Source organism: Actinosynnema sp. CA-299493, assembly GCF_050946825.1.
Classification (GTDB): domain Bacteria; phylum Actinomycetota; class Actinomycetes; order Mycobacteriales; family Pseudonocardiaceae; genus Actinosynnema.
Genome location: NZ_CP191993.1, coordinates 3,829,999 through 3,945,341 on the forward strand (window position 1 = coordinate 3,829,999; position 115,343 = coordinate 3,945,341).

A 115,343-nucleotide genomic window follows, 5' to 3' on the forward strand; every position below is an offset into this window, starting at 1 on the left:
GAGCGGCGGCTCAAGGCGATCGTGCTGGACATCGCCTCCGGCGAGACTGCCCCCGGTCGGCACGAGGAGGAGCTCGTGGACATCTTCCGCGAGCTGCACGGCGACGACGTCGCGGCCAGGTCCGTCGCCCGCAGCTTCCTCCGGCTGCGCGAGACCGCCGCCGAGCTCGACATCGCGCTGGGACACGGGGGGTCGCGGTGAGCGAATCCGACATCGCCGTCATCGGCCTGGCGTGCCGGGTGCCCGGCGCGAGCTCGGTGGACGGGTTCTGGCGGAACTTGGCCGGTGGCGTGGACTCCGCGACGTTCCTCACCGACGAGCAGGTGGCGTCCGGCGCGGCACCTGACCTGGCGACCGATCCCCGCTACGTCCCGGCCGGCCAGTTCCTCGATGGTGTGGAGCTGTTCGACGCCGCCGCTTTCCGGATCACCGACGACGAGGCCGAGATCCTCGACCCCCAGCACCGCCTGTTCCTGGAGTGCTCGCTGGAGGCCTTGGAGAGCGCCGGGTACCGGCCGGGCGACGACAGCGCGGCCATCGGTGTCTACGCCGGGGCCGGGATGAACACCTACCTGCTGCACAACCTGCGGGACCGCTACCGGATGGCGTCATCGGCGCAGCGCTACCGCATGATGCTCGCCGGGGACAAGGACTTCCTGGCCATGCGGGTGTCCTACAAGCTCGACCTGCGCGGCCCGAGCATGAGCGTCAACACGGCCTGCTCCACGTCGTTGGTCGCGCTGCACGCCGCGTGCGTGGCGCTGCTCGGCGGCGACTGCGACGTGGCCCTGGCGGGCGCGGTGAGCCTCAACCTGTCGCAGGGCGCCGGCTACCTCCACCAGGAGGGCATGGTCCTGTCCCCCGACGGGCGGTGCCGCGCGTTCGACGAGCGGGCCGCCGGCACGGTCCACGGCAGCGGTGTCGGGGTGGTCGTGCTCAAGCGCCTCGCGGACGCCCTGGCCGACGGCGACTTCGTCCACGCTGTGGTCAAGGGCACCGCGGTGAACAACGACGGCGCGGCCAAAGCCGGTTTCACCGCACCGTCCGCAGCCGGTCAGGCGGCCGTCATCAGGGCGGCCCAGCAGGTCGCGGACGTCACCCCCTCCTCGATCACCTACGTCGAGGCGCACGGGACGGGCACGCCGCTGGGCGACCCGGTCGAGGTCGCCGCGCTGAACGAGGCGTTCGCCGGCTCGCCGCACCCCGGGTGCGCCCTGGGTTCGGTGAAGACCAACGTCGGCCACCTCGACGCGGCGGCGGGGATGGCCGGCCTGATCAAGGTGATACTCCAGCTCCGGCACCGGACCCTGGTGCCCAGCCTGCACTTCGCCACGCCCAACCCCCGCGTCGACTTCGCCTCCGGCCCGTTCCACGTCAACGCCCGGCTGACCGAGTGGAAGTCGGACGGACCGCTGCGCGCGGGCGTGAGCTGCTTCGGCGTCGGCGGCACCAACGCGCACGCGGTGCTGGAGCAGGCCCCGCCCCGACCGCCCGGCACACCGTCGGGAGGTCCCCAGCTGCTCGTCCTCTCGGCCCGCTCGGAGACCGCGCTGGACCGGCTGACCACGGACCTGGCCAGGCACCTGAAGCGGCACCCGGACCTGTCGCCGGCCGACGTGGCCCACACGCTGGCGGTGGGGCGCTCGGCGCACCGGCACCGCCGGGCGCTCGTGTGCTCGGACCTGCGGGACGCGGCGCTGACCCTCGCGCTGGGCGATGCCGCGCGCGTGGTCACCGGAGACGTGGACGGTCCGGTCGCGGTGGTGTTCGCGGTCGCCGACCGGCTCGTCGACGGGGGTGGGCACGCGGTCGAGCTCTACCGGCGCCTGCCCGCCTACCGCGCGCTCGTGGACGCCGTCGTAGGGAACGGCGAGGAGGCGCTGTCGGCGGGTGACGACCGGGCCGCGTTCCTCGCCCACCTCGCCCTGGCGCGGCTGCTGGGCGACTGGGGTGTCCGGATCGCCCGGTTCGAGGGCGGCGACGTGGCCCGTCGGGTGGCGGACGCGTCGACCGCCGAGGTGCCGGAGGACCTGGTCGCCGGCACGCGGCCGGTGGTGTTCGACCCGTGGGCGCGCGAACCGGGCACGGCGTCGCTGCTGCACGCGATCGGCGAGCTCTGGGCGGCCGGGGCGGAGGTCGACTGGTCCCTGGTGCGGGGCGCCGGTCGGCGGGTGCCGCTGCCCACCACGCCGTGGGAGCGCACCCGGCACTGGGTCGAGCCCGACGTGGCCGTCGTGGGGGCCGGGACCGGTGACGGGCTGCGCGAGCGCCTGGAGCGCGCCCCGGAGGAGCACAGGCTCGGCGTGCTGATCGACTTCGTGAGCCGGGAGGTGTCCCGCGTGCTGGGGCGCGAGGAGCCCGCCGATCCGGACCGCAACCTGTTCGAGCTCGGTCTGGACTCGCTGATCCTCATCGACATCACCGCCCGGCTCGGTGACGAGCTGCGTGCGCGGGTGGAGGCTTCGGCGTTCGTCGAGCACCCCACGATCCGCGCGTTCGCCGAGCACCACGCGCACCTGGTCGGGGCGACCCCGGTCGTGGGCGCCGGCCGGGACGGGCGGACCTCCCGCCGTGCCGCAGCCCGGCGGGAGGGATCGCCGTGAACGGCCGGGCCAGGCTGCTGGACCTCCTCCGCCCGGCCGGGGGCGTCATCGTCGCCGGGGTGGCCGAGACCGCGGGCCGCCCCCTGCCGGAGGTGGTGCGCGCGGCCGTCGTGGACGCCGGGTGCCCGATGACCGACCTCGGGCTGTTCACCGAGCCCGGCACCTCCGCCGAGCTGCTCGCCGGTGTGCTGGGGGTGGCGGGGCCGGCGGTGACCTCACCCGGTGGCGAGCTGGTCGCACTCCGGCTGGCCCGCGCGGCGCTGACCGGCGGCTCCTGCCGGGTGGCCGTCGCCTGCGGCGACCCGGGCGCGGTGGTGCTCGTGGCGGCACCGGCCGGCCGGACCGCGCAGGCCGGGCTGCCGGACGCCGTGCTGTCGGACACCGACACGCTCGCCGGGGTCGTCCGCGCCCGCGTCACCTCCCGCACCGCACCGCCGGCGTACCACCCGGTGGGCGGCACGACGGTGTTCCTGCTCGCGGGTTTGGGATCGCAGCACTTCCACATGGGCGGCGGGCCGCGCCGGGTCGAACGGGTGTTCCGCGACGAGCTGGACCGGCTGGACGCGGTGGTCGCGCCCGAGGCCGGCGAATCCGTGGTGGCCCGGCTCTACGACCCCCGCGTGGGTCCGGCGGAGGTGTTCGACGACCCGGTGCTCACCTCCCCGGCGGTCGTCATGGTCGAACTGGCGCTCGCCGCACTCCTGCGGCACCGCGGTGTCGAACCCGACCTGCTGGTCGGCGCGAGCCTCGGCGAGTTCACCGCGGCCGTGCTCGCGGGCGCGCTGGACGAGGCGGCGTGCCTGCGCGCGCTCGTCCGGCACGCCAGGTCCCCGCTGGTTGCGCCGTCGGGCGGGATGCTCGCCGTCCTGGCCGACGACACCCTGCACGAGCAGGTCCCGGCGCTGCGCGACGGCACCGAGATCGCGGCCCGGTACCAGCCGGGGCACTTCGTGGTCTCTGGGTCGGCGGAGGCGCTCGACGCGGCGGAGCGGGACCTGCGGGACCTGCGGGTCCCCTGCCGCAGGCTGCCGGTGCGACACGCGTTCCACTCGCGGCTGCTCGACGACACCCGCGAGTCGTTCCTGCGCACCGTGGCCGCCGCCGGCCTGCGGGAACCCCGCCTCCCGGTCGTCTCGTGCGCCACAGCCGGCCCGGTCGACCGGCTGACCGCCGAGCACCTCTGGCGCGCGACGAGGGCGCCGATCGAGTTCACCGCGACGCTCGCCGGCCTGGAGCGCACGGGACCGCACCACTACGTCGACCTCAGCCCGGCGGGGACGCTGCACGGAATCGTGCGGGCCCTGCTCCCGACCGGGTCGCGGTCACGGTCGCGCGGGCTGCTGACCCACCTCGGCGACGACGTCCGGGCGTCGGACGACCTCCGCGCCCGGCCCGCCGCGCCCGCCCGCCGGGCCCGCCGGCGGGTGGTCGCCTTCCCCGGCCAGGGCGCCCAGGCGAAGGGCATGGGAGCCGACCTGTTCGACGCCTTCCCCGAGCACGTCGCCGCGGTCGACGACGTCCTCGGGTACTCGATCCGCGAGCTGTGCCTGCGGGACCCGGGCCGGGCGCTCCGGTCCACGGAGTACGCGCAGCCCGCCCTCTACGTGGTCTGCGCCCTCTCCTACCTGCACGGAGGGCACCGGCCCGACGTCCTGGTGGGGCACAGCCTCGGCGAGTACGCGGCGCTGTTCGCCGCCGGCGCGTTCGACTTCGAGACCGGTCTGCGACTGGTCCAAGGGCGCGGCCGGCTGATGGCCCGCGCCACGGGCGGCGGGATGGCCGCGGTCGTCGGGCTCGACCTCGCCCGGCTGGAGCGGCTGCTGGCCGAGCAGGGGCTGGACGAGCTGGACGTCGCCAACCACAACGCGCCCGAGCAGCACGTGCTGGCCGGCCCGGACGACGCGCTGGACCGCGCCCGGCCGGTGGTGGAGCGCGCGCACGGCCGCTGGGTGCGGCTGGGCGTCAGCGCCCCGTTCCACTCGCGGTACATGCGCCCCGCGGCGGAGGAGTTCGCGGTGCTGCTGGACGACGTCGAGCTGCGGGACCCGCTGATCACCGTGCTGTCCTCGGTGGACGGCGAGCCGTACCGCCCGGGCGGGGTCAAGGAGGTGCTCGCGCGGCAGATGACGAGCCCGGTGAGGTGGACGGACACCGTGGACCGCCTGCTGGCGGACGGCGACGTCGAGTTCGTGGAGGTCGGTCCGGGGCGGACCCTGACCGCCCTGGTGGAGGGGATCCGCGCCGCCGGCCGGGTCCCGCGGAACCGGTGAGAGGAGCCTGGCATGTGCGGCATCGTCGGATGGGTGGCCCACGAGCGCGACCTGACGCGCGAAGGGCACGTGATCGACGCCATGACGGAGACCATGGCCTGTCGTGGCCCGGACCAGCGGGGCACCTGGGTCCGGCCCCGGGTCGCGCTCGGACACCGCCGGCTGGCGGTGATCGACCTGGTCGGCGGGGTGCAGCCGATGGCGTCGGGGGAGGAGCTGCCGGTCGCGCTGGTCTACTCCGGCGAGGTCTACAACCACGGCGCGCTGCGCGACGAGCTGCGCCGCCGCGGTCACCGGTTCACCACCGAGTCCGACACCGAGGTGGTGCTGCGCGGCTACCTGGAGTGGGGCGAGTCGGTCGCGGAACGGCTCGACGGCATGTTCGCCTTCGCGATCTGGGACTCGTGGCAGCACCGCCTGGTCATGATCCGGGACCGGATGGGCGTCAAGCCGCTCTACTACTACCCGACCGCGGACGGGGTCCTCTTCGGCTCCGAGCCCAAGGCGATCCTGGCCAACCCGCTCGCCGAGCGGGTCGTCGGCCTCGACGGGCTGCGCGAGGTGTTCGGCGCGGTCAAGAACCCGGGGAACGCGGTCTGGGAGGGCATGCGCGAGGTCGTGCCGGGCACGGTCGTGACCGTCACGTCACAGGGAGTGCGCGAGCACGTGTACTGGTCGCTGACCACCCGTCCCCACACCGACGACCTGCCCACCACCATCACCCGCGTGCACGACCTGCTCGACGACGCCGTCCGCACCCAGATCAGCGCCGACGTGCCCCTGTGCATGCTGCTCTCCGGTGGTCTGGACTCGTCCGCGCTCACCGCGCTCGCCGTGCGGCACCTGGCCGGTCGGGGCGAGAGCCTGCGCACCTTCTCGGTCGACTTCGCCGGACCGGACGACTTCGTCGCCGACCAGCTCCGCTCCTCGCCGGACGCCCCGTTCGTGCACGAGATGGCCGGGCACTGCGCCACCGACCACCGGGACATCGTCCTGGGCAGCGACGAGCTGGCCGACACCGACCTGTTCGCCAAGGCCGTCGGAGCCCGCGACCTGCCCGGCGGCATGGGCGACCTGGACACCTCGCTCTACCTGCTGTTCAAAGCCGTGCGGCAGCACGCCACCGTGGCCCTGTCGGGGGAGTCGGCCGACGAGCTGTTCGGCGGTTACCTGTGGTTCCACCTCCCCCAGGTCCAGCAGGCCGACGCGTTCCCGTGGCTCGCCGCGATCCGGCGCTTCTTCGGCGACGGACGCGCCATCCTCGCCCCCGAGGCGGCACGGGCGCTGGCCGTGGACGAGTACGTGGACGACCACTACCGCGACGCCGTGGCCGCCGTCGAGCGACTGGAGGGCGAGAGCGACGAGGAGCACCGGATGCGCCGCGTCTCGCACCTGCACCTGACCCGGTTCGTGCGCTCCATGCTCGACCGGAAGGACCGGATGAGCATGGCGGTGGGGTTGGAGGTGCGCGTGCCGTTCTGCGACCACCGGCTGGTGGAGTACGTGTACAACACGCCGTGGTCGTTCAAGACCTTCGACGGGCGGGAGAAGAGCCTGCTGCGTGCCGCCACCGCCCACCTGCTGCCCCCTGCGGTCGCACAGCGGCCCAAGGCCCCTTACCCGTCCACCCAGGACCCGGCCTACGCGCGGGCGCTGCGAAGTGCCGCCGCCGGCGTGCTGGCCGACCCGGCGCACCCGGTGTTCGAGGTGGTGAGCCGCGACTGGTTGGCCGCCGCCGTGAGGTCCACCGAACCGGCCCGCGCGCAGGCCGACCGCAACGGCTTGGAGCGGACACTGGAGCTGGCGTTCTGGATCGACGCGAACGCACCGCGGCTGAAGCTGTCCTGAACCCTGTCCTGACGTGGTCCTGAAGCGGTCCTGACGTGGTCACCTGTTCGGGCACCCCGGTGTGACGAAGGGGTAAAGCCCCGACCGCCCGGGTTGTCCGGGACCCGCGGTCCAGGTGTGATTCGAGCTCAAGAGCAACGAGGAGGTCGTGGTGGACGACAACGCCTATCAGGGCAAGGTGGCGCTGGTCACCGGGGCCGCGAACGGCATCGGCGAGGCAGTCGCCAGGCGGTTGGCGGCCGGTGGCGCCCGCGTCGTGGTGGCCGACGTGGACGCTGCGGCCGGCGCGGCGGTCGCCGAGGACATCGGCGGGCTGTTCGTCCGGTGCGACGTGCGCGAGGTCGACGACAGCCGGGTCGCGGTCGAGGCCGCCGTGGAGGACTTCGGCGGGCTCGACATCGCCTGCCTCAACGCGGGCATCGTCAGTCGGGGTGGCGAGTTCGACGCCGAGCACTACCGCCAGGTCGTGACCACGAACCTCGACGGGGTGGTCTTCGGCGTGCAGGCGGCGCTGCCCGCGCTGCGGGCGCGCGGCGGCGGCAGCATCGTGGCGATGGCCAGCCTGGCGGGCCTGATCCCGATGCCCTTCGACGCGGTCTACGGCGCCACCAAGGCCGCGGTGGTGAACTACGTGCGTTCGCTGGCCCCGCTGCACGCCCACGAGGGCATCCGGATCAACGCCCTGTGCCCTGGCTTCGCCGAGACGCCCATCATCGACGGCTTCCGGGGGGTGATCCACGAGCTGGGCATGCCGATCCTGGAGGTGTCCGACGTGGTGACCGCCTTCGAGACCGTCGCGGACTCGCCCGGCACCGGTGAGTGCTGGTACGTCCAGTCCGGCTGGCCGAGCCGACCGCTGGTCTTCGCCGCACCGCCCGACCCCCGCGCGCCGGTCGCCGCGGGCTGATGCCCGTGGGGTGCGCACCCACGCGATGTACGACACGGTGATCCGGGGCCTGCTCGCGCGCCCCGGATCAACGCGTGCCCGGACCTCCGCCCGGACCGGCCCACCGGTGCGAATCGTCGGCCGAGCCGTTCGGTCCGCGTCCCAGCCTGGCGCGCAGGCCGTCCCGGGAGCGGGCTACCCCGCGTCGGCCAGGCGCTGCTGGGCCCGCCGCAGGTCCCACCGGGCGTCCAGCCGCTCGTAGAGGGCGTTGGCCTCGGCGAACACCTCGGCGGCCTCCGCCCGCTCGCCCCGCCCGGCGTGCAGCACGCCGGCGTCCTCCAGCACGCCGGCCAGCTCCACGACCCGGCCCGTCGACCGGTAGTGCGCGGCGACGTCCGCCAGTGCCTCCGGGGCGCGTGCCAGCAAGGCCGCGCAGTGGGCCGCCGCCGCGGTCGCCCCCGCCTTCGGCACCTCCCGCCCCGCCTCCCGCGCGCACAGCTCCGCCGCTTCGACCGCCACGTCCTCGTGGCCCGCGTCCAGCGCCGACCGCACCAGCAGGGGCAGCCACTGGTGGCGCGGCACGACCGGGTCACCGCGACCGCGCAGCAGCGCGGACAGCGCCCGGACCGCTTCCTCCGGCCCGCCCCGCCGCTCCGCCGCCAGCGCCGACGCCACCAGCAGGAAGTCCCCGCCGTCCGCCTCCGCCGCGGTGCCCGCCCCGGTCACCCCCGCCAGGTCCAGGTGCACGGCGGCGTTGGCCCACTCGTCGCGGCGGACCGCGATCAGCGCCGACAGGCCGTGCATCAGCCGCGCCGCCGGGTCCGGTGGCCGCACGCCGAAGAACGTCAAGCCGGGCGCGTCGCGGCCCACGCCGCTGAGCTCCACCACGGCGCGTTCCCAGTCGCCGGTCCAGTAGGACAGCACGGCGACGGGCACCTGCATCCCGATCGGCAGGCCCCGCAGGGCGATGTCGGCCCGTGCCTCCTCCAGCGCGGCCCTGGCCTCGACCAACCGGTCCAGGTAAGTCAGCGTCGACGCCCTGTTGTCCAGCAGGTCGTAGCGCGCCTCGGCCAGCTCCGGACGCCCGCGCACCAGGTCCAGCGCCGCGTCGACGTGGCGCAGCGCGCTGTCGTGGTCCCGCCGGGTGGTGGCGAGCCACCACCGGGTCCGCAGCGCGTAGGCAGCCTCGCAGGCGTCCCCGGCGGCGACCGCGGCGGCGTGCACCCGTGCCGCGTCGGCGTCCGCCTCGGCCGGACTCGGGGCGCCGTCCTGGCGCAGGTACGCCAGCAGGGCGTGATGGCGGATGCGCCAGACGTCCGGCACGCCGGGCGCCCGCACGGCGCTTTCCACGACCGCCACGGCCTCCGCCTGGTCACCCAGCCGGTGGCGCACGAGGGCGAGCAGGTGCCGGGCTTCGGCGGCCTCCGCCGGGGAGACGACGCCGCCCAGCACCTCGGTGGCCTCGGACCGCAGGTCCTCGCCCAGCCGGAACAGCGCCCGGAGCAGCACCATGCCCAGCGCGGTCCGGTCCGCGCCCTCCACCAGACCGCTGGCCAACACCCGTCGCAGCAGGTCGACCGCCGGCAGCGGCACCCGTTCGACGACCTCGTCGCGGTGCTCCACCAGCCAGAGAGCGACCCAGGAGTCGACCACCGACGGGTCGATCGCAAGGTGCTCGACCACCCGCTCGACGGGCACCCCCTTCGCGGCCAGCGCCTCGGCGGCCTGCCGGTGCAGGGCCACCCGCAGTGACTGGGGCACGGCCCGGTAGAGCGTCCACCGCACGAACGGGTGACGGAAGGCGAGCAGGTCGTCCGACGCCACCAGGAGATTGGCCTGCACGGCCTCGTCCAGCGGCCCGAGCAGCCGTACCGGTAACCGGCCGGTCACCGCGGCCAGGTCGCCGACGTCGAAGCTCATCCCCAGCAGCGCGGCCGACCGCAGCACCTCCCGCGCGTCCTCGGAGAGGTGCGCCAACCCCTTCCGCACCCCACTGCGCAACTGGTACGACGCGTCGGAGGACGACCCCTCCTCGATCTCCGCGACCCCGTCGACCACCCGCACGTTGCCGTCGCGCACCATCAGCCCGGTGATCTCCAGCGCGTACAGCGGGTTCCCGGCGGAGATGGTGGCCAGCGAGCGCAGACCGGGGCCGGACGAGGCGCCCACCACCGCGCCCACCAGGCGTTCGGTGTCCGCGCCGTCCAGCGCGAGGGGGGTGAGCAGCAGACCTCCGGAGGCGACCACCTCGCGCCGCGGCCGGCCCGTCCCGTGCCGCGCGCGGTCCGGCCTGCTCGCGCCCACCAGCAGCAGCGGCAGGTGGCCGGTGGCGCCCACCAGCCGGTCGAAGAACAGCAGGCTCGCGTCGTCGGCCCACTGGAGGCCGTCGAGCACCAGGACCATCGGCGCGGCGGCGCACAGCTCGCCGACGAAACCCAACAGCCGTTCCACCGGTGCCGTGCGGTTCCACGAGCGCTGGGCCAGCAGCCCGCGCACCTGGGAGGCCAGCTGCGCGCGCCGGGGGTCGGGGGAGGAGGGGGTGATGTCGAACGCCTCCAGCACCACTTGGAGCGGGAAGTCGGCGCTCGTCTCGTCGGTGGTCCCCCAGGCCAGGTGGCAGGGTCGCGCCGCGGCCCGGTCCAGCGCGGCGGTGAGCAGCGCCGTCTTGCCGATGCCCGCCTCGCCCTCGACCCAGACCGCGCGCCCCCGGCCAGCGAGCACGTCGTCCAGCGCGCCGGTCAGCGCCGCCAGTTCGGCGGCCCGCCCGACCAGTCCGCACGAGGGCAGGGGCGCCGAGCGCGGGGGAGCCACCCGCAGCACCGAGGGGCCTGCCACCGGCTCGTCCCGACCCGACAGCACCAGCCGGTGCAGCTCGACCAGCGCCCTGCCCGGTTCCAAGCCCTGCTCGGCCAAGGCGGCGCGCGCGTCGCGGAACACCGCCAGGGCCTCGGCGTGCCGACCGCTGCCGTGCAGCGCCAGCATCAGCAGCTCGCGCAGCGACTCGTCCAGCGGTCGGCGGCGCACCAGGTCGGTCAGCTCGGCGGCCGCCTCGGCGTGCTCGCCCACTTCCAGTCGGAGGCGGGCCCGCAGCCGCGCCGCGTCCAGCCGCAAGCCCGCCAGCCGGTGCCCGGTGCGTTCGATGAACGGGCTGCGCACCCCCGCGCAGAACTCACCGGACCACAGGCCCAACGCCCGGTTCAGCAGCTCGACCGCGCCGGCGCGGTCCCCGGCGGCGTGCCGCTGCTCCGCCTCCAGCCGGGTGGCCTCGAAGACCGCGCTGTCCAGCGCGCCGTGGTCCAGGCGCAGCACGTAACCGTCCGGATCGGACACCAGCACGTCGCGGGCCGGTCCCAGGGCGCGCCGCAAGCCGGACAGGTAGGTGTGCAGGTTGCCGGTGGCGCTGGCCGGGGCCGAACCTCCCCACACACCTGCGATCAGCGCCCGCTGCGACACGACCTGGTTCGCCTGCGCGGCCAGCACGGCCAGCACCGCCTGCTGGCGGTTGGACCCCAGTGGCAGTTCGCGGCCGTCCGCCCAGGCCCGCAACGGACCCAGCACCTGCACCCGCAACCCGCCGCCGACGTCATTGAGCACTGATCTCTCCGATTCGCACGCATCCACGCCGCAACACGCGTCCCGTCGGACGTACGCACCGCTCACGTCGATTCTTGCCCATCGAACCACCAGGACGGACAGGTCGCTCCACGGGTGAGCGCCTGTCCGGGCAGCACTGCGCGGACATTGGGGCACGCACCACCCCCGCACTCTGCTCAGCGCCGGCCGGCGTGGCCAAAACTGGCTTCGTGCATCGGAGCGCCGCTCGGCGCGTGGAACACCCGCACATCCGACAAGGGGACCTTCATGGCACCTATTTCCAACACCACGCCGGCGATGCAGCAGGCATCCGGCTACTTCGAGAACACGCAGAACGTCGCCAAGCAGGGCGTCGCCCGGGTCGAGGACACGATGGCCGTCCTCTCCCAGGTCTGGAGGGGTGACGCGTTCAACGCCTACCGCTCTTCCATGACCGGCTGGTTCAACGACTGCGCGACCATCATCAACGCCCTCGACGAGATGATCAGGTTGATGCAGGGCCACGCGACGCAGGTGACCCGCGGCGAGAGCGACAACATCCAGGTCGCGGCGAACATCCCGACCGGTGCCGGTCTGGGCATCTGACCGGCGCAACGCGAGGAGAACAGCACCATGACGGACTACACCTTCGACCAGCGCATCGCCGACCAGGCGCGCGACCAGATGGCCGAGACCACCAGGCGGCTCACCAAGGAGCTGGAGGACATGCACCTCCAGGTCGTGCAGACCCTCCAGGAGTGGAGCGGCGACGCCAAGCAGCAGTACCAGGTCGCCAAGTCCCAGTGGGACCAGGCCGCGGCTCGGATGCCGGCCAGCCTGTTCACCGCGGAGTCCGCCCTCGAACAGATCACCCAGGGTTACGTGCGAGTCGAGCACGCCGGCGTGAACGCCTTCGGCGGTTACAGCGTCAAGTAGCGACCCGACCGCGCCGGGCACCCGTCCGGCGCGGTCGGCCACCGGAAGGAGGAGCACGTCCCATGAAGATCGACTGGAGCCGGGTCGACGACGCCAACCAGTACCAGCAGGGCTCCGGCCCGGAGGGCAACGGGTACCAGGGTGACGAGCCGGACCTGCACCTGAGGGTCCCCCCGCCACCCCGACGGGAGGCCGGGGGCGGAATTGTGGTCAGCCCCGACGTCCTGAGGACCTTCGCCGCCAACCTCCGTGAGCTCAAAGGACTCCTGACCGAGTCCATCGAGAAGCTCCGCGAGATCTCCGTCGCGCCCGGCGCGTTCTTCGACGCGGTCCAGCTGGGCAGCAAGGTCGACGGGGACGCCGATGCGGGGATCGTCGCCTCGGTGGAGCAGTTCGTCCTCAGAGCCATCGACGCGCTCGAGGTGACCGCGCTGAACCTCGAACAGCTCGCCCACGACTACGACTCGACCGAGGAGCTGAACGGCCTCACCGCGGAGAAGCTCAACGAGCACCTCCAGGACGCGACGAAGTACATCAGCGACGCGACCGGCCTCAAGATCACGCCGGGCACCGACGGGAACTTCGACATGACGCCATGGGGCGGCGGCAACGGCGAAGGCGACGGCGGCAAGGGCGACGACAAGGGCGACGACAAGGACTGACCGACCCGCGCACGACGAACCGACCACGACGAACCGACCACGACGAACCGACCACGCACGACGAGCTGAAGGCGACCGGGAATGACTCAACCCAGCGACGAGTCGAACACCACCAAGACCGACAAGAACGGCGCGGTGTACCCGACCGGCGATGGGGGCAGCAGAGCCGACTACGACACCATGGACTGGAAGTCCATCCAGGCCGTGATCACCGGCAACGCCGCGGTCGGCAAGCGCCACGCCAACGGCCAGCCGATCGACCAGGCGGCGGTCGACGCTCGGGCGAGGGGTGTGTCCGACCCGGCGTCGCTCTGGCAGGCCGCGACCAACCTGCGGTGGGTCCAGGAAGCCCTGTCGATGGTCGCCCTCAGCCTCGAACAGCAGGTCACGGCGCTCACCGGTGAGGACGGCGCCTGGCGCGGCCCGGCGTCCGAGGCGTTCCGCACCGTGATGAAGCCGTTCATCGAGTCCTTCGCCAACGCCGCCGACCAGATCGCCGGTGGCATCACCGGATCGAGGTCGGCGCCGGCACAGCTCTGGGACGCGGGCAACTACCTCGAATGGGCCCGGCGGACCGTCTGGGAGATCAACCGCCACTACGCCGCCGAGATCGTGCGCATCGCCAACGCGTACGACGGCGCCGAGACGCAGGTCGACCCCCGGACCGGTCAGCCGATCATCGACCCCAACGGCGCGCAGACCAGCATCCGGTACCGGATGAGCAACGGCAACATCTGGATCAACTGGAACAAGCAGGTCGTCGAGATGATGTCCAACGACATGCGCGTCGTGCTCAAGACGCTGGCCGGCCAGTACGAGCACGTGGACATCAAGGTCAAGCCGGACGTGGTCACCATGCCGCAGAGCGGCAACGGACCGAACAGCAACGGACCGAACACCGAACTGCCGCCGTACCCCAAGCCACCCCCGTTCGAGTTCCCGCCGTTCCCCCCGCCGCCGGCGGCGGGACCGCCGCCGTCCCAACCCCCGCCGGTCTCCGTCCCCCCGCCGGTGCCCAACCCGCCGAGCATCGACGGCCCGGACCTGGGCGGTCCCGAGGGGTTCGAACCGCCGCCGCTCGAGAACAAGCAGTTCGAGACCCCGCCGCCTCCCGGGGTGGGAGCCTTCGATCCGGGCAATCCCCCCGGGACCGGTGGACTGCCCGGCCTGGACAGCCCGGAGATCGTCGGACCGGACGGACTCCCGCTGCCGAACCCCGACGCCTTCGACCCGAACGCCCCGGGCCTGAACGCCTTCGACCCGAACGCCCCGGGCCTGAACGCCTTCGACCCGAACGCCCCCGGTCTCGACGCGTTCGACCCGAACGCCCCCGGCGGACCATCGGGTGGGCTGCCCGGCGTCGTCCCGCCGATGATCAACCCGGTCACCGGCGGTCCCATGCCCGGCGTGGGCAACGTCCCCCAGCCCACGCCGTTCAAACCCGGCGCGCCCGCCGGCGGTGGTGCGACGCCGCCGGGACTGGGCGGCGCCAACCCCCCCGCGCTCGACGAGTTCGACCCCCTGGCCCCACCCGGGCTCGGCACGCCGGACGACTGGGAGACCGGCGTGCCACCGGCTCTCTCGGCGCCGAACCCCAGTGGTGCCGGTGTGCCCCCGATGATGCCGCCGATGTCTCCGATGTCGCCGCCGCAGCCGGCTTCGACGGATCGGTCCGACGCCTCAGGTCTGATCGGTGGCGAGGCCGCTCCGTGGGAGGGCGCCGGTGTGCCCGGTGTCGGTGATCCGGTGGGGCTGGCGGAGGTTCCGCCGGTCACGCCGGAGGACTGGGCCGCGCCCCAGCCGGGTGCGGTCGGCACGGGACTGGGCGCGGGTGCCGGTGTGCCCCCGATGATGCCGCCGATGTCTCCGATGTCGCCGCCGCAAGCGGCTTCGACGGATCGGTCCGACGCCTCAGGTCTGATCGGTGGCGAGGCCGCTCCGTGGGAGGGCGCCGACCTGCCGGACGTGGGCGATCCGGTGGGGCTGGCGGAGGTTCCGCCGGTCGCGTCGGAGGAGTGGGCTGCTCCTCAGCAGCAGGTTCCGGCTGGTGGTGTGCCGCCGATGATGCCTCCGGTGTCGCCGATGTCGCCGCCGCAGCCGGCTTCGACGGATCGGTCCGACGCGTCGGGTCTGATCGGTGGCGAGGCCGCTCCATGGGAGGGCGCCGGTGTGCCCGGTGTCGGTGATCCGGCGGGGTCGGCGGAGGTTCCGCCGGTCGCGTCGGAGGAGTGGGCTGCTCTTCAGCAGCAGGTTCCGGCTGGTGGTGTGCCGCCGATGATGCCTCCGGTGTCGCCGATGTCGCCGCCGCAGCCGGCTTCGACGGATCGCTCCGACGCGTCGGGCCTCATCCTCGGCGAAACCACCCCCTGGGCGGGCGTCGACCTGCCGAGCGGGGAGGACCCGCAGGACCAGGCGGTAATGCCGCCGGTCGCGCCGCAGGAGTGGGCCGCGACCCCGCCGGACCCGGTGACCACGCCGAGTGCCGATCCGGTCACGACGCCCGTCGCGGAGCCGACGGCCCCGGTCGGCGCCGGTCCGAGCCTGCCCCCGGAGGTCTCGGGACCGCCCGGAACGGTTGCGCCGCAGGCTGTTCCGCCACCGGTCGCCGTCGCGGCGCCGGCGCCTCCCTCCGCGGCGTCCCCTGTGGTCGTGCCGCCGGTCGTCCCGCTGCCCGTCCCGCCGACCGCCGCGCAACCACCCGCGGCCCAGCCGTCCGCCCCGCCGACGGGTGCCCAGCCGCCGGCCGCGCAACCGCCCGCGCAGCCCGGCCCTCCGTCGGGCCGCGCGGGCGGCGAGGGTGCCGGGACCGGTGCCCGCAAGGAAGAGGCGCTCCTGCCCGGTGGGGTGCTCCTGACCGGTCAGGAGCCACCGTCGGCCACCGTTGCGACCGGCCTCGTGCCCGAGGAGCCGGAGGACGTGGTTCCCGTCGTCACGGTCGACGGCGACGAGGACACCAGCGCCTGGGGCACGGCCGGCGCGGGTGGGTTGCTGTGGCTCTCCTCCAAGTCCGCCGAGCAGGACGGGGAGGCGGACGCGGAGTTCACCCCGGACTACGCGCTGCGCGACAGCGCGCCCTGGCAGCACTCCTCCACCACCGCCGTCCGCCCGGTGCCGCAGCACGTCGTGCGGTCCGACGGGGGCCACTCCATCCCGCGTCCCTACTTCCCCACCGACGACGTGCCGATGGCCGGTGAGCAGGAGCCGCCCGAGGAGCCCGACGTGGTCGAGGACGAGGGCGAGGAAGACGGCGAGGAACCGGAGCGCGCCGCGATCGACTTGCTCAAGCAGGACGAGCGGGCGTGGGGCACACCGGCGTCCAGGGCGCCCGGGGTCATCGAATGAGCACCACTACGGTCAAGCGGAGACCCCGCACGGCGGGCCCCGAACTGCCCGAGGGGCAGGAAGAGCTCCAGGAACCGCCGGTGATGCCGGAACCGGCGGCACGGGACTTCAGCTCCGTGCTGATGTTCATCCCGATGGCGATCGGCCCGATCGCGATGATCCTGGTGTTCTCCTCGGCGGGCACGGGTGGTGGTGGGTCCCCGCTCGTCTACGTGATGGGCGGCGCGATGGGCATCGCCATGGTCACGATGGGCCTGAGCCAGCTCGGCCGGGCCGGCGCGGAGCGCAAGCGCAAGCTCAACTCCGAGCGCCGCGACTACCTGCGCTACATCGACCAGCTGCGCACCCGCGCCCGCAAGACCGCCGACACCCAGCGCGCCGCCGTGGCGTGGAACAACCCGGACCCTTCCTGGCTGTGGTCGATCGCCTCCGGACCTCGCCTCTGGGAGCGGCGCGGCAGCCACGACGACTTCGCCCGCGTGCGCATCGGCCTGGGCACGCAGCACGCGGCGATGGAGTTCACCCCGCCCACGACCAAGCCGATCGAAGACCTGGAGCCGCTGTCGGCGATCTCGTTGCGGCGCTTCGGCGAGACCTACCGCACGGTGGGCGGCATCCCGATCTCGGTGGGGCTGCGCAGCTTCACCAGCGTGGAGTTCGCCGGCGACCCGGTCGCCGCGGTCGGTCTGGTGCGGGCCTTGCTCGGCCAGCTCACGACCTTCCACGCACCGGACGAGCTGCGCGTCGCGGTGCTCACCGGCGAGGCGGACCGGGCGGTGTGGGACTGGGTGAAGTGGTTGCCGCACAACGCCCACGCGACCACCCACGACGCCAGCGGCCCGCTGCCCGTGGTGGCCTGCGACCACGACGAGCTGATGGCCGTGCTCGGCCCGGAGGTCACCGGGCGGGGGGAGCACGACAAGTCCGCGTTCCCGAGCGTCACCGAGCCGTTCGTGGTCGTCGTCGCCCACTTGGCCCACATCCCCGACTCCTCGCCCCTGTTCGGCGGCGGCCTGCGCAACACCGTGCTGCTCGACATCACCGGCGTGATGCCCGGTGGGGCCAAGGTGCTGCGCCTGACCTGCCAGGACGGGCGGGTCGAGTTCGCGGTGGGCGACGGGTCGGGCTCCGCGACGGCCGACACCCTCAGCGCGGCGCGTGCCGAGTCGCTGGCCCGGCTGATCGCGCCCAAGCGCACCAGCGGCACCGTGGACGTGGTCGAACGGCCCTTCGAGTCCGACTTCGAGCTCACGACCCTGTTGGGCGTCCGCGATCCGCACACCTTCGACGTGGCCGCCCAGTGGCGGCTCAAGACCCCGCAGCGCGCGCGGTTGCAGGTGCCGATCGGTGTCACCGAGGACGGCGAGGTCGTCGAACTGGACCTGAAGGAGTCGGCGCAGGGCGGCATGGGCCCGCACGGCATGTTGATCGGCGCGACCGGCTCCGGCAAGAGCGAGCTGCTGCGCACCCTGGTGTGCGCGTTGGTGGCCACGCACTCCTCGGAAGTGCTCAACCTGGTGCTGGTCGACTTCAAGGGCGGCGCGACGTTCCTGGGCATGGACAAGCTGCCCCACACCTCGGCCATGATCACCAACCTGGCCGACGAGCTGCCCCTGGTCGACCGGATGCAGGACTCCCTCAACGGCGAGATGATCCGTCGCCAGGAGCTGCTGCGCGAGAGCGGCCACGCCTCGCTGTTCGAGTACGAGAAGGCGCGCTTGGCGGGCAGCCCGCTGCCGCCGCTGCCGACGCTGCTGGTCGTGGTGGACGAGTTCAGCGAACTGCTGGGCAGCAAGCCCGAGTTCATGGAGCTGTTCGTCTCCATCGGCCGCCTGGGCCGCAGCCTCGGCGTGCACCTGCTGCTGGCCTCCCAGAGGCTGGACGAGGGCCGCATCCACCGCGTCGAGGGCCACCTGTCCTACCGGATCGCGCTGCGCACGTTCTCCTCGATGGAGTCGCGCAGCGTCATCGGCGTGGGTGACGCCTACGAGCTGCCCTCCGCGCCCGGCAACGGCTACCTCAAGGTCGACACCACCACCCTCGTGCGGTTCAAGAGCGCCTACGTCTCCGGGCCCACCGCCGTCGCGGCCCCCGACGGCACGCCGGTCGCCGACGTCGCCCCGCCCGACGACGTGGTCCCCTTCCACACCCACGTCCACCCGCTGCTGCACGTGCCCACGACCGTCGGGGAGGAGGTCGAGGCCACGCCGAAGAAGCCCGAGGTCGCCGAGGACGCGCCCAGCCTGGCCGAGGTGCTCATCGACCGGTTGGCCGGGGCCGGGCCCGCCGCGCGCCAGGTGTGGTTGCCCCCGTTGGCCCAGGCGCCCAGCCTGGACACCTTGCTGCCCAGCGTGCTGCCCGACCCCGAACTGGGGATGAGCGTGCTGGACCCGGCGGTGCGCGGCCGGCTGCGCATCCCCGTCGGCGTGGTGGACCGCCCCTACGAGCAGGTGCGCGAACTGCTGGCCGCCGACCTGTCCGGTTCGGACGGCCACGTCGGCGTCGTGGGCGCCCCGCAGACCGGCAAGTCCACGCTGCTGCGCACCCTCGTCCTGGCGCTCGCGGTCACCCACACCCCGCAGGAGGTCCAGTTCTACGCGCTGGACTTCGGCGGTGGCGGCCTGATGTCGATCAGCGGTCTGCCGCACGTCGGCTCGATCGCCACCCGCATGGAGCGTGACCGGGTCAACCGCACCGTGCAGGAGGTCACCCAGGTCATGGAGCGGCGCGAGCAGGCGTTCGCCGAGCGCGGCTTCGAGTCGATGAACGCCTACCGCGAGGCCCGCCGCACCGGGCGGATCGACGACCCCCACGGCGACGTGTTCCTCGTCATCGACGGCTGGTTCACCCTCCGCCAGGACTACGGCGACCTGGAGAGCAGCCTCACCGAGATCGCTGCCCGCGGCCTGTCCTTCGGCATCCACCTCGTGGTCAGCTCCACCCGCTGGTCGGAGATCCGCCCGTGGCTGCGCGACGTGCTGGGCACCCGGTTCGAGCTGAGGCTGGGCGATTCGATGGAGTCGGAGGTGCAGGGCCGCAAGGCCGCCACCGTTCCCAACCAGCCCGGTCGCGGCCTCACCAGCTCCGGCTTCCACTTCCTCGCCGCGCTGCCCCGCCTGGACGGCAGTTCGGACACCGACGACCTGACCGCGGTCACCAAGGGCATCGCCGAGGAGGTGCGCACGTTCTGGCCCGGCCGCAGCGCGCCCGGCGTGCGGCTGCTGCCGATGAAGCTGCCGGTGGTCGACCTGCCCGCACCGGAGGGCGACCTGCGGATCTGCCTGGGGCAGGACGAGCAGCGGCTCGCCCCGGTGTGGCACGACTTCTCGGTCGTGCCGCACCTCATCGCGATGGGCGACGCGGAGACCGGCAAGACCAACGCCCTGCGCCTGGTGCTGCGCTCGGTCGTGCAGGGCTACCGGCCCGACCAGGCCAAGGTGGTGCTGGGCGACGCGCAGCGCGACCTCGACGGGATCGTGCCCGACGACTACCTCATCGGGCACGCCGTCGGTGTGGACGCGCTGGCCGACCTGGCGAACAAGGCCGCGGTGTCGCTGCACAAGCGCATCCCCGGCGCCGACATCTCCTCCGAGCGGCTGCGCCGGCGCGACTGGTGGGACGGGCCCCAGCTGTTCGTCGTGGTCGACGACTACGAGCTGATGGGTGCGGGCCTGGGCGCCGGGACGCCGCTGGACGCGCTGCTGCCGATGCTCGCCCAGGGCGTGCACATCGGTTTCCACCTGGTCGTCGCCCGCAGCAGTGCCAACGCCCTGAGAGGCATGATGGACCCCGTCCTGCGCAGGCTCTGGGAACTGGGCACCCCCGCCCTGCTGTTCTCCTACCCCAAGGAGGAGGGCAAGTTCCTCGGCGAGGCCGCGCCGCGCACGTTGCCGCCCGGCCGGGCCCAGCTCGTCACCCGCCGCGGCATCCGGCTCGTGCAGACCGGTTTCGTGCCCGTGCCCCAGTTCGCCGGGGACCGGTCGTGACCGCCGGGGCGGCGCTGTGCCGCGTCACCGTGACCGGGCCCGGGGGGCGTGCCGACCTGGCCGTGCCCGTGGCGACCACCGTGGTCGACCTGATCCCGATGCTGGTGCGGCACGTCGTCCCCGAGGACGAGCGGAACACCGACTACGGCTCGTGGGTGCTGCAGCGCGTGGGGGAGGCCCCGCTCGACCCGGACGGCACGCCGGAGACGCTGGACTGGCTCGACGGCGACCAGTTCCACCTGGTGCCCGCGCAGGACCCGCTGCCGGAACTGGACTTCGACGACGTGGCCGAGGGGATGGCCACCGTGATCGGCCGGCAGGGCGACCGGTGGACCGACACAGCCAACCGCAGGCTGTTCCTCACCCTGGCCGCAGTGGTGTTGTCCACCGCGGGCGCGGCGCTGGTCGTCGCACCCGACCGCGCCGCGCTCGCGCCCGCCGCCGCCGTGCTGGCGGTGCTGCTGACCGTCGCCTCGCTGGTGGTGGCCAAGACCAAGGGCGACCGCCCGCTGGCGGCCGTCGTCGGTGTCACGGGCTGCGGGTTCGCCTGGCTCGCCGGCCTGACCGGGCTGGCCGACGGCGGCGCGCCCACCCCGGTCGGTGCGCTGGTCGGCGCCGTCGCCGCGGTCGCCTGCTCGGTGCTGCCCCTGGCCCTGCAACGGCTCGTGGTGCGCGACCTGCCGGTGGTGCCCTTCGGCGTGGTCGTCGTCGCGGGCGCCGGCGCCCTGCTCGCCGGCTGGCTGCACCTGGGCCTGGAGCTGGACGGGGCGCAGACCGCCGCCGTGCTCGGTGCCGCGTTCTTCCTGATCACCCTGTTCACGCCCAAGATCGCGACCCGGGCCGCCCGGCTGCGCGGACCGCAGCTGCCGCGCACCGCCGACGAACTCCAGATCGACGTCGAACCGGAGCCCGCGGCCGACCTGGGCGCGCGCACCCGGCAGGCCGACCACTACCTCACCATGCTCGCCGTCGGCACGGCCCTGGTGATCGCGGCGGTCGTGCCCGTCCTGCTCGACGGGGGCGACTGGGCGCGGCACGTGCTGGCCGGCCTGCTCACCTCACTGGTGCTGCTGCGCGCCCGGGAGTTCCGCAACGTCGTGCAGCGCACCGCCCTGGCCGCCGCGGGCGCGTGGGGCGGGGTGCTCCAGGTCATCGTCCTGCTCGCGCCGCTCGACGTGGTGTGGCGGATCACCTCCCTGGTGGGCCTGCTGGGCGTGGCGGGGCTGCTCGTGGCGGCGGCGCTGCGCCCGCTGCACCGCCGCGCCCTGCCCCTGTGGGCGCACCTGGCCAACGTGCTGGAGATCTGCGCGGGCATCGCGGTCGTGCCGGTGCTGCTGCAGGTCCTGCACGTGTACGCCTGGGCTCGCGGATTGGCCGGGTGAGCCGCCGTGCAGACCCAACGCGACCACCTGCACGCCTACCAGACGATGGTCGGGCGGATGAGTTCCGCGCTGCTGCTCGGGGACACCAGCCACGGTGAGCCGCCCGCCAGGCGGGCGCTGTTCGGGCTGGTCATGGGTGTGGTGCTGGCGCTGTTGATCGGCGTCGGGTTCGGCGTCTACGGCCTGATCAAGCCGGGCGGGTCGCAGGCGTGGCGCAAGCCCGGCGCCGTGCTCGTGGAGGAGGAGACCGGTGCGCTCTACGTGCACCGCGACGGTGTTCTCCTGCCGGTGTCCAACCACGCCTCGGCCCTGCTGCTGGTCGGGGCGAGCGCACGCGTGGAGACCATCAAGCGCGCGTCGCTGGTCGGCCTGCCCAGAGGTCCGGAGATCGGCATCCCCGGAGCGCCCGACGCGGTGCCCGCCCGTGACGCGCTCGCCGGCGGGCCGTGGCTGCTGTGCCTGGCCCGTTCCGGCGGTGGGATGGGCTGGAACCTGTTGCCCGGCACGCCGTCCGCCGACGCCGGGGACGACCGGCACCTGTGGGTCGCCACCGAGACCGGCGAGCAGTACCTCGTGTGGCGCGACCGCAAGCACCGGCTGGCCGACGACACCGTCCCCGTCGCGCTGGGCCTGGAAGCGGGACCACCGCGCACCGCGCCCACCGCGTGGCTGGACGTGGTGCCCGAAGGACCGGTGATCGCCGCCGCCGTGATCCCCGACGACGGCCGCCCCGGCCCCGAGGTCGGCGGTGCCCGGCGCCGGGTGGGCGACTTGTTCGAGCAGGCCGCGCCCGGCGGCGGCACCCGCCACTTCGTGCTGCGAGCCGACGGCCTCGCGCCGCTGTCGCGCACCGAGGCGGCCCTGGTGCAGGCCAGGTTCGGCCGCCCGGCCGAGCCGTTGGACACCGGCGCGCTCGCCGCCGCGCCGCACTCCCCGGACACCTCGCTCGTCGACCGCCTGCCCGACCTCGTCGGCACCGCGCCGCTGGTCGAGCGGTCGGGCCCGGAACGCGCCGTGTGCCTGCGCCAGCAGCCCGACGGAACCCGCGTGGACAGTCGCCTGGTGACCGCGGACCCCGAACAGGCGCCACCCGCCACCGCCCGCACCGCGGCGCTGCTCAAGCCTGCCGCCGGCCTGCTGGCCGCCGCCGTGCCCGTGGCTCAGGGGCGCACGCCCGACCGCTACCTGATCACCGATCAGGGCGTGAAGTACTCGTTGCCCGACGACGCCTCCGTGGCGGCGCTGGGGTTCGGCGGCGTGCCGCCGGTCCCCGTGCCCGACGGCGTGCTCGCCTCGGTGCCCAGCGGCCCGACGCTCTCCAGCGCCGCGGTCGGTGTGGTGGAGAAGGGACGGAGCTGACATGACCCGGGTAGTGGGACGCCGCGCCGAATCCGGCGGCGGTGTGGAGATGACCAGCCGGATGATCGGCAACGCCCTCGTGGTCCACCCGCGCGACCAGTTGACCGCCGAGGCGCGCAACCTGGCCCTCGACGTGGCCGCCGACCCCCAGTACGACCTCGTCGTGGTCGACCTGCCCACCGGCAGCCCGATCGCGGCGTGGGAGTCGGTGGCCGACCTGATGCCCAGACCCCGGCGCGGCGTGCGCATCGTCATCGGCGGTCGGTCGCGCGAGACCACCGCGCTGGCGGGGCAGTGGCTCGCCGAACGCCTCAACCGCCCGGTCGTCGCGCCCGACGGGGTGATCGTGCCGGGCGTCGGCGGGTCGCTGTTCGTCGACGACGGCCGCCGCACCGGGTGGATCAGGTTCCAGCCCGGCAAGGCGCCCCGTTGGGACTCCAAGAGGTTCCCCAAACCCGACTGGGAGTCCGAGGACCTGGCCGAGGCGTCCGCCACCAGCGCCATCGGCATCGCCGAACCGGTGAGCGGAGGTATCTGGATCCGCCCGACGGGCGACGAGGGCAAGGTGCGGGCGCACCGCACCAGGCTCCACGAGAACCTGCCGTGCCAGGCCGATGTGCTGACCCTGGTGCTCGGGTGCCCCGACGCCCCGGCGATCTCGTTCGACGACGTCGCCCGCTTCTGGACCGGACTGCCCAAGTCGGTCCGGGTGAAGACCCGGCTGCTGCGCTACGGCAGGCTCTCCGACGCGGACGGCGACTCCTCCGCGCAGGCCCTCGCCGACTTCATCGGCGAGGACCTGGTCTGGTACACCGGCCTGCCCGTCGGCGCGGTCGTCGACCCCGACGTCTACACCATCCGCCCCAACGGCGTCCTGGGCTGGCGCAGCAACGCGCGCGAGCTCGGGTACTCGCCGGGTTCGGGCGACGGGACCGCGCTGCCCCGGCTGGTCAGCCACCGCCCGCCGGTCGCGGGGGTGTCCGAAGTCGGGCCCGCCGTCTACTGGTACGCGCCGGACGCGGTCGTGGAGGTCGTGCAGGCCGGGCTCTGGGTGCGCCCGTCGGAGGAACCGCCGCACGCCCAGTCCGTGCGCGCCACGCCGCTGGACCCCGAGCGCCACCTGATGCTGTTCGACGCGACGAGCGAGGCCGTCGAGGCGCGGATGCGGCTGCTGGCCGAGGACCTGGTCGCCCGCCTGGACCCGACGACGCGCTACCTGAGCGACCTCGTCCCCGTGCGGGGGCAGGCCCCGGTGCGCGCCGCGGGTCGCGGTCGTGCGCACGCCGGACTGGACCAGGACGTCGAGAACCACTCCGATGCCCAGGCGGCACCGGATCCGCAGACCTCCGCCGACCCGCGGACGTCGCCGGAGCGCGCGCCGGACGGGGAGGCGGTCCGGCAGTCGGGCATCGGGCAACGCCTCGGGACGGCGGACCTCGGCTCCGCGCCGGAGCACCTCCTCGTCGCCGCGGGTCCGGAGCTGCCCGGCTCCGCGTTTCCCGGTCCCGCGGTCGCGGAACCGGGGAACGCCGCACCGCCGGCGTCGCCCGCCCTTCCCGGGCCCAAGCCGGGGGTGGCGCTGTCGGAACTGTCGGAGGACAGCGGTCCGACCGCTGCGCCCGTCGTCCCCGCGTCACCGGCCCTCCCGCCCACGGGCTTCGCCCCGTCAGCCGGTCCTCGGCTCGCGCCGACGGCCGGCGATCCGGCTCCGGTCGCCCCCGCTCCGGTCACCGCTCCACCTCCGGCGCTCGGGCCGGCCGTCGTGCCGTCCACCAGCCCGCCACCCGGCGCGCTACCCCCGGTCGGCGCGCCCCCGGTCTCACCGCCGCCCGCCGCCACGCTCCCCGTCGCGTCACCCGTGCCCACCGCCACGTCCGCTCCCGTCGCACCGGCCGGCAGCACCACCGCCACGGGCACCGGCGTCGGCAACACCGAACCCGGCGGCACGCCCGAGACCGCCCGGCCCATCCGCGCCACCGGGGTGCAGCCGGTGCCCGCCGCGTCGGCCGCCGCCGTGGTGCCCAAGCGCGGGCTGGAGGAGGAGCGGGCCTGGCTGCGCCGCACGCTCAACCAGCAGTTCGCGTCGGTCGCGAACTCCGTCGCCCGCGTGCTGTCCGAGCACCCCAGCTTCCAGGGCTCCACCGGTCGCTCGTCGGACCTGCTCACCGACGCGGTGGCGGTCCGGCTCTACCTGTCGCCGGACGGCGACGGCGTGGACGCCGCCCTGCGCTCGGCGCAGGTGGGGCCGCACGTGCCGTTCGCGCGCTGCGCGGTCTCCGGGCTGACCCGGCTCCCCTCGCACCGGGGCATCGCGGTGATCACCGCGTCGCTCACCGAACACGAGCTGGAGCTGTACCGGGGCCGGAAGTTCCTCACCGAGTGGGGCTTCCTCAACGCCCTCTCCGCGCCGTGCGCCCGGCACGAGGGTGAGGTGGACGTGCTGCTGTGGTCGATGACCGGCCGCCGCACGCGGATGCTGGAACCCGACGTCGGAGCCGTGCCCGACCGGGTGCTGTTCGTGCCGGGCACCAGCTTCAAGGTGCTCGGCGTCACCGAACCCGCCGACGGCGCCCGCGGCCAGGTGCTGCTGCGCGAACTGGCCGCGGGCGAGGTCGACTCGAACGGCCGGGTGGACCGCAACCGGGTGTCGCTGGACGAGCTGGCGGTGACCGCGCTGCGCACCGCCGCGGACAAGTGGGCGAAGGCCGAGCGCGTCGCGCGCACCCCGGAGGGCTCGGCACCCCGGTTCCAGGCGTTGCCGGGACTGGTCTGACGTGCCGAACGGGAGAGGTTGCAGGAGATGAACCGACAGTTGCTGGTGGTGGCGCAGAACAGGTCGGACGCGTACCCGACCATCGGCGCCGCCCTCGCGGACGCCCGCGACGGGGCGATGATCAGCGTGCTGCCGGGCCGCTACGACGAGAACCTGGTGCTCACCAGGGTGGTCACGCTCACCGCCGAGGAGGGCCTCGGCACCGTGGAGGTGCGCGCGGCCACCGGCAGCGCCGTGGTGGTGGACGCCGAGGCGGTGCGGCTGACCGGCCTGGTCGTGACCGGGACGGCGCCCGACGCCGCGGCGCTGGACGCCCGGCGCGGCGAGGTCGCGCTCGACGGCTGCCGGGTGTCCAGCGCCTCCTGGGCGGCGGTGCTGGCCCGGGGAGGCGGCCGGGTGTCGCTGCGGGGCTGCGCGCTCACCGCCGCGGGCGGCGCCGGGCTCGTGATCACCTCGTCCGCGCAGAGCAGCGTCGAGGACAGCGAGGTCGCCGACACCGGCTCCTCGGGCGTGGTCGTGGCCGAGGACGGCGCGCTGGTGATGCGCCGGGTCCGGGTGCTGCGCGCGGGCGGCAACGGCATCTGCGTCAACGGGCGTGCCCGCGCGCTGGTCGAGGACTGCGAGGTCGTCGGCACGAGCAAACCCGCCGTGGTGGTGGAGAACGAGGCCGCCGTCGACGTCCGCGGACTTGTCGTCGGTGACAGCGAGAGCCTCGACCTGTACGTGACGAGCACCGGCCGGGTGACCGTGACCGGGTCGCGGTTCACCGGCGCGGGGGTGCAGTCCGCGCACCTCGCGGGCGCCACCCAGCCCGTCCTGAAGGACTGCCTGTTCACCGGGGCGGGGCGCAACGCCGTCCAGGTCACCGGCACCGCCGCGCCCCGCTTCGAGGACTGCCGGGTGGAGGACAGCCCGGTCGGGGTGGTCGCCGACGGGCAGGCCGCGCCCAGGTTCACCAAGCTGTGGGTCGGCGGCACGACGCACGGTGCGGTGCTCGTGCGCGCGGACGCCCGCGCCGAGGTCCGGGAGCTGCGCGCGGAGCCGGCGTCCGGTCCGGTGCTGGTCGTCCGGGACCGGTCCGCGCTGGCGCTGACCGACGCCGACGTCGTGGCCGGCGACGGCGTCGGCCTCGACCTGGCCGACGAAGCCCGCGCGGAGGTCGCCGACCTGCGGCTGGCCGGCCGGGCCGAGCACCTGGTGCGGGTCGGTGACCGGTCCCGGGTGGCGCTGGCGTCCGCGCTGCTGCGCGGCGGCGGTCTGCTGGTGGAAGCCGGCGCCGAAGCCGAGGTGCGCGACAGCGAGGTCGTCGGGTCCGCCGCGGACGGCCTGGAGGTCGTGGGCGGCACGCTGCACGCCGTCCGCTGCCGGGTCCGCGACGCCCGCCGCCACGGCGTCCACGTGCACGACGGCGGCCGGCTGGACGTGCGCGAGAGCGAGGTCACCGGCAGCGCGGGCGACGGTGTGCTGCTGGACACCGAGGAGAACGCCGCGGTCGTCGACTGCACCGTCACCGGCAGCGGCGGCACCCCCGTGCACCGGCGCGTCGAGCACGACCGGCTCACCGTCTCCGGCCTGGTCACCGGCGAGCGGCAGGTGGCCGTCGGCGTGGTGGCCTCCCCGGAACCGGTCGCGACGGGCGGCGGTGGCACGGGGCTGCCCGGCTTCCCCGGCGCCGAGGGCGAGGACGGCCGGCCGGTCGCCCTGGACGGTCCGCTGGCCGAGCTGGACGGGCTGATCGGCCTGCACGGGGTGAAGCAGGAGGTCATCGGCCTGATCAACCTGATCAGGATGAGCCAGCGCCGCAAGGAGCTGGGTCTGCCCATGCCGCCGATGAGCCGGCACCTGGTGTTCGCGGGCCCTCCGGGCACCGGTAAGACGACGGTGGCCCGGCTCTACGGCTCGGTGCTGGCGGAGTTGGGGATCCTGTCGCGCGGGCACATGGTCGAGGTCGCGCGGGCCGACCTGGTCGCCCAGTACATCGGTGCCACCGCCATCAAGACCGCCGAGGTGGTCACCAAGGCGATGGGCGGGGTGCTGTTCATCGACGAGGCGTACACCCTGTCGAGCCAGTCGGGCGGCAGCGGCCCGGACTTCGGCCAGGAGGCCATCGACACGCTGATGAAGATGATGGAGGACCACCGCGACGAGATCGTGGTCATCGTCGCGGGCTACTCCGAGCTGATGGAGAAGTTCCTCGCCTCCAACCCCGGCCTGGCCTCCCGCTTCACCCGCACCGTCGAGTTCCCGAACTACAGCGTCGAGGAACTGGTCACCATCACCGCCAACCTGTGCCGCAAGCACTACTACGAGCTGTCCGACGACGCGGTGCGGGCGCTGGGCGACTACTTCGACCGGGTGCCCAAGAACGACACCTTCGGCAACGGCCGCGTCGCCCGCAAGCTGTTCGAGGCGATGGTCAACAACCAGGCCTCCCGGCTGGCGAACCAACCGCCCGCCAAGGACTCCGAGTTCAACCGGCTCACCGACGCCGATCTCGTCCCGGAACTCGCCGCCCTCGGCCAGGCCGCGCCGTCCACCGGACCGCCCGACGCGAACGTCGACCCGACGGCGGCGCTGGCCGCCAGCCGCTCCTGGCGGCGCGTGAGCGAGCTGCACGGTGTGGACGACGTGCGCGAGGCGCTGGGCCGCGCCGTGCTGCGGCTGTGCGGGCTCAAGCAGCGGCGCAGGCCCCTGGCCCGGCAGGCGAGCGCGGTGCTCACCGGCCCGCGCGGCACCGGCCGCAGCGAGGTGGCCCGGCTCTACGCCCAGGCGCTGTCCGAGCTGGACCTGGTCGACACCGGGCACGTGGTGCGCCTCGCGGTCGGCCCCGACCTGTGCCCCCGCTGGCCCGGTCAGGCCGGCAGTCTGGTCGGCCGGGCGTTCGCGGACGCCGCCGGCGGGGTCCTCGTGCTCGACGCCGACACCGGCTGGCCCACCGACGCGCCGGAACTGCGCGCCGAGGCCGCCGAAGCGCTGGCCGACGCGATGCGCCGGGACGCGAACGACGTCGTCGTGCTGCTGCTGGGGGAGCGGACCGCGGTGCGCGCGCTGCTGGCGCTGAACCAGGGGCTGTCCGAGGGCTTCGCCGAGGCGTGGCAGTTCACCGAGCACCGGGTGGACGACCTGGTGCGGATGGCCGTGCGGCACCTGGCCCGACACGGCCACGAGGTGCCCGACGACGCGGTGGCCGCGCTGCGCGCCCGGTTGGAGGGCTCGGGCGACCGCACGGCCAGGGGCGCCCACCGGCTCGCCGACCACCTCGCCGCCACGGCCGCCTCGCGCACCCTCACCGCCGCCGACCTGAGGTCCCCGGCCTCCGGGGGCCTGGCCGCGGTGGGCTGATCGGGCAACCCGCCGTTCTCCATCGGGCCGACCACTCCCATCGCGGTTGAACCCCCTTCCCCGCCCGAGCCACTGTTGACCAGGAGGTCACCGTGTCCACTCCGCACACCGAACAGCTCGATCAGTTGCTCGCGCAGTTCCAGGAACAACAACGCGCACTGGTGGAGACGCAGCGCAAGCTGCGGGAGATCCGCGCCACCGCGACCGCGCCCCGCAACGTGGTGGCGGTGACCGTCGGGCACGGCGGTCTCGTCATCGACGTCAAGTTCCCCACCGCCGCCTACAAGCGGATGCCACCCGCGGAACTGTCGGCAGCCCTGGTGTCCACCATCACCGAAGCGCAGCGCAAGGCCGCCACCGAGGCCGCCGAGCTGATCGCGCCGCAACTGCCGCCCGGCATGGACGCCAAGGCGATGTTCTCCGGCGAGATGGACCTCGAGTCGTTCGTCATGCCGGAGTCCGGACTCCCCGAATCACTGCGCGCCGCGATGCGCACCGACGGCTGAGGAGGCTGCCATGACGGGACCGAGGGGCAACCCACCGGGCGGGGGGTCGGGCGGGTACGGGGGCCAGGCGCCACCGCCCGTGACCAAGCCGCTCGACACCCCGCCACCGGGCAGCGGCGAGCCCATGACCGTCGACACGGACAACCTGAAGACGGCAGCGGGGCTCATCCACGGCACCGCCGACCGGTTCAGGGTGGTGGGCAAGCAAATCGACAACTTGAAGTACAAAAAACCCCTCAAGAGGGAAAAGACCGATCCGTCCTGGAGGGAGTTCGAGCCGGGGTACACCAAGGCGATCGTGGGGTTGAGCACCGCCTTCACGATGATCGAGGAACTGTTCCGAGGCCTCGGCGACCAGTTGGGACTGCTCGCCAAGGCGCACGAGCAGACCGAGGAGAACAACATCCTGCTCGCGCAGGGCGTGCCGGAGTTCGGACCGCCGCCGCAGCAGAAGCACGTGCAGCCGCCGCCCGGTGGGGGTCCGCAGTCCGACACCCCGGAGGCGTACACCGGCGAGTACGTCACCGAAGGCCCGACAGCGGTGAAGACCACGCCCGGTGATCCGGTCGTCGAGGGCACGCCGCTGACCGGCGGGGCCGTCGCCGACCCGACCTTCACCTCGGTCCAACCCGTGCAACCCCCCGGGGGCGAGCAGAAGCACGTGGACCCCCAGGCCGGTGAGGGGCCGCCGCCCGGTGGGGGTCCGCAGTCCGACACCCCGGAGGCGTACACCGGCGAGTACGTCACCGAAGGCCCGACAGCGGTGAAGACCACGCCCGGTGACCCGGTCGTCGAGGGCACCCCGCTGACCGGCGGGGCCGTCGCCGACCCCACCTTCACCGCTGCTGAACCCGTGCACCCCGTGCAACCACCCGATGCCCGGCACAAGCAGGTGGAGACCGACGACCGGCCCATCGGGATCCCCCTGGTGCCGCAGGAGTTGAGGAACGCCGACGGGGAGACGATCGGCGTGCTCGCGCCCTTGGGCGCCGAGGTGCCGGACACCGGCGACCGGGTGGTGCTCACCGACGCCGACGGACAGCCCAGGGGCTTCTTCCAGCCCTACGGGGACCACACCCTGGACGAGGCGATCAGCGGTCCGATGCTGCCGGCGCTCAAGCACCCGGAAACCGTGCCGCTCCAGTTCGCCCACACCTACGGTGACGGTGACATCCCCGGCGTGCCGATGTCCCCACCCATCCCCAGCCTTGAGGGTCCGCCGATCTACACGGAAGTCCCCGAGGAGAACGTGCTGAAACCGGCGGGCGCGTCGGAGCTCTTCACCGGGGACCCACCCGATCCCCGGTCGCACGCCACCGATCCGGATTCGACGGTGGGCGTTCCCTTCTCCCGCGAAGGCGAAGAACTCGACGGCCTGACGCCCCCCGGTGGGCGTGCCGGTGAGCCGATGTCCCCCGTCCAGCCGGTCTCGTCGCAGAACCCGCCTCGGCGGGACTAGGCACGTGCTGGAGATGTGAGTCCGTCGTCCGTGGGCGCCGCGGTTCCGCACCGCGGCGCCCACGGACGTCATGCCCTCCCGTGATCCCCGCGGACCGAACCTCCCGACAAGGAAAACGCAGTGCCTGTTGATTTGGTTGCGAGTGATGGCACTAATGCGTTGGTGGTGTTGTTGGCGGGGCAGTTGTTGCCTGAGGTGGATTCTCGGGCTGCGTTTGTGTTGTCGGGTGAGTGGGTGCGGTTGGCGGGGGTGGTGGCGGGGTTGGGTGGGGCGGGTTCGGGTGCTGTGGGTTTTGTGGATGGTGGTGTGGGTGGGGTTGTGGGGCGGGGTTTTCGGGGTTTTGTGGGTGGGGTTGATTCGGTGGTGGGTGATTTGGTGGGGGTGGTGTCGGGTCAGGGTTCGTCGTTGTATGACCTGGGTGTGCAGGTGCAGCATGCGGAGTATTCGATTGTGGTGGAGTTGGCGTTTTTTTCGTATTCGATCGGGTGGGCGTTGGCGAGTCCTTTTACGGCGTTTTTGGTGCCGTCGATCGTGGCGGCGGGTCGGGCTGCGGTGGGTCGGTTGGTGGAGCGGTTGGGGTGGATGGTGCGGTTGTTGGTGGAGGGTGTTCAGGAGGGTGTGGAGGAGGTGTTGCAGGATGCGGTCGCGCAGTTGTCGCAGGTGTTGGAGGGGACGCGGCGTGAGTGGGATGGGATGAGTTCGTGGTTGTCGGCGGTGGGTGGTGCGGGTGCGGGGGTGTTGGTGTCGTTGGGTCGGTCGGGGGCGCCGGGGTGGTTGCGTGATCGGGTGTTGTTCCAGGGGGTGAACGAGGGTCATGCGGAGGTGCAGGTGGGTTGGGCGATGGCGGAGGGGATGGGTCAGGGTCATGGGGAGTTGTGGACGGGTGCGGTGGGTGGTGTGTTCTCGGGTTCTTTCCAGGCTGGTGTGGAGAAGTATTTCGATCCGGAGGTGTTGGACGGCCTCGGCGATATCGGTGATGTCGGCGAAGTAGGTGAATTCGGGGATGTCGGCGGTGTGGATGACGCCGGCGGAGCCGAAGACGTGGAACCGGGTGACGGGCAGGAGGAGTCGATCGCGGCACCGCCGGAACCCGATCCGTTCGGCGTCGAGCAGTCCGCGCCCGAAGGCCCCGGGACAGCGGGGGAACCAGTCGAACCCCCACCCGGTCCGCCTGAAATCGATGAGCCGGAGCAGTGGGAGCCAGAGGTCCAGGAGCCGGTGGCGCCTCCTGCCGACACCGGCGGTGGAAGTGGCCCGGGACCCGCGCTGATCGGCACCGCCATCGGTGTCGGGGTGGGCCTGGCCGCCGGCGCGGCGATCACCGCCGCCGGCGCGGCGGCGGGCCTCTTCGGCCGCACCCGCGCACCCGAGGCGGAACCGGGTGGAGTGCCGCTGGCCGACCTGCCCCCGGCCGCGAACAATCCCGATCCCGGCGCCGATCCCGGGGCTGGGGATTGGGACGGTGACCACCTCGCCCCGCCGCGCTACAGCGGGCCCCTGCCGGAATACGAGGAAGCGACCGCCGGTCCCGCGCCGGCGGCACAAGTCGGTGGTCACGCCGAGGGCGCGTTGCCGGCTCCTGGCACCGGATCCGCCACACCGGCACAAGCCACGGTCTTCACCCAGTCGCAGGCCGACGCCGGTCCGCCGCGGGCGGACGCCGGTCCGGCGCAGGTCGACGCCGATCCGCAGCGGGCCGACATCGATCCGGAGCAGGCAGATCCGTGGTCGCTCGTCGACTCGCGGTTCGCGGAGGATGAGGTGTCCCGGCCGGGAACACCGGTCGCCGGCCAGCCGGATTCCACGAGTCGTCTGCCGCTGTACTCCGCGGAGGACGGGTCCGGACTGCCGACGGACGTGGAGATCGGCTCGATCCCGCCTTCGCCAAACGCCGCACTGCCCCTCCCGGCCACCGCCTCGGCCACACCGGTTCCCCCAACGGCCGTTCCGCAGCCGCAAGCCGGATCGCAGGATCGTCCGACCCCACCCGGAACTCCGGTCGCGCCCGCCGATGGACCGGCGGAGCTGCCGAGCCACTCGGCTGTCACCCCACCGTCGCCGGACAGCGGTGGGACGCCGAGCCTGGCGCTCAATCCCGTCGAATCGCCAGTCGACGCGCTCGCACCGGTAGAACTCGACTTCACGGCACTGAACGCCGCACCGGGAGGGACCGCATCCCAATCGATCACCCCTCCAACCGAGCAGCGCACCACGCCACCCACCGCTTCCGGTCGACCCGATCCGGAACCGCAGAACACCACTCGCGTCCCGAGTCCGGTCGAGGCCCCTCCGACGACCGACCGACCAACCGCGGCGACCACGATGGACGACGGGCATACCCGGGAAACCGTGGACATCGCCACCTGGGTGATCGAAGGACCGACCCAAGACGGTACGCCCGGACAGAAGTCGGACACCGTTCCGCAGGAAACGCTGTTCACCGGCGAACCGGCAATGGAACACGTCCGGGAGGATCCCGCCGACGCCTCGTCGCAGTGGACACGAGCGGAATTGGCGAGAAGGGCGGGGCACGCGCGCCGGTTCTTCGCCGCGAATCCGGAGACCCGCACCGATGACCTGATCAGACGTGCTCGGATCGCGATCGCTGCCACCCATCAGACAGCCTTCCTGGAGCAGGACGGGCGTTTGGAGGAGCAGGTGGTGCTCGTCGTGGCCAGCACGTTGTCCAGGTCCGGGGATTCCGCTGCCGCCGTGGTTCTGGCCCGTGAGATCGCTGACGGGCTCGGTATCGGTCTGCCGGTCGTCCCTGCGGAGCGCTCCTCGGACGAGGTGGTACCCGGCAAGGCGCTGCTCGACCTCAGGACGAGGACGACCGGTGACCCGGATGCCGACAGGCTGGAGTGGACCAGGGAAAGCCTGAGGACTGCGGCGATCGACGGCCGTACCGACCTCGACGCGAACCTGGTCCTGCGCGACATCGCATACCGGCGGGCGGCGGCTGCCGTGTACTCGGTCATCTCGCCGGGGCGCGTAGAGGACAAGGCGGTGCTGGTGGACGTGATGACCGTGGTCGCCCACAGCCACATGTGGAACTCCGGCGACCGGGGCGACCGGGCACTCGCCACGCGGATCGTCCGCGACCTCGGCCTCGACACCACCGGCGAGCCGTACCTGGCGGCCACATCGCCGGAACTCGCGCTCACCGTTTCCCCCGGTGCCGCCCGCATCGACAACTTCCAGCTCGCCAGGGTCCGGACGCTGGCGAAAACGCTGGCCGACGCCGTCCGGGCGCGTACCGCGCTGGGCTACCTGCCCCCTGTGGTAGAGGTGTCCGGCCGTGCCGCGAGCGTCGCCCAGGTCGTGCGAGCGCTGGAGGGGCCGGACAACCCGGAGCCCGTCGTCACCACCTGGGAGGACTACGACGGCGCCCTGGTCTCGGTTGACTGGGAACTGCGCAAGGCGGAACCCCCTCACGCCGCCGAGCGCACGACGGCTGCGCCCGTCCTGACCTCTCCGGTCCGACTGCCGATTCCGCAGGTGGCGGATGATCAGGGCTGGCGGCACAGCAGGCGCTGGACCGCCGACTGGTTCACGCCGCACAACCCGGTGCCGGCGGACCGGGTCGCCGAAGCGCTGGCCGGAGTGCCCGCAACGGGGCAGGTGCGCCACACGGTGTGGCTCCCCACGGCGACTTCACAGGTCACTCCCGACGCGGTCACCCTGGACCCCGGCGAGGGGTTCATCACCTACGACACCCGGGTCGCCGAAGTCGACGGCACCTCGGTGCGGGACTTCACGGTGCGGCTGTTCCTCACCACGGGAAACGCCTCCGGTCCGGGGTCGCGTCCGGTGCCCGTCGCCCCCCACGTGGCGGCGCGGGTGCGGGAGCAGGCGGTGATCGGCGCGCGGGAGTACCTGAACCAGGGCTACCGGTTGCCCAGTGGGGAACAGTTCCACGTCACCATCGAGTTCACCACCGATCCCGAAGAGGCGCACAGTCACGTCCGCGTGCTCCCCACCGGAGGACATGCCCACCAGTCCGGGTGGCCGGCCGACATCCCCGCCCTGATCCTCGCCCATGAGGTCGCGCACTTCCTCGGCCTGGTCGACGAGTACGTCGGGCCCAAGAAGGACAAGCTGTTCCAGCTCCGGACGGGGCGCGGACACGTCGTCGACGACGAGAGCATCATGGGAATCGGTGAGGTGGGACCGGCACCGAGCCTGCTGCCGCGCCACCTGTGGCTGATCGACAACCACCGGCGTGCGCTGGAGCGATCCGTACGACTCGCTGAAGCCGCTCGACCCGGCGATGCCACCCGGCCTCCGCTCGCCCTTGCCGCGGACGCGCACCCGGAACCCACCGTCGACCAGTTCCGCGAGGTGCTCGGGGGCGGCGGGACTCCCGCCTCCCGGGACGGCGGGGAAAACAGCGAGCGGGTCCTCGCAGCCCTGCGCGAATATCACGCGACGTGGCGGAACACGCCGAAGGGGGACACACCGAACGGTCCGGTGGAACGGCTCAACCGGTTCCTCAACACCGTGGGACCGGTTTCCCGGCTGATCGGTCGCGTCACCGCCGAGACGTCCTCGGCGGCCATGGCCGCCCTGAGCGCCCACGTGGACATTTCAGGTCCGCCGGTGGTGGATCGGGAATCGTTCGAGCAGGTCTTGGCGCAGGAGGTGGTTCCCGGTGCCGCGGCGGCCGCCGTGCACCGCGCCCACCGGGTGATCCACCGCCTGGGCGGTGGATCACCGCCCAGGACCGAGGATCAGCTCGCCGAAGTGGTGGCCAACGGCTTCACAACCGGGGCGGGGACGCCCACGCCGTCCTTCCACGACCAGGTCGTGGCACCTGCGGTCAAGGTGTTCGCGAGGCGCGTGCAGGACCACCCGGCGTTGCTGGTGCTCTCCGCCACCGACCGGGCTCGCGTGGTCGCCGAGTCGACGGCGCAGGCCCGGTCGGCGATCCAGGCTCAGTTCGAGGACCTCTCCGGGTTCGCGGACATCGCGGTGGTCCTCGATCCGGGGATGCCGTGGCTCAGTGGCCTGCGCATGGAGGAGTTCCACCGACGAGTCGAAGCGCGGTTGCTGCACCGCCTCCACCAGAGCACCTCCTTGCCGACCGATCGGGCCACGTTCACGGCGGCGATGTCGGACCAGGTCGTGCGGGACGCGATGGGCAACGCCGTCCGGTCGATCACCGGCCGAGCACTGGTCGACGCCACGACGGCCGACATCTCCGCGATGGCCGACACCCTGTCCGAGGGGTTCGCGGTCGAGCTGCGTTCCCACCCCGCCTTGAGCGTTCTCGGGCAGCGCTACCGCGAAACGCTCGGCGTGCTCGTCCGCGATCGCGTCCGGGACGCGATCGCCGCTTCACCCGTGCCGCCGGTGACCCACGCCGAGGTCGCGTCGTTCATGGCGGAGGTCGCCCGCACCGCGATCGAGGTCGACCCCACCATCGAGCCGCCCGACAACGCGCCGGTCCTGAACTCCCACACGGGGTGGCAGTCCGAGCACCCGGCGCGGCTCGCCGCCCAGCGTCGGGCCGGTGACGCCCTGTCCGACACGATCGCCCGCAGGGACCCCCAGGCGGTCGTCGAACACCTGATCACGCTGTTCCCCGAGCTGGGGAGCGCGTTCCACCGGACTTCCCCCCAGCAGCCGCCGGCGCAACAGCTCACGTACACCCCGTACGAGCACGCGCAGATGGTTCTCGGCCAGTACTTCACCCTCTCCTCGGGAGAGGACGACGCGTCCCGCTTCACAGGCGTCGACGTCATCGCCAAGGCGATTCTCTTCCGCGTGCTCGGTCAGGCCCAAGGAGGTCAGGGGTACCTCGACACGTTGTTGGACCGCTACCGAGGGTTGTGGCGCGATGGCCGCGAGTTCGCCATCGCGCGCGCCGTGACAGGCACCTCCCCGGTACTGGCCTACCTCCGCGGCGGTGCCAACGCCGATGAGACCTTCCGGTTCATCCACGACCTGGCGGAGCGGACCGGTGACTCCGAAGACGCCGGCAAGTTGTTCCAGCAGCTTCACCAGCACCACCAGGCGGAGGTCGCTGCCCGTACCGCGTACAGCCGCTTCACCCGGCACGACGGCATCACCCGTTCCGGACCGCCCACGCCCGCCAAGCCGCTCATCGACATCGGCACCGGTCTCATGCGGACCGGCGACAGCCGCCACTACGAATACGCGCCGAAGAGCAAGTCGGCTCGCCTCCTCCCCGCGCTGACGACGATGTTCCGCGACCCCTCGACGATCGCCGAGCACCGCGAACGCATCCGTGAAGACGACTGGCGCGCGAGCGCGGCCACACCGGCGACCCAGAACTCCTTGAGTTCGGAGCGCGACGCGATCCGGGACGAGCACGCCGAAGCGGTCGAGCCGGAGGTCACCGACGCGGTGGTCGAACCCGTCGACCCGCCCTCCTACGACGACAGCTCCTGGCTGCCCGGCATGGTGCGCTCGGAAGCCGCGTGGGCGCGCTCGTGGGTGTTCTCCGGTTCACCGCAGCTCAAGCGGATCGCCTACCTGCGGGCGCCGTGGATCGTCGAGGGGGTTGCCTCGGGGGTCGAGTCGGGACTGCGGGCGGACCTGGTGGACGTCGCCGCCGCCGCACTGGTCCGGTCCGGGGACCTCACCGCCGCGGCAGCCCTGGTGGGACGCATCGCCGGGGACCTGGCCGCGCAGGAGCGGACCGGGATCGTGGCGTGGACGGCGCAAGCGGTCCGCGCGCGCGCCGAAAGCGCTCGTGCGGAACTGGCCTCCACCGGAGCGCCGCAGAGGGAAGCCGCCCGGCGGCGCGCGCGGACCCTCGTCGCGGATCTCGCCACGTACACGACCGTGGCGCCGGACGCGGCGCGGGACATCGCCGACGTCGTCGCCGCCGACCTGGCGGCGAGGGCGACCCGCCTGGCCGGGGTGGTCGCCGCCGTCGGCGCGGAACAGGCGCTCCTCTCGCCGGAGGCCGCCGACCGCGTGACCGCGGCCGTGGCGGTCGGCTTGGTGAGCGGCCTGGTCCTCGACCCGTCCACGGGCGTGCCGGTGTTCCCGGCGGGTCGCGTCGCCGACCTGCCGACGTGGGCGGGACCCGTGTCGGCGGACGACGTCGACACCGCCCGCCGGGAGTTGGACGACACCGACGGCCGACTGCGGAAAGCCGTGCTGCGGCGAGCGGAGGTGCTCCTCGGCACCGCGCGGGAGCAGTCCTCCCACCCCGTCGGGGACCTGGCACCGGTCGCCGCGGCGCGGCTCGCGCAGGACGTGCTCCGCCGGGCGAGGTCCGTCGTCCGGCCGGGGTTGTCGGAGGTCGAGGCGTCCGGGCAGGACCGCGAGGCGACCGTCGCGCTCATCGCCGCCGAGCTGGTGAAGGCCGGCGACTTCGGCCGGGACGCGGCGTTCCTGGCCCACCGGATGGCGCTCGACCTGGGCACCGCCCTGGACGTGCCCCAGTGGCTGACCGACGGGCTCTCCCGCGACGCCGTCGCGGCGAACGCGGCGCTCGGGAAGGCCGAAGCCGACGTCGTCCGGCGTGCGCGGAGCTCGGCCGGGAAGATCGTGGGCTTCCGGACCGCCAACTCCACGCTGCCCCCGCGAGCGCGGGACGACCTGACGGCCATCGTCGCGGCGGGGCTCGCCGTCGAGGGGTGGACGCCACCGGACGACGGCCCGTCGGGCTGGCTCTCGAACCTGCTGCCGTCCGCCGTCACCAACCAGGTGTCGTGGATCTTCGACGGGACCGGCCGACCGTCCCCGCGAGCCCCGCACCGCCTCGTGCTCGCCTTGGGCGCGGGGATCGGCGACCGCCCGTGGACTCGGGAATCCCTTGAGAGCACCGCCGCCCTGGCACACGACGTGCTCGCACTGGTCGACGACGACACCCGGGACTCCGCGCTGCGCAAGGCCGCCGGCATCACGGGGTTCCCGGCCCAGGGCCCCTTCACGTCCCCCGGGCCGGTGGCCGACATCACCGCCGTCCTCGCGGCCGAGTTCGTGGCCGGGAACGCGGCCGGGCGCCGACCGGACCTCGGTGGCCGGGACACGACCTTCCTCGCCAACCGGATCGCGTTCGACCTCGGCCTGGCCTCCGCGACCTGGAACCCCGCCGCCCTGGAGATCCGCGACGTCGTCCTGGCGGACAAGCCGTTCGTCCTGGAACAGGCGCACGACCTGCCGGACGGGGACGCGACGTTGGACCAGTGGCTGCCGACGGTCGTCGAACCGATCACCGCGCTGCAGGTCGCCCGGCGGAACGCGGGCTACCCGCACGCGCCGCTGCGGGTGGCCGGCTCGGACGCCAACACCGTCGCCGCCGTCGCGGACGCCTTCGTCGACCTGGGGTTCAGCCCCGTCGAGGTGTCCCACCACGGCCCGGACGACGCGGTGGAGGTGTTCGTCGACTGGAGCCTGCCCCACCGGCCGCCGAGCTTCGCCCTGTCGACGCTCGCGCCGGCGCACGGCGAGCCGTCGCAGGGCACGCCGCCGATCCCGCGATCCGCGTACGAGGTGTTGTCCGACCCGACGTGGAGGCACAGCACGGCGGACAGCGCGCCGTGGTTCGACCCCCTCGGCCCTGCGGACCGGGACAGGTCCGGCTTCGCCGAGGCGCGCGAGGCCGCGCCGGTGGTCGCCAGGGTGCGCGGCGAGTACTTCGAGGTGCTCGACTCCAGCTCCCCGACGGGGAACCGGCCCCGCGCCGACGGCGTGCAGACGATCATCGCCTACGACGTGCGGGAGTTCGAGGTCGGCGGCGTCGCGTGGCGCGACCTCACCGTCAACCTGCACCTGTCCGCGCTCGACCCCGACCACGTCATGCGGACGAGGGAAGACGCGGTCACCGGCGTCGAGCGGCTGTTCAACGAGCCCGGCTACCGGATGCCCGACGGCAGGCGGTTCCACGTCACCCTCCTGTTCACCCCCGCTGCCGAGGCGCACGCCGAGGTCACGGTCGGCAACTACCTCCGACCGGACCAGGTCCGCTGGCCGTTGCGGATCACCGAGGACGACGCCGCGCACGAGATCGGCCACTTCCTCGGGCTCCACGACGAGTACTTCGAGCGCAGCGCCCCCCGGCCGGTCCTCCGGGGACGGGAGAGCGGCGGGCAGGTCGTCGCCGACGACGGTCTGATGGGCGAGCGGTTCGCGGGCGCGGGGGGCACCACGGGTGCCGCGACGCTCAAACCGCGGCACCTGTGGTTGATCGCGAACCGCATGGACGCACTGCGCTCCACCGGCCCCGCCGCGCTCGTCGGCGGTCCGGTGGCCCTCGACGAGCGCTTCGCCCGACCGCAGGCGCCGCTCACCAGGCGCCGCCCCGCGGAGCGCCCCCTGATCGACCCTCCTTCCGGCGACGGGCCGGCCGGCGCCACGTGGACAGCGGCTGCCGTCGTGGCCCGCGGTGAGGCCGCGCGGCAGTGGATGCGCGACCAGCCGGGCTGGGCACCCCAGCTGGCCTACCCCCGGGCGCGGTGGGTCGTGGCGCTCACCCACGAGCCGGCAGCGCTCACCCCGGCCCTCCACGACGCTGTCGTGCACGTCGTCGCGAAGACCCTGGCGCAGCACCGGGGCCTCACCGAGGCCATCTCCCTCGGGCGGAGGATCGCGTGGCACCTCGGCACCGCACCGACACCGGTGCGGGACGCCACCGAGCACGTCGACGGCGCGTCACCGCCGTGGACGCCGGCAGCCCTGCGCGCGGAGATCGACCGGTCGTGGGACCTGCTGGCCGGGGTCGACGCGAGCACGAGCTCGGCCGGGTTCCGCATCGCGCGCACCATCGTGGGCTCCAGCACCAGGACCGGCCCGTCGGCCGACCCTGGGGTGTCGGCCGACCTCACCGCGGTGATCGCGATCGACCTGGTGCAGAACAGGGAGGTCGAGGGCTACTACCGGAGTGCGGTGGAACTGGCCCACCGGATCGCGTTCGACCTGGGCGGCCCCGCGTCGGGCATCGCCATGGCCGACCCCGCCGAGCGGTCACGCGTCTTCACCCCCGAGTGGTCCTACACCGCCCCCGGCGGGTCGACCGACTTGTCCGCCGCGCGCGAAGCGGACCTGTCGGCGCTGCGGGAGCGACTGGCCGCCGAGGACCTCGCCCGCCGCGAACGCGGCCACCTGCCGCTCCTGGTGCAGGTGGCCGGTGCCCACGCCGCACGAGTGCTGGCGGTGCTGGACGACGGGAAGTCGGTCCGGGCCGCGGGGCTCGACGGAGGTCCCGCCGACGGCGCGCACGTGTACGTGGACCGGAGCCTCCGGCGCAGGTCACCGCAAGCGGTCCGGACGCCGGACGCCGCGGCCCTCCACGAGCCGCCGGCCCCCGTCCGCCCGGAACACCGGCCCGTGTTCGACGAGCCGCGGGGCGCCGACGACGACAAGCGCACGCCACCGAAGGGCGAGCCCGACTCACCGCCGCCCTGGAGCGAGCGGGAACCGGTCGAATCGCACGACGCCGACGCCCGACCCGCGCCCGGGGAGGCGCCCGAGAACGCGCCCGGCTACGACACGGCCTGGTGGACGCCGGACCTCGTGCGCTCGGAGGCGGCACGGGCACGCGACTGGTTGTTCTCCGGTTCGCTGCGGGACCAGCAGGTCGTGTACCTCCGCGCGCCGTGGGTCCTCGCGGAGGCCACGGTCGGCTTCGACCCGGGCCTGCGGGCGGACGTGGTGGACCTCGTGGCCGGTGTGCTGGCCAAGGACGGCGACCCGGCCACGGCCGCGGCCCTGACCCGGAAGATCGCCGAAGACCTGCGCGGGGCGCCCGCCGGGCAGCCGCCGTGGACGGAGGAGCGGCTCCGCTCCCGCGCGAAGGCGGGCAGCGCGAGCCTGGCCGCCCTGAGCCCGGTGTTCCGGGACAGCGCACGCCGGCGGGCGCACGTCGTGGTCGCCGACCGCACCTCCTACTCCGCCGTGGCGCCCGAGGTGGCGCAGGACCTCGCCGAGGTCGTCGCCGCGGCACTCGCGGCGGACGTGTCGCCGTGGGCGCGGCGGATCGCCGATGTCGGCGCCGAGCGGTCGGGTGTCCCGCTCGACCTGACCGACCGCCTGACCAGGGCCGTGGCGGAAGGGCTGGTGGCCGTCACGGCGCCCACCCGTCCGACAGCGGCGCAGCCGGAGGTCGCCGACATCGCCCGCCGGGCGCTGGTCGGGTTCGACGGACAACTCAGGGAGGCCGTGCTGCGGCGCACCCGGGAATCCCCGGACCCGGTCGCCGGCCGGGCGAAGTACCGCCCCGCCGGTCGGGAAGACCTGGTCACGATCACCGCGGCGCTGCTGGCGAAGGACGTGCTCCAGCGGGCCCGGGCGGTCGTGCAGCCGGAGACGTCCGACGTCGTGGCGTCCGAGCAGGACCGGGAGGTGGCCGCCTCACTCATCGCCGCCGAACTGGTGACGACCGGCGAACCGTCCCGCAACGCCGCGCTGCTGGCGCACCGGGCGGTGCTCGACCTGGGAACCACCCTCGAGATGCCGCGGTGGGTGGTGCGCGGGATCGCCGACGAAGCCCTCCTGGCTTCAACGGTGATCGACAAGTGGAGCCAGGATTGGAGGATGGGCGAGGCTTGGACCACCGCCTCGCACATCGTCGGGTTCCAGACCGCCAACTCCGTGCTCTCCGAGCGCACGCGCTCGGACCTCGTCAAGGTCGTCACCGCCATCCTGTTCCGGGCGACCTGGTCGCGGCCCTACCGCGATCGTGACTACGCCATCGAGATGTTGCCGTCCGCCGTCACCAAGTGGGCGAACAACCACTTCGACATGCGGGTGGAGGGCCCACCCGTCGTCGACACCCGCTGGACCGGGTTCGCCCTGGGCACGTTGATCGGCAGCCGCCCGTGGACGCGCGAATCCCTGGCGGTCGCCGCTCGACAGGCACGTGCCGTCCTGCACCGGACCCGGCCCTACTGGCTGTCGCTCCTCAAGTACGCGTCGTCCACCACGAGTGACCCACGCGCTTTCGCCGTCCCTCCGGGTACGAAAGCCGACATCGCCGCCGTGCTCTCGGCCGAGGCGGCGCAAGTGCTCCACGGGGCGCTCATCGACCAGAGGACCGGACGTCGGGACGTGGGTCTGCTCACCCAGCGGATCGCCCTGGACCTCGGTCCGAGCGCCAGGGCGGTGGACCTGCCCGCCCCGCGGGACACCGACACCGCGCCACCCCGGGAGCCGTTCGTCCTGGAGCGGACGTACCGCCTCCGGCCCGGTACCCGGCCGTCCCCGGAGTGGCTGGAGGAGATCAGGGCCGGGATGGCCCCGATCACCCTGCGCCAGGCCGCCAGGCAACGGGCGCAGGACCCTCCCGCGCCGGTGCGGGTGTCCGGCTCGGCGGCCGGAGTCGTGGTGGAACTGCTCCGCCAGGCGAAGTTCACCGACGTCGCCGCGCGGCCCGGCGGTCCTGACGACGGCGTGGACGTGTACGTCGACTGGAGCCTGCCTCCTCGTCCGGTGGCGCACCTCCTCGCCCCCGCCACACCGTCGAAGCCCGGACCGGCACCGATCACCTCACCGTCCCCGCAGCCGCGCACGGTGCTGTCCGACCCCCGCTGGCGGCACAGCACCGCCTCCGGCGCGCCGTGGTTCGACCCCCTCCGCCCCGTGTCCTCGGGCAAGATCGAGAAGGCCCGCCGTTCCGCCGGCGAGAGCGTTTTCACCGTGCGCGGCGAGCAGTTCCATGTGGATCACCTGGACCACGGCGCCGGGCGGCACACGCACCTGAGCCCCACCCGGACGACCATCGCCTACGACGTGCGGACCTTCGAGGTCGGCGGCGTCGCGGTGCGCGACTTCACCCTCAAGCTGAACCTGAGCCCGAAGCTGGCCCTGGATGAGGGCGACGTGACGCCCCTCCAGGCGTTCTTCGTGAAGAGGAGGCTCACCAGCGGCGTCGACAAGGTGTTCAACCGCGGTTACCGCCTGCCCGGTGGTGAGCAGTTCCACGTCACCGTCGAATTCGTGCCGCTCCAGGAAGCGCACGCGCGGATCGACTTCAGGAGGTACCGGCCGCGCTCGTCGCAGGACTACTGGTCGCTGAACATCACCGCGATCCAACTCGCGCACGAGGTGGGCCACTTCCTGGGGCTCGACGACGAGTACTACGACGACGACGACGTGAACCCATCGGTGTTCCAGCACCGGCCGACCGGTGGGCACGTGGTCGACGACAACGGGATCATGGGCAAGATGGCCGGGACGCTGAGCACGGCCCTCTCCGCCCCGGCGCTCAAACCACGACACCTGTGGTTGATCGAGAACCGCATGAACGCGCTGCGACCCACCAGCGCCCACGTCCCCCCGCCCGCCCCGGAGCCCTATTTCCGGGCCTACCGCGCACCCTGGGCGCCCTCGTCCACCACCGCACCCGCGGCCGACCGGGTCCTGTGGACGGCGGACGACCTGGCCGCCATCGCGGCCGAGGCCCGCGAAGCGATCACGTCCTACGCCCAGGAGGAGCGGGTACTCGCGGACGGGAAGGCCACCTGGATCGTCGACCGGGTCGCCGAGGCGCCCGATCGGGAGCGCGCGTTCTCCGCCGCCCACCTGACGACCGTCATCGCGCTCGACGTGCTGGCGGGGGAGGACTTCGGCAAGAGCCTGCTCCTGGCCCGTGACATCGCCGAGGACCTCGGCATGTCGGCGGGGCCCGAGGTGTGGACCGCGGACCTGCTGCGCATCGCGGCCGACCGGGCGCGCGACGACTCGGCGCGCGACGGGGAAGACCAGGAGGTCCTGCGCCGCCGTGCCCACGACGTCGTCCTCGTCGCCGACGCCCAGCCGGAAGTGGCGCCCGACCTCACCGCCGTGGTCCACGCGGAACTGGTCGGCTCCCGGGATCAGCGGGCGGCAACCGCGCTCGCCCGGCGAGTCGTCGCGGACCTCGGCGCGGCGCGACCGGAGCACTGGCTGCGCCGGCAGGACGACCGGCCGTACCGCCGCCACGTCGTGCAGCGCTCCTACACCCGGCTACCGGGTGCCACCGGGCTGACCGAAGACCAACTCGCCGACGCGGCGGAGTTCGGCGCCGCGCTCACCGAGGCCGTCGGCGTCCGGGCGGACGCCGGCTACCTGCCGCCGGTGGTCGAGATCTCCGGCGGGGATGCCGGCGCGGTGGCCGAGCGGATGGACGTCGTCGGCGCCCGCGTGGTCGAGGGCGGTCGGGGCGACGGCGCCGACGTCTACCTGGACTGGGCGTTGACCAGGTCCGCGGACCGGTCCGGCGCGTCGGCCGAGCCGAGCGGTGGTCGGCAGGAGGACCCGCCGGAGCCGGTGCTCCTCGACGGTGGCCCGGGCAGCGCGTCCGGCGGCCGTGACGGGCGACAGACCCACCGGCCCGAGTCCGGGGAGGTGTCGCCGCGACCGGCCCGCGAAAGCGGCGCGGAAGACGAGGACAGCCCTCCGAACCCGATGCGTCGCACCGGACGGGAATCTCTCGGTCCCGTTCCCCCCGACGGATCGCCGGAGCCGCAGGACGCCGGACCGGCGGGTCCTCAGGAACCCGACGTCGCCCGAGCGGAGGTCGAACCGGAGGCCGAACCGGAGTTCGCGCCCGACTACGACACGGCCTGGTGGACGCCGGACCTGGTCCGCTCGGAGGCGGCGCGGGCACGTGAGTGGTTGTTCTCGGCACCGCTGTGGAGCCAACAGATCGTGTACCTGCGCGCGCCGTGGCTCGTGCAGGACGTCCGGAACCGCTTCGAGGCGGGTCTCTGGGCGGACGTGGTGGACATCGCGGCCGGCACGTTGGCCAGGGATGGTGACCTGACCGCGGCGTCGTCGCTGGTGCTGAGGATCACCGAGGAACTCGGCGCCGCGCTGCCGCCGACGACGCGGGCGTGGACGGAGGACGCCGTCCGCACCCGCGCCGCGCACGACCGCGACAGGTTGAACGCCTTGGACGAGGCGCTCCGGGACAATGCGCGCAGGAGGGCACGCGGCCTCGTCGCCGGCCGCACCGCCTACTCGCCTCTCGCGGAGGAGGTGGCGCGGGACGTCACCGACATCGTCGCGGCCGCCCTCGCCGCGAGGACGTCACTCCGGGCGGAGCGGATCGCCGGGGCGGGTGCCACGAGCTCGGACGTCACGCCGGAGCTCGCCGACCGCCTGACCGCGGCCCTGGCCCTGCGCCTGGTGCCCGGCACGGATCCCTCCTGGCAGGGCGACGTGGCGGAGAAGATCGACCTCGCCCGCCGAGAGCTGGCCGAGGTCGACGGCCGGCTGCGGAAGGCCGTGGAGCGACGAGCCCGCGACGTCATCGACCGGATCACCGCGCCGCGCGTTCTGCCCTCGCAGGTCATGGAGGACCTGGTCACGGTCATGGCGTCGCAACTGGCGACGGACGTGCTCCGCAGGGCGCGGGCGGTCGTCCAACCGCAAACGTCGCAAGCCCAGGCCCAGGCGTCCCAGGAGGACCGCGAGGCGGCCGTCGCGATCATCGCCGCGGACCTGGCGGTGCACGACACCGCGCGGAACGCCGAGTTCCTGGCACACAGGATGGTGCTCGACCTCAGGGGCGATTCCGCGCTGCCGCAGTGGGTGGTCGACGGGATCGCCGCCGAGGCCGCCGCCGTCACACCGCTGATGAGGACCAGCGACCGCTCGCAGGCGACCCGGGCGATAAGCCGGGCAACGCGTCTCGTCGCGCTCCGGACCTCCAACTCCTCGCTTTCCACGAGGGTGAAGGAGAACCTGGTCATGGTCGTCGCGGTGGAGATGCTCCTCCGCAAGGAGGGGTCGCGCCTCTCCGTCATGCGGAACGTGGTCGACCACCTGGTGCCGTCGGCCCTCACCGGTCTTTTCCGCACGGCTCTCGGCACGTCCCGCAAACCCGAGCGAACGGCGGACCTCCACTTCACCGAGTTCGCCCTGGCCGGTGGGATCGGCGAACCTCCCTGGACGCGTGAGGCCCTCGCGCACGCCGCCACCCGGGCGCGCACCCTGCTCCAGGCGACGAGCACGATCGTCCGGAACGCCGTGGTGGCGAAGGCCGTGGGTCTCACGGGCTACCCGGCGCAGGGTGCCACCACACCGACCGAGCTCTTGGCGGACCTCACCAGCGTGCTGGCCGCGGAACTCGTGACCGAGGGGACGCACGGGTACTCCTTCGACATCGGGCGTCGGGACGTGGGCATGCTCGCCCAGCGGATCGCGTTGGACCTCGGCCTGAGCGCCGGAGCGGTGGACTTCCGCGCCCCGCGGGTCCTGCACCTCGCGCTGCCGGCGGAGCGGTTCCTCCCGGAGCAGTCCTACCACTCGGATGCCGGGAACCGGCCATCGCAAATCTGGCTGGAGGACGTCCGGACCTACCTCGGCGCCATTACCGAACGGCAGATCGCCAGGCAGCGGTCGCAGTACCCGCCCGCGCCGGTGCGCGTGTCCGGCTCGGCCGCGGAGACCGTCGTCGGGCTGTTCCGCGAGGCGGGCTTCGTCGACGTCGACGTGTGGCCCGGCGGTCCCGCCGACCGCACGAACGTGTACGTGGACTGGAGCCTGCCCGCCCGGACAGCGCCGTACAACCTGGTGGTCAGCCGGCACCGGGGATCGCCGCTGGTGTTCCCCCCACTGCCCTCTCCGGAGAGGCAAGCCGTGCTGTCCGACACGACCTGGAGGCACAGCCGGGCATCGTCCGCGCCGTGGTTCGAACCGCTCAACCGGGTGCCCAACGAGCGCATCCGCGAGGTGCGGACGTCGGTGCCGGTGGAGTTCACGGTGCGCGGCGCGCACTACCAGGCGCACACCAACGGCACTGTCGCAGCGGGACGGACCGCGTTGTTCAGCACGCAGTCCGTCATCGCGTACGACGTGCGGACGTTCGAGGTGGACGGCGTCAAGGTGCGCGACCTGACCGTCAAGCTCCACCTGGCCGCAGATCGCCTCCACGACCCCGTGGTGACCATGGGAAGCGTCCGCGCCGGCGTCCGGGCGTTGTTCAACCGCGGCTACCGGCTGCCCGGTGGCGAACAGTTCCACGTCACCGTCGAGTTCGTCCCCCTGAACCAGGCCCACGCGCGGATCCGCATCGGCGACTTCGACCGCGCGTCGCAGGACTCCTGGCCGACCGGGGCCAACCCGCTCACGGTCGCCCACGAGATCGGTCACTTCCTCGGGCTCGACGACGAGTACCTGGAGCGGAACTCCTCCCGGCCGGTGTTCCAGCACCAGCCGGGACGCGGGAGGGTGGTCGACGACAACGGGCTGATGGGCAACTCGGCCTCGAACTTCGTGAGCGCACTCACCCACGCGTCGCTCAAACCGCGTCACCTGTGGCTGATCGAGAACCGCATGAACGCGCTGCGCTCCTCCGCCCCGCGCGCGTTCACGACCGGTCCTGTGCTCGCCGACCCCCACCGCTTCCGCCCGTACGCGCCACTCGACGGCCCCGCCCCCGAGGTCGTCGAGTGGACGCCGGAACTGGTGCGGCGGCGGGGAGCCGTGGCACGGGACTGGCTGTTCGACAACCCGCTGGCGTTGCAGGAGGTCCTGTACCGGCGGGCTCCTTGGATCATCGAGCGGGCGGTGATGACGACGCCCGGGCGGCTTCACCGGGGGCTGCACGCCGACCTGGTCGACATCGCCGCCGCCCTGCTGGGCCAAGGCGCGGACCTCGACACCGCGCTGCACCGGATCGGCGACATCACGGCAGATCTGGCCAGGGGGGCCGCACTCGCCGATCCGGGACGCCGACCGTGGACGGTGGAAGAGCTCGGCCGGGAAGCCCGGGCGAGCCGGCCGCCGGACGGGGCGGACGAGTGGGCCGTGGGCTTCGCCCGTCGCCGAGCGGCCGCCATCGTCGCGTTCCGGACTTCCTACCAGCAGGTGTCGACCGAGGTCGCCGGGTTCCTCACCACCGCGGTCGCGAACGGGTTGCTGGTCGGCGCGTTCGACGCGGCGCGTGGCATCGTCACCTCCGGCGTCCCCGCGAAAACCCTGACGGCGGAAGCCGAACAGCGCCTCGCGTCGGTGATCACCGCCGGACTGGTGGACCGGATCGTCCCGTCGAACGGGCCCGGCAAGGGCTTCCTCGACCACGAGCTGACGTTCAGGTCGACGGGCCGACCGGTCGACGACCTGCTGTCCGCGGCCCACGCCACGTTGAGCACGTCGGACGGGCAGGTGCGGGAGACCGCGCTGCGCCGCGCCGGGGAATTCCTGGGATCGACCGCCACCGCGGACCGCCCCGCGCGGAGGAGGGACGCGTGGCGGGTGCGCGACGCCGCCGCGCGGACCGACCAGGACGCGACGGAGGTCCTGCTGGTGGCCGCCGAACTGGTGGACGCCGCCGGCCACCGCGCCTGGCAGGTGCTCCGAACGGGTACCGGTGCGCGGTCGGTGCCCCACGAGGTCCGGCAGCACCTCGTCAGGATCATCGGCAACGCCCTGTTGTCGCGGACCGCGGTGGACGGCTCGGACCGTGAACTCCAGGTCTTCGCGCACCGGGTGGCGTTCGACCTGCGCGGCACACCTCCGCGGTTGCCGCTGCAGGTCCGGGAGCTGGAGGCCGCCACCGCGCTGGTGCGCTCCGCGACCGCCGGCCTGCGCCCGGCCGAGGAGCAGGCCGGCGCCATCGTCGAACTGTGGAACGCCCGGGCACTGCTGCCCGATCGGCACCTGGCCGACCTCCGCACGTTCCTCACCGCCGGTGTCCTGCTCGCCCGGGCGGGCGCCGACCGTCAGGTCGACGACGCGACGTCGCGCCGGATGGCGCGCGGCCTGCTCAGGACCACGCTCGAACTGGGCGTCAACAGCACGACCCACCCCTGGTCGTCCTCCGCGCTGCACCTGGCCGGCCGAGCAGCGGGCGAGTACCTCAAGAGGCTGCCCGAAGCCGAACGCCTGGTCGTCGGCAGACGTGCGTGGTCCACCCTGACCGCCCTGGTCCGCGATCCGCACTTCCGGGTCGAGAGCTGGGTGGTGAACCCGCTGACCGACGTCATCGCCGCCGAGCTGGCGGTCGCGTCCGCGCTGGGCACCGGCAACCGGCGGGCGGAGGTCGTCGCGCACCAGGTCGTCTTCGACCTCGGCCTGACCGACGTCCACGGCCGGGATGACGCGGCGTCGTTCGCCGACGTCGTGCCGGAGCTGTCCTTCCCCCTGAACCGGTACGGCCGGCTGACCTCCGACCGGTCGGTCGCGGACCACTTCATCCGGCAACTCACGCAGCTGCGCGACAAGCGCGCGGAATTGGGGCACACGTCCGGACCGCGGGTCCTGCTCTCCCGGGAGAGCTCGGCCCCGATCGTCGAAGCCATGCAGGAAGCAGGCTTCACCGACTTCGGGTTCACCAACGGCGCCACCGCGGGCGCGGTGGACGTGTTCGTCGACTGGAGCGTTCCTCCCCGTGCGGTGTCGCACGACCTCGCTGCCGTCCAGCGGCGGAAACCCTCGCCGGTGGCTACACCGTCCCCCCGGCCCGGGAACCAAGTGCTGTCCAATCCCGCCTGGCGGCACGACCCGGCCGCCGCTGCGGAGTGGTTCGACCCCCTCCGCCCGGTGTCCACCGACCTGATTCGACACGCCCGGGAGTCCGTGCCGGCGCAGGACGCGGTCGCGGTGCGCGGAGCGCACTTCCACGTCCTGGACAACAGCGTGGTCACCCTCGGCGAACGCACCCTGAACGGCGTCCAGACGGTGATCGCCTACGACGTGCGGGCCTTCGAGGTGGGCGGCGTGGCGGTGCGTGACTTCACCGTCAGGGTGGCACTGCCCCCCGACCTCCACCCGGACGACGCGCGGCGCCTGGAGGACGCTGCCACCGAGGGTGTCGACAAGGTGTTCAACCGGGGTTACCGGATGTCCGACGGCCACCAGTTCCACGTCACCGTCGAGTTCGTCGCCCACGACGCGCACGCCGTGCTCGCCCTGGGCGACGACATCAGGCAGAACCGCTGGCGGGTCGGGATGACACCGTTCCAGGCGGCGCACGAGATCGGCCACTTCCTCGGGCTCGACGACGAGTACGTCGGCCACGACGACCACCGCCCCGTCTTCCAGCACCGCCCCGGGCGGGGGCAGGTGGTCGGCGACGAGGCCCGGCGCGGCCGGCTGATCACCGCCCCGGGCATCATGGGCCGGTCGACGGTCCCCGTGATCGGGCGCGCGTTGCCGCCGAAGCTCAAGCCGCGTCACCTGTGGCTGATCGAGAACCGCATGCACGACCTGCGCGGGACGTCGCACCCCTCCACCGCCGCGCAGGTGGAGTTCGACCCGCGATTCACCACCCCGCGCGCTCCCGGCGACGCCCTGTCGACCGATTCCGATGATGACCTCTCGGTTGATTCCGGTGACGACCTGCCGATCGGCTTGGTGGCCCTCTCGGGCCGAGACGCCATGGCGGAGCTGCTGGACTTCACCGGACCCTGGACACCGGCCCTGGTGCGGGAACGGGCACGGGCGACGCAGGCGCTGCTGATCGATGAAGACGTCCTGCTCCAGATCGTCGTCCACCAGCGTGCGCCGTGGGTGGTGGCACAGACGGTGCGGTTGCCGGCCGGGCGCGAGCACCTGCGCGCCGACATCGAGGTCCTGGCAGCCGGGGCACTGGCCCTCCACACCACCACCAGCGCCGCTGTGGTGCTGGTTCAGCACATCGTCGACACGCTCGACGACACCACGTCGCAACAGGATGGCCCCGACGGCGCTGGTGCCGAGCGGTGGACGGCGTCGCGCTTGGCGGAGGAGGCCGGGAGCCTCCCCAAGTCGTGGGAAGGACCTCGCGATGTCACGCTGTCCGTCATCGTGCTGCCGCGCGCGGAGGACATCGTCCTCCTCAGGAAGATCCACGGGATGCTCGTCTACCCGGAGAGGAACAACCTCGAGGCAGTGGTGGCGGCGAGGTTGCGCGCCGCCTACCGGGAGCGTGCGCGGGACGTGATCACCCACGGTGTCGCGCGGCACGACCTCGCCCCGGAGGTGTTGGATCGGCTGAGCAGGGCGGTCGGAACCGTGATGCTCGCCGAGGGGTTCCGGGTCGAGCAGCTGCCGGGTGAAGTGGTCGAGCGGATGGACCAGTACCTGCGAGACCTCGTCCCCTGGTACGACGCCGTCGACGAGGCACCGGACGGCAGCGCCAAGGCCCAGGCACGCCATGCGTTGGAGGTCTGGAGAAAGCAAGCGCTGGAGGCCGTCTTCACGGTGGACGGTTACCAGGAGCAGCTCGTCGGGCCTCGCCCGGCATACGCGGCCAAGACCGCGGTCGAAGATCAGGTCCGCAACTGGTCCCCGATGCAGTTCCGGCTGCCGGGGGACTGGGAGCAGGTGGCGAGCGCCGAGTTGTACCGGTTCGCCGCCGCACAGGCGCGGATCCTCCTCGAGTGGGGCACGGAACGTCTCGGGGAGTGGAACCCGGACATCTTCGGGCAGTGGGGCTCGCCCCTCCTGGGAGGTGCCGAACCTCCGTCCCCCTCGCTGATGGCGACGCTCGAGTTCGAGTTGGCGAAGGCGGACGTCCGCGGCGACATCCGCCGGGACGCGGACCTCTTCGCGCTGCGGGTGGCGCTGGACCTCAACCCTCGCACGCACCGGCTGTGGACGCCGACCAAGTTGCACGTCTACGCGCAAGAGTCGCGGCAGATGTTGGAGAACGAGTACTTCAACCCCTACCGGTCGAAACTGATCGAACGGGTCCAGCCCACCGTGACAGCGGTGCTGTCACCGGACCCGGACATGGCAGCCGACCTGACCCAGCTGCTCGCCGGGGAAGCGGCGGCGGTGAGCCACGACCTCCCCGGCGGAGGTCTCGAGTACTACGAGGACTGGCTGAACCCGCTGCGGTCCTTCGAGATCGTGGGCTTGCAGGTCGTGTTCGACCTCGACCTCGCGGAGCACGACCCGGCGTGGGCGGAGCAGGCGCCGCCGTTCCTACCCGAGCTGTCCCTCACCTGGCCGCCGGGCACCACTCTGCTGTCATCCGAGCAGGTGGAGGAGTTGCAGGGCTTCGCCGCCGTTCTGGACGGCCTCGTGGTCGACCGGCCGCTGGGGAGCGGCCCGTCGGTGCGGGTCATCGGCGGGCCGGCCGCGCAGGTGCGCTCGTTGTTCGAGGGCCTGGACCTGGTCGAGGTGCGGCCCGATCTGGGTCGTGCCGATCGGGTGGACGTGCTGGTCGACCGGGCTTTCCGCGCCGCGCAGGCGGAGCGGGGTCCTGCGGATTCCGCCGACCTGCCCGACCTTCAGGACGTCACGTCGGTCGAGTTGTCCGACCACGAGGGTGCACGGGTGGGGACGGCGTTCCTGGCCGGCGAGGACGCCCTACTGATGCAGGATGCGTTCCGCAATGGCTTGACGCGGCAGTTCGCGCCGCTTCCGAGTGGTCGGCGGCGGTTCTACCTGGTGGCCCACCACGGACCCGCCGGATTCGGCGTTCCCCTGACCGGGAAGGACGCCCAGGGCCTTCCAGGTCCGGTGTTCCTGCGCCTGGCGGCAGCGATGGGCGCCGGCCGCGACGCGGTGGTGACCCTGCTGGCCCACGGTCTGCCGGCCGAGGACGAGTTGGTGGGTTGGACGCGGGAGGCCGGTTTCCGGGGTGGGGTGGATGTGCCCTACCTGGGCCGGGTGGAGATCGACCGCTCCGGCGAGGTCCGGCTGCTCGCACCTGATGAGGTGGCTGGGATTTCCCAGGACGCCGTAGTTTTCGGCGATCTCTTCGCCGTCGAGGGTGTGTGGACGCCTGATGTGGTGGGGGAGAGGGCGTCGGAGGCTCGGCGGTTGTTGTTCGAGGAGCCCGACCAGTGGCAGGTCGCGGCTTGTGTGCGCGCGCCGTGGGTGGTGCGGCAGGCGGCGAGCCTGCCTGTCGGGCACGAGCACCTGCGTGACGACCTCGTGGACATCGCCGCCTTCGTGCTGGCGAGGGACAAGAGCCTCGCCGCCGCGATGGCGGTGGTGGAACGAATCGCGACCGATCTCGGCACCGATGCGGTGGAGCGGGTCGGTTCCGAGCAGCCTTGGACGACGGCGCGACTGCGAGAAGAGGCCGAACGCGTCCTCGACGGGAACAGGAGTTTCGACGAAGGTCTGTGGGAGAGGGCCGGGGAACGCGCGCGGGAGATCGCCCATTCCAGGGCCCGGTACGGACCTCCCTTCTCGCCAGCCGACCACGGTGACCTCGTCACCGTCGTGCGGTCGCACCTCGCGCGCACGGCCGAGGAGCGGGCGGAAGCCGTCTTCCCCGAGGACGTGGGGTCGACCGACGTCCCACCCGTGGTGCCCGACCACCTGGTCTGGACCGCCGCCGGGGTCCTGCTGGTGAACGAGGCCACCTGGCCGGCGCGAGCGCGGACGCGCGCGTTCGAGCTTGCTCGGGACTACCTGGAGGACTACGACGTTTCGCCGGGGGCGCTGGACCGGATCGCGTCGTCCGTCCTCGGACCTGACGCGCCCGCGCTGCGCCACCTCGACCTCCACGTGGTGGAGCGAGCCCGTGAACTCGCGATGGCCGTCTTCCCCGCCCACTGGTGGGGTGGCCGGGAGTCGGCGGAACGGGAGGCCGTCGACCTCGCGGTCGCGGAGCTGCTCCGCGCGGCTGTCGAACAGACGCGGTCGATCCTCCCCCAGGGGAGGACCCGGTCCCGTGCCCGCATCGGGGACGAGGTGACCGGGATGGTGGTCGCCGAACTCCAGCGCTCGTTGGTCGGCGAGGACCTCCACCGGGACGTGGATCGGAGCGCGGATCTGCTCGCGCACCGGGTGGTGCTCGACCTGCGTGCCGGCGACCTGGAGCAGCCGTGGACGCTGTTCAGGCTGCGTGACGAGGCGGAGGCGGAGCGGACCTCGCGCGACCCGGGTTCCTTCGACGGTGTGGGGCGGTTCCTGGCGGTGGCGGCGCGGTCCGCCATCCGCGACGCGGTGCGCGAACCTCTGCACCCCTGGGTGGCCGACGACCTGACTTGGGTCCTCTCGGCCGAGCTGAGGAGCACGAGGACCGGCGAGTTCTTGGGCCGCGGCACGTTCCTCAGCGCACCCCTGAGCGAGGTCGAACGGGACTCCGAGGTCGTCCTCGCCAATCTGGTCGCGCTGGACCTGGACGTCGCCGCATCCCGTCGCAGCGGGGCGGAGCAGTCGCCGCCGTCCGCGCCGGAGCTGTCCCTCACCCGTCCGGCGAACACCACGCGTCTGTCGGAATCGCAGGTTGACGACGTGCAAGACCTCGTCATCGACCTGGAAGCCCGCCTGCGTGACCGAGGCGTCCCCGCCCGCGGTCGAGACGTGGGCCGGCCGTCGATCAGGGTCACCGGCGCAGCTGCGGAGCAGGTCCGAGGACTGTTCGAGGAGCTCGGCCGCGATCGGGTCGAGGTGCGGCCGGACCTGGGACGGGCGGACGGTGTCGACGTGCTGGTCGACCGGGTGCTGCGGCGCGTCGCGCCCGCCGGCCTGCCGGAGCGCGGTGATCACGACGAGCCGGGTGGTGCGGAGCAGTTCTCCGACGACCGGTTCGGTGACATCACGTCGCTCGGGTTGCTCTACCGCGAGCACGGCAGGTTCGGCGTGGCGTTCCTGGTCCCGGACCGCAATGTCGAGCAGCGGAACTTGGGCAGGGCCGTTTCGACGCCCAGCGGCACGAAGCAGAGCTTCCAGGTCGTGACCTACCGCAGGGAGGAACCGCGACACCGCATCGCGATCGGGTCCGCCAAGTCGGTGATCGCCACCTGGTTGCTGCCCGCGAGCGTCGACCCGACGACGGCGTTGATCACGGTGGCCAGGGACCTGGCGTCCACACCGCGGTTGCTCGACTGGGCGAAGATCCCCGATCACTGGTCACGGGCCGACGTCGACTACCTGAGCGGAGCGCGGATCGAATCCCCGCTCCTGTTCGAGTTGCTGGAGGAACCCAGGGCCATCGGGCTACCCGGTGTCCACGAGGTGTGGACACCCACCGTCGTGCGAAAGAAGGCGGAGGAGGCCAGACAGCGGTTGGACCATCGCAGCTTCGAGTTGCAGGTCATGGCGTACCGCCGGGCTCCGTGGATCGTCCGACAGGCGGCGGACCTGCCTGCCGAACATGAGCGGTCGCGTCGTGACCTGATTGACATCGCCGCCGCCGCAGTGGTCGAGGAGAGGAGCTTGGCGGGGGCGTCGCTGCTGGTGGAGCGCATCGTCGAGCACCTGCGGAGTTCCCCGGCTCCGGTGGACAGCTTCAGCGACGGGACCGATCCCAGATGGACAGCGGCGCGGTTGACCGAGGAAGCGCTCATCGCCCGCGCCGAGCTGGACATCCTTCCCCGATCCGTGCGTGTCGAGGCCGGACGACACGCCAGGAGAGCCATCGAACCTCTGGCCGGTGCTGCGGCGCTTCCGGTCGCGATGGCGGACGAGCTGCACACCGTCGTGGCGGGCGATCTGGCGCGCAGGATCATGTCGAGAATCCACGACCTCGGCGACGAGAGTTGGCGGTCGACTGGTGAAGTCCCGGAGACCTTGATCCGATCGAGCTGGACCGTTGCGACCTTCGTCGTGTCCGAGGGACGTCACCTGCGTGCCGTGTACGGCGACACGCTGGCATTGATCCGGGACTACCTCGCGAACCCGCACGTGACGGATGCCTGGAGGGAGGAGAACATCGCTCCCCTCCGCCCTCCGCTGCCTGACTGGAACAGGGTGCGCACGGTCGATGAGCACGGGAACGGCCGAGCGGTGGAGTTGGCCCGGGACTTCCTCTCGTCCCTTCGGAAGCTGCACTCCTCTCCCGATCCCCGTGCCGCACCCCGGCTCCGATCTCGCCGCACCCCCGCTTCTGCCCCCACCGATCTCGATGTCGATCGTCACGTCACACCGGACTTCGGCCGGATGGACGACGAGCAGGTGATGCACGACTTGACGGAGATCGTCATCGCCTCGTGGGTCCGCTCGACGGCCGCTGGCGTGTGGAACTACTTCACCTCCGACAACAGCCCTTCCCGCTTCCGCGGCCCGCTGTACCGATACGTGATCACCGCCATCGCGAAGGACACGTTCTGGCGGGGCGGGGTCGTGGATTGGCTCCCGCGAAAGGTGATTCCCGACCTGCTGGCCGACATCGTGGAACAGCCGTGGACGCCGTCCACTCTGGACGACGCGGCGCGGCTGACCCCTCACCTGATCGCCACACCCGGCGACAAGCACAAGAAGGTCTGGGGAAGCGCACGATCCTCGTTGAACCCGATGGTGGACCCGTGGCTGGACCCCGTCTCCGCCTGGAACGTGACCCGGGTCGTCGCCGACGAGTACGCGAGGAACATGCGGACCCGCAACGACGTGGTTCCGTCCCGCGATGTCGAGCACCGGCAGGCAACGGGCCAATCCGCACGGGTCCTGGCCGGACTGGTCGCACTGGACTTGGACGCCGCCACGTGGTCGCACGTCCGGAATGTGCCGCACCTGCTGGAGTTGTCCCTCACCTACCCGTCGGGCAGCACCCGGCTCTCGTCTGGTCAGGTGGAGGAGGTGCGGGAGTTCGCCGACGTGCTGAGAAGCCTTCCGGCCGACCCGCAGCTGTGGAAGCGCCACGGTGCGCAGGTGCGGGTCACCGGTGCGGGTGCGACGCAGGTGCACGGGCTGTTCGAAGGTTTGAGCCGGATCGAGGTGCGGCCCGAGCTCGGCCGGACCGACGGTGTCGACGTGCTGATCGGATGGTCTCTGAGTGCCGTGCTCACGGAGCGGAGGGCCTCCGGGGACGGGATGTTGTCGCGCGTCGTGCTGGGTGGCGAGGGTGACGGTGTTCCTGCTGTTGTGACTCAGGTACCGGAGCTGTCCGATCCGGCGGCGGTGACGCCGGTCGGGTTGTTCGACGGCGACGGCGTGCGGGTGGGTGCGGCGTTCCTGGCCAAGGGGGAAGCCTCACTGGTGCAGGAGGCGTTCCGCAACGGCCTGACGCAACAGTTCGCGCCGCTTCCTGTTGGTCGGCGGCGGTTCTTCCTGGTGGCTCATCACAGGGCCGCGGGTTTCCGGGTTCCGCTGTCCGGTGAGGACGGTCGGGTCGTGCCCGGTGCGGTGTTCCTGCGTCTGGCGGCGGCGATGGGTGCCGACCGCGATGCGGTGTTGACGCCGTTGGCCTGTGACCTGCCGGCCTTGGAGGAGCTGGTCGGGTGGGCGGAGGAGGCCGGTTTCCGGGGTGGGGTGGACGTTCCCCATAGTGGCCGTGTCGAGATCAGCCGCTCCGGTGAAGTCCGGTTGCTCGCGACCGATGAGGTGGCCGGGGTTCCCGAGGACGCCGTGGTTCTCGATGACCTGTTCGCCGTCGAGGGTGTCTGGACACCTGACCTGGTTCGCGAAAAGGCGTCGGAGGCTCGGCGGTTGCTGCTCGAACAGCCCCGGCCTTGGCAGATCGTGGCCTCCTTGCGCGCGCCGTGGGTGGTCCGACAGGCCGTGGTCCTCCCTGCCGGGCACGAGCACCTGCGCGGTGACCTGGTCGACATCGCCGCTTTGGTGCTGACGACGGAGAAGACCCTCGCCGCCGCGATGGCGGTGGCCGAACGCATCTCGGCGGATCTCGGCACCGTTCCCCCGGTGGAGTCGGTCCGCACCGCGCCGCCTTGGACGACGGTGAGGCTGAGGGAGGAAGCCGGCCGCATAATCAGGGAGAAGGGGAAGTTCGACGAGGACCTGTGGACGAGAGCCGGGCAATACGCGAGAGAGGTCGTCGACTTCAAGGCCGGGAACAGACTTCCCGTAGGCCAGGGTTACTACGACTTCCTCACCGTCGTGCGGTCACACCTGGCGCACGTGGCCGAGGAGCGGGTGCGGACGGTCTTCCCCGAGGACGTGGGGCCTGCCGACGTTCCACCGGTGGTCCCTGATCACCTGATCTGGACTGCTGCCGAGGCGCTGCTGGCGAACCCGGACACCTGGTCGGAACAGGCGCGGGCGCGCGGGTCCGAACTGGCCCGGCACTACCTCGTCGATCACGACGGTTCACCGGAAGAGCTGGACCGGGTCGCGTCGTCCATTCTCGGGGCTGACGCGTCCGCGCTACCCCGACTCGACCGCGACTTGGTGCAGTTGACGCGCGGAATCGCGATGACGACCCTCTCCTCCCAATGGGGGGAGCAGGTCGCACCCGCACTCGCCGACATCGCGGTCATGGAGTTGTTCCGCGAGGCTCTCGAGAAGGCGCGGACGATCCTGTCCTCGGGCAGGTGGCACTCGCGCGCCCTGATCGGGGACGAGGCGACCCGACAGGTGATCGCGGCACTCGGACACGAGTTGATGGACAACGACCTCCGAGGCGAGTTCGACCGGGAAGTGGGCCTGCTCGTACACCGCTTGGTGCTCGACCTGCGCGCCGAGGACTTGGAACCGCTGTGGACGCTGTCCAGGTTGCGCGAAGCGGCCCAAGCGGAGCGGGACCCCGGCAACTCCCACTACTACGACGGTGTGGGGCATTTCCTGGTCGCCGAGGCGCGGTCTGCCATCCGGGGCGTGGTGCGCGAACCCCTGCACCCCCGGGTGGCCGACGACCTGACCTGGGTTCTCATGGACGACTTGAGGAACAAGAGGACCGTGAGGGTCAAGAGACCCGAGGTGAGCTCCACCAACAAACCCGTGTTCCTCACCGCACCTCTCGCCGAGCAGCACCAGGACTCCGAGGTCGTCCTCGCCACGCTGATCGCGCTGGACCTGGACGCCGCCGCACCCCGCCGGAACAGGACCGGGCAGGTGTCGCCCTACTCGCCGGAGCTGTCCCTCACCTGCGCGCCGGGAACCACGACGTTGACGTCTTTTCAGGTCGGGAGACTGCGTGAGGTCGTCGCCGATCTGCAGGCCCGCCTGCGTGAGCTGGAGTCCTCGGACGTTCGGCGGGATGGGGGCCGACCACCGATCAGGGTCACCGGTGCGGCGGCGGAGCAGCTGTGGAGGCGGTTCGGGGGAAACGATCGTGCCGGGGTCGAGGTGCGGCCGGACCTCGGGCGGACCGACGGCGTCGACGTGCTGGTCGACCAGACCTTCCGCACCGGGGAGGTGGCCCACCCACCGAGGACCAGGTCGGTGGACCGGGGGTGGCGACGCGTGGTGCCCGGCGACCTGCGGCGGCGCGGCCGCGACGTGCCGGATGTCGTGGAGCCCTCCGCCGACGACCGGTTCGGGGATGTCACGTCGGTCGGGTTGTTCCACCGCGAAGGCGACCGGATCGGGGTGGCATTCCTGGCCGACGTGCCCGCGGAGCTCCAGTTCTTGCGTGGTTCCAGGGGCAACACCGCCGGGCCGTTCTCCGGCGGGAAGCAGCGCTTCCGCCTGGTCACCAGTCGTTACGACAGAGACCGGTCGCGCCCCGTCCTCTCCCACGAGCCCTACACGGTCGGCTGGGCAGGCACCTGGCTGCTGCCCGCGGGCGTCGACCCGACGACTGCGGTGATCACTGTGGCGCATGATCTGTCGGCCACGCCCAACCTGCTCGACTGGGTGCAGGACACCATTTTCCAGGGGCGGGACGACGCCGATCACCTCAGCGGGGCGCGGATCAGCCGTCCGGACGGAATCCGGTTGACGCCGGCGGACGACGCCGGGCACGTCATCCCGCCGACCGGTCATCGCGTCGTGCAGATGCCTGCCACCGTGCGGGAGGAGGCGGAGCAGGCCCGGAGGAAGCTGACCGCTCACTCCCTCCTGCCGCTGATCACCGCGTACCGCAGGGCTCCGTGGATCGTCCGGCAGGTGGTGGACCTGCCTGCCGGGCAGGAGCGGTCGCGCCGTGACCTGGTCGACATCGCCGCCGCCGCGGTGGCCGAGCAGAGGAGCCTCGGTGCGGCGGCGACGGTGGTGGAGCGCATCGGTGAGCGCCTGCGGGATTCCCCGGAGCCGGTGGACGGCCCCGACGACGGGGCCGTGCCGGGGTGGACGGCGGCGCGGTTGGCGCAGGAAGCGGTCATCGCCCGCGCCGAGCTGAACGCCCTTCCCCGGTTGGTGCGGGTCGAGGTCGGACGACACGTCAGGAGGGTCATCGACCCCCTGGTCAGTGCCGCGGCGCTTCCTGTCGCGGCGGCGGACGAACTGCACGCTGTCCTGGCGGTTGACCTGGCGCGCCAGGCCGTGGCCCGCACCCACCGCATCCTCACCGACCGGAGCGGGGAGTCGGGTGTCACCCGTGACGCCTTGATCCGCCTGAGTTGGGAAACGGCCATGGTGGTCGTGTCGGGAGAACGCCACCTCCCTGCCCTGTACGGCGACACGCTGACGTTGATCCAGGACTACCTCGCGAACCCGGCCGTGACGGGTGAGTGGAGGAACGCGAACATAGCTCCCCTCCTCCCCCCGATGGTCTTCAGGGAAAAGATCCAGGACATCGACCCGCGCAACCAGCCGGAGGTGGTGGCGTCGGCACAGGAATTCCTCAGGTCCTTGTGGAAACTGCAATCCCCTTCTCCTCCCATTCCCCTACCCGGCACGGTGCCCATTTCCCCTCCCGGCCCGATGTTCGAGCACCTGGCCGATCTGAGGTCCGGCTTCACCTGGTTGGTCGATGAGACGCGGAAGAACGACCTGGTGGAGATCGTCATCGCCTCGTGGGTCCGCTCGACGGCCGCACGCGTGTGGGCCCACCTCACCCCGGACGGCACCTCCTACCGCTTCCCCGCCGCGCTGTACGACTCCCTGCTCACCGCCGTCACGTGGAAAGTGCTCGACGAGGAGTCCGGCGACTGGTCCGGCGTGACCACGAATCGGCTGGTGCAAGAGGTCGTGCTCGGGTTGCTGGCCGACACGGTGGAACAGCCGTGGACGCCGGCCGACTTGAACGACGTGGCGCGACGAACCGCGGACCTGGCCGACATCCCCGACGACGAGGTGTTCAGGCAGGCGTGGGAACGCGGACGGTCCTTCTTCGACGATGTGGTGAAGCTGCCACTCGACCCCGTCTCGGCCTGGAACATGACCCGCGCCGTCACCGGCGAAATCGTGAGGAGCAAGTGGACCCGTCACAACGTGGCCCCGCCCTACTACATCACTCCCGAGTACCGAGGCGACCCTGCGAAGGTGCTGGCCGAGCTGATCGCCCTGGACATGGACGTCGCCACGACGTCGGCTCGGGTGCCGCAGGCGCCGCCGCACCTTTTGGAGTTGTCCCTCACCCACCCGTCGGGCAGCAACCGGTTGTCGTCTGCGCAGGTGGAGGAGGTGCGCGAGTTCGCCGACGGCTTGCGCGCCCTTCCGTCCGGTCATCCGTCGAGGGCGGACGGTCCGTCGGTGCGGGTCACCGGTGCGACCGCGGCGCAGGTGCGCGGGTTGTTCGAGGACCTGGGAGGAGTCGAGGTGCGGCCCGAGCTCGGCCGGGCCGACGGCGTGGACGTGGTGGTCGACCAGGATCTCCGCGCCGTGCTCACGGAGCGGAGAGTCCCCGGGAACGGGGCGATGTCGCGTGTGGTGCTGGGCGACGGTGCTCCTGCTGTCGTGGCTCCGGCCGTGGAGTTGTCCGATTCGGTGGGTGTGACGTCGGTCGGGTTGTTCGACGACGAGGGTGTGCGGGTGGGTGTGGCGTTCCTGGCGGGGGAGGAGGCGGCTCTCGTCCGGCAGGCCTTCGCCGGTGGCCTCACGCGGCGGTTCGCGCCGTTGTCGGGTGGTCGGCGGTTCTTCCTGGTGGCTCATCACCGGGCCGCGGGTTTCCGGGTTCCGCTGTCCGGTGAGGACGGTCGGGTCGTGCCCGGTGCGGTGTTCCTGCGTCTGGCGGCGGCGATGGGTGCCGACCGCGATGCGGTGCTGACGCCGTTGGCCTGTGACCTGCCGGACCTGGAGGAGCTGGTCGGGTGGGCGCGGGAAGCCGGTTTCCGGGGCGGGGTCGACCTTCCCTACCGGGGTCGGGTCGAGATCGGACGCGCCGGCGAGATCCGCCTGCTCGGGACCGAGGACATCACCGAGGACGCCTTGGAGCTGGGCAGGCGCACCGGGATGATGTTCACCCTGCCCGACCTCCGCGGAGACGACAGGGCGCGGTGGCGGGAACTCGACGGCCGGATGCCGTTGAAGAAGGGCGAGGTCCGACCGTTCCACGTGTACGCGCACTTCCACGAAGGCCGGTTCTTCGTGGAAGGCGCCTGGGCGACACCGGAGGCGCTGGCGGCCAGAGTCGGGATGACGCTCGTCGAAGAGGTCACGCCCAGGACACCGGTGGTCCTGGTCGTCGACCGGAGCGACTGGAGCGACGACCACGTGGGGGCCGCCCGGCGGTTCGCACTGGCGCTGCGCACTCCGCACGGCCCGTTCCGCCTGGTCCTCACCAACCAGGGTCCGGTGGGGATCGACCACGGGACCGGGTTCACCGACGTGCGGTCCACGCGGATGACCAGGGTGTCGGCGCCGCGTCACTCCGACGTGAGGTGGCAGCCCCTGCACGACAGCGCCGGCGTCCCCTCGGGCATGGCGTTCCACCTCGACGACGACAACGGCTACCGGTCGCTGCGCGATGCGGCGCGGCTGGTCGACGGGGCCTCCGAGCACCTCGTCGCCGTCCGCGACGCGACCGGTCGCCAGACCCGGCTCGCCGTGGCCCCGTGGGCTCCGACCACCGTCGGCTCGCGGGCTCGGTCGTTCGCGCTGCGGCTCCAGAGCGACAGCGGCGACTACGTCGTCGAACTCGACGACCGGCAGACCCTCCGGATGAAGGTCTGGGAGATGGAGCAGCTCCTGCGGGAGCACCCGTTCTACCTCGACGCGATGGCGGGCCCGGTGCGCCGCCCCCTGACCGTCCTCACCCGCGGCCTGCCGGAGGACGGTGAGCTGAACCAGGCGCTGCTCCACCGGTTGGGCTCCTGGAACAGCCTGGAGTACGCCGGACCGGTGGGACACAACGCCCTGCACCCGGTGCTCCTTCCCGAAGGCGGCGAGGTCGTCTCGGGGCCCCCGATCCGGATCGAGGACTTGCACCGCATCCAAGTCGGGACGACGCTCCGCCTGGACCCGCCCGGACGCCTCACCCCAGCGTTGGCACGGGTCGTCGACGCGATCGGACGAGGGGAGGTGCACCGCGCCCCCTGGGGTCGGCGGACGCCACTCGTGCTGGTGGCGGACACCACCGAGCGCCACGCCACCGTCCTCCTTCGTAACGGGGACGCCGTCGAACTCGACGGCCGCGAAACCGGGCGGGCACTGCTGCGGGACGAGGAGTTCGGATCCGAGCTGGAGCTGGACCCCGGCTTGCCGCTGGTGCTGGTGGGCGAGGGTGCGGGCGCACGGGAGATCGGCGGGTTCGGGTTCGACCTCGCCTCGGCGCTGCACGACGCGCACGACTTCCGCGATGTCTACGCCACCAGGCCGAACGGGCACGGCGGGTACTCGTTCCAACTGGTGTCGTACCTGCGCCCGGGCGACCTGGTCACGACCCGACTGAAGGCGGCGGACGGCCGCACGGCGGTACTGGTGGTGCGCACACCGGGAGACGAACAACTGGTGGAACAAGCGCGGCAGTGGGCTCTGAACTCCCGGCCCCAGACCCTGGCAGACGTGGTGGCGAGGGCCGGACTCGGGAACCTCGCCGAGACGTGGCCGGCCGGGCAACGGCCGCCGCTGGTGCTCGCCACCCGCGCCGGCCAGGGCTACGGCGCACTGCGCGCGGACGGCGTGCCCGTGGTCGTGACGGCCCTCCAACTCGCCGTCACCTTCGCCCACGACCTCGCGCTGCGCGCCGAGGCGGGGACCGACCCGAACCTGCCCTTCCTGTTCGCCGTCGGCAACAGCGCGCCGGTCGGCGTCGAGGACTTCGCCGCGGGCCTGGTGCGAGGTGGCTACTTCCGCGACGTGCTGTCCGTCAGCGGGACGCTGCGGTTGCGGGCCGACGGCAGCGTCGGCTTGAAGGGCTCCGGGATCACGCTGATCCAGCGGCCCGTGCCCAACCCGGACCAGGTCCTCACCCTGCCGCTGATCAACCCGAGGACCCGGCTCGTCGAAGGGCAGTACTTCCCGCTCTCGGATGACGACCTGGTCGTCATGCCCGCGGCCAGGCGTGCCGAAGTGGTCAACGCGCACACCGACTACACCAGCCTGGACCCGCTCGACGACAGCCTGACGAACGGGGTCGCCGAAGTGACCGACCACCCCTACGGGTGGCTCGGCTCGACCGTGCCGCCCTGGTACCTGCTGGCTCGCGGAACCGTGCGCGGCGTCCCGGTCCGGGTGCGCACCGGCTACGACCACCGCCACGGTGACGTGGTGCCGCTCGACCCGGAGGAGTTCGGGAAGATCGCCACCCTGAACTGGGTCTACACGTCGGAACCCCACCCCCCGGGCCAGCCCAAGGTGTCGTCGTTCGGCTTCGCCGGCGACGAGCGGGGGGCCGAGGCGGCGGCACGCCTCCGCCAGGCTTTCGTGGACGCGGACCGAGCGCCGGTGGCGCTGTGGGTCGGCACCGGCCGGACGACCCTGCACCCGGTCACCGGTCGTCGCGAGGTGCAGGGGCACTACGCGCAGGCCCCCGACCCGTCGAAGCGGACCGCGCGGCCCGCTGCCGAGCAACCCGCGCCGCCTCCGGGAACCGGTGCGCGGGCCGGAGCGCGGCCCGCGTACGAAAAGATCCCCCAGGACGTCGACTTCGTCGTCCTGAAGAACCCCGGGGGTCCGATCGGTCTCGGCTTCCTGCCGCCCGACGACGTCCTGATCGCCCAAGCCGCGTTCCTCAACGGCGCCGCCGACCTGCTGGCCGCCCCGGCCGACGGACGCGCACACCGCTTCTTCGTCGCGGTCCACCGCGAGCAGGACGGCTTCCACCTGCCGCGGAAGGGCGGTCGGCCGGACCTGGTCCTCGACGAGGCCGGGCTCGTGGAGCTGCTGACGCGCGTGGTCCGACCGGACTGGACGCTGACCCTGCTCGGCTGCGACGTCGCCACCGGCGACCTGGTGCGGGAGATCGCCGAGCGCGCGGGGCACGCCGGCCAGGTCCAGACCCTCCCCACCAAGGTCCGGCTGTACACCTCAGGGCGTGTCACGGTGTTGGCGCCCGACGCGAGGACGGGGGTGTCCGCCGACTCGATCGTCCTCTGAGGTGGCCCGACGTCCCTCACGTTCCGGCGGCGTGAGGGACGCCGGCCTGCGTGGTCCTCGTGGAAAGGGCGGCCGGGTGTGCCTGAACGCGCATTCGTCGCGGTATCAACGGACTGCCCGTGTCGGGTGGCGTTGTGCCGGGTGCCGCAGGCGGTTGGACTGGGAAGTCGCATCGCCGTGTCGCTGGTCTGGAGGCTGACCGTGCTCGTGTCGCAGATGGCGCGGTCTCGCGCGCCGAAGGCGTGTTCGGCGGCTCTTCGCGAGTCGCGGGTCTGACGGGGGGTCGGGGTCGTGCCTGTTGATTTGGTTGCGAGTGATGGCACTAATGCGTTGGTGGTGTTGTTGGCGGGGCAGTTGTTGCCTGAGGTGGATTCTCGGGCTGCGTTTGTGTTGTCGGGTGAGTGGGTGCGGTTGGCGGGGGTGGTGGCGGGGTTGGGTGGTGCGGGTTCGGGTGCTGTGGGTTTTGTGGATGGTGGTGTGGGTGGGGTTGTGGGGCGGGGTTTTCGGGGTTTTGTGGGTGGGGTTGATTCGGTGGTGGGTGATTTGGTGGGGGTGGTGTCGGGTCAGGGGTCGTCGTTGTATGACCTGGGTGTGCAGGTGCAGCATGCGGAGTATTCGATTGTGGTGGAGTTGGCGTTTTTTTCGTATTCGATCGGGTGGGCGTTGGCGAGTCCTTTTACGGCGTTTTTGGTGCCGTCGATCGTGGCGGCGGGTCGGGCTGCGGTGGGTCGGTTGGTGGAGCGGTTGGGGTGGATGGTGCGGTTGTTGGTGGAGGGTGTTCAGGAGGGTGTGGAGGAGGTGTTGCAGGATGCGGTCGCGCAGTTGTCGCAGGTGTTGGAGGGGACGCGGCGTGAGTGGGATGGGATGAGTTCGTGGTTGTCGGCGGTGGGTGGTGCGGGTGCGGGGGTGTTGGTGTCGTTGGGTCGGTCGGGGGCGCCGGGGTGGTTGCGTGATCGGGTGTTGTTCCAGGGGGTGAACGAGGGTCATGCGGAGGTGCAGGTGGGTTGGGCGATGGCGGAGGGGATGGGTCAGGGTCATGGGGAGTTGTGGACGGGTGCGGTGGGTGGTGTGTTCTCGGGTTCTTTCCAGGCTGGTGTGGAGAAGTATTTCGATCCGGAGGTGTTGGACGGCCTCGGCGATATCGGCGAAGTGGGTGCGGTCGGGGATGTGGGTGCGGTCGGGGATGTGGGGGAAGTCGGCGGAGCCGAAGAGGTCGAACCGGGTGGTGTTCCTGGTTCCGAGGAAATGGCGGAGGGTCCGGCTTCTGTAGACGATGGTTCCGGTCCTGTTGTTCCGGATGGTGAGGGGCCGGAGTTCGTTCCGGATGGTCCGGGTGTCGAGCCGCCTGTCGAGCCTGGGGTCAGTGAGCCGGGGGTTGTCGAGCCCGGGTTCGGTGAGCCGGAGCCGCCTTCGGAACCGCCCGTTGCACCGCCCGCAGCGCCGCCCACGGAACCGCCCGCAGCGCCCCCCGCGGAACCGCACGCAGCGGAAAGTGGTGGGTGGGGTGGTCTCAGTGATGTGGAGCAGGGTCTGGCCGGTGCGGCGATCGGCACGGGGGCGGGTCTGGTCGTCGGTGGGTTGATCGCCGGTGGTGTGATCGCGTCGGGTGCCGCCGGTGACGGCAACCGTCCACCCGACGCGGGGTCCGGGGGGAACCAGCAGGGAGACGGTCGCCCGGCGCAGCCCGGCCCGGAACAACCCCGTCCGGGGCAGGCCGGTCCGGGACAGCCCGATGCAGGGCAGCCTGGTCCGGGACAGCCCGGTCCGGGACAGCCCGGTCCGGCACAGCCTGGAGCGGACCAACCCGGTCCGGGACAGCCCGATGCAGGACAGCCCGATGCAGGGCAGCCCGGTGCGGGCCAGCCTGGGACGCGGCAGTCCGAGCCGGAGACCGTGCTCACGAACACGAACACGCGTGGTGATGGTCAAACCATCGCGGTGGCCCCGGAGCTCAAATCACCGAAGCCGATTCCCATCCCGCTGTCGGTTGCCGCGCTGGGCACGGAGATCCCGGAGCCCGCACCGAGCCCCGTCAACGGCGGTGTCCCGCGTGACGGCGCGTCTCCCGGACCGGCTCAGTCGAGCCCGTTCCCGCTCGGCACGACCCCGCCGGGCCGGGACGTCGACCCGTCTTCCGGGGAAGTGGGTGACGCGGCGTCCTACGCGGGGATCGGATCGCTCGGTACCGGTCACGTTCCCACGCCCGCGCCGACCATCGCCGTCCCGCAGACCGCGCCCGGCGCGCAGGGGCAGGCAGCGGCGCAGCAGGGGCAGAGCGCTTCGGCGGACGGAGCGCGGACCGGCTCGACGGGTCCGGTCGACAAGTCCCCGACCGTGGACGGCTCCGGCCAGGTCGGCACGGCTCCGGTCGGTCTGCCCGGGTTCGACACCGACCTGACCTCGGCCACGGGGTTCCCGGGCCAAGCCCCCGAGTTCCTGGAAGACGTGCAGCCCTCGACCGATGAGGTGAGCGAGGAGAACACCGTCGGACCCTGGCCGGCCACGGGTCGCATGCCGATGTACCAGAGGCCGGCTGAGCCTGCGATGGGTAGCCCGGAGATCCCGGGTATCGAGGAAGTCCTCGGTCGCGGGAACTCGGTGCCGCCGCCGGTCGGGCTGGCACTCCCGACGCCGGACCTCCCACTGCCGCCTCGCCTGGAGTTCCCGACCCCGATCACCACCACCGGGCAACCCGACCACTTCGGAACGGGCGACTCCTCCAAGTGGTCCGTCGCGAACATCCGGCGCGAAGCCGTCGATGCCGAGAAGACCTTCCGCGAACTCGGTGACGGGTCGAGTGAGCCCTTCCTCGACTCGGCGCGGGAAATCCTGACCGGGGTCACCATCGGCGACCCGGAGCTGCGCGCCGCCCTGGAAGTGGTGGTCGCCCTCCACGTGCACGAGCTCGGCGCGGACGACGCCGTGCGGTTCGCCCGGCAGGTCCTGACGGAGGCCGGTCTCACGCACTCCTCGACGGGAAGCACCTCCGAGGACGCGGCGCCCGCGCTCCACGTCGCCGACGACCACGCCGCCACCCACAGCCCACAGCAGCTGGGCCGGCCCGCTCCGGCGATCGAACCCGATCCGGAGGAGAGCCACGACGCCGCCGACGAACGTCCGGTGTGGACGGAGCAGAGGCTGGCGGACGTCGCTGGTGCGGTGTCCGGGAGTAGGTGGATCTCCAGGGTGCCGAAGGTGGACCAGCAGGCCGAGCAGATCCTCACGAGCACACACCGGTTCGACGAACAGGACCTCTGGCTGCGGCCGCACATCAAACTCGTGATCGGAGATGCCCTGGCACGTGGGCGCGACCTGGACCTCGTCCTGGACCTCGCTCACGACATCGCGAGCGACCTGGGGATTGCCGAGCCCTCCGACGACGACTCCCCGCCGTGGGACGAGGAACCGGCGCTGTGGTCACGCGATGATGTGCGGGACGTCTCCGAAGAGGCGTGGAACTACTTGAACTCCCGCCCGAGGAGCACCTTGAGGAGCGTGTTCCGGCAGGCCGGGCAGATCGTCGCCTTCACGCACGACACCAGTGCGCTCGACCCGGTTCTGTGGGAGCAACTCCAAGCCGCGGTCGGTGGTGTGCTGGCGCAGGGTCGGGATGTGGCCGCCGCGGTGGAACTGGCCCGGACCATCGCCGCGGACCTCGGACTCACCTCGCTCGACGACAGCGGTGACGACTCCTGGGAAGACGTGGTCGAGTCCGCGCCCGCTTGGACGTACGAGGAGGTCTTGGACCTGGCCGGGCTGGTGCGGGTCGACTTGCAGGGCGTGGGGGAGCAGGCGCTGCTGGGCACGCGTCGGCTGGCCGGGTGGATCGTGCAGATGACTCACGACCAGGACTCGCTCGAAGAGGACGGAGACCTGGCGGACGCCGTCGTCGACATCGTGATGAACGAGCTCGAACAGGACCGGGACATCCCGGACGTGATCGAGTCGGCTCGGACCATCGCCACCGATCTCCGGGTCCACGCCCTCCACGGAGAGGAACCCGGGTTCGAGGAGACCGCGCGAGAGTTGGCGGGGTTCGCGGCTTCGAGCCGGACCGAGCTGGCGGCGTTGGAAGCCCACGACCGCGATGGGCTGGTGAGGCGCGCGCACGGGTTGATCACCTCACTCACCGGCGCACCGACCCGTGAAGAGCACCCGTGGGTCACCCCCGCCGTCATGGACCACTTCGTCACCGTGGTCGCGGCCGACATGCACCTGCGGCCCGGGTACCGGCGCAACGCGGTGTTCGCCCGCTGGGTCGCCGACGGGTTGGGCATGGGCACCGGGACCGTCGTGCCGTCGTCGAGCGCGGACGTCCGCGACCGCTCGGTGGTTCCCGAACTGTCGCTCACCCCCGCCGGCGTTCCGCTGCTGTCGGATACCCAGCTGCGGTCGGTGCGCGACCTGGCCGACACCTTGACCGACGTCGCATCGCGGAGGGAGGAGTACGCACCTCCTGCTGTGCTGGTCAGGGGTGAGGGGGCAGCGGCGGAGCAGGTCCTCTCGCTGCTGCCGAAGGACCTCGGCGTGCGTTTCGAGGAGGCCGTCGGCCATCCGAACGTGGACGTCCACGTCGACTGGGACCTGCGACGGCTCAACCCGGCGGTGCTCGGACCGCCCGCGGCAGCCTTGTCGGACGCGGAGGAGGCGAGCACGCCCCCGCGTCCGCCGGCCAGGTCGGTTCACGACGACGAGCGCTGGCGGCACAGCACCAAGGCGACAGCCGGCTGGTTCGCACCGCGCGACCCCGTCTCCTCCGCCGCTGTCCTCGCGGCTCGTGCCACGTCCCCGATCACCGGTTGGGTACGTAGCCGACAGTCCTTCCCGATGCTGGGAAGCAGGATCGCGCCGGCGAGGTCGGCCCTGTCTGCGGTGTCCGGTTTCATCGCCTACGACGTCCGCGCTTTCGAGGTCGACGGCGTTCCCGTCCGGGATCTCACGGTGCGGCTCTTCCTCGATCCCGTGCGGGAGTCGGGTGAGCAGGTGCCACCCGAGGTGGTCGAGGACATCCGGCAACGCGCTGTGGAAGGCGTGGAACAGGCTTTCAACCAGGGCTACCGCCTGCCCGGCGGTGAGCAGCTGCACGTCACCGCCGAGTTCACCGACGACGCCGAGACCGCCCATGGTCGGATCCAGGTCACCCCACCCGGGGAACGGTGCAACCAGCTCAACTGGGCCGAAGACATCGAAAACTTCATGTTGGCGCACGAGATAGGCCACTTCCTCGGGCTGAAGGACGAGTACTTCGAGCACGACGTCACCAGGCAGGCGGTCTTCCAGCACCGGCCAGGTCATGGTGCGGTCGTCTACGACAGCTCCCTGATGTCGGCTTTCGACATCACGGTCAAACCGCGCCACGTCTGGTTGATCAACCGCACCATGAGGGCGCTGGAAAGCCCGAACGGACCGTCCCTCGTCCAACTCCCCGACCAGTTCGAAGTGGTGAACGTCTTCAACGCCCCCGTGCCCGTCGCCGTGCGCATCGTGCGCAGCCTCGATGGCGGGACGACCGACTGCCCCGTGAACCGGCCGGCCGTCGGTCCTGCGGCGTACACCGTCGCGCCGGAGGACTCCGAGGAGCAGGTGCGTGCCGAGGCCCACCGCACGGCGACCGACCCGGGCACCGACTTCCGGATGCCACGCGGCGGCGGGGAGCTCCGGCTGCCGACGGGGAGCGGGACGCCGGACATCCGGACCTACCTGACCAGGTCCACGGGTGACACATCCACCCGACCGTGGACCGCCGGTGAACTCGACCTCGTCGCGGCCCGCTACCGGCGCCTCTCCGCGGGGCGGACCGGTACCGCGCCTCATGCCGCCCACCGGCAGGCCGAGGACATCACCGACGCTGCGATCGATCGGTCGGCCGGTGACCCGGTGGTCCGGGCGAGCGTCGTCGCGGTGGTCGCACACGCCCTTATGGGTGACGGCGACCTGCGACGGGCTGGTGCGCTCGCGCACCGCATCGCCCGTGATCTGGGTATTCCCGCACCCCGGTCGGCGGTCGTGCCGGGTTCCTTGCCCGCGGGCGAGTCGAGCGGAGCTCCCGAAGCGGCGCCGGAGCCGGGCGACGTCGCCTCCGTCGAACTGCGCGACCGCGACGGCCAGGTCGTCGGCGTCGGCTTCCTGACCGGGGCCGAGGCCGCCACCGCGGTGGGCGCCTTCCGCGAACGTGGCGGTGACCGGCGGTTCCACGTCGCGGTGCACCACGACGAGCGCGGGTTCCAGGTGCCGTTGAAGGACGGACGCGTCGCGACGCTGGACCGGAAGGCGTTCCTGGCCCTCCTCCTCGGCTCCGGGGTCGTCGGACCGGACGCCGACCTGGTGCTGCTCGCCTGCGACGTGCCGGACGCGGCGGGCCTCCAAGGGCTGGGCAGGGAGCTCGGGCACCGAGGCACGATCGAGGTGTCCGCCGGAAAGGTCGTCCTGTCGGGCACGGGCTCGGTGGAGGTGCTGCCCGAAGGCGTGACCGTGCAGGACTCGGATGGCCGGTTGGTGTTCTCCGGACGGCAGAACACCCACCTCGTCAACCCCCCGACCCGCCTCGTCGACCTCCCGCCCAACTCGTCGGGGGCGCAGGGCGTCGCCTTCCCCCTGGACGAGGACGACGAGACTTGGTTGCGCGAGCGCCACGAGAGGTCGACGGCGCCTGCGGGGTCCTACCCCCCGCTGTACGTCTACGTGACGTTCCAGGAAGGCCGTTTCGCCGTACGGGGCGGAGCGGTCGACGGCACCGCCCTCGCCGTCGAGGTCGCGAACTCCCACACCTACTGGCTCCAGCGGGACGCCGTTCCTCCGGTGGTGTTGGTGCTGGACTCGGCCGACCCGTACGGCAGGGATCTCCAGCAGGCACGCGAGTTCGCCGAGGCGTTGCGCGGCTCCGGAGGCCACCGCCTCGTGCACGTGACCGGTGTGGGAACGAACCCGGAGCAGGTGTTGCGGGTGTCCTCCGTGGCGCTGACCGACCTCGACCCGACGGTGTGGAGGACCGGGACCGGCGAAGACCTCGCGCTGTCGTTGTCGGCCCGGGGAGACCTGGGGGCCGGCGCACTGGAGAGGTTCGCCGCGGACTTCACCGAGCACACGTTGCGCCACCTGCACCTGACCGACTCTGACGGACGACCTCGGGAGTTGGCTGCACCGTGGTCCGCCGCACTGGCCGGCAGGGCGCAGCCGTTCCTCCTGTTCCTGAGCTCCGTGGACGACCACTTCGTGATCGCGCCCCCCAGCGGGCAGCCGATCCCCGTGGAGGTGGACGAGCTGGCCCACCTGCTGGCGTCGCACGAGTCCTTCCGATCTCTGGTCGACGGGCTGGTGCGGCGGCCGATGATCCTGATCACCATCGGCGAGCACAACCGCGACCTCAACCTGGAACTGCTGCGTGAACTGGGCGACATCACCGGGCTCCGGTTCACCTACGAGTACTCGGGCCCGATGCCGGTGGAGAACACGTTCGGCGTCCTCGGGGTCGATCAGCCCGACGACTTCCAACAGGGACTCCGGCCGGACCTGCGGGACTCCCAGCACGTCTTCCAGGACCGGCTCTTCGCCTTCGACGCGCCCCATGACCTGGATGTCGTGCACGCCGCGATCGTGGACGCGCTGACGGGCGGGACGGCGTTGGACGGGCCGTGGGGCGAGTCCGAGGCGATCGTCGTGGCGGTGTCCGCGACGGAGCACTTCGGCAGCGTCTACTACCACGACGACAGTGCGTTGGACCTCAGCGGCGCGCAGTTCGCGGAGGGGCTGCTGGACCTCGACGCGTTCACCGCGGCCTTGGGACGGTTCGCGGGGCCGATCGTGCTCGTGGGCGCGAACGCGGGCGACCTGGTCGGCCCTGGTGGGTTCGGGTTCGACTTCGCGGGGGAGCTGCGGGCGAGGGGGATCTTCCTCGACGTGTACGCGGTGGCCGGCGGTGATGTGGAGGTGCGTCACGGCGTGGTGGCGCCGGAGCCGGATGCGTGGTTCGAACCGGTGTCGGTGCTGCGCGCCGGCGACCTCGACCTGACCGCCTTGCGGAACGCGAACGGGAGCTACCCCGGGTTCGCGCTGTGGGGCCAGGACCAGCAAGACCGCACGCGCGTGGCGCAGTGGGCCTCCACCACGACGGTCGACGCGATGTCCCGCTTCACCCGGGCCTCCGACGGTGTCGAGTGGGACACGCCGTGGGCCGGGAGCGGACTGGCGCCGGTCGTGGTGCTGGTCACCGGCTCGTCGCCCGAGCACCCGGTGCTGCGCCGGGACGGCGTCGTGCTGTCCGTCCCCACGGCCGAGGTGGGGGCGGTGTTGAGCCGTGAGCAGATGGTCCGGACCGTGGCGGGCACCAGCCCCGACGTGCCCTTCCTGCTCGCCTCGCTCGACGGCGGCCAGGTCGACGCGGTCGGGTTCGCCCGAGCCCTGGCGACCGGCGGCTACCACCGCCGGGTGCACTACCCGGAAGGGACGCTGCGGTTCCTGGCCGACGGTCGCCTGGAGGTCGACCGCGGCGGGTTCGCCACCGTCGAGCCGGCACCGGTGGAGTCCGCCGACGTGGTGGCCCACGAGCAGGGCTCGGGTGTGACCTTCCCCGTCCACCCCTTCGACGCGGCGATGATGGCCGCGGGCCGCGACCGGGCCGCGCACCCCGGGCGGTACGGCGACTTCCGCCGGCACCTCTCCGCGGCGAACGGGTGGCCGGGACTGGTGGACGGGCACGGGGAGGCGGACGGCGTGGTCGTCCGCCTCGCCACCGGCACCGCGCTCCTCGGCGACGTCGTCGCGCTGGACCACGGGCGAGCGGTGGCGATCTCCGGCGGCGAGGAGGACCAGGACCGCCCCGAACACTTCTCCCACAACACCGAGGACGACTTCCGCGACTGGCAGCGGGGGTACGCGGAGTTCCGCGTCGAGGGGTGGTCGACGGCCATCGCGTTCCCCGCCGACCACCAGCACCTCACCCACCTGCGCATGCTGCACAGCCGGCTGGTCGGCGAGACCGCGGCCCGGTCCGTGCTCGTCTACGCGGCGTACCGGGGGGGTGGGTTCGTGGTGCGGGGCGCGGTGGTCGACGGCGCGACCCTGGCCGCGGAGGTGTCCGCGGCGATGTCCCCAGGCGACGCGCGGAACACGCTGCCGGTGGTCCTCGTGGTGGTGTGGGCCGAACCGGGCGCCGACCACCGCCCCCAAGCACGCGTGTTCGCCGAGGCGTTGCGCGGTTACGGCCCTGCCGGCCAGGTGACGACCACAGCGGAACTGCCGATCACCACCACCGGCGAGTTCAACCTGGAATCGCTGCCGCTCGAGCTGGTGTCCCGGCCCAGGCCGTCCGAGGTGGCGCACCTGGTGGCGCAGAACCTCCAGGAAGACGACGTGGCCGTGTCGCTGATCGTCGACCCCGTCGTGAACTCCGGGATCACCGAGTTCCTCGCGCACACCACCGACCACGTGCTGCGCTACGTGCGCCAGACGTTCACGCAGTGGCGGACGGAAGTGGTCACGCCGTGGGCGTCCGCCACCGAAGGGGACCGGGCCCGACCGTTCCTGCTCTTCCTCCAGAACGACAGGAACGGTTCCTACGAGATCGTCTCCCACGAGGGTGTGGAATACCGCCTCGACGCCGAGGAGATGGCCGAGCTCCTGCTGGCCCACGACGTCTTCCGGCGGCTGGCGGGCGGACCGGTGCGGCGGCCGGTGGTCCTGATCACCTCGGGCTCGCGGGACCCGGAGCTGAACCGCCGGTTGCTGGCGCACCTGGTCCGCCTCAGCGGTGTCCGGCAGACCTACCACTACTCCGGGAACCTGACGCTGTCGGGCGACGGCCTGTTCGACATCGACGCCGAGGGAGACGGCGTCCTGTGGGAAGAAGACGGCTTCCTGTGGGAAGCGGCACTGGCGCCGGGCACGTACATCCGCGCGGACGGCCCGCGCGTGATCGGCTTTCCGACCGCGGAACCGTCGCACCCCGAGAACGACGCGGTCCTCTCGGCGCTGGTCGAGGGCGCACCCGTCGTCGGGCCGTGGGACGGGGCCGAGCCGCTCGTCGTGGCGCTGTCCACCACCGACCGGTTCGGCAGCGTCTTCGACGCCGGTGGTGGCGTGGCCCAGTTCGACGGCGCCGGGTTCGCCGCCAACCTCTTCGAGGACCGCGCGACCACCGAGGCGCTGCGCTCCTCGTCGGACCCGGTCGTGCTGGTGGGCGCGCACGCCGGTGACCTGGTCGGTCCAGGCGGGTTCGGGTTCGACTTCGCGGGAGGGCTGCGGTCGAGGGACGTCTTCCGCGACGTGTACGCGGTGGCCGGCGGTGGTGTCGAGGTGCGCGACGGCGTGGTCGTGCCCGTGCCGGGTGCGCGGTTCGAACTGGTCTCCGCCCTCCGCGGGGGTGATCTGCACCTCCTGTGGATGTTCGACGCGGACCGCGTGTCCGCCGCGATCCTGCTGCCCGAGGTGGACGGCGCCGAGCCACCGGCCGTCATGGAGTCCCACTTCGGCGAATCGCGGGACCGGGTCCTGCGCCCCGTGCGGCCCGACGGCACCCCCGTCCCGGTGCCGTGGGAGGACGGGAACAGGCCCCTGCCGATCATCCTCACGAGCACGCCAGACGGACACCGGGTGCTCAGGCGCGACGGGGTGGGGATGACCTCGTCCACGCACGAGGTGGGCGAGGTGCTGGCCGACGACCACGACTTCCGCAACCTCGCGGGCACCGACCCCGACGTGGCCCTCGTCCTGCTGCCGATCGGGAACGGGACGGTCGACGCCGAGGCGTTCGCCGCGGCGATGGCCCGAGGCGGCTACCGCCGCCGGATCCACTACGCCGAAGGACCGGTCCGCTTCACCGAGGACCGGGGACTGGTGGTCGACCGCGGGGGGTTCGGGACCGTCGAGCCGCGTGAGCTGATGGCCGACGACGTGGCGACCCACCCGCACGTCGCTCCCGGCACGGGCGTCGTCCAGGGCCAGTTCTTCCCCTCCGACCTCGGCGAGGTGGTGACGATGGCGGCATCACGCGCCCGGGAAGAGCGGTACAACGACGACTTCTACCTGCGCACGACGGGGGTGGCCGTCGGTGCCGGCGTCACGTCCGAGCAGGTCGAAGACCTCCTGCCGTGGGCCGAGGTGGAGGCTTCGCCGTGGCACGTCGACGCCCGAGGCGACGGACGGCACGTGCGGGTGCGGCTCTCCACCCGCGACCCGCACCGGTTGGGCGACTCCCTTCGGCTGGACGGCCGGACCGCCGGCCACGTCATCCGGACCGGTCGGCTCTACCGGACCTCGAACCACGACCCGCGCCACGGCCTGGCGCTGGGGTGGGGCCACTTCGCCGAGCCGGGGCCCGACGGGGTCACGGTCGCCGCCGCGGTCCGGCAGGTGTTCGAGGAACGGGAGATGGTCGCGTTCCCCGTGTGGGCGGCGGACCGGCCCACGCACTTCCACGAGGAAAGCCGGCGCCGGGTGGTCGGCCTCGACGGCGCGTTCGTCCAGGCGCGGTCGCTGCACCGCGACCCGGAACTGCTGCCCGCCTACGAGCAGATCCCCGCCGACCCGCCCCCCGCCTACGACCCGCCACCGGCGTACGGGCCGAGCCCGGACGTGTCGTTCGTCGACCTGGTCGACGCCGAGGGCACGCACGTCGGCGTCGGCTTCCTGGCCGGAGCCGAGGCGGACACCGCGGTGGCCACGTTCCGCGCCGACACCGCCGAGGGTGGCAGTTTCACGGTGGCGGTGCACCACGGTCCCGACGGGTTCCGCGTGCCGCTGCGCGGCGGCGGAGAGTTCGTGCTGGACGATCGGGCCTTCTTCGCCCTGCTGTTCAGCGTGGCCCGGGTGTCGGAGCACTCCACGCTGGTGCTGCTGGCCTGCGAACTCCCCGACAGCGCCGCCCTGCGGGAGGTGGTCCGCGGCTTCGGCCACCGAGGCCCGGTCATCACCTACCGGCCCAGGGTGGAGCTGACCGCGGACGGCGAGGTGCGGGAGCTGACCGACGACGGACCCGCGACCGCCGGTTCGATCGTGTTCAGCAGGGAACCGACGGCGGTCGCCCGCCACCGGGACGACGGCCTGGGCGAACCCGGGGCGCTGTCGGCGTCGCGGCACGGCGAGGTGACCGGCCCCTCGCGCCCACGACAGGGCCAAGCCCCGGAGCCGGTGCTCCCGGCACCGGAAGTCTTCCGACGGCCGGGCGTGGCGTCCGTGCGATTCGTGCGGTTGTTCGACGGCGACGACCAGCCGGCGGGGGTCGCGTTCGTGACCGGCGAGGAAGCCGAGGTGGTGCAGCGGGTGGCGCGCACCCACTTCCCCGTCGGGCAGCGGCGACTCGCCGTCGTGGTGCACCACTCCCACGACGACTACCGCGTACCGACCGGGGCGGATCGACATCTGTCGTTGGGAACCGACGACTTCACCTCCCTCCTGTTCCACCTGATGCCCGTACCCGACACCTGGCAGCTGGTGTTCCTCTCCTGCGACGTGCACCACCGGCACGAACTCCTCGACGCGATCCGCGCCCGAGGCCACCGGGGCGACGTCCAGACGTACCCCGGTCCGGTGCGGCTGTCGATCGCGCACGGCGTCGAGGTGTTCCCGGAGGGCACCGAGCTGCTGCCGATGGAAGCCGCGGTCGTGATGTCCGACAACCAGGCGTGGGAGCACCCGGACGCACCCGACCGCGAAGTGCGGGAGCTGCGCGGTCCCGACGGGGACCTCGTCGCGCTGTCGCTGCTGCCGGACGACGAGCACGACGACTTCGTCCGGGGAGTGGTCGAGACCTACCTGGCCCCGGCGGACGGTTCCGGCCCGCGGGACGCACCTTGGGCCGTGACGGCCGACGACGAGGACAACCGGCCCTTCGGCCTGATCCTGAGCACGGACCACGAAGGCATGTACGTAATCGGGTCCGACGGGGCCAGTACCACCCTGGACGCCCACGAGATGGCGGAACGACTCCAGGGCATCGAGGCGTTCCGCGACGTCGTGGAGACCGGCGCGGTGCGCAGGCCCGTGGTGCTGGTCACCATTGGCGAGCAGCACGAATGGGCGAGCAGAACCCTGCTGCGGAATCTGGAGCAACTGACCGGAGCACCGACCTACGAGTACACGATCCCGCCGACCGGGGACCTCGCGATCCCGCGGCCGACCGACTTCCGCTCCGGACCGACCTTCCGGGACTGCGATATCGCGACTCCCGTGGGCACCGACACCCTTCTCTTCCCCGCCCCCGACGCGGCCGACCCCGCCCTCGCGGCGGTCGACGTCGCGATGTCGGGCGGCGCGCGCATCGCCGGACCGTGGGGAGCGCGGGAACCGATCTTCGTGGTGGCGTCCACGACCGAGCGCCACGCCCGCGTCTTCGCCGACCGCGAGGACCCCGACCGGTTCGGGCGGTTCGGCGGAGCGGAGGTCGCCTGGAACCTGCTGAACGGCAGCTCGGAGGTGCTGGGGGAGGCGTGGGCGCTGCACGCGGGTCCCGTGGTGCTGCTGGGCGCCCGCGCGGGCGATCGGATGACCACCGGCGGGTTCGCGTTCGACTTCACGAGCGTGTTCCACGCCGAGGGCAGGGGTCGCGAGGTGTACGCGCTGGTCGGCGGTGGCGTGGTGGCGCGGGACGGCGTCCTGGAGCTCGAACCCGGCGCCCGGTTCGAGGCGGTGACAGCCCCACCCGCCACCGCCCGGGAGGACGTCATCGCCTCGGAGGAGGCCCTCGCCCCGGAGGACGTCACCGCCCCGGAGGACGTCGTGACCGCCCTCGACGAAGAACTTGAACGGCTCACCTCGGACTCGATCTTCTTCCCGACGAACCGTGCCCACGAACGGTGGCTGCGGCAGTTCGACCTGGAGTCGTCGGAAGACGTGACACCGCGCCCGGTCCGCGTGTACGCGGTGTTCCGGGACGGCCGGTTCCGGGTGGCGGGGGAGGAGGTCGACGGGGTCGGCCTCGCCGCCGAGGTGGCCGGGTCCCGGCGCTTCCGGGAAGCCGATCCGCGCACCCCGGTGCACCTCGTGGTGGACTTGGACCAACCGGGTGAGTACTGGGCGCAGGCGCGTGCGTTCGCCGACGCCCTGCGCGGCGACGGCCCGTACCGCGAGGTGCTGACCAACCCCGAGCCGATCCAGTACGCGATGGCCATGGCCGGCTTGGGCTTCCCCCTGGCTCCGGTGTCCGATCTGCGCCCCTCCGATGTCCAGCACGTGGTCCTGGATGGCGCCCGGGGCGCGGCGTCCGTCGTGTCGTTGCTGCCGGCGACCGCAGGCGGGGATCAGGTCTTGACGTTCGCCCGCAACCTCGGCGACCACTCGCTGCGCTACCTGAACCGGGTGCGTGCCTCGGGCGAAAACCTGTCGGTGCCCTTGCGCGACGTGACGGCCCCGTGGGTGCTCGCCACCGAAGCCGACCGGGGGCGGCCGGTGCTCGTCTTCCTGCGCGCCGACGGCAGAGGCGGGTTCGACATCAGGTGGTCCGACGGTGCGCGGACGACCGCGAGCCCTCAGCGGACGGCCGCGCTCCTGCTCCGCATCGACGCTCTCCAAGGCTCTCCGGGCCGGTCGCCGCTCAGGCCGGTGGTCCTGATCACCACCGGTGCCGCGAGCGTGGAGACCAGCCGGGAACTGCTGTCGTGGCTGGTCCGGCTCGGCGGCCTGCGGCAGACCTACCTCTACGGGAGGCAGTTCGAACGGCCGCCCATCTCGGCCGACGCGCTCACCCTGAAAGTCATCGGACCGAACGACCTGCGGCGCCCCCTCGTACCCGACCAGGACCGCTTCACACGCGTCCTGCGGGACGGCGCTTTCGCCTTCGGCGTCGACCCGGCACCGCCCGCGGTCGTGGCGGCGCTGTCGACCGGCGCGCGGGTGGCCGGACCGTGGCCCGAGCCGGACCCGGTCGTCGTGGTGGTGACCACGACCGGGCGGCACGCCGTGATCGCCGATCCCGTCGGTCCCGGCGCGGTGGTCACGACCGCGGAGTTCGACGGCGCCGAGTTCGGCGCCCTGACGCACGACAACGGTGGTGTCACCGAGGCGCTGGAGCGGTTCTCGGGCCCGGTGGTGCTGGTGGGCGCGCACGCGGGCGACCTGGTGGGTCCGGGCGGGTTCGGGTTCGACTTCGCGGGCGCGCTGCGGGCGAGGGGCATCTTCCGCGACGTGTACGCGGTGGCCGGTGGCGGGGTCGAGGTGCGCGACGGTGTGGTGGCGCCGGCAGCGGGTGCGCGGTTCGAGCCGGTGTCGGTGCTGCGCGGGGGAGACCTCCGCACGACCCGGCTGCTCAACAGGAACGACCGGGTGGGTGTGGTGGTGCTGGACGCGCCGGGCGACCAGGCCCACGTGACCCTGCTGACGGAGTGGGTGGCCGCGACGACACCCAGGCTCACCGAGGTCTTCCGCCCGACCAACACCGAGCACAACCGGTACACCAGGTACACCAGGCCGTGGCAGCACGACCGGGCACCACTGGTGGTCGCCTTCGGCAGCCCTTCCGGTGACCGGCACGGCGTGCGTGCCGACGGGGAGGCGCTCCCCGTGCACGAAAGCGACATCGGCGCGGTGCTGGCAGACGACGACGACTTCAGGACCGCGGCGGGCACGAATTCCGCCGTGCCGATCCTGTTGGTGCCGCTCGACGGCCGCGCGGTGGACGGTTGGGCGTTCGCGCAGGGCTTGGCCCGCGGCGGCTACCGACGTCGCGTCTACTTCCCGGACGGGGTCGTGCGCTTCGAGCGCAACGGGCGGATGGTCATCCACAGCGGCGGGTTCTGGACCGTCGAGCCGGGCGGCCTCAACGCCGACGACGTGATGACCCACCCGCACACCAGGCCGGGAGCGGAACGACCGGAGGGGCAGTTCTTCCCCACCGTGCCGTCGGACGTGGCGCGGATGGCGTCGGCATGGGTCCGGGAGACCGAGAGCGGCGTCAACCCGTACGAGTGGTGGGCCGCCGACGGCAGTCGCGTCGCCCACCGGTCTCCGTGGGCCCATCGGGACCTCCGACCGTGGATCGTGGACGCCGTGGCCGTCCGTCAGCCGGAGGACCTGGGCATCGAGGACGTCGAGTCCGACGTCGTGCAGGCGTCGGTCCGGCTCACCACCTGGCACCCGTACCGGTTCGGGGACACCGTCCGGCTGAACGGCGCCGCGTTCGGCGCGGTCGTCCGGAACAGCCGCGTCCACCTGGAGTCCGGGCACCCGGCCGGTCACGGCCTGGTGCTGCGGCAGGGGCCGTTCGGTGAGGTTCCCAGTGCGGCGGTGAGCACGTTCGCGGCCGAGGTCCGGGATGAGTTCGAGCAGTCGGAGGGGGTCGCCGTGCCGGTGTGGGCGCTCACCGCGGACACGACCTCCTACGACCCGCGGACCGGGGTGGCGGACGTCACCAGGGGCGCTTACGTCGAGGTCCCGCCGCCCGCGCAGCCGTACCTGCCCGCCTACGAGCCCGCTCGACCGCCGGCGATCCCGGGCGGACCGCCGCCGGCGCCGATCGAAGTCCGGCTGCCGGAGCCGACCGGGGACGTGCCACCGCCCTACTCGGAAGAGGCGCCTCCCCTGACAGCGGGTGACGTGCCGCTCGTGCGCCTGTACGACCGCGCCAACCGGTTGGTGGGCGTCGCTTTCCTGGAAGGCACCGAGGCGGATCTGGCCCGCGAGGCGCTCCTCGCCGACGGTCCGGGGGGCGCACCCGGAGGGATCACCCGGCACGATCAGGGCGGCATCCAGGTCCGGACGGCCGACGGCCGGGTGGTTCGTCTGCCCGACTCCGGGTTCGCGGCGCTGACCTCGGGCACGGCGCGTGCTCCCGAGAGCGGCCCGAGGCGGTTCTCGGTGGCGGTGCACCACGACGGGAACGGCTTCCGGGTGCCGCTGCGCCGCGGCGGCACAGCGGTGCTCACCGACCACGCGTTCATGGCACTGCTGTTCGGCATGGACGTCGTGGGTGCGGACGTCGAACTGGTGTTCCTCACCTCCGGAACAGGGGACGGGGAGAGGATCGACCGCCTGGCCCGGGACTTCGGCCACCGGGGAATGGTCGCGATCTCACGGCAGCTCTCGCGGGTGACGAGTGACGGCGTGCGGTCCTCGGCGGGTGCCCCGGCCGGCCCGTCCCGGACCGCCGCCGCCGCCGCTGGCGCGGACCACACGATGACGGGCGTAGTGCTCGTGGGCGGCGTGGGCCTGGGGTTCCCGGCACCGACCGATCCGACGGACCCGACGTGGTGGGAGGCCCTGCGCCGGGACGACCCGTCGTCATGACGGGGACCCGCTCCACCTCACAGGACGACGGGTGATCTCTCGACGTAAGCGAGCCGAGCGGTGTTCGCCGGATCGGCGCCCGGCCGCGCGCCGACGCCCGTTCGGGCAGGGTGTCCCTTGGCGATGGGGCAGGGGTGCCCTGCCGGCGTTGTCCGGTGTGCGCCCGGCGGCGCAACGTGAGGCTCCGAGGGTTTCCCCCTTGACGGAACCCTGCCCCGACCCCAGAGGAGCACCCGTAACCATGACCCTGCTCAAGCGCGCCGTCCTCGTGGCCGCCGCGTCTCTGCTGGCCGCCGTCGCGGCGCTCGGCACGGCCGGTGGCGCGCAGGCCGCGTCGAACAACTTCAGGCTGTGCAACTACGGCAGCGACTACGAGGTGCGCTCCGAGGCCGGCCCGTTCCTGTTCCCCAGCGGCTACGTGCGGCCCCAGCAGTGCACCGAGTTCCACATCACGCCGGGCACGTCGGTCCACCTGCGCTACAGGCGCATCTACGACGGCATGTCCAGGATGTCGAGCGCCGGCGGGACCTACGGCTCCGGCCGGACGCTGATCCAGACCTGGGGCTCCTTCCTCAGCCCTTCCTACGGCAAGCTGCCCTACTGACCCGCGGCGTCCCACGAGGGCGCCGCTCGACCACCGCACAGCACCGCTCCTGGACGGCCGGGGTGTCCACCACTCCGGCCGTCCGCGCGTCCCGACCCTGCCGGTACCGCCCGGTAACCCACCGGTGGGACCTGGCGGCAGGTGTGACCTGGATCCCTCCCCAAGTCGGTCGATTCGGCATCTCCACTGCTCAAAGCCGTCTCCAAGGGTTCTGAAGCGAATTGTGGTGGGTCTGTAGACCGAGTTCAGACGGCCTGTGGCGACCGTTGAGCAGACTCTGCGGCAGAACAACCCGAGTTCTTCGGAGGCGGCAGTGCAGAAGATCAAGGTGGTGCTCCAGGCAGTGGACCCGCTCAGCCTGGCCGGTTTGACGGGCTACCTCGAATCCTGTCCCGACGTGGCCCTGCTGCCCGTCGAGCAGCGGCACGTCGCCGATGTCGCCGTCGTGGCGGCCGACCGCCTGACCAACGACATCATCAGCGGGATGCGGCGCGCCGCGACCGAACTCGGAACTCCCGTGGTCCTGGTCGTCACCGACCTGGACGAGGACCACCTGCTGACCGCCGTCGAGTGCCGCGTCGTGGCGGTGCTGCTCAGGTCCGCCACCACCGCGGAACGCCTCCGCTACAGCGTCCTGTCCGCCGCCGCCGGTGACGCGGTCATGCCGCCGAACCTGGTCGGGGTGCTGCTCAAGGACATCGAGCGGCTTCAACGCCAACTGCTGGAGCAGCAGGGGAGCAGCCTCGGGTCCCGCCTCAGCGCACGCGAGGAGCAGGTGCTGCGGATGATGGCCGAAGGACTCGACACCGCGGAGATCGCCCTCAAGCTGTCCTACTCCGAGCGGACCGTGAAGAACGTCATCTACGGCGTCACGACCCGGTTCAACCTGCGCAACCGACCGCACGCCGTCGCGTACGCCGTCCGGTCCGGCCTGATCTGACACCACACGACCGACTCGACCCGCCAAGTGACCTGGAGGTCCTCATGAGCGCTTTCCTGCTGGACTCCGACGACGTGCCGGCCCGCTTGCGGTGGGAGGCGCGCAAGGCCCTGCGAGCCGTCCCCGACCTCGTCCAGGACGACACCGCCGCGACCCGGGATGCGTGGCGCATGGCCGACAACGGTCTGATCGAGGGCTCGTTCGACGAGATCGACCACTGATCCACCACCGGTGCCCGCGCCTCCGGGCACCGGTCCCCGACCTGGGCATCACGACGACGGGGCGGACGACCCGACACCCTCCCGCACCGGCCCGATCGTCACCGATCGCCCGACCGCGCCCGGCGGCCATCCCCCCGAAGTGGCCGTCGGGCGCACCCCCCGCCCGGCTCAGCCGGTCGCGCGCAATTCGCCCACGGCGGCCAACCGGGCTTGTGCCCGCCGCACGTCGACCACGGCGCCCAGCGCCGAGTACCCGGCCACGGCCTCCCGGTGGGCGGCCTCAGCCTCTTCCAAGGCACCGCGTGCCGCCAGCACCACGGACAGGTCCTCCAGCGCCTCCGCCGACTCCACCGGCCTGCCCACCGCGCGGTAGCGCGCCACGGCGGCCCGCAACGGCTCCGGGTCGCCCCGCAGGATGCCGCGACCGCGCAGCTCGGCCGTGTGGGCCCTCGCGGGCACCCGCTCCTTCGCCGCCTCGTCGGCGCACACCGCGTAGGCCCGCTCGGCCAGGTCGTACGCCTGCGACGACACGGCCAGGCGCACGGCGTTGGGCAGCCACTGGTGCCGCATCGTCGTGCTGCCCTCCGTGCCGCGCAGCAGCGGCTCCAGGTGGTCGAACACCTCCGCCGGGCCCGCGCCGCCGCACTCGGCGGCGTACGCCCGCGCGGCCAGCAGGAACTCGGCGTGCTCCTGGTCGGTGAGCAGGGCGATCGGGTGGTCGGCCGTGCCGGCCAACTGGGCCCGCGCCACGTCGTGCCGCCCCCGTCGCGATTGGATGAGCGCCACCAGACCCGGCACCAGCAGCGCGGGACCGTGGTCGCGCGTCCCGTAGTTGGTGACCACCTCCGACGCCTGCGCCAGCTCGGTCAGCGCCTCGTCCCACTGACCGGTCCAGTACAGGTACACGGCGGTGTAGGCGCGCAGGTAGGCCAGGCTCGGCCCCTGGCGGACGCGGGTCCGCGCCGCGCGCAGCGCCTGCCCGGCCTCGTCCATCCGGTCCAGGTTCTGCAGCGTGGACGCCCGGTTCTCCAGCAGCACCGGCCGCAGCTCGTAGAGGTCCTGCTGGTCGTTGAGCATGGTCAGCGCGAGGTCGACGCGGTCCAGCGCGTCGGCGTGGTCCCGGCGCACGGTGCTGACCTGCCACAGCACTCGCAGCGCCTGGCCGATCGAGAAACCGTCGGCCTTGTGCGCCCGGCTGATCGCGTTGTGCGCGGCGCGCTCGGCGGTCTCCACGTCGGCCTGCCCGGAACGGTGGATGTCGGCCATCAGCGCCTGCTGCCGCGTGCGGCAGGGTTCCGGCGTCGCCTCGTTCTCGACCGCGGCCCGCAGCGTCTCCAGCGCCAGGTCGTCGCGACCCTCGCCGGAGTACAGCATCGCCAGCACGGCCCGCATCTCGGCCGCCAGGTGCGGGTCCTTGGTGCGTGCCAGCACCGACCGCGCCTCGCTCTCGGGACGCTTGCCCTGCCAGAACTTCAGCCACGCCATGCACGACTCCAGCCGGTCGCGCTGGGCGTCGTTGAGCGACGGCCGATCGGCGACCGAGCCGACCAGGCGAACCGCCAACTCCTGGTCGGCGAGCATCACGTCCCGCGCGTGGTCGGCGATCCACGCCGCGCCCCACGCGTCGACCACCGGAGCGGCCCCGGCCAGCTGGCGCGCCACCTGCACCACCGACGCGCCCGCCTCCGACAGCGCCTGCGCGGCCTGCTGGTGCAGCGCGGTGCGCAGCGGCAGCAGCACCCCCTCGTAGAGGGCGTGGCGGACCAGCGGCTGGCGGAAGGTGAAGTCGGTGTGCGACTCGGCCAGCACCCCCGCGCTCATCGCCTCCTCCACCGGGGCCACGAGTTCCGACGGCGGGCGGCCCAGCACCACCGCCACGTCACCGATGGCGAACCCCATGCCGAACAGGGAGCCGGTGCGCAGCACCTCCAGTGCCGCCGGGGACAGGAAGTCCAGCCGGTGGGTGGAGGTGGCCTCCGGCACCCACGTCCCGTCCTGCGCCTCGTCGGCCATGTCGGCGACGCCGGCCTGCACCCGCACCACACCGCGGCGCACCAGCTCGTCCACCGCCTCCAGCGCGTAAGCGGGGTTGCCGCCGGCCTCCTCCACCAGCCTGCGCAGACCGGGGGAGGGGGTGGCGGCCAAGCGCCGCGCCACGACCTCCACGAGCAGGTCGTCGCTCAACGGGGTGAGCCGGATCACCTCACCGCCCGAGTCGAGCACGGCGTCCCGCAGCCGTTGCACGTCCTCCCTGCGCGGCATCGGGTGGCACGTGCCGACCAGCAGCAGCGGGGAGCGCCGGGCCAGGCGTGCCAACCGGTGCCACACCACGGCGCTGACCCGGTCGGACCAGTGCAGGTCGTCCACGGCCAGCACCAGCGGCCCGTCCGCGCACAGCTCCGACACCAGCGAGACCAGCCGTTCGACGGCGTCCTGCTCCGAGTCGAGGTCGACCTCGGCGGTCGTGTCGAGCAGCACCTCGGCCACCGCCGCGCGTCGCGGGTCCGGGGAGGAGGCGCTGATCTCCAGGCAGTCCAGCACCACCCGCAGCGGGAAGCCCGCGCCCAGCTCGTCGGCCACGCCCCAGGCGACCTGGCAGCCGCGCCCCCCGGCCTCCGCGAGCAGCGCGGCGAGCACCGCCGTCCGACCGACACCGGGTTCGCCCTCCAGCCACACGTGCCCGCCCCGGCCGTGCTCGGCCAGCTCGCCGACCACCCGGCGGACCACGTCGACCTCGCGGTCACGGCCCAGCAGGGGCGGCGCGGTGGGTGGCGTGCGGGTCGGCAGGACGACGCGCAGCGTCGTGGCCGGCGCGACGATCTCGCGCAGCAGCCGCTGGTGCAGCCCGACCAGTTCGGCGCCCGGCTCGATGCCCAGCTCCTCGACCAGCAGCCGGCGCGTGTCGCGGAAGACCTCCAGCGCCTCCGCGTGCCTGCCCGAGCCGTGCAGCGCCGTCATCAGCAATGCCCGCAGCCCTTCGCGCAGCGGGTGCTCGCCGGACAGCTCGACCAGCTCGGCCACCACCTCGGCGTGCCGCCCCAGCCCCAGGGCCAGCTCGGCCCGCCGCTCCGCCGTCACCAGGCGCAGCTCCGCGAGCCGGACGCGCTGGGTCGCGGCGAACGGACCGGGCACACCCGCCAGCGCCTCACCCCGCCACAGGGCCAGGGCGGCGTCCAACTCCTTCAGCGCACCCTCCGCGTCCAACGAGGCGGCGCGCTGCCGGTGCGCCTCGAACAGCGCCACGTCGGTCGCGTCCCGACCCAGTCGCAGCGAGTAGCCGAAGCCGGTCGACACGAGCACCTCGGACGCCGACCTCGCGGACCGGTGCGGCTCCAGCTGCCTGCGCAGCCCGGAGACGTAGGTGTAGACGCTCGCCTCGGCGTTGGCGGGCGGCTCGTCACCCCACACCGCGGCGACCAGCTCGTCGAGCGCCACCGGTTGGTTGGCGCGCAGCGCCAGCACGGCGAAGACGGAGCGCCGCCGGGCGGCGCCCAAGTCCACCTCGGTCTCGCCGAGGACGGCCCGCACGGGCCCCAGGAGTTCCGCGAAGAGCGGTTCTGAAGATGTCAAAGCCTCGTCCATTCGGCTGCGACGGACAATGGGGCGCTCGTACTCGTAGACCGTTGGTTCGCGGACGCTAACACGGGCATGTTTCTTCCAGATCTCCTCGGAACTGCGATGTCCGGGTGATATCGCTGCGTGTTTGATCGGATGTGGACGGTAAGTACTCCGGGCAAGTCCGGCAACCCGTTCGGGCAGCGGTCACGGCGACGGCTTCACGCCTCGGGACCGCTGCGGCGAGACTCCTGTGGACAGAACAGCGCGTGGCCGTTCCCCCGGACGGCGGGCGTGACCACTCGACGCGGAGAGGGCGCATGGCTGCCACCTGGCTCGACTACGACCCGCCGGCCGACCGGTCGCACCCACGCCTCCCGGTGGAGCGGAGCGACGGGCCGCACGGCCCCGGTCCGGCGGCCGAACGCGCTGTCTCCGCAGGTGGAGGTGTCGACCGCGGCCTCGGCACAGAGGTGCGGAACGACTGACCACCGCTCCGGGACAGGCATCGCGGTACCGCCGGGCGGAATCCCCCGGACTGGCCGGCGTGACGCGCCACGATGCCCGCCGGGTGCTCGACGTCGGCCACTCCCGCGCCGCCGTCGAGCACCTCGGAGCCGGTGCGCCGCCCGACCGCGGCGGCGCCGGGAGACGTACCCCTTGGTGCACTGTCCGGGTTCCCCTTCGGGCAACCCGAGCACCGTTCGTTGAGACTTCATGCACATCTGCGGATCCTTTGCGGCACACGTCCTGCACGGACGGTGACGACGTTCACTCGCACCGCGAGAAAAGGGGTCCGTCCCATGGCCAAGTACCGCGCCACGCTCAACATGGAGTACATCAAGGACGCCGCCAAGGGCTTCCGCTGGGGAGTCGGGAAGGCGGCCGAACTCGGCTACCGGTACGTCGAGCCGATGGTCCACACGGGATGGGACCTGCTCAGCGAGGTGGACTTCTTCCACTCCTTCTCGATGGAGGAGGACCCCTTGTTGATGAAGGAGATCTGCGACCGCGCCGGTGTGCGGGTGTCGGGCATCAGCGGCCACAGCCCGCTCATGAAGCCCGAGGCCGCCGTGCCCAGGCTCACCAGGGCGATCGTGTTCGCCGCCGCGTGCGGCGCGAAGTTCGTCAACACCGACGACATGATCAAGCCGGACTGGATGGACGACGCGTTCGCCCACGAGATGATGCGCTACACCCTCACCAAGGCCGGCTTCGTCGCCGAACGGCACGGCGTCGACGTCTGCATCGAGCCGCACGGCACGTTCAGCTGCACCTCCGCCGGCCTGCTGTCGATCGCCGACCTCGCGCCCTCACCCCGGATCAACATCAACTTCGACACGGGCAACTTCTACCTGGCCGCTCTCGAAGACCTCTACGAGGGGTTGGACCGGGTCAAGCACCGCGTGGTCCACATGCACGCCAAGGACATCAGCGAGGAGCACAGCGCCGACGAACGCGGCCTGGTCACCGGCACGCCGGTCGGCTGCGCGCTGGGCGAGGGGATGGTCGACTGGGAGCGGATCTTCGAGGTCCTGGAACCCCTGGATCGCGAGATCTTCCTCAGCGTGGAGTGCGGCCGCGTGGACGAGGCGGAACGCAGCATCAAGTTCCTGCGCGAGGTCCTCGGGGACGACCTGCTGGAGTGACGGTCCTCTTCGGGCACGGCGAGCCGCCGCGCGGGCAGCGACCGGACGCCACCGTTGCCGACCGCCCCGGGCTCTCGGGAGAGTGGTGGAGCCGGGTTCCGGAGGGACCCTCGACGTCGCGTTCGGACCGCGTGCCGGCGGCCCCGAACGCGATCCGTTCCAGGACCCGCCCACCCGGCCACGCTTCCCACCACCGTCCACCGGGAGTGTGACCATGACCTTCGCCGCGGTCGAACCGCTGCCGCCCTCCATCACCGCCCTGGTGCACCGCCACCGCACCGCGGTGCGGCACGTCCTCGCCGGCGTGGACGACCGGCTCCTCGTGATCGCGGGCCCGGGCCCCGTCCGGGAGGCCGGCGAGGCGCTGGACTACGCCGAGCAGCTCGCCCTCGCCTCGGCCGCCTACTCCGGCCAACTGGTCGTCGTGCTGCACGCGCAGGCCGATCGAGCCGAAGCGCACGTGGCGCGCCGGCTCCTGGTCGGGGTGCTGCACCTGGGACTCGCCACGGCCGTCGCATGGGGAGCACCGGCCATCGCGGCGCGCTCCGCCGACCTCGTCACCTACGTCCTCGCCCGAACCCAGGTCGACCCGGTGCACCGCCGGTCGGCGACGAGGCTGCCCGTGCCCGTCGGGTGGGAGAGTGTTCCGGAACACCTCGGCGACACCGTGGAGGCGATCCTGGAGAGCGAGCCACCCGTCGGCTTGTTCCCCGAGTCGCGGCAGATGAGGCGCACCGCCCACCTCGTGCTGCGCAACGGCGCCCACCGCCCCGACCACGACCCCGTCGCCACCGCGACGGCCCTGGACCGACTGGGGGCGGCCGGTCTCCCGGACCGCCTCGTGATCGCGTCCGGCCGCGCGGAACTCGCCAGGCAGCAACGCGTGGCGGCCTCGGTGGCGCGGCAGGTGTCCGAGGGGCAGCCCGGCGTCTGCGGCATCGTCATCGACTCGTCCCTGTCCGGGGGCGGCCGGCGCGAAGCGGCCCACGACGGCTCCTGCGCCGGGCGGCCGTGCCTGAGCCTGCCCGACACCGTGTCCCTCCTCGACACCCTGGCCATCGCCGTGGAACGCCGCCGGTTGCGCGGGTGGTGAGCCGCGGTCCCGCCGGGCAGGGATGCCTGAACGGGCGTCCGCCGTCGCACCAACGGACCACTCGTGGCAGGCGGTGTTGTCCCGGTCACTCCTCGGCCGCTGAACTGATCCAGCAGTACTGCCGCGTCGTTGGACCGCTGTGCCGCCGTTCGGGGAGGCTGACCGTGCTCGTGTCGCACGTCGCGCGGTTGAGCGCGCCGATCCCTTGCCTTCCCCTGTCATTCGAGTCGCGGGTCTGACGGGGGGTCGGGGTCGTGCCTGTTGATTTGGTTGCGAGTGATGGCACTAATGCGTTGGTGGTGTTGTTGGCGGGGCAGTTGTTGCCTGAGGTGGATTCTCGGGCTGCGTTTGTGTTGTCGGGTGAGTGGGTGCGGTTGGCGGGGGTGGTGGCGGGGTTGGGTGGGGCGGGTTCGGGTGCTGTGGGTTTTGTGGATGGTGGTGTGGGTGGGGTTGTGGGGCGGGGTTTTCGGGGTTTTGTGGGTGGGGTTGATTCGGTGGTGGGTGATTTGGTGGGGGTGGTGTCGGGTCAGGGGTCGTCGTTGTATGACCTGGGTGTGCAGGTGCAGCATGCGGAGTATTCGATTGTGGTGGAGTTGGCGTTTTTTTCGTATTCGATCGGGTGGGCGTTGGCGAGTCCTTTTACGGCTTTTTTGGTGCCGTCGATCGTGGCGGCGGGTCGGGCTGCGGTGGGTCGGTTGGTGGAGCGGTTGGGGTGGATGGTGCGGTTGTTGGTGGAGGGTGTTCAGGAGGGTGTGGAGGAGGTGTTGCAGGATGCGGTCGCGCAGTTGTCGCAGGTGTTGGAGGGGACGCGGCGTGAGTGGGATGGGATGAGTTCGTGGTTGTCGGCGGTGGGTGGTGCGGGTGCGGGGGTGTTGGTGTCGTTGGGTCGGTCGGGGGCGCCGGGGTGGTTGCGTGATCGGGTGTTGTTCCAGGGGGTGAACGAGGGTCATGCGGAGGTGCAGGTGGGTTGGGCGATGGCGGAGGGGATGGGTCAGGGTCATGGGGAGTTGTGGACGGGTGCGGTGGGTGGTGTGTTCTCGGGTTCTTTCCAGGCTGGTGTGGAGAAGTATTTCGATCCGGAGGTGTTGGACGGCCTCGGCGAAGTAGGCGAAGTAGGCGATGTCGGTGAAGTGGGTGAAGTGGGTGAGGTCGGGGATGTGGGGGAAGTCGGCGGAGTCGAAGAGGTCGAGCCGGGTGGTGTTCCTGGTTCCGAGGAAATGGTGGAGGGTCCGGCTTCTGTAGACGATGGTTCCGGTCCTGTTGTTCCGGATGGTGAGGGGCCGGAGTTCGTTCCGGACGGTCCGGAGCCGCCTGTGGAGCCTGGGGTCAGTGAGCCGGGGGTTGTCGAGCCCGGGTTCGGTGAGCCGGTGCCGCCTTCGGAACCGCCTGTGGCACCGCCCGCAGCGCCGCCCACGGAACCGCCCGCAGCACCGCGGGCTGATGGTGGGGGTGGTCTCAGTGATGTGGAGCAGGGTCTGGTTGGTGCGGCGATCGGCACGGGGGCGGGTCTGGTCGTCGGTGGGTTGATCGCGGGTGGGTTGATCGCCACGGGTGCCCTCGGTGACGGGAATCGTCCACCCGACGCGACACCCGAAGCGGATCGGCAGGGTGACCGACCGGGACGGCTTGGACCCGGGCAGCCTGAACCGGGGCAGCCTGGCCCGGGACAGCCCGGACCAGCCCAGTCCGGGGCGGCGTCCGACGACCCGCCGGGCCTGCCGGGGCTGGAGAGCACCCCTCACGTGCCCGTTCCGATCGGCAGCACGCCCCCGGCACAGGGCGGCTCACCGGCGGCGGGGACCACCCCGCCTCCCGATCAGACCGCGGCAACCGCCCAACCCGCTCCTGCCACCGCTACTGCCACCCCCGTCACTCTTGGCACCCCGGTCACTCCTGGCACCCTCGGCACGCCGACAGACGCCGCACGACCGGATGTGCCCGAGTCCCTCTCCACCCCGGAACGGGTCGGAGCCGCCACGGACGGCGACACCGCGTCTGCCGGCCCAGCCCCGGATCCCGGTGCCTCCTCACCACCACCGGTTCCGGTCCCCGCGGTGACCGAGCGCCCGACCCCGGACACCGGCACGGGGGTACCGCCGGGCACTCCGGACAACAGCCCGAGGGCGCTGTCGTGGACTGCGCAGCTGTTGGCGATGGACGTTCCCCTGTCCCAGCTCACCTTGAACGGTTTGTCCGACGCGGATCGCGTCGAGGTGCAGCGGGTCGCGATGGGGATCGTGCCCACCACGGAGGCAGACGGCGAGGTGCACCAGAACCTGGTGACCGCGGTCGCGGCGCGCTTGGCCGAGGGGCACGCCCAGCCCGTCATGGACAGGTTCGCGTCCCGCGTGTGGACCGACATCCGCGCCACCACGACGCCCGGGACGATCGAGGCCGGTGAAGGCGCGGCACGGGAAGTGTCCCCGCGGGCCGCGGACGCCCCGGTGCACGTCACCCCTGTCCCGGCCCTCGCCGTCGAAGCGCCGCCGGAGGTCCCCGCCGACGACGAGGGGTCCACACGCGGCACCGCGGTGCCGCCGTCCGCGCCCCCGCCGCTGCAGGCGGTGTCGGGAACGATCACGACCACGACGGGCAGCGATTCCGACACGTCGCCGTCGTCCGACGACGACCGGACGCCCTGGACCCCGGCAACCCTGACGCGGCTCGCCGACTCGTCGCGCGTCCTGCTCGGCCGTTACGAGATCCCGGCGCAGACGAACGCGCTCTCGCTCGCGTCACGGGTCGTGTGGAACACGCACGACGTCGAGCGGATGAACGACGAACTGCTGGACCACGTCGTGCGGGGGATCGCGGCGGCGGTGATCCAGGACCGCGCCATGCCGGTCGTCCTCGGACTGGCGCGCGACATCGCGTCCGACCTCGGTGTGGGCCTCCCGCTGGATGACGCCTCGGAGCGGGAGCTGACCTTGCCGCTCCTCTCCGCGAGTGCGGTCGACGAGCTGCGCGCCAGGCCCGGCGTCGCTGCCCGCACGCGCGGGGAGCGGTGGACGCCGGAGAGGCTGAACCGCGCCGCCGCCGAGCGGCGGCGGGACCTGGAGAGGCTGCCCGTCGTGGAGCGCGACGCGCGCGTCCGGCAGGCGCGGTCGGTCGTCGCGTCCCTGATCGACACCAGGTCGGTCCACACCGAACTGGGCACCACCGCCGCACGGGAACTCCTGGACGACCTCACCGCCGTCCTCGCGGCCCGCCCGCCCGAGACCTCCCACTCCCGCGACACCTACCTGCGTGCCTACGAGATCGCCGACGACCTGGGCATCGCCGCCGCACGGCCGCCACTGCCCGACCCGGCCACCGCCGGCAGCCGGTCCCCGGTCCCGGAGGTCGTGGTCGGCTACCTGCCCGGCGCCGACTCGCTCGACGAGCAGCAGCGGGAGGCGGTCCGCGAGTGGGCGACCGACTTCGCCGCCACGGTCGAGCGGCACGGCAGGCTCGGCTACCTGCCCCCGCGGGTGAAGGTGACCGGCGATCACCGCGACGTGGCGTGGGTCCTGGCCCTCCTGCCCGCCGCCGCACCGGTCACGAGCGCCGTGGACGACCGCCGGGGCGTCGAGGTCCAGGTGGAGTGGGACCTGGTCCCGGAACAGGAGCGGACGACGCCGTCGGTCCCGCCGGCCGAACGGGTCCTCGACTTCTCGTCCACGGCGGAGGAGGAGCCGAAGCGCTCCGCCTACGACGACGAGCAGTGGCGGCACGCCACCGACTCGGCGGCCACGTGGTTCGACCCGCGCGACCCGGTCCCGTCGCACGCCGTCAAGGCCGCGCGTGGCCGCGGACCCGGCGAAGTGCCGGTCACCGGTTGGGTGCGCGGCGAGGACGACGAACTGCGCGCCACCTCGGCGGTCACGCCGGGAGAGGTCCGGCTGGACACCGTGCGCGGGGTCGTCCGCTACGACACGCGCGCGTTCCAGGTGGACGGCACCCCGGTGCGGGACCTGACGGTGCGGCTGTTCCTCGCGCCGACCGACCGCGCCACCGGTGCGCGGCACGCGCCCGGAGTCCTCGACGTCGTCCGCCAACGCGCGCTGGCCGGCGTGGAGGACGTGTTCAACCAGGGCTACCGGTTCCCCCACGGGGAGCAGTTGCACGTCACCGTCGAGTTCACCGACGACCCCGCCGACGCGCACCACACGATCTGGGTCACCCGGCCGGGAACGAGGGCGACGCAGTACCACTGGTCGCCGGACTCGCCGCCCACCACGCTCGCCCACGAGGTGGGTCACTTCCTCGGCATGGTGGACGAGTACGTCGAACCGGTGGACGGCGTCACCGTCTTCCGTCGCAGACCGGGTTTCGGCCGCGTCCAAGCCGACCACACCCTCATGGCGGCCGGCGGCTCCACCGCGGGCGGGCACCTCAAGCCGCGCCACCTGTGGTTGATCGGCAAGACCATGAGCGCCCTGGAGAGCCCCCACCGGCCCGCGACCGACCCCTCCGCCACGTTGCCGGAGCCCGGGGCTCCCGGTGCGGCAGCGGAGTTCGGCGCACCGGTCGTGCCGGTGGCGGCCGACGACGGTCCGCCCGCGGAACCCCCGGCCGACGTCCTCCCGGTCAACGCCCTCGTGGCCGACGCCCTCGGGGCCGACCCGCGGTCGACGGCGCTCTTCCCGGAGCCGGCCCCGGACACCGCACCCCCCGCTCAGCCCGACACCGTCCCGGTGGTGCACGAGCCGGCCAGGGCGCTGCTCGCGCGGTCCGCGCCGGACTACTTCCTGCGTAACCAGGCGCTGGGCGCGATCACCGTCCCGGACCAGGGCGTCCACGGTTCCCCGAAGGTCGTCGACGCCCTGGACCGCCTGTTGTCGAACATCGACGACGCGACGCCCGAGGGTGTCGACCGGGTGCGCCAAGCCCTGGACACGGAGTTCGAGTCCCTGCTCGGCGGTGGCCGCACGTTCCAGGTGCGGGTGGGCAAGCAGTGGGTCGACGCGCACGTCACGGCCGTCCTGGTCCACCCCGCCGACGAGGCCGAGGCGACCACCACCCCGCCCGGGATCGTCATGCCCGACGTGCGGATGGTCAACAACGTCCAGTCTGGAACGGTCACGGACGGCTCCTCGGCGGGCGACCTGATGTTCGCGGGCATGGTGAGCCAGGGCGTGGGGGTCTACGGGATGGCGGTCGTGCGGACCCCGCGTTCCCACCCGCACACCTACAGCACCACCGCGACCTCCCTCAGTGACCAGACCGTCCTGCGCGCCGGCGCGTCGAAGGAGGTCCGGCTGCCGGTGCGGTACACCGTCGAGCTGCTCGACGAGAAGGGCGCCGGGTTCGCCCGCGAGGAGGTGGCCGGGCCGGACGTGGACGTCACCCTCCAGATAGCCGACGAACTGACCACGTCCGTCGACGCCGTCGGCGCCGCCGGCACCCCCGACGCCCCGCGGCCCGTCGCGCCGGCGGACCCGGGCTGGGGCACCCGGCTCGCACACCCCTTCTCGGAGGCGGTCACGGACTTCGACGCCCGGCGGGCCTTCGAGGAGGCCTCCGCCAGGCTGCACCCGTCGATCACCAAGCTCGGCGCCGACGGCCGCACCGCGCTGCGCGAGTTCCTGGCCCCGACCAACATCCGCGACCAGTTGATCCCGATGATCAACGGCTGGGTCCTGTCGCCGGACCTGCTGGCCCCGCACGGCGCGAAGGCCGGCGCGGTGCGCATGAGGGCGGTGCTGAAGGACGCCGAGCTGGTGGCCCACAACGACGCCGGGCGCCTGCGCAGCCGCTCGCAGGTGGTGACCAGCGGGGGCACCAGCGCGTCCGTCGCCACCGGCTACGACGCGAGGCTGTCGGTCGGCGCCGGGGTCGGGATGCCCGACCCGGTGATGTTCGGCGGGGTGGGCCTCACCGGTGGCCCCTCGGTGCGCAAGGTCGTGGGCGGATCGGCCGGGTACGCGACGACCCAACGCACGGGCGTCGAGATCAAGGGCGACGTCGGCACCTACAAGATCACCACCGACATCGTGATCAGCGCTCCCACCGGCGGGGACGTCGTGCTGCCGGCCTCCACGTACCTGCGGCTGAGCCTGACCGAGGCCGCCGCGCTCGGCCTGCCGGTGCCGCCCGGCACCAGGAACTCGCTCACCGAGCCGGACAGCGCGGGCACCCGCTTCCAACCGCCCTACCTGACCTCGGGCATCGCCGTGGGCAACGTCGAGGTGGGCGAGTTCGCCCCTGCCGCCCGGGTGCTGCCCCAGGTGGAGGAGGCGCTGCGCGCGCTGCCCGACCTCGCGGACCTGCTCCCCGCCTGGGGCCAGGACCTGCACCCGCGCGAGTCGGCGATCGTGCCGGACGGCCTGGCGGAGCAGCTCGCCAACCAGCGCGAGCTGACCACCAAGCTGTCCCCGGCCGCGCTGCGGCTGAAGGTCGAGGACCTGATGGGGCCGGGGGTCGCGGTTCGGCTCAAGCGGCGCGGCAGGCTAACCAAGGACTACGTCAACATCGTCGTGACGGCCAAGCTCGGTCCGGCGGCACACCTCGGCCGCACCGAGCGGCTGCACGTGCGCGACTACACCGCCGCCGGTCCCAAGCTGGGCAGTTCCACCACCACGACCAAGTCGCTGACGACGGGCGTGGAGGGCCGCGCCGGCTTCGTGCGCCGCAAGCTCGTCGTCGCCACCGTGCTGGTCCAGGCGGCGCTGCGCTTCCACTCCGCCAAGACCCGCAGCAACGCGGCCGGCGCGGTCGTCGAGGGCAGCTCGCTGAGCATCGGCAGCCCCGCCGCGCACGTCTTCGAGCACGACATCGAGTTCGAGGTGCGGATCACCTCGTTCAGCCGCCTGCGCACCAGGGTGCGCTGGCTGGTGCCCGGCTCGCCGTTCCGGCGCGTGCCCAGCCCGACGCTGCTGGCGGCGACCGGGAAGCCGCCCGGGACCGCTCAGGACGCGCCGCTGGTGCTGGAGCCCATCAAGGGCGAGGTGCACCTGTGGTTGGGCGAGGGCGCGACGAGCGGGACCGACCCGGTGCGGTTCCTGCCGAAGCCCGCGCGGGTGACCACGCTGTCGTCGGTGCCGGACATCACCTCGCTGGTCGCGCCCTCGGCCGCGCCCCCGAACCACGACTGGCTGCACGTCGACGCCCTGGCCGGGGTTCCCGACCTGCAAGCGGCCGTCATCGACGCCGTGAACCGCGCCGCGGACGGCGACACGTCGCTGACCACCCCCGGCACCGAGTCCCGCCACCAGTTGGACCTCCTGCTCAGCCCGTCCACCGTCAAGGCCAACCTGCGGCGGACGATGGAGACGGGTGTGCTGCACGGCGGGTTGCTCTACGACCGCCGGATCACCGACAGGGTCGCGGCGGTCGGCTTCACCGCGCGCCCGAGCGCCCCGCGCCTGGTGGACACCTCGCCCTCCACCGCGTCGGAGAACTCCATCACCGGCGGCTCCTACGCGAGCGACCTGCGGGCGTCCACCCGCGGCATCGACGTGATCTTCAACGCCGGCGCGACCATCCGGCGGAACTCGCACAACCCGCACGGCCAGGGCGGCGGGAACGTGCTCCTGCGGTGGATGCCCTGGCTGCGGACGACGCTGGCGGCCGAGCAGAGCATCGGTCTGGTCGACCGCAACCGGGTGACACCCGAGCAGGCGCGCACCGCGCTGGCCCAGTGGGACATCGTCTTCACGGTCGTCGCGGAGAGCCACAACGCCAACACCTTCTACTCGGGTGAACCCGCGCGTGAAGGTGCGGAGGTCGTGGTCGAAGGCGGCCTGTTCACCCGGGTCGCCGAGGCGACCGCCATCGCACTGGGCCTGCTCCCCGACCTGGAGCCGGCGGTCACCGACATCCGGGCCGTCGAGGCCCCGGCGGACGGGCTGGTGCCGTCGACCCTCCAACCGCCCCGGATGCTGGTTCCCGGCCGGCCGGGCGCACTGGGCATCGCGCTGCTGGAACCCGAGCGGGTCCCGGAACTGGCGGCCTCGGTGCGCGACCTGGTGGAGAAGATCGGCCGCGACCGGGACGCCTCCTCCGGGCACCCCCTCTTCCCTGACTCCGTGCTGGACGACCTGACCGCCAACCTCCAGCGCGTGGTCGACTTCTTCTCGCCCACCAGTGCCAAGGCCCTGATCGACAGCGCGCTCGACGGCGGTGTCCCCCTCCTGCTCCCCAAGTCGGGCAGGTTCGTGGGCAAGGACGTCTACCAGGTCGTGCTCACGGCCCGCCTGGTGGAGAAACCGCGGTTCCTCCGCGTGGTCAACGACGGGGTCAGCATCGAGCACGCCGTGGTCGGCATCCGGCGGAAGGTCGCCGGCACCGTCCGGGGTGCGAGCTGGAACGCGATGCTGCGGGTACCCGCAGCCCACTCCCTCGACCCGGAGCCCAACCGACCGGCCAACTCGGTGGGCGTGCTGCCCACGGCGGCCGTGGGCGGCGGGCACCGCACCCGCCACAGCCGCACCACCTCGGACGACTCCATCCGCCTGCGCGGGTCCGGCGGGCCCATGGCCCTCTACGAGGTGTCCATCGAGTTCGAGCTGTCGGTGGTGCGGGGGAAGCGGCTCGTCGCGAGAACCACCACCGCGCCGCAGCAGTTGCTGCTGCGCAAGCAGGCCGACCTGATGACCATCGCACCGCGACCCCCGGCGCCGCACCACGACGGCGCCGAGGTGAGACCCGCCACCGAGGCGGCGGCGGAGCGGATCGCCCGGTGGCGGGACGACTCGGTGGCACTGCCCGGCAGGCCCAGCGTCGAGGCGCTGCGCGGCGTGCAGCTCCTCAGGTCGACCGCGCTCGCGGCCCTGCGCCTGGCCGCCACCGACCAGGACCGGAGCGGGCTCGACGGCCTCCTGTCGGCCCACCGCCCCTCCGACCTGGCGGGGCTGACCGGCACGGACACCGGCGCGCTCAACACCCTGCTGTCGGCGCTGGGGTCCGAGCAGGTGCAGGCCGCCCTGCCCCGGATGGCCCGCGGCGAGGTGCTCGAAGTGCCCCGCCTGCACGAGTCGTCGATGGGCCCCGCCGCCCGGGCGCGCCTGGAGGTGCACGCGCTGTTGCGGGCGCCCAGCCTGGAAGCCCTCAGCAACGACCTGTTCGACATCGACATCGCCGCCGTCTCGACGACCACCTCCGACAACGTGGTCCGCTCGGAGACCAGCGAGGTGTCGGTGGGCTTCGGCAGCGGCGTCTACAACCACGTGGCGGAGAACCCCGACGGCAGCCGGGACGCGCCGCGCTCGGTCAACTTCATCACCAACGGGATGGACGCGCGGCACGTCCTCGACGTGGTCGACGCCGCTTCGGGCGGACTGAGCGCCTACCGGCAGCGCGACCCGCTCGCCATCGACTGCACCGGCGTGGTCTCGTTCGACGTGGTCTACCGGATCACCGCCGACCTGGGTGACGGCCGGATCGGTGTCTACGACCTGACCGTGCCCCGCTCCGCCGAGCTGCGGATGCCGCTGGCCGACGCCGAGGCGGTGTTGGGCAAGAAGATCAGCGGCGAGCTCGAACGGGCGCAGGAGGCGCTGAAAGCGGCGACGGACGCGTGGCGCGCCGCCGAACTGGTGGCGGACGCGGCCAGGCACGCCGCGCAGGACCTGGTCCTGGCCCTGGCGAAGGTGGACGGGGACATCGCCGACCGCCGAGCGGCCTCGGACGCCGCGTCGGCCGCGTTGCGCGAGCGCGGGGACGCCGTGGCGTCCGCGCGGTCGCTCGTCGCCGAAGCCGAGCGGCGGCTCGCCGAGCGCGTCGAGGACGTCGAGCGGTCACGGGCCGCGGTCGACGCCGGTGTCGAGGCCGAGCGCCGAGCACGGGAGACGGCGGACGACCACGCGCGCCGTCAGGTGGACGTCTTCCGGGCGTGGGACGTGGAGATCCGGAGGCGGCTCGCCGTCGCCGACGGCCGGATGAGGGAGATCGAGGCCGCCGCCTTGTCGGTAGCCGACCGCGCTTCCCATGCCGTGCCGTTCCAGGAGCTGACGCTCCTCTTCGCCGACTTCAAGGTGCAGCGTGCCGCAGCCGAGCGGGTGCGACGTGACCTCGCCCACGCCGAAGCGGCCCTGGGCGCGACCGGGACCCGTCCGGAAGTGCGACAGGCCGCCGCGGCCGTCGAGGTCGCACGGGCGCACCTCGCCGCCGCCGAGGAGAACGCGCTGACGGCACAGCGGGACCTCGACACCGCCCGGGACGCCGTTCGGGAAGCCGAGGAACTGGTTGTCCGGGCCGACCGGACCCACTCCGCGCTGCTCGCCGAGCACGACGACGTCGTGACCGACAGCACGGCGCTGCGGGAGCAGGTCGACGCCGCCAAGGCCGAGCTGACGCAGGCCCGCACCGCGGCCGAGGAGAGCAAGCGGGAGTGGTGGCGGGCGAAGGCCGTCGTCGAGCGCGAGATCGCCGCGTACAACGACCTCCCCGCCACCACCCCGCTCCAACCGGTGCCCGAGGAAGCCGAGCCCTCGGAGGAGACCGGGCCGGAGCCGCGGACCGAGCCGGAGCCGGAGACCGCGGCGCACCAGGTGCGCCTGCGAGCCGAGGTCCCCCCGCTGCTCGCAACCGGTGTCACGTCCCGGCGGTCCGCGTTCACCGAGCACCTGGACGGCCGGCTCGTCGCCGGAGCCGACGGCCCCGGCAGGACCGCCCTCCTGGACGTGGCGTCGTGGCAAGGCGACGTGATGGCGGTCGACGTCCCCGATGACCCGCTCGACCGGATGTCGCTGGACGGCGAGGCGCTCGACGCACCGGTTCCGGTCGAGGTGCGGTCGGACGAGGCGATGACCGACGCGCCACCGCTCGTCGGGACGGGACTCGTCGGGACAGGGCCCGTCGAGCTGGGGCATCGCGAGTACGCCGCCGCCGGCCTCGCCTTCCCGACCGACGCGGTCGACGAGGCACGCCTGCGTGCCCTCTACGAGGTGCTCTCACCGGAGATCGGCACACCCGTCCTCGTCTTCGCGACCGTCACACCCGACGGCGGGTACCTGGTGCGGGGCAAGCGCGCGAGCGCCGAGGAGGTCGCGGCCGAGGTCGCCCGCTCCTCTGATTACCGGGCCACCGGCCCGAACGATGCGGTCGTCCTCGTCCTGGGGCCGACCGGCACGCCCGAGGCGCGCCTGTCCGCGGCGGAGGAATTCGGTGTCGCGCTGCGCGGCGACGGTCCCTACCGCGCCGTCCTGGTCGCGACGGACTTGCCGGCTCCCGATGTGGACGGACGGGTGCGCCTCGCCGACGCCGTCCTCGAAAACGTGGCGTGGGCGTCGTCGAACGACCTGTCGGCGCTCCCCCTGCACGGCATGAACGGGGAGGAGCGCGGCTTGTCGTTCCTGGCGGACCACGCCCTGGACCAGAGGCTGCGAGCCCTGATCAACGGAGGCACCGACCACTCCCTGCGGTCGCTCGGCGTCTTGCACCCCGACGGGCGGCAAGAGGAGGTCGTCGCACCGTGGGTGGCCGCCACCGAAGGTGACCGGACACGGCCGTTCTTCGTGTTCCTGAAGGTGGAGAACGGTCGCTTCGTCGTCCCGACGCACGAAGGCGTTCCGGTCAACCTGAAGCCGCGCGAGATGGCGCGCCTCATCTTCGCCCACCAACACTCGGAAAGCCTGACGCGTGGACCGGTGCGGCGTCCCCTGGTGATCACCACACAATCCGAGACCGGGGAAGGCGAAACCCTCAACCGGGAACTGGTGGAGTTCCTGCTGGAGTTCGGCGGCCCGCGGGAGGTCTACCACTGCGCGGGTGAACTCGAAGCCACGAGGTTCTGGGTGCTCGCGGTGCACCACCCCGCCCGTTTCGAACCCGAGCCGGTGTCGGGTCTGGATGTGGTGCGGCATTCGGTGTTGCAGCGCGGATACGTGTTCCCGGGTCTCGATGTGTCGGGTTCCGGTGATGGCCCGGTCTTGTCGGGGTTGGTTTCGGGTGCGCGGGTGGAGGGCCCTTGGGGGGATGGTGAGCCGTTGGTGGTGGGGCTTTCCACCGCCGAGCGGTACGGCCGCGTGGTGGTGGGTGGTGGCTCGGTGTTCGGGGCCGATGCGGTGGTGGAGTTGGACGGTGTGGCGTTCGGTCGTGCTTTGCTGGGGGATCCGGGTTTCGTCGGTCTGGTGGGTGGTCATCGGGGTCCGGTGGTGCTGGTGGGTGCTGATGCGGGTTCGCGGGTGGGTATCGGCGGGTTCGGTTTCGACTTCGCGTCGGCGTTGCGCGCGGCGGGGCATTTCCACGACGTGTACGCCTCGACCGGTGCGGCGGAAGTCGTCGGGAACGTGGTTCGTGCGGCGGCGAACACTGGTGCCGGGTTCGTGTTGGTGTCGGTGCCGCGTGCGGGTGATGTGCGGGTGGAGGCGTTGCCGGGCGGTGACGGTCGCGCGATCGGTTTCGTGGTGCGGTCCCCGGGTGACGAGGAGGTCGTGGAAGACCTGCGCGCGTGGGCGATGGCGACCGACCCGGCGAAGCTGAGCAGTGTCCGCACCGAACTCACCGAGGTCGAGCAGCACACCCCGTGGCCCGCGGACAAGCCACCCACGATGATCTTCTACCGGACGGGGCAGGACGCCGCCTCGGCGATCCGCCCCGACGGGTTCGGCGGTGACACCTCCCTCGACGAGTTGGCGATTGTCCTGCGGAACGACGAGAACGTGCGGGCCGTGGCGGGGTCCGACACCGACCGGCCGTTCCTGGTGGCCGCGTTGGACGGCCCCACAGCCGACCTCGACGACTTCTCGACAGGCATGGCGGAGGGCGGGTACTCCCGCACGGTCTACCGCCCTGCCGACCGGCTGGTGCTCGAGGTCGACGGCCGGTTGCGCACCACCGGTCCCGGGTTCGTGGCGCACTCCACCGGAGGAGCGACGGCGGAGCGGGTCGTGTCGCATCCCTTGGTCGACCCGGTCACCGGCGTGGTGCACGGCCAACTCTTCCCGAGCAAGCCCTTCGACGCGGCGTGGATGTCGGCGACCGCCGCGCAGCGCCGGCTGACGGGCACGAAGCACTACATCAGGGAGTTCGAGGAAGGCGGATCGCCCGCCCTCGCGAATCGGGTACGCGTGCCGTGGGCGGACAGGACGATCCCACCGTGGCACATCGCGGGTCACAGCCATCGCACCTACGCGGTGTTCCGCCTGTCCAGCGGCAACCCCCACCGGTACGGTGACGTCGTCCACCACGACGGCGGGACCACGGCGCGGGCCGTCATCAGCAGCCTGGCCTTCAGGAAAGCCGCTCCGGACCTCGGCAACGGCGTCTCGTCCTCCTTCTGCCTGATCGGTGGAAGTCCGAGCGCCACCGAACCCGCGTTCGCATTCCAAGCGCGGCAGGAGTTGGAGCGGCAAGCGGGCAAGAGCGTGCCGGTCTGGACCTCCACCGACAAGGTGGACCACAAACCGGCCACCGGGCAGTGGACCGTGGTCGACGGTGGCCGGTTCGTCGAGGCGTTGCCGCCGGGCGTGGAGCACCCGGAGCCGGAGGTCCTGCCGGACGAACCGGCGCCGGAGTCCGCGGTGGGTCCGGAGGACGTGCGGATCACCGTCCTGCGTGATCGTGCGGGCAAGCCGGTGGGCGCGGCGTTCCTGACCGGTTCCGAGTTGGACGTGGTGCTGGAGTCGTTCCGCAACGGTGTCGCCCGTCCGGCGCGCTTCCACGTGGTGGGTCATCACGGTCCCGAGGGCTTCCGGGTTCCGCTGAAGTCCGGTGGGGAGGTGGTGCTGGACGACGAGGCGTTCGGCCGGCTGCTGCTGGAGGTGGGCGGGTTCGCCCGCGGCGACAGGGTGAGCTTCCTCTTCTGCTCGGTGGAGAACCCGGCGGCGCTCGTCGAGGGACTGAGGAAGCACGGGCACACGGGACCGGTCGAGACGTTCCCGACGAACGTGCGGCTGACCCGCCTCGGGGAGATCCGGGTGTTGGAGGCCGGTGACGACTCCGTGTCGTCCGCGGACTCCGTGGTGCTGGGCAACACCCACTCGGAGGTCCTGGACGCACCTGTCCGGTTCGCCGGTGTGGTCGAACCCTTCATCCTCCCCCCGCGCGGGAGGGTGGCTGCGGGGATGGCGTTCCCGGTCGACGCGGCGGACGCCGCCCGGGTGCGCGCCCTCTACGGCAGGATCGACTACGCGCCGGGGGAAACGGCTCTGCTCGTCCTGGCCCCCGGCACGGGGGAGGGTGGCTACCGCGTGCGCGGGGAGGCCGTCGAACCCGAGCGGCTGGCGCTGGAGGTGGCCGCCTCTCCCGCCTACCACCGCCTCACCGGCCCGCTGGACCAGGTGGTGGTCGTCAGCGAGCGGGCCGCGGACCCCGGGACGCACCGGGTGGCCGCGCACCGGTTCGCCGTGGCGTTGAACGGTGGTCGCCCCTACCGGAAGGTCTTCCTCGCGGAGCCGCCGGTCGTCGGCGCGGACGGCCGGGTGCGGCTGACCGCCGACGACCTGCACGAGGTTTCGCCGGTGTCGTCGGCCGACCTGTCCTCGATGCCGTTGTACGACGCGTACGACGACGACCTCGGTGTGTCGTTCCTGCGGAACTACGCCGACCGCCTGCGGTTGGAGGTCCTGAGCCGGGTGGTCACCGAGCACTTCCTGCGCTCGCTCTCCGTCGTGCGCCCTGACGGGCGGGAGGAGGAAGTCGTCCCGCCGTGGGCGACCGCCGCGGTGGAGGGACGGGCCCGGCCGGTCTTCCTGGTCCTGGAGGTCGGTGACGAGGGGTACGTCGTCGCGACGGACGACGACGTGGTGCAGGTGCTGTCCCCCGCGGTCCTGGCGCCGACACTGCTCCTCCACGAGCGCGTGCGCCTGCTGGTGGCCGGTCCCGTGCGACGGCCGCTGGTGCTGGTCAGCGTCGGGGACACCCCGCGGGCAGAGGCGTTCAACCGGGAGCTGGTCGAGGCTCTGGTGGAGCTGAGCGGCCCTCGGCAGACGTACCACCATGCCGGAGGTGTCGAGTTCACGTCGAATGAGGCGATGAGCCTCGGTCGATCCGCCCGCGTCGAGCCCGGGCCGGTGTTGGGCCTGGGTGTGGTGCGGCATTCGGTGTTGGACCGTGGGTATGTGTTCCCGGGTCTCGATGTGTCGGGTTCCGGTGACGGCTCGGTGTTGTCGGGTTTGGTTTCGGGTGTGCGGGTGGTGGGCCCTTGGGGGGAAGACCGACCTTTGGTGGTGGGACTTTCCACTGCCGAGCGGTATGGGCGTGTCGTGGTGGGTGGTGGCTCGGTGTTCGGGGCCGATGCGGTGGTGGAGTTGGACGGTGTGGCGTTCGGTCGTGCTTTGCTGGGGGATCCGGGGTTCGTCGGTCTGGTGGGTGGTCATCGGGGTCCGGTGGTGCTGGTGGGTGCTGATGCGGGTTCGCGGGTGGGTATCGGCGGGTTCGGTTTCGACTTCGCGTCGGCGTTGCGGGCAGCGGGTCATTTCCACGACGTGTACGCGTTGACGGGTGGTGGTGCGGAGCTCGTCGGGGATGTGGTCCGTTCGGTGGCGGGTGCGGGGTTCGTGTTGGTGTCGGTGCCGCGTGCGGGTGATGTGCGGGTGGAGGCGTTGCCGGGTGGGCCGGGTCGCGCGATCGGTTTCGTGGTGCGGTCCCCGGGTGACGAGGAGGTCGTGGAGGACCTGCGCGCGTGGGCGCTGGCGACCGACCCGGCGAAGCTGAGCAGTGTGCGCACCCGGTCCTCGGAGCGCTCCCGGCCTTCCCCGTGGCCCGCGGACAAGCCGCCCACGATGATCTTCTACACCGCCGGTCGGGACGGCGTGTCGGCGATCCGCCGGGACGGCGTCGGGTGGGACCTGGTTCCCGCCGACCTGGCGGCGGTGCTCCGGGACGACGAGAACGTGCGGGACGTGGCGGGGTCCGACACCGCCCGGCCGTTCTTGTTGGCCGCGCTGGACGGTCCCACCCCCGACCTCGAAGACTTCTCGGCCGGCATGGCGGAGGGCGGGTACTCGCGCGAGGTCCACCGGCCCGCCGGGCGGTTGATGTTCTCGGCCGACGGTGTGCTGCGGGTGACCCGTCCGGGGTTCTTCACGCACTCCACCGGCGCGGTGACGGCGGATCGGGTGCTGTCGCACCCCATCGTCGATCCCGACACCGGTGTGGTGTGCGGGCAGGTCTTCCCGAGCCAGCCCTTCGACGCGGTGTGGATGTCGGCGGGCATGGTGAACCGTCGGAAGGCCGGCCTGGACCACTACTCGACGGAAGTCGGGGTACCAGGTGGGAACGGCGGTTCCGCCACCCGGCACGTCCGCGTGCGAGTGCCCTGGGCCGGCAGGCCCAAGGCGCCGTGGATCGTGGACGGTCACGGCACCCGTGCTCACGCGGTGTACGCCCTCGTCACCGGCAGCCCTCACCGGCACGGTGACGTCGTGCGCTTCCCGGGTGCGATCGCCGCGCAGATCGTCGTCGGCAGCTCGGTGTTCGCGGATGCGTCTCCGGACCTCGCCGACGGTGTGGCGTTGCAGCTCTGCCACGTCGGCAAGGTCCGGAACGACGTTGATGCCTCGATCGCCTTGCAGGTGCGGCGTCAGCTGGAGCTGCTTTCGGGGAAGGACGTGCCGGTCTGGGCCGCTACCGGACGGGTGCTGATCTCGCCGAGGACGGGACAGGCGTCCGTGGTCGGCGGTGGCCGGTTCGTCGAGGCGTTGCCGCCGGGCGCGGAGCAGCCGGAGCCGGAGGTCCTGCCGGACGAGCCGGTGTCGGAACCACCCGCCGTGGTGGGTCCGGAGGACGTGCGGATCACCGTCCTGAGGGATCGTGCGGGCAACTCCGTGGGCGCGGCGTTCCTGACCGGTCCCGAGCTGAAGGTGGTTCGGGAGGCGTTCCGCAACGGTGCCGCCCGTCCGGGCCGTTTCCACGTGGTGGGCCACCACGGTCCCGACGGCTTCCGGGTTCCGCTGAAGTCGGGCGAGGTGCGGACACTGGACGACGAGACCTTCAGCCGGCTGCTGACGAGGTCGGGTCTGGTCGGCAAGCGGGCCAGGTTGAGCTTCCTGTTCTGCTCGGTGGAGAACCCCGGTTCCTTGCGGGAGGAGTTGAGGAAACGCGGGCACACCGGTGGGGTCGAGACGTTCTCGACGAAGGTGCGGCTGACCCGCCTCGGGGAGATCCGGGTGTTGGAGGCCGGTGACGACTCCGTGTCGTCCGCGGACTCCGTGGTGCTGGGCAACAGCCCTTCTTCGGTCATCGAGCCACCCACCCCGACCACGGCCGAAGTCGAAGCCGTGGCCGGTGCCGAACCGTTCACCCTGCCTCCACGGGGGCACGCGGCGGCCGGCATCGTCTTCCCCACCGACGCGACGGACGCGGTGCGGGCGCGCCTGCGCTACGACGCGATCGACTGCGAGGTCGACGGAACGGCCCTGCTGGTCCTGGCGCACAGCACCTCCGACGGCGGGTACCGGGTGCGAGGTGAACGCGTGAACCCGGAGGAACTGGCGGCGGAGGTGGCCGCCTCTCCCACCTACCACCGGCTCACCGGTCCGCTCGACCAGGTGGTGCTCCTCACCGAGCGGACCTCCGACTGGCACACGCACAGGACGGCGGCCTACCGCTTCGCGATGGCGTTGAACGACGGCCGCCCCTACCGCCACGTGCTCATCCCGCAGGACTCACCGGGTCCGGACGCGGACGGGCGGGTGCGGCTGGTCGGCGAGCACCTGGTCCTGGTCTCGATGGCGTCGTCCGCCCACCTGTCCTCGACACCGCTGCGCACCGCGCACGACGACGACCTCGGCGTCTCGTTCCTGCCGGGTTACTCCGCCAACCGGCAGTTGCAGACCATCATGAGGGGGGCCACCGACCACTTCCTGCGCTCCTTGGGCGTTCGCCACCTGGACGAGGACCGGGAGGTCACCTCGCCGTGGGCCGCCGCCGCCCACGGCGACCGGGCCCGGCCGTTCTTCCTGTTCTTGGAAACCGGGAACAGGACCTACCTCCTCGCGACGCACGACGACCTGGTGCTGCACCTGACACCGCGGGTGGTCGCCCTGCTCGTGCTCGCCGACGAGCGCGTGCGCCTGCTGATGGCGGGTCCCGCGCGCCGGCCGCTGGTCGTCCTCAGCGTCGGCGACCCCACCGAGGCGGAAGCCCTCAACCAGGAGTTGGTCGAGGCGCTGCTGGAGTTCAGCGGCCCGCGGCAGACCTACCACCACGCCGGCCCGATCGACCTCACGGCGACAGGTGCGCTGGACCTCGGCCCGCTCGATTCGATCAAACCGGGACCGGCGTTGGACCTCGGCCACGTGCGGCACACCGCGCTCGATCTCGGGTACGTGTTCGCCGAGCACGGCGGGCTGCCCACCGAGCACGGCGAGGTCGTCACGGCGCTGCTCTCCGGTGCGCGGGTGGAGGGCCCGTGGGGGGACGAAGACGCGCTGGTCGTGGCCCTGCCCGGCGCCGAGCGGCACGGCCGGGTCCTCGTGGGTGGTGGTTCCGCCATCGCGGGTGACGCCGTCGTGGAGGCCGACGGGGCCGTGTTCGGGCGAATGCTGCTGGACGACGCCGGGTTCGCCGGGGTGCTGGCCGCCCACGACGGTCCGCTGGTGCTGGTGGGCGCTCACACGGGCACGCGGGTGGCGATCGGCGGGTTCGGTTTCGACTTCGCGTCGGTGTTGCGCGCGGCAGGGGACTTCCGGGACGTCTACGCCATCGCCGATGGTGGGGCGGAGGTGACGTCCACCGGTGTGGAGCCGGAGTCGGGGGCTCGTTTCGAGCTGGTGTCGGTGTTGCGCGCGGGCGACGTGCGCGTGGACCCGCTACCGGACCGGGATGGTCGGGTGGTGGCGTTCGTGGTCCGGTCACCCGGTGACGACCAGGTCGTGGAGGACCTGCGCGCATGGGCGCTGGCGACCACCCCCGACAAGTTGAGCGCTGTCCGCGCCGGCGCCGCCGATCCCGCGCGACCCTCGCCGTGGCCGGCGGACAAACCGCCCACGATCATCCTCTACACCGCCGGGCCGGAGGGCGCCGCCGAGGCCGTCCGCGCGGACGGCCTCGCCGGGAACCTCCTCCCCGTGGAACTCGGCGCCGTCCTGCGGGACGCCGCGGACGTGCGCGACGCGGCCGGGGAGGACACCGACCGACCGTTCCTGGTAGCCGCGGTGAACGGCCCAACCCCCGACCTCGACGCCTTCGCGCTCGTCCTGTCGGAAGGGGGGTACGCGCGCGCGGTCCACCGTCCCGCCGGCCGGTTGCTGTTCGAGGCCGATGGCCTGCTGCGCACCACCGGCGAGTGGTTCGTGAGGCACACCACCGGCGGCATCAGGCCGACACGGGTGGTGTCGCACCCCTTGGTCGACCCGGTCACCGGCAAGGTCCACGGGCAGGTCTTCCCGAGCCGGCCCTTCGACGCGGTGTGGCTGTCGGCGAGCCTGGCGAACCGCCGGAGGCTCGGTCTGGACCACTACCGGCGAGCGGTCGACGTGCCGGACGGTCCCGGTGGCACCCGCACCAGGGACGTCCTGGTGCGGGTGCCCTGGTCGGACCGGACACCGCCGCCGTGGCTCGTCCTGGGCCACGGGAGCCGCTTGGACGCGAGATACCGCTTGTCGACCGGCGATCCCCACCGGCACGGTGACCTCTTCGACTCTCCGGGACGGATCGCGGCGCACGTCGTCGTCGGCAGTCGGGTGTTCGAGGACGCTTCGCCCGATCTCGCCAACGGCGTCGTGCTGAGCCTCTGCCTCGTCGGTGAGGCCCCGAGCAGGACCGACGCCTCCTTCGCGTACCTGATGCGACAGGAGTTGGAACGCCTGGCCGGGGAGGAGACGCCGGTCTGGGCCGCCACCGAGGAAGTGGCGTCCGGCATGCACGACGGCGAGCTGACCGTGACCGACGGCGGCAGGTTCGTCGAGGCGTTGCCGCCGGGTGCGAAGCAGCCGGAGCCGGAGGTGCTGCCGGACGTGCCGGCGCCGTCACCCGCGGTCGACCCGGACGACGTGCGGTTCACCGTCCTGACCACCGGTGAGGGCAAGCGGGTGGGCGTGGCGTTCCTGGCAGGTCGTGAGGCTTGGATCGCGAAGACGGCCTTCCGCACCGGGGCCGCCCGTCCGGGGCGTTCCCACGTGGTGGGCCACCACGGCCCGGATGGCTTCCGCATCCCGCTCAAGCTCGGTGGGGAAGTGGTGCTGGACGACGAGGCGTTCGGCCGGTTGACGACGGCGCTGAACCTGTTCGACCCGACGGACCGGCTGAGCTTCCTGTTCTGCTCGGTGCAGGACCCCGTCCCCCTGCGAGAGGCACTGCGGGAGTCGGGGCACCTCGGCCCGATCGAGACGTTCGCGACGAAGGTGAGGCTGACCCGGTCCGGTGAGGTCCAGGTGCTGGAGGAGGGTGACGACTCCGTCTCGTCGAAGGACTCGGTGGTCCTGGCGAGCAGCGCCGAGGCGGTGATGTTCAGCGCGACGGCGGGCGGCGCGGACCGCGACCGGTGGCGGTGGCTGCACCGACTCATGCCGCCGACCGCGGGACCGTTCCCGCCGGTGCACGTCTTCGCCCACGCCCGGGCGGGCGTGCTGTTCGCCGACGGCGGCTGGCACGACGGCGAGGGGTTCGCCGGCAAGCTCGTGGACGCCGGTGTCGCCGATTCCCCGCCGGCCGCGCCGCTGATCCTCGCCCTCGAACTCCTCCGGGCCGACCGCGCGCACGTCCCCGCGGCGCGCGCGGTCGCGCGAGTGCTGCGGGGCGACGGGCCGTACCGCGATGTCCTGGTGAATACCGCTCCACTGCGAGTCGACCCGCGCACCGGCTCGGTGGACGTCACCGCCGCCGGGTTCGAGCGCGTCTCCGACCTGCTGCCCGCGGACGTCCTCGTGCAACGGCTGGACAACCGGCGTGGCGACCCCCACGGGGCAGCCCTGCTGGCGTCCACCGAGCTGTACCCCGACCTGCGCGAGGCGGCGCTGTTCAGCAACGACTTCACCCTGCGCATCGCCCTGTACGCCGAGGACGTGGACAAGCCCCTCAGCACCTGGCAGGCAGGCGTGCTCGAATGGGCGTCGTCCACCGACGGCGACCGGGCACGACCGTTCCTGCTCCACCTGGAGAGCGACGGGCACTCGTACCTGGTCAGGACGTCCTCCGACCAGGCCCTGCGCGTCTCGACGCCAGAGTTGGCGGGCCTGCTGGCGGCGCGCGTCTTCGGCGGCGGACCGCCGGGCACGGCGGTCCGCCGTCCGATCGTGCTGGTCACCCGGTCGCCCGAGCCGGTGGGCCCGCTCAACCAGGAGCTGCTGAGGCTGCTGTTCGAGAAGATCGGCGTGCGGCCGTCGTACGAGTACTCCGGGCCGGTCGGGTTGCGGGACGAGGCCGGCGGCGAGGTCGTCGGGGTGTTCGACGCGCTGGTCCTGGCCACGGGTCGCACCTTTCGGCGCGGCCCCGCGGTGACCGGGGCCGACGTGGTCGTGCGGGGACTGGACGACCGATTCCTGCTGACCGGTGCGGACCAGCTCCCCCCTTCGCTGGGGGAGCTGGTGGACGAGGTGGCGACGGGCCGCGGGGGCACCCGGCCGTGGGGGGACCGGGAGGTGCTGGTCGTCGGTGCGCGGACCGCCGAGCGGCACGCCACCGTGCCGACCCGCGACGGGGGGCGTCTCGAGCTGGGCGGGTCGGAGGTCGGACAGGTCCTGCTGCGGGACGAGGACTTCCACCACGCGCTGCGCGCCCACCCCGACCGGCCCGTGGTGCTGGTGGGGGAGCACGCGGGAACCAGGGTGGGGATCGACGGGTTCGGCTACGACTTCGCCTCCGCGCTGCACGAGGCACACGACTTCCGCGAGGTCTTCGCCCTCGCGGGGTCCGCTCGGGACGGGGCGTTCGTCCGGGTGTCGGACCTGCGCGCCGGCGACCTGGTGCTGGAACCGCTGCTCAACTCCGCCGGCACGGAGGTGGCGGTGGTCGTCCGGTCGCCGGGCGACCACGTGGAGGTGGGACGCGCGCGGAGTTGGGCGCGCGACGCCACCGCAGAGACCATGAGCCGGTTCTGGGACGTCGACGCCGGGGCGTCGCAGGACTCGCCCTGGTCCGCCGGAACGTCGCCGCTGCTGATCCTGGCGGGAAGGCGGGACGACTTCTACCGGGCGCTGCGCTCGGACGCGGCGCCGGTCGGCATGACCCTGGAAGGGCTCGCCGCCGTCCTGCGCGACGACGTCCGAGTGCGGACGGCCGCGGGTTTCCTGCCGGAGCGCGACTTCGTGTTCGCCGCCCTCGACGGGGAGTCCGTCGAGCCCCGAGGCCTCGCTGAGGCCTTGTTCCCCGGTGGTTACGCACGCCGGGTCCACTGGCCCGTCGGACGCCTGGTGCTCTCCGCGGGCGGTGCGATCGGCGTCCTGGGCGGGGGGTTCCGGACGCTGGAGCGAGTCGCCGCCGAGCCTGACGACTTCGTGACGCACCCCCTGCTGAACGTGTCCTCCGGGCTCGTCGAGGGGCAGTTCTACCCGTCGGGTCCGTCGGACCTGGCGTTCATGTCGCTCGCGCGGTGGCATGAGGAGACCGCGCGGTACAAGAACTACTTCAAGGTCACCACCCGTCACGACGAGGGTGTCGTCGTGCGGCGGGAGGAGAAGCGCCGCATGAAGTGGCTGAAGTCCGCGGTCCCGCCGTGGTTCCTCGATGCGCACGGCCTACCCGGCGTGCTGATCGCCCGGCTGCGCGCCGGTGATCCCTTCCTGTTCGGCGACCGGGTGTACCTGGATCGCACGGTGGCGGGAAAGGTCCTGACCCTCAACCGGATCTACCGCTCGGCCGAGCACCCGGCCGGGCAGCAGAAGGTGGGCACGGTGTGCCTGCTGGCCGCCCCGCCGGAGGGTGGCGGCCCTCCGCTGGCCGTCTCCCTGGCCGACGCGTTCGGAACGGCGGACGGCGTCCCGGTGACCGTGTGGGCCGCGACCGCGTCGATCAGCGTCGACGCGACCAACGGCAGGCGCAAGGTCCACGACCACGGGCGCTACCTCACGGCGGTGACCCACTCGCAGGAGCTGCACGACCCGTCCTCCGACGACGAGGACTCCGACACCGACGCCGAAACCGGTGCGGACACCGGAGGAACCCGTCCGTCCACACTGCCCCCTTCGCACGTCGCGACGGCTGCGGTCGTGTTCCCGTTCGGCCCGGCGGACGAAGAGCACTGGCGCGGGCTCTACGACCGGATGCCGAAGCGGGCGGACGGCACCCGTCCGGTGTACGTGTTCGTCTACGGCGAGGACGGCCACTACTTCGTCGACGGCGAGTGGCTGCCCGGCGCCGCACTGGCCGCACGGGTCGCACCACTGCTCGGTCCCCTGGCCGCCGACCCGAGGACGCCGATGACCCTGCTGGTCGACGAGCCTTTCCCGACGGCGCACAGCCTCAGGGGAGCCGAGGAGTTCGCGGAGGCGCTGCGCGGCGACGGCCCCTACCGCGACGTGGGCGTCAACCTGACCCCCGTGGTGACCAGCCCCACCCACGGCCACACCGACGTGGGGGGCGCGTCGATCACCCGCGTGTCGCTGGTGCGGGCGACCGACGTGTCGTGGGAGCCGTTGTACGACGCGCACGGCCACGACCGCGGCATGACCCTGAACGGGGACGCCGACTTCCGGTTCCGGGCCCGCCGCTCCGCCCGCGAGCGTGCGGACCACGCCCTGGGCACGATCGGTGCCATCGTGGACGAACGTCCCGCGGAGGTGACCGCGGCGCTCTGGGCGGCGGCCACCACCGGGAACCCCGCCCTGCCGTTCACGCTCCACCTGGACAGCGAGAACGGGTCCTACGACATCGCGCTGCGCGACCGGAGGGCCCTGCGGCTGACGGTTCGGGACGTGCGGCGGATGCTGGCGGAGCACTGGTACTACCGCCGCCTCGCGGGTGGTCCCGTGCGCAGGCCGCTGATCCTCGTGGCGCGCAGCTCGGTGCCTGACAGCGCGCCCAACCGGGAACTGCTCGACGCCCTGGCCGAGGTCGACGGCGTGCGCCCGGCCGAGGAGTACTCCGGTCCGGTGGAGTTCGCACCCGGCTCCGGGGCCCCGGGCGCCGGCGCGCTCATCGAGCCGACCCCCGACCGGCCCGTCACCCCGGCCGACGCGCACCGCGTCCCGCTGCACGACGCGCACGGCACGTTCGTCGGCGTGGCCTTCCTGACCGGCGCCGAGGCAGAGGTGGCACGGAAGGCGTTCCGTGCCACCGCCGTGGAGCCCGGCCGCTTCCACGTGGTCGTCCACCACGGTCCACGGGGGTTCGAGGTGCCGTTGAAGACGGGCGGGCGCGTGGCGCTGGACGACGCGGCGTTCACGCGGTTGGCGATGGGCGTCGGTCTCGGTGACCCGTGGGGGACCCTGACGTTCCTCAGCTGCGACGTGGCCGACTC

27 protein-coding genes (2 of these 27 only partly in view) are annotated in these 115,343 nt (G+C 72.5%); 25 read left to right on the forward strand and 2 right to left on the reverse strand.

Features of this window, described 5'->3' with window-relative positions; genetic code table 11:
* From ACQPYE_RS17070 to ACQPYE_RS17090, 5 genes are all read left to right on the forward strand, one after another.
* Window positions 1-201, forward strand: the 3' end of a protein-coding gene (locus tag ACQPYE_RS17070) for an adenine nucleotide alpha hydrolase family protein (RefSeq protein WP_498722304.1). It extends 948 nt beyond the left edge of the window; the window shows 201 of its 1,149 coding nt (coding positions 949-1,149); its start codon lies off the left edge, out of view; its stop codon occupies window positions 199-201.
* A complete protein-coding gene (locus tag ACQPYE_RS17075; RefSeq protein WP_498722305.1) occupies window positions 198-2,603 on the forward strand; it encodes a beta-ketoacyl synthase N-terminal-like domain-containing protein in 2,406 nt (801 codons plus the stop codon). The genes ACQPYE_RS17070 and ACQPYE_RS17075 overlap by 4 nt, the downstream gene beginning before the upstream one ends.
* Window positions 2,600-4,873, forward strand: coding sequence for an ACP S-malonyltransferase (gene fabD / locus ACQPYE_RS17080; RefSeq protein WP_498722306.1), 2,274 nt, complete (start codon window positions 2,600-2,602; stop codon window positions 4,871-4,873). Before ACQPYE_RS17075 ends, fabD begins: the two co-directional genes overlap by 4 nt.
* Before the next feature lie 12 nt (window positions 4,874-4,885).
* Window positions 4,886-6,721, forward strand: a complete 1,836-nt coding sequence (gene asnB / locus ACQPYE_RS17085; RefSeq protein WP_498722307.1) for an asparagine synthase (glutamine-hydrolyzing) — start codon at window positions 4,886-4,888, stop codon at window positions 6,719-6,721.
* A gap of 151 nt (window positions 6,722-6,872) precedes the next feature.
* Window positions 6,873-7,628 (forward strand): SDR family NAD(P)-dependent oxidoreductase, encoded by a 756-nt coding sequence (locus ACQPYE_RS17090; protein ID WP_498722308.1) that lies wholly within the window; start codon window positions 6,873-6,875, stop codon window positions 7,626-7,628.
* Window positions 7,629-7,802: 174 nt separating this feature from the next.
* Here ACQPYE_RS17090 and ACQPYE_RS17095 read toward each other — a convergent pair whose 3' ends face one another.
* Window positions 7,803-11,201 (reverse strand): ATP-binding protein, encoded by a 3,399-nt coding sequence (locus tag ACQPYE_RS17095; RefSeq protein WP_498722309.1) that lies wholly within the window; start codon window positions 11,199-11,201, stop codon window positions 7,803-7,805.
* A gap of 267 nt (window positions 11,202-11,468) precedes the next feature.
* Between ACQPYE_RS17095 and ACQPYE_RS17100 the strand changes: the two genes are divergently transcribed.
* From ACQPYE_RS17100 to ACQPYE_RS17175, 16 genes are all read left to right on the forward strand, one after another.
* Window positions 11,469-11,786, forward strand: coding sequence for a WXG100 family type VII secretion target (locus tag ACQPYE_RS17100; protein ID WP_498722310.1), 318 nt, complete (start codon window positions 11,469-11,471; stop codon window positions 11,784-11,786).
* A 27-nt stretch (window positions 11,787-11,813) separates the two neighbouring features.
* Window positions 11,814-12,116, forward strand: a complete 303-nt coding sequence (locus tag ACQPYE_RS17105) for a WXG100 family type VII secretion target (RefSeq protein ID WP_498722311.1) — start codon at window positions 11,814-11,816, stop codon at window positions 12,114-12,116.
* 62 nt (window positions 12,117-12,178) lie between these two features.
* Window positions 12,179-12,778, forward strand: a complete 600-nt coding sequence (locus tag ACQPYE_RS17110; RefSeq protein ID WP_498722313.1) for a hypothetical protein — start codon at window positions 12,179-12,181, stop codon at window positions 12,776-12,778.
* Between the two features lie 81 nt (window positions 12,779-12,859).
* On the forward strand, window positions 12,860-16,120 hold the full coding sequence (locus tag ACQPYE_RS17115; protein ID WP_498722314.1) for a hypothetical protein: 3,261 nt from the start codon (window positions 12,860-12,862) through the stop codon (window positions 16,118-16,120).
* Entirely contained in the window at window positions 16,117-20,106 is a 3,990-nt protein-coding gene (gene eccCa, locus ACQPYE_RS17120; RefSeq protein ID WP_498722315.1) for a type VII secretion protein EccCa, read from the forward strand. Before ACQPYE_RS17115 ends, eccCa begins: the two co-directional genes overlap by 4 nt.
* The gene (eccD, locus tag ACQPYE_RS17125; protein WP_498722316.1) at window positions 20,103-21,488 is read left to right on the forward strand and encodes a type VII secretion integral membrane protein EccD; all 1,386 of its coding nucleotides are present in this window, start codon (window positions 20,103-20,105) and stop codon (window positions 21,486-21,488) included. The genes eccCa and eccD overlap by 4 nt, the downstream gene beginning before the upstream one ends.
* Before the next feature lie 6 nt (window positions 21,489-21,494).
* The gene (gene eccB, locus ACQPYE_RS17130; protein WP_498722317.1) at window positions 21,495-22,847 is read left to right on the forward strand and encodes a type VII secretion protein EccB; all 1,353 of its coding nucleotides are present in this window, start codon (window positions 21,495-21,497) and stop codon (window positions 22,845-22,847) included.
* Window position 22,848: 1 nt separating this feature from the next.
* Window positions 22,849-25,620, forward strand: a complete 2,772-nt coding sequence (locus tag ACQPYE_RS17135) for a hypothetical protein (RefSeq protein WP_498722318.1) — start codon at window positions 22,849-22,851, stop codon at window positions 25,618-25,620.
* 27 nt (window positions 25,621-25,647) lie between these two features.
* A complete protein-coding gene (locus tag ACQPYE_RS17140; protein ID WP_498722319.1) occupies window positions 25,648-28,962 on the forward strand; it encodes a right-handed parallel beta-helix repeat-containing protein in 3,315 nt (1,104 codons plus the stop codon).
* Between the two features lie 92 nt (window positions 28,963-29,054).
* Entirely contained in the window at window positions 29,055-29,468 is a 414-nt protein-coding gene (locus ACQPYE_RS17145; RefSeq protein ID WP_498722320.1) for a YbaB/EbfC family nucleoid-associated protein, read from the forward strand.
* A 10-nt stretch (window positions 29,469-29,478) separates the two neighbouring features.
* Window positions 29,479-30,927 (forward strand): hypothetical protein, encoded by a 1,449-nt coding sequence (locus ACQPYE_RS17150; protein ID WP_498722321.1) that lies wholly within the window; start codon window positions 29,479-29,481, stop codon window positions 30,925-30,927.
* 363 nt (window positions 30,928-31,290) lie between these two features.
* On the forward strand, window positions 31,291-65,808 hold the full coding sequence (locus tag ACQPYE_RS17155) for a hypothetical protein (protein ID WP_498722322.1): 34,518 nt from the start codon (window positions 31,291-31,293) through the stop codon (window positions 65,806-65,808).
* Between the two features lie 1,938 nt (window positions 65,809-67,746).
* Window positions 67,747-83,019, forward strand: a complete 15,273-nt coding sequence (locus ACQPYE_RS17160; protein ID WP_498722323.1) for a hypothetical protein — start codon at window positions 67,747-67,749, stop codon at window positions 83,017-83,019.
* Window positions 83,020-83,260: 241 nt separating this feature from the next.
* The gene (locus ACQPYE_RS17165) at window positions 83,261-83,623 is read left to right on the forward strand and encodes a hypothetical protein (protein ID WP_498722324.1); all 363 of its coding nucleotides are present in this window, start codon (window positions 83,261-83,263) and stop codon (window positions 83,621-83,623) included.
* Window positions 83,624-83,936: 313 nt separating this feature from the next.
* Window positions 83,937-84,563: a helix-turn-helix transcriptional regulator gene (locus ACQPYE_RS17170; RefSeq protein WP_498722325.1), complete on the forward strand. Its 627-nt coding sequence runs from the start codon at window positions 83,937-83,939 to the stop codon at window positions 84,561-84,563.
* Between the two features lie 44 nt (window positions 84,564-84,607).
* A complete protein-coding gene (locus tag ACQPYE_RS17175) occupies window positions 84,608-84,784 on the forward strand; it encodes a hypothetical protein (protein WP_498722326.1) in 177 nt (58 codons plus the stop codon).
* Between the two features lie 168 nt (window positions 84,785-84,952).
* Here ACQPYE_RS17175 and ACQPYE_RS17180 read toward each other — a convergent pair whose 3' ends face one another.
* Window positions 84,953-88,354: an ATP-binding protein gene (locus ACQPYE_RS17180; protein WP_498722327.1), complete on the reverse strand. Its 3,402-nt coding sequence runs from the start codon at window positions 88,352-88,354 to the stop codon at window positions 84,953-84,955.
* A 305-nt stretch (window positions 88,355-88,659) separates the two neighbouring features.
* Here ACQPYE_RS17180 and ACQPYE_RS17185 point away from each other — a divergent pair, with 305 nt between their 5' ends.
* From ACQPYE_RS17185 to ACQPYE_RS17200, 4 genes are all read left to right on the forward strand, one after another.
* Window positions 88,660-88,827, forward strand: coding sequence for a hypothetical protein (locus tag ACQPYE_RS17185; RefSeq protein WP_498722328.1), 168 nt, complete (start codon window positions 88,660-88,662; stop codon window positions 88,825-88,827).
* A gap of 315 nt (window positions 88,828-89,142) precedes the next feature.
* Window positions 89,143-89,988: a sugar phosphate isomerase/epimerase family protein gene (locus ACQPYE_RS17190; RefSeq protein WP_498722329.1), complete on the forward strand. Its 846-nt coding sequence runs from the start codon at window positions 89,143-89,145 to the stop codon at window positions 89,986-89,988.
* Between the two features lie 214 nt (window positions 89,989-90,202).
* The gene (locus tag ACQPYE_RS17195) at window positions 90,203-91,081 is read left to right on the forward strand and encodes a hypothetical protein (protein ID WP_498722330.1); all 879 of its coding nucleotides are present in this window, start codon (window positions 90,203-90,205) and stop codon (window positions 91,079-91,081) included.
* 2,054 nt (window positions 91,082-93,135) lie between these two features.
* Window positions 93,136-115,343 carry the 5' portion of a hypothetical protein gene (locus ACQPYE_RS17200; protein ID WP_498722331.1) on the forward strand. It continues 142 nt past the right edge of the window, so the window shows 22,208 of its 22,350 coding nt (coding positions 1-22,208); the start codon lies at window positions 93,136-93,138; the stop codon falls past the right edge of the window.

Coding starts and splice junctions, on each gene's coding strand:
- eccCa (WP_498722315.1), top strand. CDS start 16,117: ATGAGCACCACTACGGTCAAGCGGAGACCCCGCACGGCGGGCCCCGAA.
- ACQPYE_RS17175 (WP_498722326.1), top strand. CDS start 84,608: ATGAGCGCTTTCCTGCTGGACTCCGACGACGTGCCGGCCCGCTTGCGG.
- asnB (WP_498722307.1), top strand. CDS start 4,886: ATGTGCGGCATCGTCGGATGGGTGGCCCACGAGCGCGACCTGACGCGC.
- ACQPYE_RS17185 (WP_498722328.1), top strand. CDS start 88,660: ATGGCTGCCACCTGGCTCGACTACGACCCGCCGGCCGACCGGTCGCAC.
- ACQPYE_RS17110 (WP_498722313.1), top strand. CDS start 12,179: ATGAAGATCGACTGGAGCCGGGTCGACGACGCCAACCAGTACCAGCAG.
- ACQPYE_RS17165 (WP_498722324.1), top strand. CDS start 83,261: ATGACCCTGCTCAAGCGCGCCGTCCTCGTGGCCGCCGCGTCTCTGCTG.
- ACQPYE_RS17105 (WP_498722311.1), top strand. CDS start 11,814: ATGACGGACTACACCTTCGACCAGCGCATCGCCGACCAGGCGCGCGAC.
- ACQPYE_RS17140 (WP_498722319.1), top strand. CDS start 25,648: ATGAACCGACAGTTGCTGGTGGTGGCGCAGAACAGGTCGGACGCGTAC.
- ACQPYE_RS17190 (WP_498722329.1), top strand. CDS start 89,143: ATGGCCAAGTACCGCGCCACGCTCAACATGGAGTACATCAAGGACGCC.
- ACQPYE_RS17115 (WP_498722314.1), top strand. CDS start 12,860: ATGACTCAACCCAGCGACGAGTCGAACACCACCAAGACCGACAAGAAC.
- ACQPYE_RS17150 (WP_498722321.1), top strand. CDS start 29,479: ATGACGGGACCGAGGGGCAACCCACCGGGCGGGGGGTCGGGCGGGTAC.
- ACQPYE_RS17135 (WP_498722318.1), top strand. CDS start 22,849: ATGACCCGGGTAGTGGGACGCCGCGCCGAATCCGGCGGCGGTGTGGAG.
- ACQPYE_RS17100 (WP_498722310.1), top strand. CDS start 11,469: ATGGCACCTATTTCCAACACCACGCCGGCGATGCAGCAGGCATCCGGC.
- ACQPYE_RS17195 (WP_498722330.1), top strand. CDS start 90,203: ATGACCTTCGCCGCGGTCGAACCGCTGCCGCCCTCCATCACCGCCCTG.